Genomic DNA, 114,909 nt, shown 5'->3' with positions numbered 1-114,909 from the left:
GTGACGGTAGCGGCCACGCTCGCGGCAGGCACCGCGAAGCCCTCGGCGAGCGCGCCGCGCACGATCGCGAGTTCGAGCGCCGCTTGCGCCGTGGCTGCCGCCGGCTCGGGCGCGACGCCGGGCAGCAGCATGGGTGCAGTCGCGACGACATGGCCTAGCACGCATGCGGTCACGGGTTCGGGCGCGGGAGGCGCGGGAGGCGCGGCGCCGGGCGCTGCCCCCGGCTCGGCGGGCTCGGCCGGTTCAGTCACCTGAACCTCCTGAACCGCTTCCACCGCCTGCGCGGCCGGCAGGCAGCGCGCCACCGGCACGGCGCGCAGATTGCGGTGCCCCGCGGCGGTGAAGCCTTCCAGCAGAAAGCGGAACCAGCCGCGATCGATGGCCGCCACCACCTGGCGGCCGTCGGCCAGGCGCTTGGGATCGAGCGCCAGATGGCAGGTCTGCGCATCCTGGATCAGATGATCCTCGACCACGTTCGGCAGCGCCTGACGCAACCGCGGCCCCTTGAGCGGCGGCACGGTGGCGGCGAGCGTGAGCAGGTCGCGCGCGGCGATCATCAGGATGGTGGCCGAGGCCTTCGGCAGCAGCCCGAGCGCCGAACGGCCCGCGCGTTGCGTGTTGCCCGTCTTGTCGAGCAGCACGAACGGCAGTTCCGGCAGCTGCCATTCCTGCGAGTGGACCGCCGGGTCGCGGGGCGGCATGAGGACGATCAGCGTGCTCAAACGCACCTCTTTTCGATGTTGGTCGGGGACGGATTCATGGTTCGTCGCGAACGCGCACGATGCGCGTCGTATGAGTGAGCGGGTCGCGCCAGACTAGCGTCGTGCGGTCCACCTCGGCGCGCTCGTGCTGCACGCGCCCATGGACGAGAAAATAACTCGTGTTGACGTCGATCTGCGTCGTGTCGATCGAGGCCTGCTTCACGCCTACGCCTTCGAGCGCGAGTTGCACGTCGCTCACGTTGCGGAAAAACACGCTCTGGCGACGCGCGACGAGGGCCTGTGCGTTCGACAGGCTCATGCCCGTTACGACGGAGGCGATCACCTCGGCGCTCGCCGTGTTCATGTTCACGGGCGTCACGGTGGGCAGGATCGTCACGAACGGGCGCAGCCGCGCAACGGCGTCGGGCGTGAAGCCGGGCACGTCGAGCAACGAATCGACACTCGTCATCAGGAGCGGCGCGACGCCGCTGTTGCTGTCGCTGTCCGAGAGGCCGGGGTTGTCGGTATAGTTGCCGCCGCCAGTCGAGCCGCCGCCGGCGAGCACCTCGGTTTGCGAGGTGCCGCTCGTCGTGGCGGTTTGCGTCTGGAAGCGCGTTGCGGAGTAGGAGAGGCCCGAGCGCAGGTACACCGCGGTGTTCTTGGCGAGTTGCTGGTCGATGCCGAGAATCTGCAGCAGGCGCGCGAACGCTTCGATTTCGGTCAGGTTCAGCTGCAGCGAGCCCGGCGCGTTGGACGCCACGAGATCGCGCAGATTGAAGCGCGACTGAGCGTCTTCGATCGAGCCCGAGAGCCAGGTGTCCGTGCCCTGTTGCGCGCGCGCCTCGCCGATCTGGCCGAGAAAGTCGGACAGGCGCGTCCTCGCGAGCGGCACGCCCCACGCGCCGCCCAGATACGTGATGCCCGCCGACGTATCCGCTTCGGAGCGCAGCACGAGGCGCGTCCAGTCGAGCGAGGCGCGCGCGATCCACTGCGCCTGCGCGAGCAGACGCTGATTCTCGATGCGGCGCAATTGCACCTGCTGGCGCCACAACATGCCCGCGACGAGGATCGCCGACAGCGCCACGACGAGCAGCGCGCTGATGATGGCCGCGCCGCGCCGTGCGCGCGTAGAGCGGCCGAATCGTCCGGTTCGCCGAGTGGAGGTTCGTTGTGTACGCAACGTCATTCCCCCACCATGAATACGCGGGTCACCGGCCGCTCGAGCGAATGCGAACCCACGCTCACCTGCACGCCCGTCACCGCGCGCGGCAACGGGGCGTTGCCGAGCTGCGGCACCTTGAGATCGTTGTTGTAGCCGCTCACCTGCGAGCGCACGTCCTGCATGTTCGCCGTCCAGCCTGTCTTCGGCACGTACAGGCGCGCGTTGATGACGTCCACGCCGCTCATCATCGGCAAGGCGCCCCAGTTGTCGCCTTCGCCGCCGCGCAGCGCGCGCCGCAGCTCGCCGAGATTGGCAAGCGGGGGCGACGCATAGCGCACCACCTGGCCGCCCGACACGCGGTAACGCACCACTTGCATTCGCGGCGCGGCGCCCGGCGGCACCGCGAACGCGCGCACGACCTGCAGCGCGCCGCCGTCGAGCGAGATCGCGACGCCGCCCGCTTCGTCATCGGAGGTCGCTGCGCGCAAGTCGATGCGCATCTGGTCGAACATCTGCGCGAACACGCGTTCCTCAGCCATCGAGCGCGTGATGGTTTCGCGCCCGCGCACGATTTCGTCGAGGCCGCGCCACGAGAGGATCGCGACCACGGCCATGATGGCGATCGCCACGAGCAGCTCGATCAGCGTGAAGCCGCGCGCTGGCGCGGCGACGCGCGCGCGGTCACAACGAGCGGTTCGTCTCATTGGCGAGCACCGTGACGAGTTGCGCGAGATTGCCGGAACGGCCGGGCGTCGTCACCGACACCTCCACGCGCCGGAAGATGGGGTTGGGCGTCGTCGCGACCTGCTGCGTGCAGGTCAGCCGCAGATTGCCCTGCGAGCAGTCGAAGCTGCTCTCGCCAAGGTCCGGCCACGCGTGCGCGAGACGCAGCTGCGCAAGCGTGTTGTCCGCACTCCAGCCCGCGAGCAGGCGGTCGTGCAGATCAGCCTCGCTCGCGGCGAGACTGCCGACAGCGCGCAACGACGCGGCCAGCGCAATCGCGATGATTGCGAGCGCAACCAATACCTCGATCATCGTGAAACCGCGCTCGCGCAGCGGGCGAGCCGGACGATTCACGCGGGCACCGTGGCCGCGCTTTCCCCCACGCATCGAGAGCCGCATCTCAGCGCACCTCGAAGCGGCCAGTGCCGGTGCCGACGATCGTCGCCTGGCCGGCTGCCGAGAAGAGCGTGACCTGCACCGGCACGTCCACGGCTTCCGTGCCGAAAATGAGCCGGTTGGCCTGCGTGTCGTCGCTGCCGGGGTAGGTGATCGCCACGCCGGTCACGCCGCCTTCCCAGTTGCGCGGGCCGAGCAGATCGTCGCGCAGCGGACGCCAGCCGTCCTCGGTATGGACATCGAAGCGAAACCCGCCCGCGAGCGGCTGCCATGCAATGGGCCGGGCACGCACCTGTGCCTCGTCGCCGGCCGATTCGAACAGGAGCGCGAGTCGCTGCGCTTCTTCGTTCAGGTCGGTGCGCGGATTGCGCGTGAGCGTGAGCGAAGCGAGCGAGATGAGAATCCCCGCGATCAGCAGCACCACGAGCATTTCGAGCAGCGTGAAGCCCGCCGCGCGCGAACGCATGCCCGCGCGCGAATTGCGCGCGGTGCGTGTCGATCGGCGGTCCCGGCAAGGGACGAGGCGGCTCGGTTGCATGGATGCGGCGTGGCGGACGACTTACTGCCAGGACCCGACGTCGGCGTCGTTGCCCTCGCCGCCGGGTTTGCCATCGGCGCCGTAGCTGAATACGTCGATCTCGCCGTGCACGCCCGGGTTCAGGTATTGGTACGCGTTGCCCCACGGGTCGTTGGGCAGACGCTCCAGATAGCCGCCGTCCTTCCAGTTGTTCGGCACGGGCTCGGTGGTCGGCTTTTGCACCAGCGCCTGCAGCCCCTGGTCCTGGGTCGGATAGCGGCCGTTGTCGAGGCGATAGAGCTTCATCGCCTGCATGATCGTGCCGATGTCCTGGCGCGCGGCGACGCGGCGCGCTTCATCGGGGCGGCTCATGATCTTCGGCACGATCAACGCGGCCAGAATGCCGAGAATCGCGATCACGACCATGATTTCGATGAGCGTGAAGCCGCGTTGGCGGCGCGCGCGCGTGACTTCGATTTCGGCACGGCGTTTGGCCCACATGGACATGAGTTCTTTCCTCCCTCGCTAGATATGGTTGCGGTGCACGCCTGTGCGCCGCGCTTCGTCCCGCCTGCGATCGGACCCGCCGCTTGTATCGGGCCGTGTCCTCGCACGCATGACGGGTCATTGTAATGTCACACGATGACGCCTTTCCGACGCCTTGCGGGCATGGCAAACGCGTACATCAAAAATTTCATAAACCTTCGTACAATGAGCGCATGAGCCCACTGCAAATCCGCCTTCTTTCCCTCGCCGCGTTTGCGGTGTTCTGCGCCACGGCCACGTGGTGGACGATCACCCTCGCCACGAACCGCGCGGCGCCGGTGCAGGCCGCCGCCGCCCGGGTGCCGGTTTCGCTCGATCAGGCCGGCACGCTGTTCGGCGGCAGACTCGAGCGCAACCCGGTGCAGGACATTCACCTGTTCGGCATCCTCTCGCTCGCGCAGGGCGCAGCGGCCATCGTCAGCGTGGGCGGCGAACCCCCGCGGGCCATTTCGCTCGGCGGCCCGCTCGACCAGAACTCCAAACTCTTCGAAGTGCGCCCCCGCTCGATCCTCATCGACCGCCACGGCGTGCACTCCGAAATCTTCCTGCCGCCCAACGCAGCCGGTCCCACCATCTACGTGCGCTGAGTTCGGCGCGCCTGCCTTCACGCGACTTCGTGCGGTTCGTACGCCTTACTGCACGAGGTTGTTCAGCTCGATGATCGGCAGCATCACCGCGAGCACGATCACGAGCACCACGCCCCCCATCGCGAGGATCAGGAGCGGCTCCAGCAGGCTCGTGAGGAACATCGTGCGCCGCTCGAGTTCGCGCGCCTCGCCTTCGGCCGCGCGGTCGAGCATGGTCGTTACATCGCCGGTCGCCTCGCCCGAGCGGATCAGGTGCACGAGCACGGGCGGAAACGTCTTCGTGTTGCCAAGCGCCCGAGACAGCGACGTGCCTTCGCGCACCCGCACGATGGCTTCGTCGATGTTCGTGCGCATCGCCTTGTTCGAGAGCGTTTCGCCGGCCGCCTGCAGCGCGCGCAGGATCGGCACGCCCGCCGCGCTCAGAATGCCGAGCGTGCTCGCAAAGCGCACCGTGTTGTAGCCGCGCACGAGCTTGCCCGCGAGCGGCGCGGTGAGCATCCAGCGGTCGAATGCGAGACGCGGGCCGGGCCGGCGCAAGGTAGAGCGCACGATCCACGCGACCACGGCCACGGCGATCAGCACCGCCCACCACCACTGCCGCACGAAGCCCGAGAGCGCCATCATCACGATGGTGAGCAAGGGCAGTTGCTGCTTCGTGCTCGCGAACACGTTCACCACCTGCGGCACCACGTAGCTGAGGAGGAACGTGACGATGCCGAACGCGATGATCGTGACGATCGTCGGGTACGTGAAGGCGAGCACGATCTTCTGCTTGAGCGCGTTGCGCTGCTCGATGTAGTCGGCCAGGCGCGACAGCACGATGCCGAGCTTGCCGGTATGCTCGCCCGCGGCCACGAGCGCACGGTAGATATCCGGGAAGTCGCGCGGGTGCTGCTCGAGGGCACTGGCGAGCGAATGGCCGCCGAGCACCTCGGCGCGAATGGCCGCCATCAGTTCGCGGATGTAGTCGCGCTCGGACTGCTCGGTGAGCACCGCAAGCGCCTCGCCGAGCGGCAGGCCCGCCACCAGCAGGCTCGCGAGCTGGCGCGTGAGGATCGCCTGCTCGCGCTGCGAGAGCTTGCGCCCGAGCGCGAGCCGTTGCTGGCGCGCGCCGCGCGTGCGGCTCGCGGCGGGTTCGACTACGAGCGGCGTGAGGCCCTGGCCGCGCAGCAGCGCACGCGCGCCGCGTGCACTGTCCGCGTCGAGCACGCCTTTTTGCGCTTTGCCCGTGGCGTCGATGGCTTCGAAGCGAAATGCCGGCATGTTGCTGATCGCCCTCGCTTTTATTGAGCGTCCATCTGGTGGTTCATCGTGCGGCCCGTCGTGCGGCGCATTACGCGCCGCCCGTCACGCGCAGCACTTCCTCGAGCGAGGTCCTGCCCGCTTCGACCCAACGCTCGCCGTCTTCACGCAGCGTGCGCATGCCTTGCGCGCGGCCGGCCGCGAAGATCTCCGCATCGGCGGCATTGCGGTGGATGAGGGCGCGAATCGGCTCGTCGATGAGCAGCAGTTCGTACACGCCGCGCCGTCCCGCGTAGCCCGAATGACCGCAGCGATCGCATCCCACCGGATGCCAGCGCTTTCTGCCGTCGTCTTCCACGCGTTCTTCCTTGCATACGGGGCAGAGCTGGCGCACGAGGCGCTGCGCGAGCACGCCGAGCAGGGACGACGCGAGCAGATACGGCTCGACGCCCATGTCGGTCAGACGCGTCACCGCCGAGGCGGCGTCGTTGGTATGGAGCGTGGCGAGCACGAGGTGGCCCGTGAGCGACGCCTGCACGGCGATTTGCGCGGTTTCGAGGTCGCGAATTTCACCGATCATGATGATGTCGGGGTCCTGACGCAGGATCGAGCGCAACGCGCGCGCAAACGTCATGCCGATACGCTCGTTCACCTGGGTTTGCCCGATGCCCGAAAGGTCGTACTCGATCGGGTCTTCCACGGTCATGATGTTGGTCGTAGCCGTTTCGAGCCGCGACATCGAGGCGTAGAGCGTGGTCGTCTTGCCCGAGCCCGTCGGGCCGGTCACGAGCACGATGCCGTGCGGCTTCGCGATCAGCTGGTCGAACTTGCCGAGCGTGTCGCCGGCCATGCCGAGCGCTTCGAGGTTCAGGCGCTGCGCGTCTTTTTCCAGCAGACGCAGCACCGCGCGCTCGCCGTGGCCCGTGGGCAGCGTGGACACGCGCACGTCCACCGGACGCCCGCCCACGCGCAGCGTGATGCGGCCGTCCTGCGGCAGGCGTTTCTCGGCGATGTCGAGCTGCGCCATGATCTTGATACGCGAGATCAGCGCGCCATGCAGCGCCTTCTTCGGGCGCACGACATCGCGCAGCGTGCCGTCCACGCGAAAGCGCACCACGGATGCATTCTCGAACGGCTCGATATGAATGTCCGATGCCTGCTCGCGCGCGGCCTGCGTGAGGAGCGCGTTGATCATACGGATGATCGGCGCGTCGTCTTCGGACTCGAGCAGGTCTTCCACTTCGGGAATGTCCTGCATGAGGCGCGAGAGATCGACTTCGCCTTCCACTTCGCCCACCACCTGCGCGGCGCTGCCGTCCTGGCGCGCATACGCCTGGTTGATGGCCTGCGCGAGTTCGTCGGCCGGTACGCGCACGAGCGCGAACGCGCCGAAGTTGCGCGCGACCTCGGCGATGGCGGCCTGCGAAGTGCGCTCGCTGATCCACACTTCGAGGCCTTCGGCGCGCTGCTGGGCGACCAGAATCTGGCCGCTGCGCGCAAAGCCGTACGGCACGAGGCGCGCGGCAAGCGGCGAGGGCGGCTCGCGGTCCGCTCCGCCAGTGGCCGCAGGCGCGTGCGGCGTGCTCACGGCTGCACCCGCGTGGTGGCAGGCGCCGCCTGTTGCACCGGCGTGGTTTCGACCGGCGCCGTTTGCACGGGTGCGGCGGGCTGCATTTGCACGGGGCTTGCCGGATTTGCGGGCGCCGCGGGCTGCACGCCCAGCGCCTGTTGACGCCGCATCTGGTCGAGGTCGAACAGGTTCAGCGCGGAGCCGCCCTGGCTCGGGCCGACCGGCATCGGCGGCACGACCGGGTCGTCGCGATCCTTGATCAGGTTGTTGTCGGACTTGTATGCGCCCGTTACGCCCTGGATATAGTCGTAGCGATTCGACGTGACCGCCTGCGCCGTGTCGCGGTCGCTGATGATCACCGGACGCAGGAACACCATCAGGTTGGTCTTCTCGCGGGTCTTGTTTTCCGAGCGGAACAGCTGGCCGATCCACGGAATGTCGCCGAGCAGCGGCACCTTGCTGTTGGCGACCTGGTAGTTGTCCTGCATCAGGCCGCCGAGCACTATGATCTCGCCGTTGTCGGCCAGCACCGTCGACTGGATCGAACGCTTGGTGAATTCGGGGCCGGCGGGATTGGTCGTCGCGTTGGTCGTGCCCGTCACGATCGCCGAGTCTTCCGTGTACAGCTGCAGCTTCAGGATGCCGCCGTCGGTGATCTGCGGCTTGATGTGCAGCGTCAGGCCCACGTCCACACGATCGTAGGTGTTGAACGCCGTGCTCGCCGTGCCGCTCGTGAGGTTCGAATACGACCCCGTCTGGATCGGCACGTTCGTACCGACGACGATCTTCGCTTCCTGGTTGTCGAGCGTAATGAGGTTAGGCGTGGACAGCACGTTGGCGTCGGCCGTTTGCGAGAGCGCCTGCAGCAAGGCACCGAGACCCCGCACACCGAAGATGTTCTTGATCCAGCCCACGTTCAGGCCCTGCTGGAGGCCGGAAGCCCCGAGCGCGCTTGCAAGGCCGCCGGTGCTGGCGTCGGCGGCCGCAGCGGCCGTCAGGTTGATGATGCTGTTGCCGCTGCCGGTGGAAAGATTGGTGCCGGCGTACAAATTGCCATTCGCCACCTGCCACTGAATGCCCAGGTTGGCGTTGGTGGTCGAGTTCAGTTCGACGATCAGCGCCTCGATATAGACCTGCGCGCGCCGCGCATCGAGCTGGTTGATCACGGCGCGCAGGTTGCGGTACACCGCGTCCGGCGCCGTGATGATCAGCGAGTTGGTCGCCGCGTCGGCCTGGATCATGCCGCCCGGCTGGTTCTCGTCGCCCTTGTCCTTGTCGCCGCCGAGGAATGGGGCTTCGTTGCTGCCGCCACCGCCGCTGCCGTACGAACTGCCCCCGCCTAGTGAACTCCCCGACGACGTACCGCCGCTGAGCGAGCTCGACGGCAGCGGCGGCGTGCCGGAGGTGCCGGTCGACATGCCGCCGCCGCCGCCGCTGTTGCCTGCCTGGTTGAAGCCGTTCGCATTGCCGGACGACGACGTATCGTTGCCGCCCTTGCCGAGCATGCCGCGCAGCGTCTTGGCGAGCTGCGTGGCGTCGGCATTGCGCAGCGGCACGACGTGAATGTTGCCCGGCATGCTGGTCGGCGCGTCGAGCTGCTTCGAGAGCTGGACCGCCGAGGCCAGGCGTTGCGCGTTCGAGGCGCGCAGCATCAGCGAATTGGTGCGCGGGTCGGCGATGACCGACACCTTCAGCGACGGGTCCGAGGCGCCGATCGCGCCCGGGTCGAGCATCTTCGCGATTTGCGGCGCGATGTCGAGCGCATTGGCGTTGTGCAGTGGTACTACCTGCACCTGCTGGCCGGCGGCCGAGTCCACACCCGCGATGATCGAAGCGATGCGGCGCACGTTGTCCGCATAATCGGTCACGATGAGCGTGTTGTTGGCCGGGTAGGCGGCGATGGTGTTGTTCGGCGAGATCAGCGGGCGCAGCACCGGCAGCAGGTTGTTCGCCGACTCGTGCCTGAGCGTGAACACCTGGGTTACCACCTGGTCGCCACGCGCGCTCGGCGCGTTGCCCACGTAGGTCGGCACGCCCTGCAGCTTGGCGTCGGCTTCCGGCACGACCTTCAGGACGCCGTGATCCTGCACGAGCGCGAAGCCTTGCATGCGCAGCGCCGACTGCAGGGTCTTGAGCGCCTGGTCTTCAGGTACGGGGTTTTCGGAGACGAGATTGAGCTGCCCCTTCACGCGTGGATCGACGATGATCGTTTTGCCGGTGGCGGCGCCAATTGCCTTCGCCACCTGATCGATGTCGGCGTTGACAAAATTGAGCGTGACCTGCGCATAGGCAAGCTGTGCCGTAATCAGTCCGCTCACGAGCAGCGCCGTGGCGACGCGACGCAAAGCCATACGATTTCTTCTCATGGGTGTCTTATCGAAGCCAGCGGCAGACGCGCGCGGCTATTCGTCCTCGACGTACGGCTGTGGGGCCGATTCGCCTGTGCTTTCCTGACTAGTGCCGACGCCGGCTCTCCTCGGCCCGGACGTCCGTCAGTCAACAAAAGATGAAACAGTAGCAGTTTTTCGTGTCGAATTTGTCACAAAAAATGGCTCTCCGGGGAATTCTTCTAATCGCCGAGCCGCGCCAGCCGGTAATCCCAAGCTGTTTGTAAGCATGCATGCCTCGCGAGCGAGAGCGCGTGGACTTCAATTGGCTAGAAGCGCTGCGCCTTGTCTGAGCAGCCAGCTTGACGCGTCATCAGTGACCGGTATCATACGAGCGGCCCGAAGGATGGCCAACGCGCGTTTCCCCCTGTCTTTATGTGGGAATTCCCGCATTGCGCGCCAGAAATCAGACCGGCTCGCGAGAGATTGCGTCATTCTGCAGGCTGTGCCGTTCGTCTCCGGGCTTGTCCTTTTGCTTGTCTTTTGCTTGCCCTTTTGTCAGTTTCCGCGCGAGTCGCCATGCCTAACGTCTGGTCCGCTACGCTTGCCGCCGCCGTGGTGCTCGTCACCGCGAGCGTCAGCACGCTCGCGCACGCGGATTGTTTCGACGAGGCCGCGCGCTACCAGAAGGTCAATCCGCTGATCCTGCGCGCCATTGCCTGGCAGGAGTCGCACAACCGTCCCGACGCAGTACACAGGAATGCGAACGGTTCGATCGACTACGGCGTCATGCAGATCAATTCGGTGCATCTGCCCGTGCTCTCGCAGTACGGCATTTCGCAAAGCACGCTCATGGAGCCGTGCAAGAACGTCTATATCGCCGCGTGGCATCTGCGCCAGAAGATGAACAAGTACGGCAACACGTGGGCTGCCGTCGGCGCTTACCATTCCGAAACGCCGACGCTGCGCGACCTCTACGCGCAGCAGATCGCAGACATTCTGCGCAAGTGGCATCTCATGCAATAGCGCGCTTGAGCGCGTGCTGAGCGCTCACAGCATGCTCGCGCCCTGAATGCGGCGGCACGCGTGCCCTGCGTGGCGCGCGCGCATGGTGCAAAATGCTGGCTGACGCCGCACCCTTACGAGGATTTCGATCCTTTCGCGCGGCGCGCCTCCCGACTCACTTTCTGCACCAAACTGCGATGAACCAGCCGCCACTGCCCGTCACCGTGCTCTCGGGTTTTCTGGGCGCGGGCAAGACCACGCTGCTCAACCATATCCTGTCGAACAGCGCAGGCCTGCGCGTGGCGGTGATCGTCAACGACCTCGCCTCGGTGAACATCGACGCCGCGCTCGTGCGTGACGCCTCGGCACTCTCGCGCGTGGAAGAGCGCGTGGTCGAATTGTCGAACGGCTGCATTTGCTGCACGCTGCGCGACGACCTGCTCACCGAGATCCAGCGCCTCGCCGATCCGGCTCGCGCCGGCCAGCGCTTCGACGCCATCGTGATCGAATCGACCGGCGTGGCCGAGCCCATGCCGATCGCGGAAACCTTCACGTTCGCCGGCGACGACGGCATCGCGCTCGATGAATTCGCGCGTCTCGACACGATGGTCACCGTCGTCGACGCATTCAACTTCCTGCGCGACTACGCGAGCGCCGACCAGCTTGCGCAGCGCGGCGTGGCAGCGAGCGAGGAAGACGACCGCGCGATCGTCGAACTGCTCGTCGATCAGGTGGAGTTCTGCGACGTGCTCGTGCTCAACAAGGCCGACCTCGTAAGCGACGACGAACTCGCACGCTTGCAGCACATTCTCGCGCGCATCAATCCGCGCGCGGTGCAGGTGGTGAGCCGCTTCGGCAACGTGCCGCTCGAGGAGGTGATCAACACCGGCCGCTTCGATTTCGATGCGGCATCGAGCGCGCCGGGCTGGCTCGCCTCGCTGCACGAGCATGACCATTGCGAAGACCCGGCGCATTGCCACGATCCGGCGCATGCGCCGCGCAGCGAAGCCGACGAATACGGCATCAGCAACTTCGTGTATCGCGCACGCCGCCCGTTTCATCCCGAGCGCTTCTGGGCGCTGCTCAACCAGGAATGGAAGGGTGTGCTGCGCTCGAAGGGTTTCTTCTGGCTCGCCACGCGCAACGACGTGACGGGCACGCTCTCGCAGGCGGGCGGCGTGTGTCGTCACGGTCCCGCGGGCACGTGGTGGGCGGCGCTGCCGCGCGAGGAATGGCCGCAGGACGCCGAACTCGAAAAGGAAATCGCCGCCGACTGGCAAGGCGATCTCGACGACCCGAGCGTCGGCGACCGCCGCCAGGAGTTGGTGATGATCGGCATCGATCTCGAGCGCGACGCGTGGCGCGCGAAGCTCGATGCATGCCTCCTCAACGATGCGGAATACGCGGCAGGCCCCGAAGCCTGGCTGGGCTACGCCGACCCGTTCCCGTCGTGGGAGCTCGACGACGACGACCACGATCATGATCACGGCGATCACGACGAGATCGTCCACCGTCCCGCGTGACCGGAACGACGCGCTCAACGAACAACGGCGCCGCAAAAATGCGGCGCCGTTTGCTTTTTCGCCAGCGATGCATGCACCTCGCAGGCGAAAAAAAACCCGCCAGGGGCGGGTGTCAACTTAAAGCGGCAATGCCTTAGCGCTTGTTGACGGCGTCCTTGAACGCCTTGCCAGCCGTGAACTTGACGGTCTTGGCAGCGGGAATCTTGATAGTTTCGCCGGTCTTCGGGTTACGGCCCGTACGGGCTGCGCGCTTGCCCGAACCGAAGCTGCCGAAGCCGATCAGCTGAACCGCATCACCTTTCGACACAGCCTTCTTGACCACTTCGAGGAGCGTGTCCAGCGTCTCGCCGGTTTGTGCCTTGCTAGCGCCCGTCTGTGCTGCGACGGCGTCGATCAGTTCCTGTTTATTCATTGAGAAGTTCCTTTCTGTGTTTAGGTTGACACGAACAGCGCGAACGCGCCGATTATACGGACGCGTGCCGCGCCGTCGAGCAGCGACGGACCCGGAGCACCCCGGCGTTTTCGCGTTGCGGCGACTAGCGTGTGTCTGATGCCGCAACGTCCGTGCTGCCGCTTCCCTGGGCGGCGCTTGCTATGATAGCGCAGCGCAAACCCAATAACGACAAGGGTTTCGAAGATTTCGCGCGGGAAATGCGGGTTTTTTGGAGCTTGTAGACCTTTTTGGGGTGTCCACCACCGCAATTCCCCCCGCCTGCGACGTTTTTCCCGCCGCACGCGTTGCGCCGCGCCAACGCAGCATGCGCGCAAACGCCGGCCCGGCAAGCGTTTGCGGCAACGCGATCCGCCTTCGTCACACGCTTTTTCCAGCCGCGCTGCTTGTCCGTTTTCTCCTCACCTCTGGCTTCGCGTTCCTCATGACCGCCACCCTGACACCCGCCACGCTCGCCTTCCGGGAAGACGGCACGCCGTTTTCGCCCATCTATGGCGACGTTTATCACAGCACTGCGGGCGCATTCGCACAGGCTCAAGCCGTCTTTCTGAAAGGCAACGCGCTGCCGCAGCGCTGGCAAGACAGGCGGATCTTCACCGTGGTCGAAACCGGCTTCGGCATGGGCGTGAACTTTCTCGCCACGTGGTCGGCATGGCGCGACGACCCGGCGCGCTGCGAACGCCTGCATTTCGTTTCGGTGGAAAAGCATCCGTTCGCGCGCAACGACCTGAAAAGTGCGCTCGACGCAGTCGTTGCACACGCACGCGAAGCGCCGCTCGCGCACGAACTCGTGAACACCTGGCCGATGCTCGTGCCGGGCACCCATCGCCTCGAATTCGAGGGCGGACGCGTCACGCTCACGCTCGCTTTCGGCGATGCACTCGAGGTATTTCCCAAAATGTGGATGCGCGCCGATGCGATCTACCTCGACGGCTTCGCTCCGGCGAAGAATCCCGAACTCTGGTCGCCGGCCATTTTCAAGGCGCTCGCGCGCATCGCCGGCGAGGACGCCACCTTCGCGACCTGGAGCAGTTCGGGCGACGTCAAGCGCGCGCTGGAGCAAAACGGCTTCGAATACCGCAAGGTGGAAGGCTTCAACGGCAAGTGGGCGATGCTGGTCGGACGCTTCGCGCCGCGCTGGCGCGTGCGCCGCTACGAGCCGCCGCTGCCGCTTGCGCTGCGCGAGCGGCACGCCGTCGTCGTGGGAGCGGGACTCGCCGGCTGCGCGCTCGTCGAGCGGCTGGCCGTGCGCGGCTGGCGTGTGACGCTCGTCGAACGCAACGCCGCGCCCGCGCTCGAGGCATCGGGCAATCCAGCCGGCGTGTTTCATCCGCTGATTTCGCGTGACGACAGCAGCGCGTCGCGCATCACGCGCGCGGGGTTTCTCTACGCGCTGCAACGCTGGGCCGCGCTCGAAGCCGCCGGCCACGCGCCCAGGCGCTCGCACGCCGGCTTGCTCCATCTCGCCACTGACGACGAATCGCGCGCCGTCGCCGCCGCGCTGGAATCGTTCGGCTATCCCGAAGAATTCGTGCGCGCCGTCACGCGCGAGCAAGCCCAGGCGCTGGCCGGCATCGCGCTCAATCAGGGCGGGTGGTTCTATCCGCAGGGCGGCGCAATCGACCCGGCAACGCTCTGCCGCGCCCAATGCGCCTTCGCCGCCGCGCTGCCCGGCGCGCAGGTCGAGACACGTTTCGGTGTGCGTATCGGTCACATTGCCCGCGCCGGCGAACAGGAATCCGGTGAATGGCAGGTGTTCGACGATGCCGGACGGCTCGTCGCCCAGGCAGCCGCGGTGATCTTCGCCAACGCCCAGGACACCTCGCGCGCCGCCGCGCTCGCGCATGCGCCCACCCGCATCGTGCGCGGCCAGCTCACGCTCGTCGATCCCAGCCCGCTCGCGAACCTGCGCGTACCCGTGATCGGCGAGGGCTATGCGGTGCCGCTCGACGGCGGCGTTACGCTCGCGGGCGCCACCTACGAAGTCGACGACGCCGACGACGCGCTGCGCGCCGCCGGCCATACCGAGAACATCGAACGTGTCGCGCACATGCTCCCGGAGCTTGCCGCCGCCCAGCGCGAGGGCGAGTGCGATTTCGCGGGCCGCGTGGCGTTCCGCTGCGTCACCAGCGACCGCATGCCGATGCTCGGCGCGCTCGCCGACGAAGACGCCGCCCGCCGCGACGCCCAGCGTCTGGCCGGCGCATGGCCCCTCGACCTGCCGCGCGCAAGCGGCCTCTACGGCGCGTATGCGTTTGGCTCGCGCGGGCTCGTGTGGGCGGGACTGGGGGCGGAGCTGATCGCGTCCCAGCTGGAAGGCGAGCCGTGGCCGCTGGAGCGGGAACTCGCGGACCAGCTGGATCCGGCGCGCTTCCTCCAGCGCGCCTTGCGCCAGCGCAGTCTTTGATCGCCCCACACGGGAAAGCGCCGCCCAGGTTATCCACGCCAATCTGTGGATAACCGCGCGAGTTGCCAGCGAATCGAGTGTGGAAGCGGTGTGGACGTAAACGGGGTAACTCAGCACGCCCCGTTCCAGGCCCAAAAGTTACTCTTCGAAGTGCGCATGGACCGCACATGCTTTGCGCGCGGTTGTGCGAACGCCAACTCCCGGATTCCTTTCAGTAAACCCCGGTTATCCACAGGAAATCCAGGCCCTTGTTAACTTCTACTACGTATACATACGGTAAACAGTAGACCCCAAGCTAGCGCCATCGCTGTCGGCAAAGACGATCCAGCCGGGCTTGAAAAACCAGACGAAAGCCGCCCGCCCCGATGCGGTCATTTTTTCCGCATACGTCGCCAAAAGCGCACAATGAGGACGCTATTACCGTCTTTGTCGATGCTTTCGATGCGGTGGGGCAATTGCAAAAAAGCTATGGCACAATCGCCGTTCTTTCCGCGTCAAATGCCGCAGCAGACGGTCGACGCATCCAAGGAACGGTTGCCCCTCATCCTGAATCTGAGTGCTCAGGGTAGACGGCAGCGTTCGTTCATCCAACGCGGGCGCAGCCACACCACACGCAAGCGCCCGTACCGGCTGTTCGCCGCACCACCATGTGCCGGCTGCTTTGTCGCAGCGTTTTGCCGCACGGTTCGCCCGCACTCGCCGCAGGAAGCGCGTATTCGCGCCAGCTCGCCCAATCGTCATATCGTCGGGCCAGCCGGCTGCATCGATTGGCGCAGCGCCAGGCGCAGAGCAAGCCGACAACGGACGGGGAGTAGAGGTGTCGTTCGCCTCGTGCGGCACGCGGCTTGCCTGTTAGCCGGTCGTATGTCGATCCAACGTCGGACAGCCGGATTCGATCCCACGCAAGATGTCGTTGCCAAGGAGAAGCCACCACGATGAAGTCGGCGTTTTCGTTTTTTCCCGCCTGGCCGTTGCAGCTCGACGGAATTTTCTGGGCCGGGCTCGCGCTGCTCGCCGCCGGTTTGTGCGGCGAGCTTTGTTATCGGGCGTGGCGCTTGCCGCGGATCTCGGGCTATGGGGTGATCGGGCTCATTGCCGGATCGGCCGGGTTCGGCGTGATCGACGCCGATGTCGGCACGGCCGCGCGGCCGCTGCTCGACGTCGCGCTCGGCCTGCTGCTGTTCGAACTGGGCAGCCGTCTCGACCTGCGCTGGATCCGCCGCAATCCCTGGCTCATCCTGTCGAGCCTTGCCGAGTCCTCGCTCACCTTCGTGCTCGTGCTCGCGGTGCTGCTGTTCCTTTCCGTGCCGACGATGATCGCGCTCGTCGTGTCGGCGATCGCCATGGCGACGTCGCCTGCCATGGTGATCCAGCTCAAGACTGAGCTGCGCGCAGAAGGCCAGGTCACGCAGCGCCTGCTCACGCTCACGGCGCTCAACAGCATGTATGCGGTGATCGTGGAAAAGCTTGCCTCGACCTGGCTGCATCAGGAGATGTACGGCAACGTGTTCGCGACGATCCTGCAGCCGCTTTATCTGCTGATCGGCTCACTGATTCTCGCGTTCGTGCTCGCCCGCGCTTGCACGCTGTTTTACCGCCGGCTGAGCCCGCAGGACGAGCACTCGTTCGTCGCGCTCTTCGGCCTCGTGCTGCTGGCGATCGCCATTGCGCACCTGCTCAAGCTCTCGACGATCCTGAGCCTGCTTGCCGCGGGCATCATCGTGAAGAATCTGGAGCCGCGTCCGCAGCTGTGGCCGCAGCATTTCGGCACGGCCGGATGGCTGCTCACGGTGATTCTGTTCGTGCTCACGCTCACCGCCTTCGAGTGGCACGACATTCTCGTGGGCGGCGCGGCGGCAGCGGGGCTGATCGTCGCCCGTGTCGCGGCCAAGCTCGTCGGCGTGCTGATGTTCGCCAAGCCGAGCGGGCTGCACTGGAAGCAGGGCGTGGCGCTCGGCCTTGCGTTGACGCCGATGTCGGCACTCGCGCTGCTGCTCGTCGAGGACACCTACGAGCTCTATCCGACGTTCGATCCGCGCCTGCGCGCGATCATTCTTTGCTCGATCGTCGTGCTGCAGCTCTTCGGACCCTGGGTGGTCTATCGCGCGCTCGCGCTCGTCGGCGAACGCGGCGAAAAATGAATCTCGCGGCGCGCGCGGCCGGCGGCTTGCGCGCGACGCCCCGACAGGAAACGCCATGTCACTTGAAACGTTTGTCGATTCGAAGCCGTTTACGTTCGGCGTCGAACTCGAAATGCAGATCGTCAACACGCACGACTACGATCTGACCAAGGCGGGGAGCGACCTCATGCGCCTCGTCAAAGATCAGGAGATTCCGGGCAACATCACGCCCGAAATCACCGAAAGCATGATCGAACTCTCCACCGGCATCTGCACGAATCACGAGCAGGCTGTGGCCGATCTGCGCAAGATTCGCGACACGCTTGTCGCCGCGGCCGATCGTCTCAACGTCGGCCTGTGCGGCGGCGGTACCCACGCGTTCCAGCAATGGAGCGACCGGCGCATCGTCGATACGCCGCGCTTTCAGTACCTGTCCGAACTGTACGGCTACCTGGCGAAGCAGTTCACGGTGTTCGGCCAGCACGTGCATATCGGCTGCCCGGATGCGGACAGCGCGCTCTTCCTGCTGCACTCGCTTTCGCGCTTCATCCCGCATTTCATCGCGCTCTCGGCGTCGTCGCCCTATGTCCAGGGGGTGGACACCGGATTTCATTCGGCACGACTGAATTCCGTGTTCGCGTTTCCGCTGTCGGGCCGCGCGCCGTTCGTGCTGAGCTGGGAGGAGTTCAAGGAGTACTTCTCGAAGATGGTGCACACGGGCGTTGTCAACAGCATGAAAGACTTCTACTGGGACATCCGCCCGAAACCCGGTTTCGGTACGATCGAGGTGCGCGTGATGGATACGCCGCTTTCGGTGGAGCGCGCCGCCGCGATCGCCTGCTACATCCAGACGCTCGCGCGCCATCTGCTCACTGATCGACCGATCGCGCCGCTCGAGGACGACTACCTCGTGTACACGTTCAACCGATTCCAGGCGTGCCGCTTCGGCCTCGCCGGCACCTGCGTGAATCCGCAAACGGGCGAGCGCCGCACGATTTCCGAAGACATCCTCGAAACGCTGGACCGGATCGCCCCGCACGGCGAAGTGCTCGGCTCGACGCGCGCGCTCACCGAAATCGGCACGATCGCCCGTGCGCAGAACAACGACGCCACGTGGCTGCGCAGCGTGGTGGCCGAGGAAAAATCGCTGCATGAAGCGGTGCGCCAGCAGTGCCTGCGCTGGCGCGCCTGATGGGAATCGAAAAGAGGGAGCCGGCGGACAGACAGGACCACTGACCGATTTTTGCGGGGGGCAGGAGGTGTCGGAAGCACGCCCCGCGCCGGCAAAACAGGATGCAAGGGCAGCTTTCGGGCTGCCCTTCGTGCTTTGGGGGACCGGAAAACCGGCAGGCAGGGTGTGAAAAGCGGGCCAAAAAAGGGTTGCGTTGGTTCCGCACGCCAATTTTTTCGAGCTGGACGAAAATTTTTTTGCCGCCTTCGAGGTACCTGGGGGTTCTTATTTTTTTGACCTGGGTCCCGACATGGTCCATATTCAAGGACAAATAGCCCAGGCCTTTGTGGGTAACCTTCGTTTTCCCTGCAAACTCAATGGACTACGTAATGATTGGTTAGGCCCGATCGGGCAGATTCCAGTTGCGTTCGAGACAGAAATCCGCGATAACCTGCATGGGTCGCGGGGCGACGACGGCGAGCAGCGAGGAACCTGTACACAAGGCAATAGCGTGCTTATCAACGGGTTATCCACAATTCACGTTGGATAAGTTAGCTGTGCGATTTGCCGCTCTCGCATAGAATGTCGGTTTGCTGCACTGGCGTCGGGACTTGAAGGATGTTTTCGGGGCCTGCGGCAAGAAACATGACAGTGCAACGCATACGATGACGTATGCGAAGCAGGATTTTTTGAGATGGTGCGGCGCTCGGGGAACCGGGCGCCAGCGTTCCCACAGGCCGTCGGTCAAAGCGGCGGCTGACGATGCAGCGCAAGCTGCCAATAACCAGCGAAAGACTATGAGCGAAGGCGTATACGGAGAGCAGGCAGCCGGGCGGGTGACCCATAGCCTGCTGCGACTTAGCACGGCAATGCGGAGCCAGGCGTGGGACTGGGCCGAAGGGGCAGGCCTCACGCCTACCCAGGGCGAAATTCTCGTGCTGCTGATGCAGCGTAAGGGGCCGATGCGCCTCGGCGAGATCGCGCGTGAAACGGCCCTCACGGCCGCGACCACCAGCGATGCGGTGAGCACGCTCGAAACCAAGGGGCTCGTCGAAAAGCGCCGTGCGCTCGACGACGGCCGCGCGCTCGCGGTGCGTCTCACCTCGCGCGGCCGCACGGCGGCGAAAAAGGCCTCGCAGTGGCCCGACTTCCTGTCGAAGGCGGTCGGCACGCTGAAGGCGGACGAGCAGTCCACGCTGTATCGCTCGCTGCTCAAGACGGTTTATCTGCTCGAATCGCAGGAAACCAGCCCGCAGCACCGCATGTGCCTGACCTGCTCGCATTTCGAGCCGAGCAAGAACCCGAAGAAGACGCCGCATCACTGCCAGCTCCTGAATATCGACATGGCTGACACGGATCTGCGTCTCGATTGCTCGGTCTACGAACAGGCCGACGTGACGACCCAGAAGAAAAACTGGAAGATCTTCGCGGTTTAAGGCCGAAGCTGCGCCGCCGCCCCCATGCGGGCGGCGCGCGCAACGCATGTAATGCACGGTAATGCAAAGCATCGCGCGGTCGTTGGCGTGCGGACTTTGCGTGCATCAAACGCGTGCATGGCAATTTGCGTAGTTCTCGCAAGTATTTGCCACAAGTTTTTGTCACGACCGTTGGCGCAAACGTTCGCAGGCGCCGTGAAAAAGCGGTGACGTGCATGCCGTCCACAGCCGACCCGGGAATGTGCCGATGAATCGCGAAGTATTGGCTGTGCGCCATGTCTATTTCGAGGACCTCGGCAGCTTCGAGCGCGTGCTCGGCGACCGCGGCCGCCCCGTGCGCTACGTCGATGTCGGCTTCGCCCGCGTCGGCGCGCTCAATCCCTTGTCGGCGTCGCTCATGGTCGTGCTCGGTGGGCCGATCAACGCGTGCGACGATGCGCGCTATCCCACCCTCGGTCCCCTTGCCGCGATGATCGAAAAGCGCATCGCGGCGGGTCTGCCTACGCTCGGCATCTGCCTCGGCGCGCAACTCATTGCGCGCGTGCTCGGGGCGCGCGTGTATGCGGGACCCCAGCCCGAGATCGGCTGGACGCCGCTCACGCTCACCGACGCCGGCCGCGCCTCGCCGCTGCAGCACCTCGACGGCGCGGCGACCTCCATGCTGCACTGGCATGGCGATACCTTCGATCTGCCGCAGGGCGCCACGCGGCTCGCTTCCACGCCGCTCTGCGAGAACCAGGCGTTTGCCTGGAGCGATAACGTGCTCGGCCTGCAGTGCCACCCCGAAGTGCGCGCCGACCGCTTCGAGCCCTGGCTGATCGGTCATGCCGCCGAAATCGCCGGCGCGGGCGTGGACGTGAACGCGCTGCGCGACGAGACGGCGCGCCACGGGCCGCTCCTCGAAGCGCAGGCGAGCCGCATGTTCGGCGAATGGCTCGATGCCGTCGACGCCCAGATGGCCGCGCGCCAACCCTGACGCGCGCCTGAACCGAGCCTGATCCACTTCGCGCGGGCGCACGCGTTGTGTTCCTTGTCGAACGCGTGAAAAAAGCGCGTGCTATTCTCGGACGCTTCTGCCAACCGTCCGTGGACCTCCCATGAGCAAGCTCTTCAGTCCGCTCGAACTGCGTGGCGTGACGCTCCCCAATCGCATCGTCGTTTCGCCGATGTGCCAGTACTCCGCCGAGCGCGGCGAAGCCAACGACTGGCACATGATCCATCTCGGCCACCTGGCGCTTTCGGGCGCCGCGATGCTCTGCATCGAAGCGACGGCCGTCGAACCGGACGGCCGCATCACGCCGGGCTGTCTCGGCCTGTGGGACGACGTGACCGAAGCCGCACTCGAGCCCGTGATCGCCGCTATCCGCCGCCACTCGCCGATCCGCATCGCCATGCAGATCTCGCACGCGGGTCGCAAGGCGTCGAGTCATGTGCCCTGGGAGGGCGGCCAGCTGATTCCGGTCGCCGACGGCGGGTGGCTGCCGCACGCGCCTTCGGCGCTCGCGCACAAGGAAGGCGAGGCGCCGCCGCTCGCACTCGACGTCGCGGGTCTGAATCGCGTGCGCGATGCGTTCGTGGCCACGGCGCGCCGCGCTGCGCGTCTTGGCATCGACGCCCTCGAAATCCACGCGGCGCACGGCTATTTGCTGCACCAATTTCTCTCGCCGATCGCGAACCAGCGCAGCGACGAATACGGCGGCTCGCGCGAAAACCGCATGCGCTTTCCGCTCGAAGTGTTCGACGCGGTGCGCGCCGAATTTCCTGCCGATCGCCCGATCGGCGTGCGCGTTTCGGCAACGGATTGGGTCGATGGCGGCTGGACTCCCGAGGACACCGTCGTCCTCGCGCAGGCGCTCAAGGCGCGCGGCGCGGACTGGATCGACGTGTCGTCGGGCGGCGTGTCGCCGCTGCAGAAGATCGCGCTCGAGCCCGGCTATCAGGTGCCGTTCGCGCGCAAGGTGAAGGCCGAAACGGGCATGACGACGATTGCGGTGGGCCTCATCACCGACGCCTTGCAGGCCAATCAGATCATCGAAGACGGCGAGGCCGACTTGATCGCGATGGCGCGCGCGATGCTCTACGATCCGCGCTGGCCATGGCACGCCGCGGCGCAACTCGGCGCGAGCGTGAGCGCGCCGCCGCAATACTGGCGCTCGCAACCGCGCGAGTTGAAGAAGCTGTTTGGCGAGACGACGCTCGGCCAGCGCTGAGACACGTTGCGCGTGGCGGTTTCTCACGGCGCATATGGGTTGAACGAAAGAGGCGCGAGCGTGTACGATGCCGTCTGTGGCGCGCCGGGCGTCGCATGAGCGCGGCGCCCAATCGGCGCCGCGTTTGCGTACGGAGCGCGACGAGCCGGGATGCAAGGGCCGATGCAAGGCCAGGCAGACCGCCAGGCACGGCTTCATGAGAGAGCCGCGGGCGGCGCGCGGAGGGACAGGTTCCACGCCGCCTGTCATGACCGGGACAGTCTCCCCCAGTACTTCACAAGGATTCATTCAATGAGTGAACGCAGGATCGTCGTGCGCCAGTCGGGCGTGCACGGCAAGGGCGTGTTTGCGGCGGTCCCCATTGCGACCGGCGAACGACTGATCGAATACAAGGGCGAGCGCATCTCCTGGAAGGAAGCGCTGCGGCGTCATCCGCATAATCCTGACGAACCGAATCACACGTTCTATTTCGCGCTGGACGACGGTGACGTGATCGACGGCAAGGTGAAGGGCAACAGCGCGCGCTGGATCAATCATTCGTGCGCGCCGAATTGCGAAGCCGAGGAAATCGAAGGACACGTCTATATTCACGCGCTGCGCGATATCGCTGAAGGCGAGGAGCTTTTCTACGACTACGGCCTCGTGATCGACGCGAAGCAGACGAAGAAGCTCAAACGCGAATACGAATGCCGATGCGGCGCCCGCAAATGTCGCGGCACGATGCTCGCGCCGCCCGACGACGACAAGTCCGGGAAGGGCGCGAAAGCGTCGAAAGGCAAGAGCAAAAAGAAGAAATAAACGGCGCAGCGCGCGTCGCACTGTATCAAGCATAAGGGCCGCATGAGCGGCCCTTGTCGTTTTCCCGGCACCTGCAGCGTCAGAGATCGATGCTCGCCTGGTGGCTCGGTTTCTTCTCGCGCGGCGCCTCGCCGGCCTCGACCGTATGCAGGTGGGCGGCCTCGAAGGCGGCGGCCTCCTTGCTGTCACTGCGGTCTTTGGCGTCCTTGCCGCCAGGGATGCCGCGATGCGCGAGCGGCACACGCACGATGAAACGCGCGCCGCCTTCGGGGGCATCTTCGTAATGCACACTTCCCCGGTGCAGCGTCATGATGTCGTGCACGATCGCGAGGCCCAAGCCCGCGCCGCTATCGACACCGCTTTCGCTCTGACCGTCGCCGCGGAAGAAGCGCTTGAAGAGATCCGCCTGCTGCGAAGCGGGCACGCCGCCGCCGTTGTCTTCCACGACGATCTCGGCCATCGGCACGCCGTCCGCGGAGGACTGCGAAACGGTGACGGTGATGCGGGCGCCTTCGAGACGCACGGGCGGCAAATACTTGAGCGCGTTGTCGAGCAGATTCGCGATGACCTCGTGCAGCAGCACGGGGTTGCCGCGCACCATCAACGGCGTGTCGTTTTCGGGATCGTCGAGGCGCTGGAAGCCGAGGTCGACGTGGCTCGCCAGCGCCCGCGGCACCCACTCGGCGCCTGTTTCGAAGGCGAGCGCGGCCATGTCGATATCGACGAAGCGCGCAGCCTGTTCACCCGGCTCCGCACGCGCGAGCGAAAGCAGTTGATTGGACAGACGCACCGCGCGGTCGGCGGCCGCACGCAGCTCGCGCACCGCGTCGGTGACCTTCTGCGGCTCGCGCGCGTTCACGGCCTGCTCGGCGTGCAGCTTCACCGCCGTGAGCGGCGTACGCAGCTGATGGGCGGCGTCGGCGATGAACTTGCGCTGCGCGTCGAGCGCGGTCTTCAGGCGTCCGAGCAGCGCGTTCAGCGCGCCCGTGAGCGGACGGATCTCGACGGGCACGTAGGTCTCGTCCACCGGTTCGAGGGACGTGTGCGTCTGGCGGTTGAGCGAGTCGGCGAGCGCGGTGAGCGGGTTGAGCTGCTGGTTGACCACGCGCCACACGATGACCCAGCCGGCGAGCAGCAGGAGCAGCAACGGCATCATGATCGCGACGAGAAACTCGGCCGCGATGCGAAAGCGATGGTGCACCGGCTGACCGACTTCCACGACGATCGGATTGCCATGCGCCTGCGGCACGCGCACCTGGGCGACACGCACGGTTACGCCCTGATAGATCGTTTCGAACACGTACGCGTAGTGCATGCGGCGCACGTTGGTGCCCTGCAGCGGCAGGTCATGGTCGCCCGCGATTTCCGTTTCGCCGTTGCTGATGCGATAGACGAGGTCCTCGATGGGGTCGGAAAACATCGCCTGGGCGAGCGGGGGGACGATATTGGCAGCATCGTCGCCGGCGATCTGGATCTGCCGGGAGATGGCCGTGGCGAGGTCCGCGAGTGAGCGGTCGACCACGTGCTGCGTGTACTGCCAGGCGAGCCAATAGGCGATCAGGCCGCTCATCAGCGCGAGCAGCGAAAGCGGGGCGGCGAGGCGCCGTAGCAGCGTGCGCCGCAGGCTCGTTGCGGCAGGTGAGGGCATGATGGCTTCGGGGCGAATGATGAATCGTAGGTGCGGCGGCGTGCGCGGCACGGGACCGATCCATTGTACGCGGGCCGCGGGCGTGGCGGCTGATGCGCCAGTGAGACGCCAGAAGCCGGCGCTTACAAGCGCAAACGGCGGCGGATTGCTCCGCCGCCGCTGGCTGCCCAGAAAAACGAGGCGGATCAGGCCGCCTGGCGGATTTCCTGCAGCAGATAGCCGAAGCCGCGCACCGTGACGATCTCGACACGGCAGTTTTCCAGCTTCTTGCGCACCCGGTGCACGTAGACTTCGATCGCGGTGTCGCCGAGGTCGCCGCCGAAGTGCGTGAGGTGGTCCTGCAGTTGCGCCTTGCTCACCACGCGGCCGTGACGCAGCAGCAGCATTTCGAGCACCGCGAACTCACGCGGCGAGAGTTCGAGCGGCTTGTCGTCGTTGAAGATGCGGCGATCGACGCCCGACAGGCGCACGCCGCCGAGCGACACTTCGGGGCGCGGCACGTCGCCGTGCGGCCCGCTGCGGCGCATCACGGCGCGAATGCGCGCTTCGAGCTCGGCCGGTTCGAACGGCTTGAGCATGTAGTCGTCGGCGCCGGAATTCAGGCCCTGGACGCGGTCGTTCAATTCGTCGCGCGCAGTGAGCACGATCACGGGCGTATGCCGGTTGCTCTGGCGAAAGCGCGAAAGCAGCGTCATGCCGTCGATGCCCGGCAGCCCCAGATCGAGGATCACGAGCTCATGGCGATTCTGCGTGAGGGCCTGTTCGGCGAAGATGCCGTCGTGGACCATGTCGACCGTAAAGCCGGCTTGTTCGAGGCTGGACTGGATACCGCGTGCGATAGGGCGGTCGTCTTCGATCAGAAGGAGTCGCATGGGATTCGCTCAAGTACAATGGGTTTTAGCGTTCAGGCACGCAGTTCGCGAAGCGTCGCTTGCTGGTCTCGAGGCACAGCCCGACGGTTGCGCGATCACGATCCACATGTCCGATATTTCAATCACCGAACTCGAAGCCGCGATCAACTTCTGGCGCAACCGCTCGCCTTCGATTGGCGATGAACTCGCGTTGTGCCAGGAGGCAAGTGCGCTCTCCAAGCCTTATGCGCTGCTGATTGTACAGCGTCAGAACACCATATCACCGGAACGTTTAGACCCGATTGCCCGCGCTGCCTGGGAGTCTTACGTATCCATCAAGAATAGCCTTCAAAGCTGAAGGTTTGAAGGCCCCGCACCCTGCATTATGCTTTCACGGCGCGCTGTGCGCTCGCTGTGCGCTCGCTGTGTGCTCGCTGTGTGCTCGCTGTGTGCACTCGGCGTGCGCACAGCGTACCCATGATTAGTACCGCTGCTTATGCGCTGAGCGGCCCCGGCGCGATCGAGTCGATGAAGCGCGCGAGTTCGATGTCGCGCGAGGTGAGGCCGTCGGCTTCGTGGGTGGAAAGCGTGATCTCCACACGGTTGTAGACGTTGAACCACTCGGGGTGGTGGTTCATCTCCTGCGCCTTGATGGCGACGCGCGTCATGAAGCCGAACGCTTCGTTGAAGTCGGCGAAGCGGAAATGGCGCTGGATCGCATCGCGGCCGGCGACGGCCTGCCAGCCGCGCAGGTCGGCGAGTTCGGATGCGCGCTCTTCGGATGTGAGTCGGTTGATCATCATTGCACCTGTATTGAGCTTGAGGCCCGGCGTGCGCCGTGAGCCGATCAGCCATTTTTTCACGTATGGGGCACGCGTGCGAGCGCTCGCATCAAGGAACGCGCGCGTGCTGCGGCGCAAAGCCCGCATGTCGTTCAGACGTCGCCGTCGTCGAGCCAGCCCTCGCGCGTGCCGCGCGTGATGATCGTGTCGCTTTGCAGCACGTCGCCGGCCGCGTGCGGCTGCACCGCGATGAGCGCCGCCGGATCAGCCAGACGCGAAGCAATGCCCGCGCCCAGCGCGTCGAAAAGCTGCGCGAACGAGTCGATTACGAAGTAGGTCTTCTGGAACGTGTCGATGCGATAGCGCGTGCGCAGCACGCGGTCGAGGTCGAACGCGAGCCGGTTGGGCGCCGCGCTCTCCACGCTGTATAGCGTCTCGCCCTTGCTCGAGACGATGCCGGCGCCGTAGATCTTCACGCCGTAGGGTGCACTCGGATCGCGCATCAAGCCGAACTCCACCGTGTACCAGTAGAGCCGCGCGAGCAACGGCAACGCGCGCTCCTCGACGGCGAGCGCAGCGCGGCCATAGGCGTGAATCGCATCGGCGAAAGTGGGGTCGGTGAGCAGAGGGACATGGCCGAACAGGTCGTGGAAACAGTCGGGTTCCTCCAGATAGTCGAGCTGGTCGGGACGGCGCATCCACCAGGTGACCGGAAAGCGCCGGTTCGCCAGATGCTCGAAGAAGATGCGCTCGGGCACGAGACCCGGCACGGCCACGATGCGCCATCCGGTTGCAGCCATCAGGCGCTCGCTCACCTGCGCGAAGGACGGAACGTGGGCAACGTTCAGGCCGATGCGCAACGCGCCTTCCATGAAGGCGTCGCAGGCGCGGCCTTCGAGCAGGGCGCGCTGGCGCCGGTAGAGCTGGTCCCAGACGGCGTGATCGGCCGCGCCGTAGCGCTCGCTCGGCTGGTCGATCGTGAAATCGGGGCGGGTGTTGAGACCCGCGTCGAACTGCTCCTGCAGTTTCGCGGTGGCGGCGACCATGTTCGTAACGCTCCACTAAAAAGGCTTGCGGTCATGCAAGTCTAGAGCGGATGGCGCGCGGGATGTGCGCGTACTCCATAGGTTACGGCTGGTGTATGCAATAATCGAGCGCAATACAGTCAATTAATGCGGACTCCATTCATGCTTGAACTCGACCATTTCGATCTGGCGCTGCTCGACGTGCTGCAGCGCTTTGGCCGCGCCACGCATCAGCAGCTTGGCGAGCAGGTGCCGCTCTCGCCCTCGCAGATCGGCAGGCGGCTGCAGCGCCTCGAGGCGTCAGGGGTGATCGACGGCTATCGCGTGGTGCTGCGGCCCGAAAAGCTCGGGCTGGGCGTGACCGCGTTCACGAGCCTCAAGCTCAAGCATCATGGAGATTCGATCATCGAGCAGTTCCAGCAGCAGATCGACGTGCTGCCCGAAGTGCTCGAATGCCATGCCGTGGTGGGGGACGCCGATTATTTGCTGCGCATCGTCGCGCCCGATCTGAACGCGCTCTCGACCTTCGTCATGAAGAAGCTCATGCGCGTGCCCGGCGTGGACAGCGTGCGCTCGAACATCGTGCTCACCACGTTCAAGCGCAACGGGCCGCTGCCGCTCGGGCATCTGGAGCCGGGCGCGCCGGCGGCATGAGTGGCGTGGGAGGGAAGGCGTAGCAGGCCGCAAGGGCCCGCTATGCCAATTGCAGATGTCAGGCCGCGTTGGCCGTATTGAGCAGATCCACGTAAGCCACCGCGACGAGATCGCTTTCGTCCACGCCGAGCTTCGCGAACACCGCGTGCGCTTCGGCTTCGCCGCCTTGCTCGTCGTCCTCGGGGCCGAGCACCACCTCCAGTTCGACGAAGTCGCCCAGACCATCCACGCGGTCCAGATGGATGCGCGTGCGGCCCGCCAAATACACGTGGCGCTCCTTCGAGACGATGCCGCGCGTGGTGAGCGCCGTGGCGAGCAGGGAGTGCATGGCCTCGGCATTGGTGACGGGGCTGCGCGTATAGTACGAGGCCTTCGGGCCGTCGCGGTCGTCGCGCTGATAGAAGATCAACTCGGGCGGCGTGCCGTCGTCGAACTGACGCAGCTTCAGGCGGCCGCGCGGTACGTCATAGAAGAAGTCCTGCTGGCGAAAGATCAGCGGCGCTTCGGTGGCGAGCTGGGAAGCGCGGTCGCGCAAGGCGTCGAATTGACGGGCGCGGGCTTTGATTTCGATGTTGCGGGCCATGCAAGGCTCCTGTCGAACGAAGAGAACAAGGGGAACGATGGGAGAAGCGGGGAAACGCGCCGCGCAGGGTGAACACACCCGTGGGCGTGCCGAAAACGCGGAGCGGATTCCCAATCTATCAAAACTTGGGCGACAGCGCTGTTACGCGACCAGGCCTGCGCTTACGTCAGACTGAACGGGGCGCGCGCGTCTTCATGAGCGCGGCTCATATCGCCCACTGCGTTTCGATCGACTTCAGTGCCGCCGCGATGGTGGGCTCGTCGCGCCGCGCGGCGAGCGTGATGAAGGTGAGTTCCGTGGGCACCGTCACGCCTTCGACAATGGTGAGCCCGTGCGCGTGGGCTTCGGCGAGGGCCGTGGAATCCCGTGCGAGCGTGAGGCCCACGCCCGACTTGACGAGGTCGAGCATCGACGGTTCCTGGTCCACCTCGGCTACCTTCACCGGTTTGGCGTCCGCGGCCTCGAACAGCGTGGTGAGCAGGCGATTGTGCGCGGAGGCGGGCGGAGTCCAGATCCACGGCAGCGCGGCGAGTGCGCGCCAGTCGCGCGCATCCTTCACGCGGTCTTTCCAGCCTGCCGGCGCGAGCACGCGGTACTGGAAGCGCGTGAGCGTGATGGCGTGGAAGGTGTCGGGGTCGGGCACGGGCTGGCCGATGTAGTAGCCCACGTCGAGTTCGCGCGAGCGCACCTGGTCGAGCACCCAGCCCGACATACCGTGGCGCAGCGCCGTTTCGATCTGCGGCCAGGTTTCGACGAGCTGGCGCAGAAAGCCGCCGAGGCGCAGGAACGCCGGATCGAGAATGGTGCCGATGCGCAAGCGCCCGCGGACTTCGTGCCGCAGCGCAGCAGCGGCGCGCTGCACGTCGCCGGCGGCGGCGAGCGCGCGTTCGGCGTGCGGCAGCAGCGCCTGGCCGTCGCGCGTGAGCGCGAGCCCGTGCGAGGTGCGAGTGAAGAGCGCGATGCCCAGCGCCTCCTGCAAATGCTTGATCTGCAGGCTCACGGCCGGCTGCGTGAGATGCAGACGGGTGGCCGCGCGCGTGAGGTTGCCCTCGCGCGCGACCGTGACAAACGCTCGGAGCAAGGTCAGGTCCATATCCTGATATTAAACCGCCTTATATCGCTGTTGAGCATTAATCATTGGATCGCGCCCCAGCCTCGCGATTACGCTAGTTGGATCGAGGCTTCACGACAAAAGAGGCACACCCATGGGCGAGACACATCAAAACGAAGCCGGCGTCCGCATGCTGACCCACTTCGTCAACGGCAAGCCGCTGGCTGGAACGAGCGAGCGTCATGGCGACGTTTTCAATCCGGCGTTCGGCAAAGTGAGCGCGCGCGTGCCGCTCGCCACCGTGGCGGAGGTCGACGCCGCCGTTGCCGCCGCGCAGGCAGCCTTTCCCGCGTGGGCGGAAATGGCCCCTATCAAACGCGCGCGCATTCTCTTCAAGTTCAAGGATCTGCTCGACCAGCATCACGACGAACTCGCCGAACTCATTACGCGCGAACACGGCAAGGTGTTCTCCGACGCCAAGGGCGAGGTGATGCGCGGCATCGAGGTGGTCGAGTTCGCGTGCGGCATTCCCAATCTGCTGAAGACCGATTTCACCGACCAGATCGGCGGGGGCATCGACAACTGGAATCTGCGCCAGCCGCTGGGCGTCGTCGCCGGCATCACGCCGTTCAACTTCCCGATGATGGTGCCGTGCTGGATGTTCCCGATCGCGCTCGCGTGCGGCAACACGTTCGTGCTGAAGCCTTCGGAGCGCGATCCTTCCGCTTCGGTGCGGCTTGCCGAACTGCTCAAGGAAGCGGGGCTGCCCGACGGCGTGTTCAACGTCGTGCATGGCGACAAGGTGGCCGTGGATGCGCTGCTTGCGCATCCGGACGTCACCGCGCTGTCGTTCGTCGGCTCGACGCCGATCGCGGAGTACATCTACACGGAAGGCACGAGACACGGCAAGCGTGTGCAGGCGCTGGGCGGCGCGAAGAATCACCTCGTCGTGATGCCCGACGCGGACCTCGACCAGGCCGTCGACGCGCTGATCGGTGCGGCCTATGGCTCGGCCGGCGAGCGCTGCATGGCGATTTCGGTGGCGGTGGCCGTGGGCCATATCGCCGACGAACTCGTCGAGCGGCTCTCGCCGCGCGTGAAGGCGCTGCAGATCGGCAGCGGCATGGACGGCGCCTCGGAAATGGGGCCGCTCGTCACGGGCGTGCATCGCGCGAAAGTGCAGGGCTATATCGAGGCCGGCGTGGCGGCGGGCGCGAAGCTCGTCGTGGACGGGCGCGGCCACAAGGTGGATGGTCATGAGGAGGGCTTCTTCCTCGGCGGCACGCTATTCGACGACGTGAAGACCGACATGACGATCTACAAGGAAGAGATCTTCGGTCCGGTGCTGTCGGTCGTGCGCGTGCCCGATTTCGCGAGCGCCGTCGAGTTGATCAACGCACACGAATTCGCCAACGGCGTGTCGTGCTACACCTCGGACGGCGGCGTTGCGCGCGCCTTCTCGCGCCAGATCAAGGTGGGCATGGTCGGCATCAATGTGCCGATTCCGGTGCCGATGGCGTGGCACTCGTTCGGCGGCTGGAAGCGCTCGCTGTTCGGCGACCACCATGCCTACGGCGAGGAAGGCGTGCGCTTCTACACGCGCTACAAGAGCATCATGCAGCGCTGGCCCGACAGCATCGCCAAGGGCGCGGAATTCACCATGCCGGTGGCGAAGTAGGCGGCCGGGAGCCGGGCTGTTCGAAAGGAATCCGAAGCGTTCGATGCCGTCCGGCGCAGTAATCGCAGTCCAAAAATACAACATAAAGAGAGCAGTCATCGCTGGAGACACATCATGCCTGCACCGAGCGAAGCTCAGGCCGCGCGCCGCCTCGAAGGCGAATTCGACTACGTGATCGTTGGCGCGGGCACCGCGGGCTGCGTGCTCGCCAATCGCCTGACCGAAGACGCGGACGTTTCCGTCCTGCTCATCGAGGCGGGCGGCGCGGACGACTATCACTGGATCCACATTCCCGTGGGCTACCTGTATTGCATCGGCAATCCGCGCACGGACTGGCTCTACAAGACCGCCGCCGAAAAAGGCCTCAACGGCCGCTCGCTTTCGTACCCGCGCGGGCGCGTGCTGGGCGGTTCGTCGTCGATCAACGGCATGATCTACATGCGCGGCCAGCGCGAAGACTACGACAACTGGGCGCGCGAGACCGGCGATTCCGGCTGGTCGTGGGACAGCGTGCTGCCCGTGTTCCGCCGCAGCGAAGATCATCACGGCGGCGCGAGCGAGTTTCACGGCGCGGGCGGCCAATGGCGCGTGGAGAAGCAGCGTCTGCGCTGGCAGATTCTCGAATCGTTCGCGCGCGCCGCGCAGGAGCAGGGCATTGCCGCCACCGACGACTTCAATCGCGGCGACAACAGCGGCGTGGGCTATTTCGAAGTGAACCAGAAGCGCGGCGTGCGCTGGAATGCGTCGAAGGCGTTCTTGCGCGCGGCGATGAAGCGGCCCAACCTCACGGTCGTCACCGGCGCGCTCACGCAGCGGGTGATCTTCGAAGGCAAGCGCTGCGTGGGCGTGGAGTATCGCGGCGACGTCGACTACGTCGCGCGGGCACGTTGTGAAGTGATCCTGAGCGCCGGTGCCGTGAATTCGCCGCAATTGCTCGAGCTTTCCGGCATCGGCGACGCTGCCCGGCTCGCGCAGCTCGGCATTGGCGTCGTGCAGGATCTGCGCGGTGTGGGCGAGAACCTTCAGGACCATCTGCAATTGCGCATGGCGTTTCGCGTGAACGGCGTGCGTACGCTCAACACGGCCTCCGCGCACTGGTGGGGCAAGCTGATGATCGGCATGCAGTACGCGTTCTTCCAGAGCGGGCCCATGTCGATGGCGCCCTCGCAGCTCGGCGCATTCGCGAAATCGGACCCGAGCGATCCCACGCTCACGCGGCCCGACCTCCAGTACCACGTGCAGCCGCTTTCGCTCGACCGCTTCGGCGAGCCGCTGCATCGCTTCAACGCGTTCACCGCCTCGGTGTGCAACCTGCGGCCCACGTCGCGCGGCAGTATCCACGCCGTGTCAGCGGACCCGTCGCAGCCGCCTGCGATCGCGCCCAATTATCTGTCGACCGATCGCGACCTGCGCGTGGCGGCCAACGCGATACGGCTCACGCGGCGCATCGCGGCTTCGGGCGCGCTCGCGCGCTACCAGCCGCATGAGATCCTGCCGGGGCTCGCGTTCCAGACTGAGGAGCAACTGCGCGAGGCGGCGGGCAACGTCGGCACGACGATTTTTCATCCCGTCGGCACCTGCCGCATGGGCCGCGCCGACGACCCCGACGCCGTGGTCGACGCGCGCCTGCGTGTGCGCGGCGTGGAGGGCCTGCGTGTGGTGGACGCCTCGGTCATGCCGGCCATTACCTCGGGAAACACGAATTCGCCGACGCTGATGATCGCGGAGCGCGCCGCCGAGATGCTGCGCGCCGACCGCCGCGAGGCTTCGCGTGCGCAAACGGAGGCCGCCGCCGGTGTCACGCTGACGACCGCCTGAGGGCATGGAGCGACGCGCAAGATAGCGTCGATTCGAAGACTATGTGGGACGCGAGCGCAAGCGCTTCCGCTCGCGTGCTTTTGTACGGCCGTGAGTTTCGGGTTTGCGGTGATCGTGCGCCTAACGTGTACGCATCTTTCATCGTACTGTCGTCAACTTCCGGTCGTAATGTTCGCTGTCCTTGTGGCGCTCCCTTAAGTGCAAATCCCAATGATTGCGCTGCATCATTGGCGAGACAATGACGCGAAAGTCGGCAGGCGCGCGTTGCGCGCATCGGGAGGCGCGCCGCCACGTCCGCGCCGGACCTCACCGTGCACCACGAGTCACGGACGGTCTGCAGTGTTACGCCTTACCACGCTCGGAAGGGGACATGATTCTCGGCGACACGATTCTGGAGACGCGCGACCTCACGAAACAGTTCAAGGGCTTTACGGCCGTGAACGGCGTGAACCTGCGCGTGTGCCGCGGCTCGATCCATGCACTGATCGGACCGAACGGCGCAGGCAAGACCACCTGCTTCAATCTCCTCACCAAATTCCTCGTGCCCAGCGCGGGGCGCATCGTTTTCAACGGCATCGACATTACGCATGAGCGGCCTGCGCAGATCGCGCGGCGCGGCATCATCCGCTCGTTCCAGATTTCGGCTGTGTTTCCGCACCTCACGGCGCTCCAGAACGTGCGCGTGGGGCTGCAGCGCTCGCTCGGCACCGCCTACCACTTCTGGAAGAGCGAACGCACGCTCGCTGAGCTCAACGATCGCGCGATGGATCTGCTCACGCAGGTGGGCCTCACCGATTTCGCCGATGTGCCCACGGTCGAGCTCGCCTATGGCCGCAAGCGCGCGCTGGAAATCGCCACGACGCTCGCGATGGAGCCCGAGCTGATGCTGCTCGACGAACCGACCCAGGGCATGGGCCACGAAGACGTGGACCGCGTGACGGCGCTCATCAAGAAAGTATCGAGCGGGCGCACGATCCTCATGGTCGAGCACAACATGAACGTGATTGCCGGCATCTCCGACACCATCACGGTGCTTCAGCGCGGCGAGGTGCTCGCCGAAGGCAGCTACGCCGAAGTCTCGAAGAACCCGCTCGTCGCCGAGGCCTATATGGGCAGTGCGGACGCAGCCCTTACGGGGGCGCACGCATGAATACCGTCACCGAACGCGAAACGACTGCGGCCGCCGGCGCGACCGAGAGCGCGAAGGCGCTGGAGATTGCGGGGCTGCAGGCGTGGTATGGCGAGTCGCACATCCTGCACGGCGTGGATCTGTCCGTCGGGCGCGGCGAGGTCGTGACACTGCTCGGGCGCAACGGCGCGGGGCGCACGACGACGCTGCGCGCCATCATGGGGCTCACCGGCCGGCGCACGGGCTCGATCCGGATTGGCGGGCGCGAGACCATCCAGATGCCCACCTATCGCATTGCGCACTGCGGCGTGGGGTATTGCCCCGAGGAGCGCGGCATTTTCGCGAGCCTCTCGTGCGAAGAGAATCTGCTCCTGCCGCCGCACATCGGCACGAAAGGGGCGAAGTTGGCGCAGGGCATGTCGCTCGACGAGATCTACGCGATGTTTCCCAATCTCGCCGAACGGCGCAACAGCCAGGGCACACGGCTTTCCGGCGGCGAGCAGCAGATGCTCGCCGTGGCGCGCATCCTGCGCACGGGCGCGAACCTGCTGCTGCTCGACGAGATATCCGAAGGGCTGGCGCCGGTGATCGTTCAAACGCTCGCGCGCATGATCCTCACGCTGAAATCGCGCGGCTACACGATCGTGATGGTCGAGCAGAACTTCCGCTTTGCGGCGCCGCTCGCGGACCGCTTTTACGTGATGGAGCACGGGCGCATCGTCGAGCACTTCGGCACTGCCGAACTCGAGGGAAAGATGCCGGTGCTGCACGACCTGCTGGGCGTTTAATTTTTTTGGTCTGGTTTTGCGCGCGACGTGAGCGTGAGATGAGCGCCGCGCGAATCGCTTTGCCTCCGATGTTCATGGAGTATTCCTGATAATTACGCAACCAAGGAAGGAGACTGCAATGAAGAAAACCACGTTCGCGCGGCTCGCGGGCCTTTTTGCCGCCTCGGCAGCTGCGATGGCGTTCAGCGCGGGGAGCGCGCAGGCCGCCGACGACGCGGTGAAGATCGGCTTCATCACGGACATGTCCGGCCTTTACGCCGACGACGACGGCCAGGGCGGCCTCACGGCGATCAAGATGGCGGTCGCGGACTTCGGCGGCAAGGTGCTCGGCAAGCCGATCCAGATCGAGTACGCCGATCACCAGAACAAGGCCGATATCGCCGCTTCGAAGGCGCGCGAATGGTTCGACCGTGACGGGCTCACCATGCTGCTCGGCGGCACGAACTCGGCGACGGCGCTGGCGATGAACCAGGTCGCGCAAGAGAAGAAGAAGGTGTACTTCAACACGGGCGCGGGCACGGACGCCCTGACGAACGAGCAGTGCACGCCGTACACGGTCCACTACGGCTACGACACGGTCGCGCTCGCGAAGGGCACGGGCCTCGCGGTGCTCAAGCAGGGCGGCAAGAGCTGGTTCTTCCTGACCGCAGACTACGCGTTCGGCAAGTCGCTCGAGAAGAACACCGCGGACGTCGTGAAGGCGAACGGCGGTCAGGTGCTCGGCGAAGTGCGCCATCCGCTCTCGGCGTCGGACTTCTCGTCGTTCCTGCTGCAGGCGCAAGCCTCGAAGGCGCAGATCCTCGGCCTCGCGAACGCGGGTGGCGACACGGTCAACGCGATCAAGGCCGCGAAGGAATTCGGCATCAACAAGACGATGAAGACCGCGGCGCTGCTGATGTTCCTGCCCGACGTGCACAGCCTTGGGCTCGACACCACGCAGGGCCTCGTGCTGACGACCGGCTGGTACTGGGACCAGAACGACGACACGCGCAAGTGGGCGCAGCGCTACTTCGACCAGACGAAGAAGATGCCGTCCGAACTGCAGGCGGCTGACTATTCGGCGGTGACGAACTATCTGAAGGCGGTGCAGGCGGCCGGCACGACGGACTCCGACAAGGTCATGGAGCAGCTCAAGAAGACCAAGGTCAACGACTTCTATACCAAGGGCGGCTACATCCGCCAGGACGGCGTGCTGATCCACGACATGTATCTCGTCGAGGTGAAGAAGCCGTCGGAGTCGAAGAAGCCGTGGGACTACTACAAGGTGCTGCAGACGATCCCGGGCGAGCAGGCCTATACGACGAAGCAGGAGAGCAAGTGCGCGCTGTGGAAGTAAGCGCGAGCGCGTAAATGCTGCAGTCGGATGCCGCGCCCGGCGCCCCGAGGTGGGTGCGCCGGGCGCGGCATGATTGCGTAATCCGTTAATGCATTCATGGCGGCTCTCATGACGATTTTTGGCATTCCGCTTCCGGCAATGCTGAGCCAGTTGCTGCTCGGGCTCGTGAACGGCTCGTTCTACGCGATCCTGAGCCTCGGTCTCGCGGTGATCTTCGGCATGCTCAACGTGATCAACTTCGCCCACGGCGCGTTGTTCATGCTGGGCGCGATGCTCACGTGGATGGGGCTCGCGTACTTCGATCTGCCGTACTGGGCGATGCTCGTCGTCGCTCCACTCGTGGTCGGCCTGTTCGGCGTCGTGATCGAGCGCTCCATGCTGCGCTGGCTTTATAAGCTCGATCATCTGTACGGACTCCTGCTCACTTTCGGCCTCACGCTCGTGGTGGAGGGCGTGTTCCGCTCGATCTACGGCTCGTCGGGGCAGCCCTATGATGTGCCCGACCTGCTCGCCGGCGCGACCAATCTCGGCTTCATGTATTTGCCCAACTACCGCGCCTGGGTGGTGGTGGCTTCGCTTGCCGTGTGTTTCGCGACCTGGTTCGTGATCGAAAAAACACGCCTTGGCGCGTATCTGCGCGCGGGCACGGAGAACCCCAAGCTCGTCGAGGCGTTCGGCATCAACGTGCCGCTCATGATCACGCTCACCTACGGCTTCGGCGTCGCACTCGCGGCGTTTGCGGGCGTGCTCGCCGCGCCCGTGATCCAGGTCTCGCCGCTCATGGGCCAGCCGATGATCATCACTGTGTTCGCCGTGGTCGTGATCGGCGGCATGGGCTCGATCATGGGCTCGATCCTCACAGGCCTCATGCTCGGCGTGATCGAAGGCTTCACGCGGGTGTTCTGGCCCGAGGCCTCCGCGACTGTGGTGTTCGTAATCATGGCGATCGTGCTGCTGATTCGCCCCGCTGGTCTCTTCGGCAAGGAACGATGATGCAAAGAAAAGCGCTCTATGGTTTGTTGCTGATCGGGCTGATCGTCGCGCCGTTCGCCGGCGCCTATCCGCTCTTCGTGATGAAGGTGCTCTGCTTCGCCCTGTTCGCCGCGGCGTTCAACCTGCTGATCGGCTACACGGGCCTGCTTTCGTTCGGCCATGCGATGTTTCTCGCGAGCGCGGGCTACACGGCAGGCTACGCGATCCAGTCGCTCAACTTCACGCCCGAGGTGGGCGTGCTCGCGGGCACGGCGGTGGCCACCGTCCTCGGGCTCGTGGTAGGCATTTTCGCGATTCGCCGGCAGGGCATCTACTTCTCCATGGTCACGCTCGCGCTCGCGCAAATGGTCTACTTCGTGTTCCTGCAGGCGCCGTTCACGCACGGCGAAGACGGTCTGCAAGGCGTGCCGCGCGGCAAGCTGTTCGGCGTGCTTTCGCTCGGTTCCGATCTCTCGCTCTACTACGTCGTGCTCGTCGTGATGGTGCTCGCGTTCGGTCTGATCGTGCGCATCGTGCATTCGCCGTTCGGGCAGGTACTCGTGGCGATCAAGGAGAACGAGCCGCGCGCCGTCTCGCTCGGCTACGACACCGACCGCTTCAAGCTGCTCGCGTTCGTGTTGTCGGCGGGGCTCGCGGGTCTGGCCGGCGCGCTCAAGGTGCTCGTACTCGGCTTCGAGACGCTCGGCGACGCGTACTGGACCATGTCCGGCCTCGTGATCCTCATGACGCTCGTGGGCGGCATGGGCACGCTGTTCGGGCCGCTGCTCGGCGCGACGCTGATCGTCGCGCTGGAGGACCGGCTGGGCGACATCGGCACGGCGCTCGCGAGAGGGACGGGCGTGGAGTGGTTCCGCTCACTCGGTGAGTCCACAACGATCGTCACAGGGATCATCTTCATTGCCTGCGTGCTGGCGTTCCGGCGCGGCATAGTCGGCGAGGTCGTGGCGCGCGTGCGGCCCTTGCGCGCTTGACGAACTGGCGTGCCAGGACTGCTCTGCACTGCGATAGAATGATCGCCGGTCGGCGCGAGCTGGCATAGCCCGCGCAAGGACGTCGCGCTGCGGCATCCCGCAGCGCCCCGTTGTGCGACAAACCTGTGGCGCCACGCCCCATTTCGGTGCCGCACTGCACCACTAGGGTAAATGCTAGTTGCTGCAGAGGGGGGTGAAGTTTAAAGTTGCGCTTAGTTCTGATGCACCGAATTTGCAGGTGGAGAACGAGGAGACAACTGAGGCACCAAGTGCCCGGACAAGGAAGCGCTGTTGGATGAGAGTCCAACAGCGCTTTTTATATTTCTACGCCTGTTTTCAACGGCGAGCCGATTATCTTTTTTCCGCTGCGAGGCATGCGAGTTACGCACCTTCGTACGCACCGATTATCCCTTCCCGTATTACGCAAACCAGGCCGCGCGGCAGCACTTTGCCCACTGCACAAGCGTTTGCGCATTACGCAAAAGGCGCGCGCAATCCTGCTCACTGTAAGCAGATGGAAAGCGCTTGCCATCCGAATACGCAGACCGCTACACTCGCCAATCACCGACCATGCGGTCAGCATTTTTGCGTTGATTTCCCGCAGACGATTATCGGTTGGACTATGAGGTGATCGGCCGCGGTGCGCCACAAATCCGTAGCAATAAAGAAAATGAATATAGAAGGAGTGGAGATGCAGTTGGTTTTGCGTTGGATGGGCGCGGCTTGCGTCGCGACCGGGGTGCTCGCGGCGACGGCCGGCGGGGCGTATGCAGATGTGAAGATCGGAGTGACGCTGTCGGCGACGGGGCCGGCTGCCTCGCTCGGGATTCCGGAAAAGAACACGGTTGCGCTGCTGCCGAAGGAAATCGCGGGCCAGAAAGTCGATTACATCGTGCTCGACGACGCCACCGATTCCACCCAGGCGGTGAAGAACGCGCGCAAGCTCACGAGCGAAGATCACGTCGACGCCTTGATCGGCTCGACTGTCGTGCCGAACTCGCTCGCCATGATCGACGTGGCCGCGGAAACGTCCACGCCGATGATCTCGATGGCCGCAGCGGCATCCATCGTCGAACCGATGGAGGCCAAGCGCTCGTGGGTCTTCAAGACGCCGCAGAACGACGCGCTGATGGCCGGCGCCATCGCGCAGCACATGGCCGCGCACGGCGTGAAGACGGTGGCCTTCATCGGCTTCGCAGACGCCTATGGCGAGAGCTGGTACAAGGAATTCAGCGCGGCCGCTTCGAAACAGAACATCAAGGTCGTCGCGAACGAACGCTTCGCGCGTAACGATGCCTCGGTCACGGGCCAGGTGCTCAAGATGATCTCGCAGCACCCCGACGCGGTGCTCATCGCGGGTGCGGGCACGCCGGCCGCGCTGCCGCAGAAAACGCTCAAGGAGCGCGGCTACGCGGGCAAGTACTACCAGACCCACGGCGTGGCCAACAACGACTTCCTGCGCGTGTGCGGCAAGGACTGCGACGGCACATACCTACCGGCAGGGCCGCTGCTCGTCGCCGATCAATTGCCTGACTCGAATCCCGTGAAGCAATCGGCGCTTGCGTACAAGGCCGCGTATGAAAAGGCCTATGGCGCAGGCTCGATTTCGACGTTCGGCGGTCACGCGTGGGACGCGGGCCTCCTGCTCCAGCACGCGATTCCGGTCGCGCTGAAAGCGGGTCAGCCGGGCTCGAAGGCCTTCCGCGAAGCGCTGCGCGCCGCGCTTGAAAACTCGCACGACGTGGCAGGCGCGCACGGCATCTTCACCATGAGCGCGACGGACCACGCGGGTCTCGACCAGCGTGCCCGCGTGATGGTGGAGATCGTCGGCGGCAAGTGGAAACTCGCCGGCGATTGAGCGCCGGTTGAATGACGCACGAAACACGAAAAAGGCACGCTCGATCGAGGTGCCTTTTTTGTTGCCGTGACAACGGCTTTGCAGCAGTAGGGGAGCAGGCGACAAAGCGGAGAGCGCACCCTGGCGCGCGGCGGCTTGTGCGGCGTCGCAGGCAGGGAAAACCATGCATTACACGCGCGATCCCGATTACTACACTCAAAGGCCGGCGCCGATTCACGAACATCCTAGTAATCGGCGCAGGATCAATCGACAACACGCAGACCAAGCGTTTGGAGACGCGCAATGAAAACGAAGAAGTGGGTATTGAGCTCGATTAGTGCCGGACTCGCAGCGGCGCTGATGGGCACGGCGGGCATCGCCGCCGCGCAGGTGAAGATTGGCGTGACGCTTTCGGCAACGGGGCCGGCCGCGTCGCTCGGTATTCCCGAGAAGAACACCATCGCGTTGCTGCCCAAGGAGATCGCGGGCAAGAGCGTGCAGTACATCGTGCTCGACGACGCCTCGGACACGAGCAAGGCCGTGCAGAACACGCACAAGCTGATCGACGAAGACCACGTGGACGCCATCATCGGCTCGTCGGTCACGCCGAACTCGCTCGCCATGCTCGACGTCGTCGCGCAGGGCAAGACGCCGATGATCTCGCTCGCCGCATCCGCCGCGATCGTCGAGCCGATCGACGCGAAGCGTCAGTGGGCCTTCAAGACGCCGCAGAACGACAGCCTGATGGCCGACGCGCTCGCGAGCTACATGGAGAAGCAGGGCGTGAAGACGGTGGGCTTCATCGGCTTCACCGACGCCTACGGCGACAGCTGGCTCAAGGAGTTCACCAGCGCGGCCGGCAAGCACAACCTCAAGATCGTGGCGAACGAGCGCTATAACCGCACCGACTCGTCGGTGACGGGCCAGGCCCTCAAGCTGATGTCGGCGAACCCCGATGCGATCCTGATCGCCGGTTCCGGCACGCCCGCGGCGCTGCCCGCGACCACGCTCAAGGATCGCGGCTACAAGGGCAAGATCTATCAGACGCACGGCGTGGCGAATAACGACTTCCTGCGCGTCTGCGGCAAGGATTGCGAAGGCGAGCTGCTGCCCGCAGGCCCGATTCTCGTGGCCGACCAGTTGCCCGATTCGAACCCCGTGAAGAAGTCGGCACTGGCCTACAAGACGGCCTATGAGAAGGCCTATGGCGTTGGCACGGTGGCGACCTTCGGCGGTCATGCATGGGACGCCGGCCAGTTGCTCCAGCGCGCGATTCCGGTCGCGCTGAAGGCGGGCCAGCCGGGCACCGAGGCGTTCCGCGTGGCGCTGCGCGCCGCGCTCGAAAACTCGCAGGACGCGGCGGGCGCGCACGGCATCTTCAACATGAGCTCGACGGATCATGCGGGCCTCGACCAGCGCGCACGCGTGATCGTCGAGATCGTCAACAACAAGTGGAAGCTGCAGAGCGAATAACGTGCGGCGCACGGGAAAGCGCAGTGCGTTTTCCCGTGGAACACGCGCGCGCGTTACAGCGTCATTCTGGCCACTGAGAATCACGTACGAGCATGACCGGTGCGCAGCTCCGTTGCTGCGCACCGGCTTTTCACAGCCGAAGGCCGAACCGCGCCTTCGGCGGTTCTTTCCCGCATTGCCGTTTTTCGACGCCGCTGTTTTTCCAGGTTCCAGAAGGTTTCAGGAAGAGGGGAGTATGGATTTATCGATCGCCGCGATCCTCGCGCAGGACGGCATCACCACCGGTGCGATCTATGCGCTGCTAGCGCTCGCCCTGGTGCTGGTGTTTTCCGTGACGCGGGTGATCTTCATTCCGCAGGGCGAATTCGTTTCATATGGCGCGCTCACGCTCGCCGCGCTGCAATCGCAGAAGTTTCCGGCCACCTGCTGGCTGCTCGTCGCGCTCGGTGCGGCGTGCTTCCTGGTCGAGACCGCCGGGCTCGTGCGTCACGCCGAACGGCGGCGCCACGCGGCGCGCACGCTCGTGACGCTTGCCGGCAAGTATCTGCTCTTTCCCATCGCGCTCTATGCGGTCACGCGCGGCGTAGCGAGCCAGCAGTTGCCGATGCTCGTACAGATCGCGCTCACGCTTGCGATCGTGGTGCCGATGGGGCCGTTCATCTATCGCCTCGCCTATGAGCCCATCGCCGAGGCGACCACGCTGCTGCTGCTGATCGTAGCGGTGGCCGTGCACTTCGCGATGGTGGGCCTCGGGCTCGTGATGTTCGGCGCGGAAGGCTCGCGCACGAACGCGTTCTCCGACGCCACGTTCAACATCGGCAGCCTGTCGATCTCGGGCCAAAGCCTCTGGGTGATCGGCACGGCCGCCGTGTTGATCGTCGCGCTGTATCTCTATTTCGATCGCACGATCTCGGGCAAGGCGCTGCGCGCGACCTCGGTGAACCGGCTCGGCGCGCGCCTCGTCGGCATCGGCACCACGCAGGCCGGGCGGCTCGCGTTCACGCTCGCCGCGGGCCTCGGCGCGCTGTGCGGCATCCTCGTCTCGCCGCTCACCACCATCTACTACGACTCGGGCTTTCTGATCGGCCTCAAGGGCTTCGTAGGCGCCATTATCGGCGGCCTGGTGAGCTATCCGCTGGCTGCGGCAGGGTCCGTGCTCGTGGGCCTGCTGGAGTCTTACTCGTCGTTCTGGGCGAGCTCTTACAAGGAAGTGATCGTGTTCACGCTGATCATCCCCGTGCTGCTGTGGCGCTCGCTCTCGACGCCGCACGCCGAAGAGGAAGAGGAGTGACGCGATGAAACGATTCGTCATGCACAACCGCTTCTTCTGGCTGTTCCTCGTGGTGATGTTCGCGTTGCCCGTACTGCCGCATCCGGTGCACGTGCCCGAGTACTGGATCACGCTGCTCAACTACATCGGCCTGTATTCGATCGTCGCGATCGGGCTCGTGCTGCTCACCGGCATCGGCGGGATGACGAGCTTCGGGCAGGCCGCGTTCGTCGGGCTCGGGGCTTACGCGACTGCTTATCTGACGACGCAGTACGGCGTTTCGCCCTGGTTGGCACTCATCGTCGGCGTGGTGATCACGGCGCTCGTGGCGCTCGTTCTGGGGCTCGTCACGATGCGTCTGTCGGGCCACTTCCTGCCGCTCGGCACGATCGCCTGGGGCCTCGCGCTGTTCTTCCTGTTTGGCAACCTCGACATGCTCGGCAAGTACGACGGCATCAACGGCATTCCCGTGCTGAACGTGCTGGGCATCGACCTCGAATCGGGCCGCCATATCTACTACCTAATCTGGGTCGTGGTGCTTGCGTCCGTGGTGTCCGTTCAGAATCTGCTTAATAGCCGCATGGGGCGCGCGATTCGCGCGCTGCGCGGCGGCGGCATGATGGCCGAGGCCATGGGCGTGAACACCGGCTGGATGCGTGTGGTGATCTTCGTCTATGCGGCCGTGCTCGCAGCCGTTTCGGGCTTCCTGTACGCGCACTTGCAGCGCGCGGTGAACCCGACGCCGTTCGGTCTGAATCACGGCATCGAATATCTCTTCATGGCCGTGGTGGGCGGCGTGGCGCACGTCTGGGGCGCAGTGCTGGGCGCGGCGATTCTCACCGTGCTGCAGGACTGGCTGCAAACCCTGCTGCCGAAGCTGCTTGGCGAGAACGGCAACTTCGAGATCATCGTGTTCGGCATTCTGATGGTGCTGCTGCTGCAATACGCGCGGCGCGGCGTCTGGCCATTCGTGGCGCGCTTCTTCCCGCGTGGTCCGCAGGCACATGTGCCCGAGCATGCCGAGGCTTTGCCGCAGCGCAGCAAGCCGGCCACCGGCGAAATGCTGCTGACGGTGAACAAGGCGCGCAAGCAGTTCGGCGGTCTCGTGGCGGTGAACGACGTGAGCTTCGAAGTGAAGGCGGGGCAGATCATCGGCCTGATCGGTCCCAACGGTGCGGGCAAGTCGACGACCTTCAATCTCGTGACCGGCGTGCTTCAGCCGACCAGCGGTGAGATCACGTTCCGCGGCGAGCGCATCGACCGCCTCACTTCACGTGAAATCGTCGCGCGCGGTATTGGCCGCACGTTCCAGCACGTCAAGCTGCTGCCGACGATGACGGTGCTCGAGAACGTCGCCATCGGTGCGCATCTGCGGGGTCACGCGGGCGTGCTGCGCAGCGTGGCCAAACTCAATGCCACGGAAGAGGGCAGGCTCATGAGCGAGGCCGCAAAGCAGATCCGTCGCGTGGGCCTCGAACAGCATATGTATGACGAAGCGGGCAGCCTCGCGCTCGGTCAGCAACGCATCCTCGAGATCGCCCGCGCGCTGTGCTGCGATCCGACCTTGCTGCTGCTCGACGAGCCTGCGGCTGGCCTGCGTTACAAGGAAAAGCAACAGTTGGCGGCATTGCTGCGCAAGCTGAGAGAAGACGGGATGAGCGTGCTGCTGGTCGAACACGACATGGATTTCGTGATGAATCTCACCGACCGCCTCGTGGTGATGGAGTTCGGCACGCGTATCGCGGAAGGTTTGCCGCAAGAGGTGCAGAAGGATCCGGCCGTTCTGGAAGCGTATCTGGGCGGGGTGGAATGATGACGACTCCCGTACTGGAAGTTTCCGGACTCGCCGTTCGCTACGGCAAGATCGAGGCGCTGCACAAGGCGGCGATCAGGGTGGGCGCGGGGCAGATCGTCTCCGTGATCGGTCCCAACGGCGCGGGCAAGTCCACGCTGCTCAACGCCATCATGGGCGCGCTGCCCGTGACGGGACATGCGAGCGGCCGCATCGCTTATATGGGCGAGGAGATCGGCGCGCTGCCGATCGAGCGGCGCGTGGCGCGCGGCATGTGTCTCGTGCCGGAAAAGCGCGAGTTGTTCGCCTCGATGACGGTGGAGGACAACCTCGTGCTCGGCGCGTATCGCCGCAAGCGCGCCGGTGAGCGTAATTTCCTCGACCAGCTCGAACCCGTTTTCACGCTGTTTCCGCGCTTGAAAGAACGCCGCGCACAGGCGGCAGGTACGCTCTCGGGCGGCGAGCGCCAGATGCTCGCAGTCGGCCGCGCATTGATGGGCAAGCCCGATCTGCTGATGCTCGACGAGCCGAGCCTCGGTCTCGCACCGCTGATCGTGAAGGAAATCTTCCACATCATCAGCGCGCTGCGGCAAACGGGCGTCGCGACGCTGCTCATCGAGCAGAACGCCCGCGCTGCACTGCAGATTTCCGACTACGGCTACGTGCTGGAAACTGGCGACCTGGCGCTAGAAGGACCGGCGGGGGCGTTGGCGCAGAACCCGCGCGTGATCGAAACGTATCTCGGGTTGGCGAAGAAACCGGTCTGACTTCGTCTATCGCTGTAGAAATGAGCGGCGTGTTTCACGTGAAACACGCCGCTTTTTTTTGTTCAACGCCGGCGCGTCTGGGGAACAAAATTCGGGTGTGAACGGCCGAAAACCCGAAACCGTTATAATTCGCGCATACCACTTTTCCGAGAAGGCTCACGCGGTCGTTTCGTCCTTGCGTGAGGTCCCGCCATGCTTTATCCCACAGAGTTTGACGTAATCGTCGTCGGCGGCGGTCACGCCGGAACCGAGGCTGCGCTTGCCGCCGCCCGCATGGGCGTCAAGACGCTCCTGCTCACGCACAACATCGAAACGCTTGGCCAGATGAGCTGCAATCCGTCGATTGGCGGCATCGGCAAGGGCCATCTTGTCAAGGAAGTCGATGCGCTCGGCGGCGCCATGGCCGCTGCGACGGACGAGGGCGGGATCCAGTTCCGCATTCTCAATTCGTCCAAGGGCCCGGCGGTTCGGGCGACGCGCGCGCAGGCCGACCGCATTCTTTATAAGGCGGCGATCCGGCGACGTCTCGAGAATCAGCCGAATCTGTGGCTGTTCCAGCAGGCTGTGGAAGACCTGATGGTCGAAGGCGATCGCGTCGTAGGCGCCGTCACGCAGGTGGGCATCCGCTTCCGCAGCCGTGCAGTCGTGCTAACGGCGGGGACTTTCCTCGACGGCAAGATCCACGTGGGCCTGAACAACTACACGGGCGGCCGCGCTGGCGATCCCGCTGCCGTGACGCTCTCGTCGCGCCTGAAGGAGCTGAAGCTGCCGCAGGGCCGTCTCAAGACGGGCACGCCGCCGCGTATCGACGGCCGCACGATCGACTTTTCGGTGCTCGAAGAGCAGCCCGGTGACCTCGATCCGGTGCCAGTGTTCTCGTTTCTTGGCCGCGCGGAACAGCATCCGCGTCAGATTCCGTGCTGGGTCACGCACACGAACGAGCGCACCCACGACATCATTCGCGGCGGTCTCGACCGCTCGCCGATGTACACGGGCGTGATCGAAGGGGTAGGGCCGCGCTATTGCCCGTCCATCGAGGACAAGATTCATCGCTTCGCGTCCAAGGAATCGCACCAGATCTTCCTCGAACCGGAAGGCCTGACGACGAACGAGTTCTACCCGAACGGCATCTCCACGAGTCTGCCGTTCGATGTGCAGCTCGAGCTCGTGCACTCGATGCGCGGCCTCGAGCACGCGCACATCCTGCGTCCGGGCTACGCGATCGAATACGACTATTTCGACCCGCGCGGCCTCAAGGCTTCGCTCGAAACCAAGGTGATCAACGGCCTGTTTTTTGCGGGCCAGATCAACGGCACGACGGGCTATGAAGAAGCGGCAGCACAAGGCTTGCTCGCCGGAATGAACGCAGGCCTCCAGGTGCAGGGCAAGGACGCATGGTGCCCGCGCCGCGATCAGGCGTACCTTGGCGTGCTGGTCGACGATCTGGTGACGCGTGGCGTTTCCGAGCCGTATCGCATGTTCACGAGCCGAGCCGAATACCGCTTGAGCCTGCGTGAAGACAATGCGGATATGCGCCTGACGGAGATCGGCCGCGAACTGGGCGTGATTGACGACGTCCGTTGGGACGCCTTCTCCCGTAAGCGTGATGCTGTTTCACGTGAAACAGAGCGTCTGAAGTCGACGTGGGTGAACCCCAAGACGCTTTCGGCGGAAGAAGCGACGGCATTGCTCGGCAAGGCGATTGACCGCGAATACAACCTCGCGGACCTGCTGCGCCGCCCGGGCGTGACCTATGACGGCGTGTGCGGTCTGCGCGAAGGCGCTTGCGCGCCGGAAACCCCGCTCGCCGACGATGAAGTTTTGCGAGCCCAGATCAAGGAACAGATCGAAATCGGCATCAAATATCAGGGCTATATCGATCGCCAAGCCGACGAGATCGAACGCAACGGCGCGCAGGATAATACCCGTCTGCCTGAAGGCATCGATTACGCGGAAGTGCGTGGCCTGTCGTTCGAGGCGCGCCAGAAGCTGAGCCAGTTCCGCCCTGAAACGATCGGCCAGGCGTCGCGCATTTCGGGCATTACGCCCGCCGCGATTTCGTTGCTGATGGTTCACCTCAAGCGTGGCCTTGGCCGCCGTCGCCAGAATCCGGGTGCTGCAGACGAAAGCGGCCCCGACTCGACGCCGGTGGCGCAATGACGGGGCGCTCGAGGCAACCCGGCATTGCGGACCGCGACGCGCTCGCTCGTCTGCTGAAAGAGGGCGCTCAGGCGCTTGGCGTCGAACTCACCGAGCGGCAGCACGAGCAGTTGCTCGACTACGTTGCGCTGCTCGCCAAGTGGAACGCCGTGTACAACCTCACGGCGATTCGCGATCCGCGCCAGATGCTGATCCAGCACATTCTCGATTCGCTCTCGATCGTGCCGCACCTGCCGGCGCGCGCCGACGCAACGGTGCTCGATGTCGGCTCCGGCGGCGGACTGCCCGGCATCGTGCTCGCGATCGTGCGTCCGGACTGGCAGGTCACGCTCAACGATATCGTGCAGAAGAAGTCGGCGTTCCAGTCGCAGGCGAAGGCTGAACTCGGACTCGCGAACCTCTCGGTGGTGACCGGCCGGGTCGAATCGCTGCGTCCCGGCATCGAAGTATCGAAAAAATTCGATTTGATCGTGTCTCGGGCATTCGCGGATCTCGCCGATTTCGTTACACTGGCCCGTCATCTCGTTGCCGAGGGTGGCGCGATCTGGGCCATGAAGGGTGTGCACCCCGAAGGCGAGATCGAGCGTCTGCCGGCCGGAACCCGGGCGCTGAACACGATCCGCCTGAGCGTGCCGATGCTCGATGCGGAGCGCCACTTGATCGAAGTGTCGGTTGAGTCGGTCGCCGCGGCCTGAGCCGATCCGGCGATGGCCAATCGGCCGAAAGGTGCGCGAAGCAGTTGCGTCATAACGTAAGCAAACTACTTAAGGCAGTAAAAGGGACACACGAAAGATGGCAAAAATCTTCTGCGTTGCGAACCAGAAGGGCGGCGTCGGCAAGACGACGACAACGGTCAATCTCGCCGCGAGCCTCGCATCGCAGGGACAACGTGTCCTTCTCATCGACCTCGACCCGCAGGGCAACGCCACGATGGGCAGCGGCATCGACAAGGCCGCGTGCGAGAACACGGTCTACGAGGTGCTCGTCGACGGTGTCACGGTGAACGCTGCGCGCACGCGACCGGAACAGGTCGGTTACGACGTCCTGCCGGCCAACCGCGAGCTGGCCGGCGCCGAGGTGGAACTCGTGACGGTCGAGCAGCGCGAGCGGCGCCTGAAGGCCGCGCTCGCCGAAGTCGACGCCGATTACGACTTCGTCCTCATCGATTGCCCGCCGGCGCTTTCGCTGCTCACGCTCAACGGCCTGTGCGCCGCCCATGGCGTGGTGATCCCGATGCAGTGCGAATACTTCGCGCTCGAAGGTCTTTCGGATCTCATCAATACGATCAAGCAGGTCCACGCGAACATGAATCGCGACCTGAAGGTGATCGGCCTTCTGCGCGTGATGTTCGATCCGCGCATTACGTTGCAGCAGCAGGTTTCCGAGCAGTTGAAAGAGCACTTCGGCGACAAGGTCTTCGACGCCGTGATCCCGCGCAACGTCCGCCTCGCTGAAGCTCCGAGCTACGGCTTGCCGGGTGTGGTGTTCGATCGCGCCTCGCGCGGCGCACAGGCCTATGTGCAGTTCGGCGCGGAAATGATCGAGCGCGTGCGCGCACTCTGACGAGACTGGGGAAGCACGATGAATGCAGTAGCACGGAAGAAGGGGCTGGGCCGGGGGCTGGAAGCATTGCTCGGCGGCAGCGCGGACATCACCGAGGCGGTGAAGATCGACGGCGCGCCTAACACGCTGCCGCTCACGCAGATGCAGGCCGGCAAGTATCAGCCGCGCACGCGCATGGACGAGGGCGCGCTCCAGGAGCTGGCCGCGAGCATTCGCGCGCAGGGTCTGATGCAGCCGATTCTCGTGCGCCCGGTTGCGACGGGGCGCTATGAAATCATCGCGGGCGAGCGACGCTTCCGTGCTGCGCACATCGCTGGCCTCACCGAAGTGCCGGTGCTCGTGAAGGATGTGCCCGACCAGGCCGCCGCCGCCATGGCACTGATCGAGAACATCCAGCGCGAGGACCTGAATCCGCTGGAAGAGGCGCAGGGCATCCAGCGCCTGCTCGACGAGTTCAGCTTCACGCACGAGCAGGCGGCCGAGTCGGTGGGACGCTCGCGCAGCGCGGTGTCGAACCTGCTGCGTTTGCTCAATCTCGCGGCGCCCGTGCAGACCATGCTGCTGGCCGGCGACCTCGACATGGGCCACGCCCGTGCGCTGCTCGCCGTGGACGCGGCCACGCAGATCACGCTGGCGAACCAGGTGGTCAACAAGCGGATGTCGGTGCGTGAAACGGAGAAGCTCGTTTCGGCCACCACGAAGGCCGCACCGGCAGTCAAGGCGAAGGCCGCGCACGATGGCGGGCGCGACACGCGCCGCCTCGAAGAGGAATTGTCGGACCTGCTCGCCGCATCGGTGAAGATCAAGCTCGGCCGACGCGGACGAGGGCAGCTCACGGTCGACTTCGGCGACCTCGATGCGCTCGACGGCATCCTGCTGCGCCTGCGCGGCGAAACGGCCGCGTGATGGGCGCGATGCACGTCGCCACGGCAAACGCGCGCGCCGGCGCATAAATCCGGTGCGCGAATCGGAGCAGGGGGCGCCTGAGCCCTTGAGCCTGTTGCGCCGCATCGGCGCATTCGCCGTTTCGGAGCCGGTGCTCGCGATCCTCATCGTGGCGTTCGTGGCGTTGCAGATTTACGCACCTCGTCCCATCGCCTCGCTGCCCGCACTTGTCGACTGGCAAACGGTGATGACCCTCGCGGGTCTGCTCATTCTGACGAAGGGTATCGAATATTCAGGACTGCTGACCTGGCTCGCGCACAAGCTCGTCCACTACATTCACTCGGAGCGCGGGCTCGCGTTGCTGCTCGTCGCGCTGGCCGCGGTGCTGGCGATGATCGTGACCAACGATGTGGCGCTTTTCGTCGTGGTGCCGCTCGTGCTGTCGCTGCACAAGCTCACGCCGCTGCCGCTCAAGCGCCTCGTGATCGTCATCGCGCTTGCCGTGAACGCGGGGTCGGTGCTCACGCCGCTCGGCAACCCGCAGAACCTGTTTCTCTGGCAGGTGAGCGGGGTATCGTTCGGACGCTTCGTCGTGGGGCTCGCACCGCTTTGCGCGTTGCTCATGGCGATGCTCATCCTGCTCACAGCGTTTCTTTTCAAGACCGTACCGCTCGATCTCTCGAAAGACGCCGCGCCGCAGCGCGTCGACCGGGCGCTTGCGAGCGTGGCGGCTGTGCTCTTCGTCGCGTTCGTGCTGCTCGCCGATGCGCACCACGCAGGCGTTGCACTTGCCGCCGTCGCCGCGGGCTTTGTGATCTGGCGAATTCGCATCGTGCTCAAGATCGACTGGCTGCTGCTGCTGATCTTCGTGCTGATGTTCATCGTCCTGCGCAGCGTGGCCGCGCTGCCCGCCATCCATCACGCGCTGACGTCACTGTCGCTGCAAACGCCGATGCGCGCTTTTGCCGCAGGGGCGGTGCTGTCGCAAGTGATTAGCAATGTTCCGGCCGCCATTGTGCTCGCGGGTTTCACGCACGACTGGCGCGCGCTCGCGTTCGGCGTGAGCGTGGGGGGCTTCGGGGTGGCCATCGGCTCGCTGGCGAACCTCATCGCCGTGCGTCTGTCCGGCCAGCGCGGCGTGTGGTTGCTGTTTCACCTGGTCGCTGTGCCGTTCTGGATCGCGGCCTTTTTGGGCGGCGCGCTGCTGCTGCATCTGTTCTGACGGCACCCCGTCCCACATCCTGGCGCATAGCCCGGATTGCGCGCCAGATGGGCTCGAAATTACCTGGTCATCCTGATGATTGCGCTTTGCCTGCTGCATCCCTTACAGTTACCGGTCACACCCTCGCGGCGCGGAGTTTTCCGCATCATGAAGTCGCATTTCACGGGTGTTATTGAAGGGCCTAAAGTCTTGAATTGCCTGCAACTATCGCTTACAATCGCCCGGATTTATTTGGTTGGCGATGCCGTAAGTACGCTGTAATAAAACGCGTGCAAGGCGAATTTCCGGAATAAAGCGATGGTGGGTCAGAGGCCAGACGAAGCGCCGCAGGCGCATGAAGGGCCCGATGTACCGCCGGGCGCAGCCGGAGCATCCAGCCGGGGGCAGGATGCAGCGGCAAGAACTTCCGGACGCGTTGTATCCAAAGCGGATCACAACGCGCGCTGGGATGAACTGGACGCCAGCCAGCAAGATAACAACGACATCGTTCCGCTCACCCGGGCCGAAGCCGAGCAAATTTTCGGCGCACAGGTGAGTCGCCCATCGCGCGTCACGCCGTTTCGTGTCGTCGCGGCGCAAGTGGTTTTGTCCCTGGTTGCAACGTTGGCGTGGTGGCTGTTTTATAAGCCGCCGGGCAGTGCTGCGTTGTCGGCCTTCCTGGGCGGAGCGATCTGCTGGTTACCCGGTGCGCTGTTCGCGGCGCGCCTGAAGCAGTTGAGCAGGGCGGGCACCGTATTTAACTGGATGCTCGGTGAAGCCTTCAAGATGGGGGCGACGATTGCGATGTTCGTCGCCATCGCGTTCTGGTATCACGACGTGCTGTGGATTCCGCTGCTCGTCACGTACCTGATCGCACTAAAGACATACTGGATCGCGCTCGCGTGGCGCTGACCCGCCAACATCGCGCCGCCTCAAGTCAGGGCGTCGAAGCGATGACGGTGGAAGTTAGCTGGCCGATGCGAAGCAGATAAGACACGATCCACGGCGGCGCGTTCCCGCAATACAGTATTGCGGCGGGAACGGCCGAAAACGATTTTCGACAATTTGGGTGGCTCTAACGATATGGCAGCTAGCGAAGGAACGAGCGGACCGGGTCCGTCCGAGTACATTGCTCACCACTTGCAGAACTTTGCGACCTCGCACCAGACGTCGATCGTCGACTTCAGCGTCTGGAACATCGACACGCTGTTCTGGTCGATTCTGTGCGGCGTAGTGACGATCCTCATCCTGCGCCTCGCTGCGCGCAAGGCGACCCCGGGCGTACCGGGCCGCTTCCAGTGCGCCATCGAAATGCTGGTAGAGATGGTCGAGGACCAGTCCAAGTCCATCGTCCATGGCAACCGCGCATTCATCGCACCGCTCGCGCTGACCGTGTTCATCTGGGTCGCGCTCATGAACTCCCTCGACTTCATTCCCGTCGACCTGCCCACGCGCGTGATCGGCTGGCTCGGCCTGTCCGAAGCGCTGCCGCACCAGCGCATCGTCCCGACTGCCGACCTCAACGGCACGTTCGGCATCGCGCTCGGCGTGTTCGTGCTGATGATTTACTACAACCTCAAGATCAAGGGTCCTGGCGGCTTCGCACACGAACTGCTCTCGGCCCCGTTCGGCGCGCATCCGCTGCTGTGGATCCCGAACCTTGCACTGAACATCATCGAGTTCGTCGCCAAGACGGTTTCGCTCGCCCTGCGGTTGTTCGGCAACATGTATGCAGGCGAGCTGCTGTTCCTGCTGATCGCGCTGCTGGGCGGTCTGTGGAGCTTCGGCGCGGACACGACGGTGCTTGGCTTCATCGGCCACGTGATTGCGGGCAGCGTCTGGGCGATCTTCCACATTCTGATCGTTCTGCTGCAGGCGTTCATTTTCATGATGCTGACGCTGGTGTACATCGGCCAGGCACACGACAAGCACTAAGTGCTCGTCAAACCAGATTTGCAGTTTTAAATCCCCAGTTCCAGAAAATCTCAATAAGGAGTGATCATGCAAGCTTTCATCGCCAACATCCAGGGTTTCACGGCCATCGGTATCGGCATCATCATCGGCCTGGGTGCAATCGGCGCCTGTATCGGTATCGGCCTGATGGGCGGCAAGTACATCGAAGCCTGCGCACGTCAGCCTGAACTGATGAACCCGCTGCAGACGAAGATGTTCCTGCTGGCTGGTCTGATCGATGCAGCGTTCCTGATTGGCGTTGGTGTTGCAATGCTGTTCGCGTTCGCTAACCCGCTGCTCTCGAAGCTCGCGGGCTAAGTTCCCTGGAAGGTTGCGCCTGACCTATAACGGGTAGTGGGCGCATGGCGGAACGGGAGACGAGGCGCTGATCGAGTTTCACAACCGATGAGCGCCTTGCCGTTTCAATTCCCCGGAATAGCAACGATTAAGGAAACACCGTGAATCTCAACGCAACCCTGTTTGCGCAAATGGTCGTGTTCCTGATCCTCGCGTGGTTCACGATGAAGTTCGTGTGGCCGCCGTTGATCAACGCCCTCGACGAGCGCTCGAAGAAGATCGCAGACGGCCTCGCCGCTGCGGAAAAGGGCAAGGCGGAACTCGAAGCGGCGCACAAGCGCGTCGGCGAAGAGCTCGCTACGGCCCGTAACGAGGGTCAAAGCCGTATCGCCGACGCTGAAAAGCGCGCACTGGCGGTCGCAGAAGAAATCAAGGCCCAGGCACACGCCGAAGCGGCGCGCATCATCGCTCAGGCGAAGGCCGACGCCGACCAGCAGGTGGTCAAGGCACGCGAAGCCCTGCGCGCCGAAGTCGCCGCCCTCGCCGTGCAAGGCGCCGAGCAGATCCTGAAGCGCGAAGTCGATCAGTCGGCCCACGCCGAACTGCTGAATCAACTGAAAGCCGAGCTCTGATCATGGCCGAACTTGCAACCATCGCCCGCCCGTACGCAGAAGCATTGTTTGGCGTGGCCGAAGCTGGTGACACCGCCGCCTGGTCCACGCTCGTTTCGGAGCTGGCACAGGTTGCGGCCTTGCCCGAGGTGCAGTCGGTCGCGACGAGCCCGAAGGTGAGCCATGCCCAGGTCGCCGAGCTGCTGCTCGCGGCGGTGAAGTCGCCGGTCAAGGAATCGGCCGAGGTGAAGAACCTCGTGCAGATGCTGATCGAGAATCATCGCCTGGCACTGCTGCCGGAAATCCAGACGCAGTTCGAAGCGCTCAAGAACGCCAAGGCAGGTGCTGCTGACGCAGTGATCGTCAGCGCGTTCCCGCTCGAAGGCGCCCAGTTGAACGACCTCGTCGCCAGCCTCGAACGCAAGTTCAAATGCAAGCTGAAGCCGACCGTCGAGATCGACAACTCGCTCATCGGCGGCGTGCGCGTCACGGTCGGCGACGAAGTGCTCGATACCTCGGTCCGCGCGCGGCTCGCCAGCATGCAGGCGGCGTTGACCGCCTGAGCGCCTCGATTCCAGTAATCGGGCGCGGCGGCTGGCACGCAACAGAATTGAACATCAGGAGCGAATAATGCAACTCAATCCCTCTGAGATCAGCGAGCTGATCAAGAGCCGGATCCAGGGCCTTGAAGCGAGCGCAGACGTTCGCAATCAGGGCACCGTGATCTCCGTGACCGACGGTATCGTGCGTATCCACGGCCTGTCGGACGTGATGCAGGGCGAAATGCTCGAATTCCCGGGCAATACCTTCGGCCTCGCGCTGAACCTCGAGCGCGACTCGGTCGGCGCCGTGATTCTGGGTGAGTACGAGCACATCTCGGAAGGCGACATCGTCAAGACGACGGGCCGCATTCTCGAAGTGCCGGTTGGCCCCGAACTGATCGGCCGCGTGGTCGACCCGCTCGGCAACCCGATCGACGGCAAGGGCCCGGTCAACGCCAAGATGACCGACGCGATCGAAAAGATCGCTCCGGGCGTGATCTGGCGTGAAGGCGTGTCGCAGCCGGTGCAAACGGGTCTGAAGTCGATCGACTCGATGGTGCCGATCGGCCGTGGCCAGCGTGAGCTGATCATCGGCGACCGTCAGTGCGGCAAGACCGCGGTGGCCGTCGACACGATCATCAACCAGAAGGGCAAGGACCTCATCTGTATTTACGTCGCCATCGGTCAGAAGGCTTCGTCGATCCAGAACGTGCTGCGCAAGCTCGAAGAAACGGGCGCGATCGAATACACGATCGTCGTTGCCGCTTCGGCTTCGGAATCGGCCGCGCTGCAGTACCTCGCACCGTATGCCGGCTGCACGATGGGCGAATACTTCCGCGACCGCGGTCAAGACGCCCTGATCATCTATGACGACTTGACCAAGCAAGCCTGGGCATACCGTCAGATCTCGCTGCTGCTGCGCCGCCCGCCGGGCCGTGAAGCCTACCCCGGCGACGTGTTCTATCTCCACTCGCGTCTGCTCGAGCGCGCCGCGCGCGTGTCGGCCGACTACGTCGAGAAGTTCACGAACGGCGAAGTGAAGGGCAAGACGGGTTCGCTCACCGCACTGCCGATCATCGAAACGCAAGCCGGCGACGTGACCGCATTCGTTCCGACGAACGTGATCTCGATTACCGACGGCCAGATCTTCCTGGAAACCGACCTCTTCAACGCAGGCATCCGCCCGGCAATCAACGCCGGCGTGTCGGTGTCGCGTGTGGGTGGTGCGGCTCAAACGAAGGTCGTGAAGAAGCTGTCGGGCGGTATCCGTACCGACCTCGCGCAGTACCGTGAACTGGCTGCATTCGCCCAGTTCGCATCGGACCTCGACGAAGCGACCCGCAAGCAGCTCGAGCGCGGCCGCCGCGTGACGGAACTGCTCAAGCAGCCGCAGTATCAGCCGCTGCAAGTGTGGGAACTGGCTGTTGCGCTGTTCTCGGCGAACAACGGCTACCTCGACGATATCGACGTCAAGGACGTCCTGCCGTTCGAAAAGGGCCTGCGCGAATACCTGAAGTCGAAGCACGCTGACCTCGTCGCGCGCATCGAGGACAAGAAGGACCTGTCGAAGGACGACGAGAACGCGCTCCACGCGGCTCTCAAGGACTTCAAGAAGTCCGGCGCATATTGATCCGTCCGGGAATCAAACACGATAAACGGACTGGGACCCGGGTAAGCGCTGAATGAAGCGCTGACCCGGGTCGACAAAGGAGCAAAGCAATGGCTGGAATGAAGGAAATTCGCGGCAAGATCAAGAGCGTGCAAAACACGCGCAAGATCACCAAGGCGATGGAAATGGTCGCGGCGTCGAAAATGCGCCGTGCCCAGGAGCGCATGCGCGCCGCCCGCCCGTATGCCGACAAGGTCCGCGACATCGCTGCGCACATGAGCCGTGCGAACCCCGAGTACCGCCACCCGTTCATGGTGGAAAACACCGGTGCGAAGGTCGCAGGCGTGATTCTCGTCACGACCGACAAGGGTCTGTGCGGCGGGATGAACACCAACGTGCTGCGCGCGACGCTGCAGAAGTTCAAGGAGCTGGAAGCATCCGGCACGACGATCGAAGCAACTGCGATCGGCAGCAAGGGCCTCGGTTTCCTGAATCGTCTGCGCGCGAAGGTCGTCTCGAACGTTGTGCAACTCGGCGACACGCCGCACCTCGAAAAGCTGATCGGCGCGATCAAGGTGCAGCTCGACCAGTACTCGGAAGGCAAGCTTTCCGCCGTGTACCTCGCGTACACGCGCTTCGTCAACACGATGAAGCAGGAGCCTGTAATCGAGCAACTGCTGCCGCTGTCGGCCGAGCGTCTGGAAGCGGATGACGACGGCACGACGCCGAAGTCGGCGTGGGACTACATCTACGAGCCGGACGCGCAAACCGTCGTGGACGAACTGCTGGTGCGCTATGTCGAAGCTCTGGTCTATCAGGCCGTGGCGGAAAACATGGCTTCGGAGCAGTCGGCCCGTATGGTGGCGATGAAGGCGGCGTCGGACAACGCGAAGACGGTCATCAACGAACTGCAGCTCTCGTACAACAAGAGCCGCCAGGCCGCGATTACGAAGGAACTTTCGGAAATCGTCGGCGGCGCAGCAGCCGTTTGATCAAGCGACGAGCGCGAACCGATTGCGAAACCGCGCCGGTGTATGCCGGTGAGCGAGTGAAGAATTCAGGTATCTAAAGGAAAATCGATGAGTACAACTGCTTTGGTAGAAGGCAAGATCGTACAGTGCATCGGCGCGGTGATCGACGTGGAATTCCCGCGCGAGAGCATGCCGAAGATCTACGACGCGCTGATTCTCGAAGGGTCGGAACTGACCCTGGAAGTGCAGCAGCAGCTGGGCGACGGCGTTGTCCGCACCATCTGTCTGGGTTCGGCTGACGGCCTGCGCCGCGGCACCGTGGTCAAGAACACGGGCAACCCCATCCGCGTGCCGGTCGGCAAGCCGACCCTCGGCCGCATCATGGACGTGCTCGGCCGTCCGATCGACGAAGCTGGCCCGATCGTGAGCGAAACGACGCGCTCGATCCACCAGAAGGCTCCGGCGTTCGACGAGCTGTCGCCGTCGGCGGAACTGCTCGAAACCGGCATCAAGGTTATCGACCTGATCTGCCCGTTCGCAAAGGGCGGCAAGGTCGGTCTGTTCGGTGGTGCTGGCGTGGGCAAGACCGTCAACATGATGGAGCTCATCAACAACATCGCCAAGGAACACGGTGGTTTCTCCGTGTTTGCGGGCGTGGGCGAGCGTACCCGTGAGGGCAACGACTTCTACCACGAAATGAAGGACTCGAACGTTCTCGACAAGGTCGCGCTGGTGTACGGCCAGATGAACGAGCCGCCGGGCAACCGTCTGCGCGTCGCGCTGACCGGTCTGACGATGGCCGAGCACTTCCGCGACGAAGGCCTCGACGTGCTGTTCTTCGTCGACAACATCTACCGTTTCACGCTGGCTGGCACCGAAGTGTCGGCACTGCTCGGCCGTATGCCGTCGGCAGTGGGCTATCAGCCGACGCTGGCTGAAGAAATGGGCAAGCTGCAAGAGCGCATCACGTCGACCAAGAAGGGCTCGATTACGTCGGTTCAGGCCGTGTACGTCCCTGCGGACGACTTGACCGACCCGTCGCCGGCTACGACCTTCGGCCACCTGGACGCAACCGTCGTGCTGTCGCGTGACATCGCCTCGCTGGGTATCTACCCGGCAGTCGACCCGCTCGACTCGACCTCGCGCCAGATCGACCCGAACGTGATCGGCGAAGAGCACTACTCGATCACGCGCGGCGTGCAGCAAACGCTGCAGCGCTACAAGGAACTGCGCGACATCATCGCGATTCTGGGCATGGACGAACTGTCGCCGGAAGACAAGCTGACGGTGGCCCGCGCTCGCAAGATCCAGCGTTTCCTGTCGCAGCCGTTCCACGTCGCGGAAGTCTTCACGGGCTCGCCGGGCAAGTACGTGCCGCTGAAGGAAACGATTCGCGGCTTCAAGATGATCGTTGACGGCGAATGCGATCACCTGCCGGAGCAGGCGTTCTACATGGTCGGCACGATCGACGAAGCCTTCGAAAAGGCCAAGAAGATCCAGTAAGGGTTAGTTGCCGAAGTGCGGATAAGTCGCGCGACTTATCCGCCACAGCAGCCAATTAATCCCCAAGGAGTCGACACATATGGCAGCAACCATCAAGGTAGACGTCGTCAGCGCCGAAGAGAGCATCTTCGACGGCCAGGCGAAGTTCGTCGCGCTTCCGGGCGAGGCGGGCGAGCTGGGCATTCTGCCGGGGCACACGCCGCTCATCACGCGTATTCGTCCGGGCGCAGTGCGCATCGTGGCGGAAGACGGCGGTGAAGAGTTCGTGTTCGTCGCCGGCGGCATTCTCGAAGTGCAGCCGGGCGCCGTCACGGTGCTCGCCGACACCGCGATCCGCGGCAAGGATCTCGACGAGGCGAAGGCTACGGAAGCGCGCAAGCGCGCTGAAGAGACGCTGCAGAACGCCGGCTCGAACCTCGAGTACGCCACCGCCCAGGCTGAACTGGCCTACGCGGTCGCGCAGCTCGCGGCGATCCAGCGCCTGCGCAAGATGAACCAGCACTAATGGGTTCTCGTACGCGCCCCCTCGTGGGGCCGCGTTCGAAGCAAAAAAGGGCTCCCCGGTTGGGGAGCCCTTTTTGCATGTGCGCGCCCGTGGGCGGGCACGGCCCAATGGCACCGCGATGAAAAACGCGGCATAAATGCCGTGAGCCACGGAGGTCGACCAAAACGCTCCGGCATACTTGACGTTTACGGAAAGGTAATGCCAAATCATGCGTTCGCAGCCGGCCCAGACCCTGCGGGTAAGACTTGATGCCGCCCCCAGTCAAGCCGGTGGCACAATGGTTTTCAAATTCATTTCAAACGCGGGAGTGACGCTCCCCAGGAGACAGCCATCATGGCAATCGACGCAGCAGGCGCGCGCGCCGCGCCCGGTGTACCTGAGCCGCTCATCGCGCCGAAAGACGGGCTTTCCTACGTGCGAGGCACGTCCGACGTACCGCTCAGCGACGCGACTCTCGGCACGTTCCTGCAGGAGACCGCCAACCGCTTCCCCGAGCGGCCTGCCGTGGTGTTCCGCGAGCAGGGCATCCGCTGGAACTGGCGCGAGTTCGCCGCAGAAGTGGACGTGCTCGCGGCCGGTTTTGCCGAGCTAGGCATCGTCAAGGGAGATCGCGTCGGCATCTGGTCGCCCAATCGCGTCGAATGGCTGCTCACCCAGTTTGCGACCGCGCGCATCGGTGCGGTGCTCGTCAACATCAATCCCGCCTATCGTCTTGCCGAACTCGAATACGCGCTGAACAAGGTCGGCTGCAAGGCGATCGTCTCGGCGGAGAGCTTCAAGACCTCGAAGTATCTGGAGATGCTGCAGACGCTCGCGCCCGAGCTTGCGAGCGCCACGCCCGGCCAGTTGCAGGCCGCTCGCCTGCCCGAACTGCGCGCGGTCGTGCGCATGTGCGACACGGCCACCGCCGGCATGCTCTGCTTCAGCGAACTCGTGGAGATGGGCCGCGAGCGCATTGCCCGCGACGGCACGGCGTGGCTCGACGCGATCAACGCGACGCTATCGCCCGACGAGGCCATCAACATCCAGTTCACGAGCGGCACGACCGGTAATCCGAAGGGCGCGACGCTCACGCACCGCAACGTGCTCAACAACGGACGTTTCATCGCCCAGGCGATGCGCCTCACCGAAGAAGATTCGCTTTGCATTCCGGTGCCGCTCTATCACTGCTTTGGCATGGTGCTCGCGGTGCTCGCGTGCGTATCCGTTGGCGCGAACATGGTGTTCCCGGGGGAGGCGTTCGATCCGCGCGCGACGCTCGAAGCCGTCTCGGAAGAGGGCTGCACGGCCTTGCACGGCGTGCCCACGATGTTCATCGCGGAGCTCGATCATCCGGAGTTCGCACGCTTCGATCTTTCGAAGCTGCGCACGGGCATCATGGCCGGCTCGCCGTGCCCGATCGAGACGATGAAGCGCGTGGTCTCCAGGATGCATCTCGCCGAAATCACGATCGCCTACGGCATGACGGAAACGAGCCCGGTGTCGTTCCAGAGCTCGACCACCGACCCGCTCGACAAGCGCACGACCACCGTGGGCCGCATTCAGCCGCATCTCGAAGTGAAGATCGTCGACGCGCTCGGCAATATCGTGCCGGTGGGCGAAACGGGCGAGCTGTGCACGAAGGGCTATTCGGTGATGCAGGGCTACTGGGGCGACGCGGAGAAGACGGCCGAGTCGATCGTCGATGGCTGGATGCATACGGGCGATCTCGCGACGATCGATGCCGAAGGCTACTGCAACATCGTCGGTCGCCTCAAGGACATGCTGATCCGCGGCGGCGAGAACATCTATCCGCGAGAGATCGAAGAGTTTCTGTTCCGCCACCCAAAGGTGCAGTCCGCGCAGGTGTTCGGCGTGCCCGATGCGAAGTACGGCGAGGAAGTGTGCGCGTGGATCGTGCTCCGCCCGGGCGAAGCGGCAACGGCCGAGGAGATTCAGGCATTCTGCCAGGGGCAGATTGCCCACTACAAGATCCCGAAGTACATCCGCTTCGTCGACGAACTGCCGATGACCGTGACAGGCAAGGTGCAGAAGTTCGTGATGCGCGCGCGCATGATCGACGAACTCAAGATCAACGAGCAGAAAACGGCTTGATACGAGGTTCGATGCAATGCCGCGGCGGACGATTCAAGGCGTCGCTGCGGCATTGCAGAACGCGCAAAAATAGTCGGGAAACCGAACGATCATTTGACGCTGGAGGGAGTGGGGGCAGAGCGATGCCTGTTGAATAACGAAACGTACAGGCGAAAAAAAAGCGGGCCTGGAGCCCGCTAAAAACCACACGCTACGGGGTTAGCGCGAGGAGACCAAAGGAGGAGCCGGGTCATGAAACGTCTTCGACGCCGGTCACGGCTCCAACAAGGATGCCCCTCGAGAGGGCTTCGGCATAGGGCCGACCGGCTGGTGTTTTGTGTCCGCTCACACTGGCACCGCGCCACATCCGTGTTGAAACCGTTGAAGGCATTGTGGGCGAATTAAGATAGGTTCGCGGTAACAAAGTGTTTCAGGTTGTAACGCCCGTCAGATAAGGCTCTGCGGCGCTTTTTGCCATCCTGAGCGTTTCGCGGAAGTCATTTTTACCGCTATTTTTCGAGGCTGCCTGACAGCCTTAATCGCAACTCGCGCGCGAGGATTCGAATCGCATGAAGGAAGGCCCACCGCATGGGCCTTTTTACGCATGACGCGTACGGTACAGATTTACCGGGTGCGCACATGCGCAATGCGTCGGCATTGCGCTCGCGCGTGGAATGCAAACTTTGCGTGCCTCGTGTGACCCCATGTTCTGCAACTCATCGTAGCAATTCGAAGGGCCATAACAATGCGGCGCGATTCAACACTTCACTTCAGCCACTTGTCGGAGATTGCCTGATATTCGCCGCTCGCGCGCGCAAGGTGCAGCCACTGATCGACATACTGCTGGAACACCACGTCGCCGCGCGGCACCATCCACGCTTTTTCGCCGTACTGAAACGGCTTGTCGGGATGCACCGAACACAGCCCCGGGTTGAGCTTCTGCTGCAACATGGTCTCGGAGGCGTCGGTCACCATGACGTCGGCCTTGCCCGCGAGAATCTGTTTGAAGATCGTCACGTTGTCCGGGTACATGATGAGATTCGCATTCGGCAGGAACTGCTTCGCGAAGCGCTCGTTCGTGCCGCCCGGATTCACGATCACGCGCACCGAAGGCTGGTTGATCTGCTCAACGGTCTGATACTTCTTGACGTCCGCGCATCGCACGATCGGCGTCTTGCCGTCGACCTGATAAGCCTCGGTGAAGAACGCGCGCTTCTGGCGCTCGAGCGTCGTGGAGACGCCGCCCACTGCAACGTCGCACTTCGCGAGGAAGTCGTTCATGAGGTTCGACCACGACGTCTTCACGAACTCGGCCTTCACGCCCAGCGACTTCGCAAGCGACTGGGTCATGTCGATGTCGATGCCTTCGAACGTGCCGTCCTGCCTGTAGAACGAGTAGGGCTTGTAGTCGCCGGTCGTGCAGGCGCGCAGCGTGCCGCGCGCGATGATTTCGTCGAGGCGCGACGGGGCCGTGGCGCTCTGCGCACCGTTGGCGGGGGTACCGGCGGACTGGCTCGTGGCGCACGCGCTCAGCAAAGCGGCGCTAACGATCGTCAGGCCGAGGGCGGCTTTTTTCATCGTGTCTCCAGATCTGGTTTTGGTTGATGTAATGTTTTGGAAAGCCGTCTGATGATAGTCCTCGCGTACGCGGCCGTTAAGCGCGGACTTACCTGGGTAGGCAGGCCTATACTTCAGTGGCATTGCGCTTTCTGATCCCGCCCATCAGGGGCATGACGCGACGGCCGCTCCGGTAAAATGGCCGCTTGCTTCCGAACCTTGGCGCGACTTCGCGCATCCAGCACGTGGCCCACACTCTCCTGAACGACACCTTCCTGCGCGCGCTGCTGCGCCAGCCGACCGAGTACACGCCGATCTGGCTGATGCGCCAGGCAGGCCGCTATCTGCCGGAGTACAACGCCACGCGCAGCCGCGCGGGCAGCTTCCTCGGCCTCGCGAAGAATCCCGATTACGCGACGGAGGTCACGCTCCAGCCGCTCGAGCGCTATCCGCTCGACGCCGCGATCCTGTTCTCCGACATTCTCACGATTCCGGACGCGATGGGCCTTGGCCTCTCGTTCCAGGCGGGTGAAGGGCCGAAGTTCGCGCACCCCGTGCGTACCGAAGAAGACGTGGCGCGGCTCGCCGTGCCGGATATCGGCGCGACGCTCGGCTACGTGACCGACGCCGTACGCGAAATCCGCCGCGCGCTCACCAATGCAGAAGGGCACCAGCGTGTGCCGCTGATCGGCTTCTCGGGCAGCCCTTGGACGCTCGCCTGCTACATGGTCGAAGGTGGCGGCTCGGACGACTTCCGCACGGTGAAGTCGATGCTGTACGCGCGCCCCGACCTCATGCAACGCATTCTCGAAGTGAACGCGCAGGCGGTGGCGGCCTATCTGAACGCGCAGATCGAAGCCGGTGCGCAGGCCGTGATGATCTTCGACACCTGGGGCGGCGCGCTCGCGGACGGCGCGTACCAGCGCTTCTCGCTGGCGTACATCGCGCAGGTCGTGGCGCAGCTCAAGCGCGAGCACGACGGCGAGCGCGTGCCCGTGATCACCTTCACGAAGGGCGGCGGCCTCTGGCTCGACGAAATCGCCAATACGGGCGTGGACGCCGTTGGCCTCGACTGGACCGTCAACCTCGGGCGCGCGCGCGAGCGCGTGGGCGAGCGCGTGGCGCTGCAGGGCAACCTCGACCCCACGGTGCTGTTCGCTTCGCCGGCCGCGATTCGCGAGCAGGCGCGTGCGGTACTGGACAGCTTTGGCGCGCACCCGGGCCACGTGTTCAACCTCGGCCACGGCATTTCGCAGTTCACGCCGCCCGAAAGCGTGGCCGAACTCGTGGACGAAGTGCATCGCCACAGCCGCGCGATCCGCGCGACCGGTGCGTGACGTTTTTGATGCGCCGCACCAAGCTGGGCTCCGGGCGTCAGGGTATGACCGGGCTCAAGAGGCCATCCAGACGCCATCGCGGTCCTGTCAAGACTTGACTTATACACACTTGCCTCGTTGCGGCGCGCAAGAGGGAAAGGTTGTCGCAGGCGCCCGTTCAGGTCTGCGCAGAATCAATCAGACCCTTGACAGACAAGGCTTTCGGCGCTCCACGGCGCTGTGTGCGGTATCCCACATAACGACGACACGCGGGCGCGCTGCGGCGGCGCCCGGGAAGTTCTCAACAAAGTTATCCACAGGCGCAGATTCGGGGGCGCGATTGTTCTGCGGAATCCAAAACTTAGCGCGAAATCTCAAGTATTACTTGAGGTTTGCATGTCTGTGCGGTGGCGTACGGAACTTCCCTAGGAGTAAGGCATGACAGGGCAGTACGTGCGCGTGGCGCTGGACCATCCACTGGATGCGCTCTACGACTATCGCTATGGCTTCGACAGCGCGCCGGAGCCCGGTATGCTCGTGCGCGTGCCGTTCGGACGTCGCGACGTCGTCGGCCTGATCTGCGAAGTGACCACTCACAGCGACGTGCCCGCGAACAAGCTCCGCGACGTAAGCGCGGTGTGCGCCGCCTGTCCGCCGCTTTCGGCGCAATGGCTCGCGCTGGCTGGCTTTGCCGCCGACTACTATCAGCGGGGCCTGGGCGAGGTCGCGTTGCCGGCGCTGCCACAGGCGCTGCGCGATCCGTCGCGCTGGGCGCGCCTGCTCGCCCCCGAGGAGCGCTACCGTCTTTCGCCGCAAGGGCGCGCCGAGTTGCCCGACGCGTTGCCGGCGCGCGCCCAGGCGCTGCGCCGTCTCGCGCAGGCGCTCGTTGATGCCGGCGAACTCGACGCCGCCGCGGCTCGCGCGCTGCATCCGAAGGCGATTGCGACGCTCGAGGCCTGGTGCGAAGCGGGCTGGGTCGAGCATGAGTCCATTGCGGTCGGCGCGGCCGCCAGTGCAGCCCACAGCGCCGCGCAGACGGCCGCCATGGTGGACGTCCCGCGCCTGAGCGACGAACAGGCCGAAGCCGTGGAAGCCATCGGCGAGGCGAGCGGGTTCGCGCCCTTCCTGTTGCACGGCGTGACGGGCAGCGGCAAGACCGAGGTCTATCTGCGCGCGCTCGCGGCGCTGCTCGAGCGCGACCCGGGCGCCCAGGCGCTCGTGCTGGTCCCGGAAATCAATCTCACGCCGCAGTTCGAGGCGGCGTTTCGCACGCGCTTCGCGGCCACGCTCGCCGACGAGGCCATCGTCACGCTTCACAGCGGCCTCGCGGAAGGCGAGCGCGCCCGCAACTGGCTCGCGGCACACACGGGCCGCGCGCGCATCGTGCTCGGCACGCGGCTCGCGGTGCTGGCCTCGCTGCCGCGTCTCTCGATGCTCGTGATCGACGAGGAGCACGACCCCGCCTACAAGCAGCAGGAAGGGCTGCGCTACTCGGCGCGCGACCTCGCGGTATGGCGTGCGAAGCAGCTGGGCGTGCCGGTCGTGCTCGGCTCGGCCACGCCGTCGCTCGAAAGCTGGTGGCAGGCCGAGCAGGGCCGCTACACGCGCCTCACGCTCTCGCGCCGCGCAATTGCCGACGCGGTGCTGCCCACCGTCAAGCTGATCGATCTCGAAGAGGAGCGCCGGCGGGGCCGCGCTTCGTTCGAAGGGCTCTCCGGGCCCCTGGTCGCGGCGATGAAGGCGCGCCTCGAGCGCGGCGAGCAGAGTCTCGTGTTCCTGAACCGTCGCGGTTATGCGCCTACGCTCGCTTGCGACGCCTGCGGCTGGGTGGCGGGCTGCCCGCGCTGCAGCGCGTACGTCGTGCTGCACAAGCCCGAGCGCGCGCTGCGCTGCCATCACTGCGGCTGGGAATCGCGCATTCCGCATTCGTGCCCGGAGTGCGGCAACGTCGACATCGCGCCGATGGGGCGCGGCACACAGCGCATCGAGGAGGCGCTCGCGAGCGCGGTGCCGGGCGCGCGGGTGCTGCGCATCGACGCCGACAGCACGCGCCGCAAGGGCAGCGCGCAGGCGCTCTTTTCCGACGTGCACGCGGGCGAGGTCGACATCCTGGTGGGCACGCAAATGATCGCGAAGGGGCACGACTTCCAGCGCGTGTCGCTCGTCGGCGTGCTGAACGCCGACAATGCGCTCTTTTCGCACGATTTCCGGGCGAGCGAGCGCCTGTTCGCGCAGTTGATGCAGGTGAGCGGACGGGCGGGGCGCGCCGGCCTGGCTGGCGAGGTGCTCGTGCAAACGCGCTATCCGCGCCACGCGCTCTATCACGCGCTGGCGCGCCAGGACTACGTGGGGTTTGCGAATACGCAGGTCGCGGAGCGGCGCGACGCGCACCTGCCGCCGTTCGTCTATCAGGCGCTATTGCGCGCCGAGGGGCGCACGCTGGACGTGGCGCTGGCGTTTCTCGCCCAGGCCGCAGAGGCGCTCACCGCGATTCCGGGCGCCGAGCGTGTCATGGCCTACGACGCGGTGCCGCTCACCATCGTGAAGGTGATGAACGTGCATCGCGCGCAACTGCTCGTGGAAAGCCAGTCGCGTGCCGCGCTGCAGGCAACGCTGCGCGCATGGCAGCCCGCGCTGCGCGCGTTGCGCGGCGTGCTGCGCTGGAATCTCGAAGTCGATCCGCTCGATATCTAGCCGCGGACAGCCGCCGCCATGGCCCCGTTGCCGCAACAGCGGGGCCACCGGTATCAACTTCCCGTTTCTTCCTTACTGGCCGACCGTATCGGCCGCATCCCTGCGCGCCGCGCGCTTCAAGCTCATGCGGCGTTCATCCGGCGCCGTCGCGCCGCGCATGAACAGCACGGCGCACGTGGCGCACAACGTCCAGATCCCTGCAATTACCAGCAGCTTTTCCATTTTTCGGTCCCTACGCACTTTCTTGTGATCAACAACCCCCGCTCTGTTTGTATAACGGCACGGCCGCGGAATCGATTAGGGTTGTCGAGCGTGTTGCTGGGCCAGGGAAAATACCGAGCGCGACCCGCGCGGCCCGGTGGGCGGTCATCGGCCGCAAACCCAGGCTGCACAAGGCCTCAACCGTGGTGCAACCATTTTGCGAGAGTGGTTGCACCTTTTTATTGGTAGGGTTACGATTCGCCAACTTTTTGGTCACCGCCGGTGCGGGTCTGCCGGCATATGAAGGAAACATGGCTAGCACCACACTTGGCGTCAAAGTCGACGATCTCCTCCGCTCGCGCCTCAAGGACGCCGCCACGCGGCTCGAGCGCACGCCGCACTGGCTCATCAAGCAAGCCATCTTTGCCTACCTCGAGAAGATCGAGCACGGCCAGTTGCCTCCCGAACTCAATGGTCATGTCGGCGCGACCGATCTCGCGGAAGGTGCTACCGCTGACGACGACGAAGCGGCGTCGCACCCGTTCCTCGAATTCGCGCAAAACGTGCAACCGCAGTCGGTGCTGCGCGCGGCCATCACGGCCGCGTACCGCCGTCCGGAGCCGGAGTGCGTGCCATTCCTGATCGGTGAAGCGCGCCTGCCGGCCAACCTCACGGGCGACGTGACGAAGCTCGCCACGAAGCTCGTCGAAACGCTGCGTGCGAAGGGTACCGGCGGCGGCGTGGAAGGCCTGATCCACGAGTTTTCGCTGTCGAGCCAGGAAGGCGTGGCGCTGATGTGCCTCGCCGAAGCGCTGCTGCGCATTCCCGATCGCGCGACGCGCGACGCGCTCATCCGCGACAAGATCAGCAAGGGCGACTGGAAATCGCACGTGGGCCACGCGCCGTCGCTGTTCGTGAACGCCGCCACCTGGGGCCTCATGATCACCGGCAAGCTCGTCACGACGAACAGCGAGACGGGTCTGTCGTCGGCGCTCACGCGCATGATCGGCAAGGGCGGCGAGCCGCTGATCCGCAAGGGCGTGGATATGGCCATGCGCCTGATGGGCGAGCAGTTCGTCACGGGCGAGAACATCTCCGAGGCGCTGGCCAACAGCCGCAAGTTCGAAGCGCGCGGTTTCCGCTACTCGTACGACATGCTCGGCGAGGCCGCGACGACGGAAGCCGATGCCCAGCGCTACTACGCATCGTACGAGCAGGCGATCCACGCGATCGGCAAGGCCGCGGGCGGCCGCGGCATCTACGAAGGCCCCGGCATCTCGATCAAGCTCTCCGCGCTGCACCCGCGCTACTCGCGCGCGCAGCAGGAACGCACGATGGGCGAGCTGCTGCCGCGCGTGCGCGCACTCGCCGTGCTCGCTCGCCGCTATGACATCGGCCTCAATATCGACGCCGAAGAAGCCGACCGCCTCGAACTCTCGCTCGACCTGCTCGAAGCGCTGTGCTTCGATCCGGAACTCGCGGGCTGGAACGGCATCGGCTTCGTGGTCCAGGCTTACCAGAAGCGCTGCCCGTTCGTGATCGACTACATCGTCGATCTCGCGCGGCGCAGCCGTCACCGCATCATGGTGCGCCTCGTGAAGGGCGCGTACTGGGATACGGAAATCAAGCGCGCCCAGGTGGACGGCCTCGAAGGCTATCCCGTGTACACGCGCAAGATCTACACGGATGTCTCCTACCTCGCCTGCGCGAAGAAGCTGCTCGGCGCGCCGGATGCCGTGTATCCGCAGTTCGCCACGCACAACGCGTACACGCTCTCGGCGATCTATCACCTCGCGGGCCAGAACTACTATCCCGGCCAGTACGAATTCCAGTGCCTGCACGGCATGGGCGAGCCGCTGTACGAAGAAGTCACGGGCCCGCTCTCGCAGGGCAAGCTCAACCGTCCGTGCCGCGTCTACGCGCCGGTCGGAACGCATGAAACGCTGCTCGCGTATCTCGTGCGGCGTCTGCTCGAAAACGGCGCGAACACGTCGTTCGTGAACCGCATCGCCGATGCCTCCGTGCCGGTCGCCGAACTGGTCACGAACCCCATCGACGACGCTGCCAAGGTCGTGCCGCTCGGCGCGCCGCACGCGAAGATTCCGCTGCCGCGCGAGCTGTATGGCAACGAGCGTTTCAATTCGATGGGCCTCGATCTGTCGAACGAGCATCGTCTCGCGTCGCTCTCGTCGGCGCTGCTGGCGAGCGCGCATCATCCGTGGCGCGCCGCGCCGATGCTCGCGGACAGCGAGATCGCAGACAGCGCCGCACGCGACGTGCGCAATCCCGCCGATCATCGCGATCTCGTCGGCACCGTAGCGGAAGCGACGAGCGAGCACGTGAGCGCCGCGCTCTCGCACGCCGTGGCCGCCGCGCCGATCTGGCAGGCCACGCCCGTCGAAGCGCGCGCGGATTGCCTCGCACGCGCCGCCGATCTCCTCGAAGCCCAAATGCATACGCTGATGGGCCTGATCGTGCGTGAAGCGGGCAAGTCGCTGCCGAACGCCGTGGCCGAAATCCGCGAAGCGATCGACTTCCTGCGCTACTACTCCACGCAGATCCGCGAAGAGTTCTCGAACGACACGCACCGTCCGCTCGGCCCGGTGGTATGTATCAGCCCGTGGAACTTCCCGCTCGCGATCTTCATGGGCCAGGTGGCCGCCGCGCTCGCAGCCGGCAACACGGTGCTCGCGAAGCCCGCGGAACAAACGCCGCTGATCGCCGCGCAAGCGGTGCGCATCCTGCGCGAAGCCGGCGTGCCGGCGGGCGCGGTGCAACTGCTGCCGGGCAACGGCGAAACCGTGGGCGCGGCGCTCGTCGCCGATCACCGCACGCGCGCGGTGATGTTCACGGGCTCGACCGAAGTCGCGCGCCTCATCAACAAGACGCTGTCCGAGCGCCTCGATTCCGAAGGCCGCCCGATTCCGCTGATCGCCGAAACCGGCGGCCAGAACGCGATGATCGTCGATTCGTCGGCACTCGCGGAGCAGGTCGTGGCCGACGTGCTGCAAAGCGCGTTCGACTCGGCCGGCCAGCGTTGTTCCGCGCTGCGCGTGCTGTGCCTGCAGGACGACGTGGCCGACCGCACGCTCGAAATGCTCACGGGCGCGATGAAGGAACTCGCGGTGGGCAATCCCGACCGCCTCTCGACCGACGTCGGCCCCGTGATCGACATCGACGCGAAGCGCGGTATCGATACGCACGTGGCAGGCATGCGCGAAAAGGGCCGCAAGGTCCAGCAGATGCCGACGCCAGACTCCTGCGCGCAAGGCACATTCGTGCCGCCTACGCTCATCGAGCTCGACAGCCTCGACGAACTCAAGCGCGAGGTGTTCGGCCCGGTGCTGCACGTGGTGCGCTATCGCCGCAGCCAGCTCGACAAGCTGCTCGAGCAGATCCGCGCAACGGGCTACGGCCTCACGCTCGGCATTCACACGCGTATCGACGAAACGATCGCGCACGTGATCGGCCGCGCGCACGTGGGCAACATCTACGTGAACCGCAACGTGATCGGCGCGGTGGTGGGGGTGCAGCCGTTCGGCGGCGAAGGTCTCTCGGGCACGGGTCCGAAGGCGGGTGGCGCACTGTATCTGTCGCGTCTGCTCGCGAAACGTCCGGCCGGTTTGCCGAAGTCGCTCGCCGATGTGCTCGTCGTCGACGCGCCGCAAGCGGCTGACGGCAACGGCGCGCCGCAATCGGCACAGGCTGCGCTCACGACGCTGCGCGACTGGCTCATCGCCGAGCGCGAGCCCGCGCTCGCGGCACGCTGCGACGGCTACCTCGAATACGTGCTCGCGGGCGCCACGGCGGTTCTGCCGGGCCCGACGGGCGAGCGCAACACCTACACGCTTTCGGCGCGCGGCACGGTGCTGTGCGTGCCGTCGACGGCCACGGGCGCCCGCGCACAACTCGCCGTTGCGCTCGCAACGGGCAACCGCGCGCTGTTCCAGGGCGCGGCAGGCGAAGCGCTGGTGAGCGCGTTGCCGGCGGCACTGAAGGCGCACGTAGCGATCAAGAAGACGGCGGATGCCGACTTCGATGCGGTCCTCTTCGAAGGCGACAGCGACGAGCTGCTCGCACTCGTGAAGGAAGTGGCCAAACGTCCTGGCCCGATCGTCTCGGTGCAGGGCGTGGCAGCGCACGCGCTCGCCAACGGCGATGAAGATTACGCTCTCGAACGACTGCTCGCGGAACGTTCGGTCAGCGTGAATACGGCAGCAGCGGGCGGTAATGCAAACTTGATGACGATCGGTTAAGCACCAGCCATACTGTCGGTCGTCTCAAGACAAGGAAGCGGCAAGGTCCATTGAAATCCGAAGCCGCTCGTTCGATACCTGGTACCAAGGAGAAGCAATGCAACACACGATGAAGCAGCTGGCAGGCGCAACGCTTGTTGCCGCCCTGTCGCTGGCGGGGACTGCGCAGGCACAACAAGCCGAAGACGTAAAGATCGGTTTCGCCGGTCCGATGACGGGCGCGCAGGCGCACTATGGCAAGGACTTCCAGAACGGCATCACGCTCGCAGTCGAAGACATGAACGCGACGAAGCCCGTGATCGGCGGCAAGCCGGTTCACTTCGTGCTCGACTCGGCCGACGATCAGGCCGACCCGCGCACGGGCACGACGGTCGCGCAGAAGCTCGTCGACGACGGCATCAAGGGCATGCTCGGTCACTTCAACTCGGGCACGACGATCCCGGCTTCGCGCATCTACGCGAACGCAGGCATCCCGCAGATCGCCATGGCGACGGCGCCTGAGTACACGCAACAAGGCTTCAAGACGACGTTCCGCATGATGACCTCGGACACGCAGCAGGGTTCGGTCGCCGGCACGTTCGCAGTGAAGAACCTCGGCTTGAAGAAGATCGTCGTGATCGACGACCGCACGGCCTACGGCCAGGGTCTCGCCGACGAATTCTCGAAGGCTGCAAAGGCTGCCGGCGGCAACATCATCGACCGTGAATACACCAACGACAAGGCCGTCGACTTCAAGTCGGTCCTGACGAAGGCGAAGGCGATGAACCCCGACCTGGTCTACTTCGGCGGCGCGGATTCGCAAGCGGCACCGATGGTCAAGCAGATGAAGTCGCTGGGCATCAAGGCTCCGCTGATGGGCGGCGAAATGGTGCACACACCGACCTTCCTGCAGATCGCGGGTGACGCGGCGAACGGCACGGTGGCGTCGCTCGCCGGCCTGCCGCTCGACCAGATGCCGGGTGGCAAGGACTACGTCACGAAGTACAAGAAGCGCTTCGGTGAAGACGTGCAGACGTACTCGCCGTACGCCTACGACGGCGCCATGGCGATGTTCGACGCGATGAAGAAGGCCAACTCGACGGATCCGGCGAAGTACCTGCCGTTCCTCGCGAAGACCAGCATGCCGGCAGTCACGACGTCGGACCTCGCGTACGACACGCGCGGCGACCTGAAGAACGGCGGCATCACGCTGTACAAGGTCGTCGACGGCAAGTGGACGACGCTGCAAAGCGTGGGCGGCAAGTAAGCGCCCGAGCTTTAGCTGAAGTCAAAAGCCCCGCAGAATCGAAAGATCTGCGGGGCTTTTGTTTGTGCGCTCACTGCTGCTCGTCCAGCGCGACAGGTGAGCTTGTTCAGGATTCCTTTTCAGTCATTCTCCGCGCATTTTCTTGCCCGATTCGCGAATCTGTTCGAGCGTGGCCGCAGGCGTGCTCGCTTCCTTCGTCACACGGATCTCGATCAGCGCGGGCTTGCCTGCCGTGAGGGCACGCTCCAGCGCGGGGGCGAATTGCGCCGTGGTCGTGACGACTTCGCCGTGCGCGCCGAACGACTGCGCAAACGCCGCGAAGTCGGGGTTCGTGAGCTGCGTGCCGTGCACGCGGTTCGGATAGTGGCGCTCCTGATGCATGCGGATCGTGCCGTAGTGCGCGTTGTTCACGACGATGAACACGACATTCAGGCCGTACTGCATTGCCGTGGCGAGTTCCGACGACGCCATCATGAAGCAGCCGTCGCCCGCGAGCGCAACCACGGTGCGCGAGGGGTATTGCGACTTCGCGGCGATCGCGGCGGGCACGCCGTAGCCCATCGCGCCGCTCGTGGGTGCGAGTTGCGAGCGGAAGTGGCGATACGCGAAATGGCGATGCAGCCACGTTGCGTAATTGCCCGCGCCGTTCGTGACGATCGCATCGTCGGGCAGGCGCGCGCGCAGTTGCTGCATGACTTCGCCGAGCTGCACGTCGCCGGGCATCGGCAGCGGCTTGCGCCATGCGTGCCACGCCTCGTGTGCTTCTGCGGCGCTGCCGGCCCACGCGGGTTGAGCGGGCGCCGGGAGGGTTGCGAGCAGCGCCGCGAATTCCGCGAGGCCCGAAACGATTGGCAGATCGGCTGCGTAGACACGGCCGAGCTCCTCCGCGCCCTGATGCACGTGGATGAGCGTTTGCTTCGTTTTGGGAATGTCGAAGAGCGTGTAGCCGCCCGTCGTCGATTCGCCCAGACGCGGACCGAGTGCGAGCAGCACGTCGGCTTCGCGGATGCGCTTCGCGAGCGCCGGATTGATGCCGAGACCCACGTCGCCCGCGTAGTTCGGGTGATCGTTGTTGAGCGTGTCCTGAAAGCGGAACGCGAGGCCGACGGGCAATTGCCAGTTCTCGACGAAGCGCTGGAAGTCCGCACAAGCCTGCGGGTTCCAGCCATGGCCGCCTGCGATCACGAACGGCTTTTTCGCGCCCGCGAGCAGATCGCGCACGCGCTCCATCTGCGCGGCGGAAGGCGACGCCTGCACGCGCTGCGCGCTCGGCGCGATGGGCTGCGCTTCGGACGCGGGAATCGCGCCGCTCAGCATGTCTTCGGGCAGCGCGAGCACGACGGGACCCGGCCGTCCCGACATCGCGACATGGAACGCGTGGCTCAGGTATTCGGGCACGCGGCGCGCGTCGTCGATCTGCGCGACCCACTTCGCCATCTGGCCGAACATGCGTCGATAGTCGATTTCCTGGAACGCCTCGCGGTCCATCTGCTCGCGCGCGACCTGGCCGATCAGGAGGATCATCGGCGTGGAGTCCTGGAACGCCGTGTGCACGCCAATCGAGGCGTGCGTGGCGCCCGGCCCGCGCGTGACGAGCGCGATGCCGGGCCTGCCCGTGAGCTTGCCGATCGCTTCCGCCATGTTCGCCGCCGCTGCCTCGTGACGGCACACCACGGTTTCGATCCTTGCGGTTTCGTCGGACAAGGAATCGAGCACCGCAAGATAGCTCTCGCCCGGTACGCAAAACACGCGCTCGACGCCATTGGCGACGAGCGCATCGACGACGAGGCGAGCTCCGGTGGTAGTGGCTTCGGTGGTGGCGGATGCGTTCGGCTGCTGCATGGCGGTCAAGTCTCCTTCAATCGTTACGTGAATACGTTCGGATGCTTCAGGCAAGGCGACAGCGTTTCAGCGAATCAGCACTCGACGATGTTCACCGCGAGGCCGCCGCGCGAGGTCTCCTTGTACTTCGTCTTCATGTCGGCGCCGGTCTCGCGCATCGTCTTGATCACCGAGTCGAGCGAGACGTAATGCGCGCCGTCGCCGCGCAGCGCCATGCGCGCGGCGTTCACGGCTTTCACCGAGGCCATGGCGTTGCGTTCGATGCAGGGAATCTGCACCATGCCGCCCACGGGGTCGCAGGTGAGGCCGAGGTTGTGCTCCATGCCGATTTCGGCGGCGTTTTCCACCTGCAGCGGCGTGCCGCCCAGCACCGCGGCGAGCGCGCCGGCGGCCATCGAGCAGGCCACGCCCACTTCGCCCTGGCAGCCCACTTCGGCGCCCGAAATCGACGCGTTGAGCTTGTAGAGAATGCCGATGGCGGCCGCGGTGAGCAGGAAGTCGATCACACCCTGTTCGTTCGCGCCCGGCGTGAAGCGCACGTAGTAGTGCAGCACGGCGGGGATGATGCCCGCTGCGCCGTTGGTCGGCGCAGTCACGACGCGCCCGCCCGCGGCGTTTTCCTCGTTCACGGCGATGGCGTACAGGTTGATCCAGTCGATCATCGAGAGCGGATCTTGCAGCGCGCGCTCGGGGTTGCTGGTCAGCGCGCGATGAAGTTGCGGCGCACGGCGCTTCACCGCGAAGGGGCCGGGCAGCGTGCCGTCGGCGTCGGGATTGTTGATGCCGCAACCGCGCGATACGCACGACTGCATCACGTTCCAGATGTGCAGGAGACCTGAGCGGATCTGCTCGTCGCTGTGCCAGACGCGCTCGTTTTCGAGCATCAACTGCGCGATGCTCTTGCCCGTCGAGGCGCACAGCGCGAGCATCTCCGCGCCCGTGGTGAACGGATTCGGCAATTGCTGGGCCGCCGCGAGCACCTTCGTGTTCGGCGCGCCGGCCGTGACGACGAAGCCCCCGCCTACCGACAGATACGTGCTTTCGCGCAGCGTGTCGCCGTTCGCATCGAGCGCGCGCAGCTTCATGCCGTTCGGGTGTTCGGGCAGCGCCTGGCGATAGAACGCCACGTGCTCCTTGGGAACGAACGCGATGGGATGGCGGCCGAGCAGCGCGAGCTGGCGCGAGGTGCGCACGGCTTCGAGACGCTCGCTGATGGTGTCGGGATCGACGGTGTCGGGCGCGTCGCCCATGAGGCCCAGCATGACGCCGCGGTCGGTGCCGTGGCCCTTGCCGGTGGCGCCGAGCGAGCCGTACAGCTCGACCTTCACGGCGGCGGTGCTCGCAAGCAGACCGTCGCGCTCGAGTCCTTCGGCGAACATCAGCGCTGCGCGCATCGGCCCGACCGTGTGCGAGCTGGAGGGCCCGATGCCGACTTTGAAGAGATCGAAAACGCTTACTGCCATGGGTACTGCTCCTGCTTGTCTGACGTTGGTTTGTAGGGATGCGGCGCGTTCGGCGGCATCGTTATTTCCCGTGCCGCCGCCGCATCCCGCGCGCGTTTTACCGCGCCGGCAACGGCAGACAGACGGCGAGCCACGCGGGCGGCGTGGGCGCGAGTTTCAGCGCGACTGGTGCAAAGCGGCCGTCGAGTCGCGCCGCGAGGTGAAACAGTTCGGCGGCGTTTTTGGGGTCCCACTGGCCGGTGTAGCCCGGCAGGCCCGCTTCGCGCCGCTTCGCGTCGAACGGTACGTTCGAATGCACGAATTCGTCGTGCGTCTTCTGGCCGAGCGCATACGGCGTGAGCCAGTCGAGCGCGCCCGCGAGCGTCGCGCCGTTGGCCGCGCGTTCGATCAGCCAGTTGCGGTTGTGGCGGCGCGCGGCGAGCGCGGCGGTCACGAGCGGCTGCAAATCGTAGGTCACGTAGTGCAGTGCATCGCGCTCGGAGAAGTCGAGTGTCGAGCCGTCGGGCGCGACGTTGTCGCCGAGATGCTCGACGAAGAGCCGCTGCGCCGTCGCGATCATCTTGCGGTTGTCGAGCGTGAACGCGATCATCGCTATCAGTTTGACCCGATGGCTCTGCCAGTTGTTCGCAAAATTTCCCTTGAGCGGGCGCGGCTGCGCGTCGATCTGCGCGATATAGCCGGTCGCGAAGCTGTTCAGGAACTGCATGGTCGCGTTGCGCGTTTTCACGGGCAGCGCGCTCGCGGTCATGTCGTAGGCGAGTATCAGCCCCTCGAAACGCGTTTCGTCGATGGGATTGAAGCTCGGCTTGTACGTGGTGACCCAGGCGAGCAGAAAGCGGTCCACGAGCTTCAGGAAGCGCTCGTCGCTCGTCGCGCGCCACGCGAGCGCGGCGTTGCGCATGAGGTCGAGTTCCTTCGCCGCCTCGACGCTCTGGTCGTAGATGCCCTCGTGCGGCAGCGTGCCCTCGGTGTGCAGGCGCGGCAGCGGACGCGGCGTGTCGTTCACGTGCGTCAGCACCTCGGCCACGAGCGCCTTCACGCCCGGATCGGAGTTGGTGCGCTCGCTCGATTGCAGCGCGGGGGCCGCGCAGAAGTTCATGGCCGCGTGGGCCGTACCGGCGAAGGTGCCGGCGAAGGTGGCGCAGGCCAACGCCAGCGCGGCGGCAAGGCGCTGCGGGCGGCGTTGCAGCGCACCGCGCCCGTGCCGGGCTTGCCGGACCGAATTCCGCGTTGCGGCATGCGGCAAGTCCCGCACCGAGTCCCGCAATGGAACCATTCGCACCTTCCGCGCCATGCGCGACTCCCTGATTCAAGGCTGACAGGTGTGTGATGTTAGCGGTTTGCGGCGGCAAATGTGAGAGGGATGACCGCCGCCGCGTGAGCCGAAGGTCACGCGGCGGCTTCACAAGGGCTTATTCGCCGGCGGTTTCGTCTGCATGTTCGCCCGCATATTCGCTAAGCGGCACGCACGAGCAGAACAGGTTGCGGTCGCCGTAAGCGTTGTCGGCGCGGCCGACCGGCGGCCAGTACTTGCGCGCGACGAGCGATGCGACCGGGTAGGCGGCCTGCTCGCGCGAGTAGGCGTGCTTCCAGTCGTCGGCGACCACCACGGCGGCCGTGTGCGGCGCGTGACGCAGCGGGTTGTCTTCCTTGTCCGCGCGGCCGTCTTCCACGGCGCGGATTTCCTCGCGGATGGCAACCATTGCGTCGATGAAGCGGTCGAGTTCCTCCTTCGACTCCGACTCGGTCGGCTCGACCATCAGCGTGCCCGGCACCGGGAAGCTCATGGTCGGGGCGTGGAAGCCGTAGTCCATCAGGCGCTTGGCCACGTCGTCCACGGTGATGCCGCTTGCATCCTTGATGGGGCGCAGGTCGAGAATGCACTCGTGCGCGACGAGCCCGCCCGGGCCGCTGTAGAGCACCGGGAAGTGCGGCGCGAGCTTGTTCGCCACGTAGTTGGCGTTGAGGATCGCGTTTTCGGTCGCAGCGGTCAGGTTGGCCGCGCCCATCATGGCGATGTACATCCACGAGATCGGCAGGATCGAGGCCGAGCCGTAAGGCGCCGCGCTCACCGCGCCGATGCCGTGACCCTTATCGGTCGAGCGCTTGTAGCCCGACGAAAGCTGGTTCGGCAGGAACTGCGCGAGGTGCGCGCCCACTGCGACCGGACCGACGCCCGGGCCGCCGCCGCCGTGCGGAATGCAGAAGGTCTTGTGCAGGTTCAGGTGCGAGACGTCGCCGCCGAACTGGCCCGGCGCCGCCAGACCCACCATGGCGTTCATGTTCGCGCCGTCCACGTACACCTGGCCGCCCGCCGCGTGCACGATCTCGCAGACTTCGCGCACGTTCTCTTCGAACACGCCGTGCGTGGACGGATACGTGATCATGATCGCCGCGAGCTTCGCCGCATGCTGCGCGGCCTTGGCCTTGAGGTCGGCGAGATCGATGTTGCCTTGCGCGTCGCACGCGACCACGACCACCTGCATGCCGGCCATCTGCGCCGATGCGGGGTTCGTGCCGTGCGCCGAAGCGGGAATCAGGCAGACGTTGCGATGCGCTTCGCCGCGCGAGGCGTGGTACGCCTGGATGATGAGCAGACCCGCGTATTCGCCCTGCGAGCCTGCGTTCGGCTGCAGCGAAACGGCGGCGTAGCCCGTTGCGGCCACGAGCATCTGTTCGAGCTGATCGACCATCTCGCGATAGCCAACCGTTTGCTCCGCAGGCGCGAACGGGTGGATGCGGCCGAACTCGGGCCACGTCACCGGCAGCATTTCCGAGGTCGCGTTGAGCTTCATCGTGCACGAGCCGAGCGGGATCATCGAGCGGTCGAGCGCGAGGTCCTTGTCGGAGAGGCTGCGCAGGTAACGCAGCATTTCCGTTTCCGAATGGTGACGGTTGAACACCGGATGCGTGAGGTACGCGCTTTCGCGCGCCAGCGCGGCCGGGAACGTCAACGCGGCGGCTTGCGTGAGTTCGGCGTCGAGCTTGTCGACCGACGGCGCTTCGCCGGCGAACGCGGCTTGCGCGAACACGGCGAGCAGGTCGGCCAGATCGGCGCGCGAAGTCGTTTCGTCGACGGACACGCCCACACGCGTCTCGCTCACGTGGCGCAGGTTCATGCCGCGCACGAGGGCCGCGTCGTGGAGCGCCTGGGTGCGCGGGCCGGCTTCGAACGTGAGCGTGTCGAAGAACGCTTCGTTCACGAGCGTGTAGCCCAGTTGCTTCGCGCCCGCGGCGAGGATCGCGGCGACGCGGTTCACGCGTTGCGCGATGCGCTTCAAGCCTTGCGGGCCGTGGTAGACGGCGTACATGCTCGCCATGATCGCGAGCAGCGCCTGTGCCGTGCAGACGTTCGACGTCGCTTTTTCGCGGCGGATGTGCTGTTCGCGCGTTTGCAGCGCGAGGCGCAGCGCCGGGTTGCCTTGCGCGTCGATGGTCACGCCGACGAGACGGCCCGGCATCTGGCGCTTGAATTCGTCCTTCACCGCGAGGTAGGCGGCGTGCGGGCCGCCGAAGCCCATCGGCACGCCAAAGCGCTGCGAGTTGCCCACGGCCACGTCCGCGCCCCATTCGCCCGGCGGCGTGAGGACGGTGAGTGCAAGCAGATCGGCGGCGGCGATCACCGCGCCGCCGGCTGCGTGCACGGCTTGTGCGAGCGCGCGGTAGTCGCGCACGTCGCCGTTCACGCCCGGATATTGCAGCAGCACGCCGAAGGCACCTGTGGTTTTGGCAACTTCGGCCGCTTCAGCGGCCGGACCGACCTTCACCTCGATGCCGATCGGCTTGGCGCGCGTCTTCACGACTTCGATGGTCTGCGCCAGCACGTCGTCGGCGACGAAGAACACGTTCGACTTCGACTTGCCCACGCGCTGTACGAGCGTCATGGCTTCGGCGGCGGCAGTGGCTTCGTCGAGCAGCGACGCGTTCGAGATCGCGAGGCCCGTCAGGTCGGTGATCATCTGCTGGAAGTTCAAGAGGGCTTCGAGGCGGCCCTGCGAGATTTCCGGCTGGTACGGCGTGTACGCGGTGTACCACGCCGGGTTTTCGAGCACGTTGCGCAGGATGACGGCCGGCGTGTGCGTGTCGTAGTAGCCCTGCCCGATATAGGAGCGGAACACCTGGTTCTTGTCCGCGAGCGCGCGCAGGGCGGCGAGCGCCTCGGCTTCCGAGCGCGGCTGCGAGAACGGCCCGAGCGGCAGCGTCTCGTTGCGGCGGATCTTCGCCGGAATCACCGCATCGATCAGCGCGGCGCGCGAGGCGAAGCCGAGCGCGTCGAGCATCGCCTGCTGGTCGGCCGTGTCGGGGCCGATGTGGCGGGCGGCGAAAGCGTCGTGCGCTTCAAGTGCAGCAAGCGAGAGCGGGGAGTTCATCAGACGATCCGGGTGTTCGAGCTTCATAGGGATTCCTGCGGGCGCGGGCGGCGTTCTGAGCGCGCCGCCGCGCCATGGCGGTTAAGGCAAGGTTGCGATTTACGCGCCGATCGCCTTTTCGTAGGCGGCGGCGTCGATCAGCGAGTCGAGCTTGGCGTCGGCGGCGGGCTTGATCTTGAAGAGCCACGACTCGTACGGCGCGCCGTTCACCTGGTCGGGCGTGTCGACGAGCGACGTGTTCGCTTCGATGATTTCGCCTGCGACCGGCGCGTAGATGTCCGAGGCGGCCTTGACCGACTCGATCACGGCAACGGCGTCGCCGGCCGTGACGGCACGGCCCGCTTCAGGCAGTTCGAGGAAGACGATGTCGCCGAGCGCTTCCTGCGCGTGGTCGGTGATGCCGATGGTCAGCGTGCCGTCGGCTTCGGTGCGGATCCACTCGTGCGATTCGGTGTATTTCAGTTCGGCCGGGATGCTCATGGTTGCTCCAGTGCGTGGTGCGGTTTTTGTTGCTCGAAAGGGGGAGGGCGTGCGCGCTGGCAGGATCCTCGCGGATCAGGCGGCGAGCACCTTGCCGTTGCGCACGAACGGCAGTTTTACCACGCTTGCGGGAAGGGCTTTGTCACGGATCTGCACCTGCACGACATCGCCCGGCTGCACGCCCTGCGGCACGCGCGCGAAGGCGATCGATTCCTGCATGCTCGGCGAGAACGTGCCGCTCGTGATCTCGCCCTCGCCGTGCGGCGTGAGCACTTTCTGGTGCGCGCGCAGCACGCCGCCGGCCTTGCCGTTTTCCTTCTGCAGGATCAGGCCGACGAAGGCCGAACGCGAACCGTTCGCCTCCAGCGCGCCGCGGCCGACGAAGTCGCGCGGCTCCTTCATGTCGACGGTCCAGGCGAGGCCGGCGTCGAGCGGCGAGACGCCGTCGTCCATGTCCTGGCCGTAGAGGTTCATGCCCGCTTCGAGGCGCAGCGTGTCACGCGCGCCGAGGCCGCAGGGCTTCACGCCCTGGCGCTGCAGGGCGTCCCAAAGTTCGCAAACGGCGGCGGCGGGCACCACGATTTCGAAGCCGTCTTCGCCGGTGTAGCCCGTGCGCGCGATCATCAGCTCGCCGAACGGCGTGGCTTCGACCTTCGCGGCGTTGAAGGGCTTGAGAACTTCGGTGGCGCTGCGCGACGAGGGCGCGATCTGCCAGACCTTTTCGCGCGCGTTCGGGCCCTGCACGGCGACGATCGCGAGATCGCGGCGCGGCGTGATGGTGAGGCCGAAGCCGCCTTCGGCGTTGAGCTTCTCGAACCAGGCGATGTCTTTTTCGGCTGTGCCGGCGTTGACGACGGTGCGGAACTGGTCGTCGGCGAAGAAGTAGACGATCAGGTCGTCGATCACGCCGCCTTCGGGGTTCAGCATGCACGAATAGAGCGCCTTGCCCGGCGTGGTGAGCTTGGCGACGTTGTTGGCGAGCGCGCGGGAGAAGAACTCGCGCGCCTTCGGGCCTGAAAAGTCGACGACGCACATGTGCGAGACGTCGAACATGCCGGCGTCGGTGCGCACGGCGCGATGCTCGTCGATCTGCGAGCCGTAGTTGACGGGCATGTCCCAGCCGCCGAAGTCGACCATGCGGGCATTCAGCGCGTGGTGCGTGTCGTTCAGCGGGGTGCGTTTGAGTTCGGTCATGGGGCCTCAGGCGGTCGCGAAAATTCGCGCGAAAACGAAAAAGGCCATGCAGGAAGCGCCGCAGGCACGATGCCCGTGGTCGGTTCTTGCATGGCCCCTCTGTCCTCGGTACCTGAGAGATTGCGCCCTGTTGCAGTTGGCGCGCGCCCCTTCGGTGGGCAGCCTGAACGCGTGGGGGTTACGATCCGCCGCCGCCCGTTCTACTGCCGCTCTCCAGAGTTGCGGACTGTGTGCCGCTTCGCGTCATCTCGCGCAAAAAGCGCAAAGGCAGCGAATCAGCGGTCCGGCGCGCACGGTCCTTTTGCCTGAGAGTTTGTGGGTTGCCCCTTCGGCGGCGCCGGTTGCACTTGCGAAAGCAAGCTAAGGCAAACGGCGCGCTCTCCCGGCGCGCGCAGCGATTGTGCGCGACGCCTCGGGGCTATGTCAATGCGGAAAAATTCTGCGCGCGGCGCCAGCAAAGGGGCGTGAGCCTTGCTGGCATTGGCTTGCGCAGATGCATAACGCGCCATGCATCGCGCCGGAGAAAAACGGGGGCGGTTCGGGTGGGCAGATGGGTCGGCACGAGCCGCGAGCGCGCGGTCCGTGCCGACAGGCCAATGCGTGTGGCGCTTACTCGCCGATGGCGCGAGCGGCCGTGTCGAGTTCCTCGTTCAGAACGTGTTGCTCGTCGGGCGAGATGCCGCCGCCGTGCTGCGCGGCCATGTCGTGAGCTTCGCCGCGGATCGTGTCGAGGCGGTGATGGAGCGCGCCGCCTTGGGGCGGCGGGTAGTAGCCCTGGCTCACGCGCATATCGATGCGATGGCCCAGGTTGTCGATGCGGCTGTCGACCTGATGCAGGCGATCGACGGCGACTTCGTGGGGATTCGGGCCGGGCGGCGGCGGTGCAGCGGCGTGGTGCGCCGGCTGGTTGATCACGCACGCGGCGAGGGTCGAAACGAGCGCGCCGGCGGCGATCAGGCGTAGAGCGTGGATGTAGCGGGTCATTCAGACTCTCCTTGGTCTTGTCGTTGCTTTTTTGGGCTTGCATGTCCACAAACGTCTGGCGATTGCCGCGTGATGACCCCACCGCGGCAACCAGATGTAACCATTTGTATGGACCTTTCAGCGGCGTCGGCGCCATGCAAGGTCGACGCCGCAGCCGAAAGCGCGCGCCGGTGCGCTCAGGACTGGCGCACGAACGCCAGCGTGCGGCCGTCCTTCGCGCTTTGCATGGCGAGTTCGATGAGCGTCATGACGTCGATGGCGTCCTGCGGGCTTACCGGGAACGGCTTGCCTTCGCGGATCGCCGCGGCCAGCGCGCGGTACAGATCGGCGTAGTTGCCCGCAGCGTTGGGCACTTCGAGATCGGCCTCCTGGCCGTCGTCGCGCAGCACGTGCAGGCGGCCCGTCTCATTGCCCGCGCCGAAGCCGGCCTGACCGGGGCGCAGGCCGTCCTTGAGCTGATCTTCCTGAGTGTCGAGCCCGTTCTTCAGATAGCTGCCGCGCGTGCCATGAATCGCGAAGCGCGGCGCGTACGCGGCGAGCGCGCTGGCGTGCAGCACCGCGTCGTGGTGCGGGTAGCGCAGCACGAGGTGCGCGTAATCCGGCGCGCTCGCGTTTTCGCGGCGCGTGTGAACGAATGCGGTGATCGACTCGGGTGCGCCGAAGAGCGCGAGTGTCTGGTCGATCAGATGCGGGCCGAGATCGTAGAGCAGGCCGCCGCCGCGCGTGGCGTCTTCGCGCCAGCGCTGCTTCACTTGCGGGCGGAAGCGGTCAAAGTGCGATTCGTAGTGCGTGATGCGACCGAGTTCGCCGCGCTCGATCAGCTCGCGCACGGTGAGGAAATCGCCGTCCCAGCGGCGGTTGTGGAACGGCGCGAACACGAGTCCGCGCTGCTTCGCGATGGCCGCGAGCGTGCGCGCTTCCTCGGAAGTGAGCGTGACCGGCTTGTCGACCAGCACGTGCTTGCCGCGCTCGAGCGTGCGGCGCGCGAGGTCGTAGTGCGTGTCGTTGGGCGTGGCGATCACGACGCATTCGATGGCATCGATCGAGAGCAGCGCGTCCAGGTCGGGCACGATCGCGGCGTCGGGATAGTCGGCCTGGGCGCGTTCGGCCTGGCTCGTGGCGATGGCGGCGAGCTGCGCGGCGCCGCTATGCGCGATCACGGGGGCGTGGAAAGTCTGGCCGGCGAAGCCGTAGCCCATCAGGCCGATTTGCAGCGGTTGCGGTGCAGTCATTGAGCGCTTCCTCTTTCCAGCGAGTGCGGGTGGCGGGAGCCCGTTATTGTGGCACGGCGCGTAGAGCGTGCGGAGCGAGGCGAGGGACGGGTGAGCTGTGGAAAGAGGAACATCGGGGGCGCCATCGGCGTATCGCTGTACCGTGTTAACATCGCACCTCCCACGTGAGAGGCCGCTGCGACGTACGCACGCCTCGCGCCGTGCGGCGTCACGAAAGGCTACGCGCCCCGTTCGCACGCCTCCCAGCCGTACCACCCGTTTTTCCAATCCAGCAACGATGTCCGCAGGCCTCAATTCCGCCCAAAACGAAGCGGTGCGCTATCTCGACGGTCCCTGTCTCGTGCTCGCCGGCGCGGGCAGCGGCAAGACGCGTGTCATCACGCAGAAGATCGCGCACCTCATCGAAGCGAAAGGCTTCGAGCCGCGCCATATCGCCGCCGTCACCTTCACCAACAAGGCCGCCGCCGAAATGCGCGAGCGCGTGGGCAAGCTGCTCGAAGGCAAGACGCTCACCACGCCCGGCAAGGAAGGCCGCAAGGTGCCGACCAACCAGCTGACGGTCTGCACGTTCCACTCGCTCGGCGTGCAGATTCTGCGCCAGGAGGCGGAACACCTGGGCCTGAAGCCCCAGTTCTCGATCATGGATGCCGACGACTGCTTCGCCATGATCCAGGAGCAGGTGGGCTCGACGGACAAGGGCTTCATCCGCAAGATCCAGTCGATCGTCTCGCTCTGGAAGAACGGACTCGTGATGCCCGAGCAGGCGCTGTCCACGGCCTCGAACGAGGACGAGCACCAGGCGGCCATCGTCTACCGCAACTACATGGCGACGTTGCACGCGTATCAGGCGGTGGATTTCGACGACCTGATCCGCCTGCCTGCCGAGCTGTTCGCGAAGAACGAGCAGGTGCGCGACCGCTGGCAGAACAAGCTGCGCTACCTGCTGGTCGACGAATACCAGGACACCAATGCCTGCCAGTACGAACTGCTGAAACTGCTGGCGGGCCCGCGCGCTGCGTTTACGGCCGTGGGCGACGACGACCAGGCCATCTACGGCTGGCGCGGCGCCACGCTCGAAAATCTCGCGCAACTCGGCAAGGACTTTCCGAAGCTGCACGTCATCAAGCTCGAGCAGAACTACCGCTCGACGGTACGCATTCTCACGGCCGCGAACAACGTCATCGCGAACAATCCAAAGCTGTTCGAGAAGAAGCTGTGGTCCGAGCACGGCATGGGCGACACCATCACCGTTACGCCCTGCAACGACGAAGAGCACGAAGCCGAGTCGGTCGTGTTCCGGCTTTCGGCGCACAAGTTCGAGCGCCGTGCGCAGTTTCGCGATTACGCGATTCTGTATCGCGGCAATTTCCAGGCGCGCATCTTCGAACAGGTGCTGCGTCGCGAGCGCATTCCCTACGTGCTCTCGGGCGGCCAGTCGTTCTTCGACAAGGCCGAGATCAAGGACATCTGCGCTTATCTGCGCCTGATCGCCAATCACGACGACGATCCCGCGTTCATCCGCGCGATCACCACGCCGCGCCGCGGCGTGGGCAACACCACGCTCGAAGCGCTTGGTTCGTTCGCGGGGCAGGCGAAGGTGTCGCTGTTCGAGGCCGTCTACATGGGCGGTATCGAGGCGCGGCTTTCGGCGCGCCAGGTCGAGCCGATGCGCGTGTTCTGCGATTTCATGCAGCGCCTCGCCGAGCGCGCGCAGAAGGACCCGGCGACGGTCGTGCTCGACGACCTCATGGATGCGATTCACTACGAGGCGTATCTCTATGACGCCTTCGACGAGCGCCAGGCGCAGTCGAAGTGGCAGAACGTGCTCGAATTCCTCGAGTGGCTCAAGCGCAAGGGCACCAAGCCCGAGCAGGAGATCGGCGAAGACAGCGAAGCCACCGGATATGACAATGCCGACGGTCTCGCCGACACCGGCAAGAATCTCATGGGCCTCATTCAAACCGTCGCGCTGATGTCGATGCTCGAAGGCAAGGAAGAGGACCCGGACGCCGTGAGGCTTTCGACCGTGCATGCGTCGAAGGGACTGGAGTATCCGCACGTGTTCCTGGTTGGCGTGGAAGAGGGGATCATGCCGCACCGCGGCGGCTCGGAAGACGATGTGATCGACGAAGGACGCATCGAGGAAGAGCGGCGCCTCATGTACGTGGCGATCACGCGGGCGCAGCGCAGTCTGCATCTGAACTGGTGCAAGAAGCGCAAGCGGGCGCGCGAGACGGTGGTGTGCGAGGCGTCGCGCTTCATTCCGGAGATGGGCCTCGACGACGCGCCGCCGCCGACCGCCGAAGAAGCGCCGATGACGCCGAAGGACCGGTTGGCGAGTTTGAAGGCGTTGTTGCAGAAGGGGTGATGACCCTGGCATGCAGCGGGTGTTTGCTTTTTTGGGACGCGGGCGGCTGTAGAGTGAACGCCTCTGACCCGCTCGCTGCCGCAGATGGAAGATCCATTACTCCAGCATTACCGTCACGCGCTTGAAACGTATATCGACGCGAAGGACAACACGAAGCCCGCACGGATTCACGAAGCATTCGCGCAGGATGCGGAACTGACGTTCTCGCTGGCGACACCGAACATCGCGTTTCCGGCGCGCAGCGTCGGCGCCGAAGCGATCGCGAAGACGCTGGTCAGCGATTTTGGTGAGCGCTATTCGCGCTGCCGCACCTACTACCTTTGCGAGGCCACTGCGCTCGTTGCGCGCGAGCGCACGATCGAAGCGCTGCCCTGGCTCGTCGTGATGCGCGAGGACGCGGCGGGCGCGCTGCGCATCGGTCACGGCACGTATCGCTGGACTTTCGATTCGAACGACATCGCGCCGCGCGTATCGGCATTCCACATTCACATTGCCCGGATGGACGTGATCGACGACCCGGACGGTGCGCGGCTCGAGCGCCTGCAACAGGGCTTGAGCTATCCGTGGCTCGCTCCCGCCGAACTGGCTGCGCGTTACGGCGCGCTCGCCGGGGACGCTTCGGGTGCGTTCGCTTTTGCCCGCGAATTCGCGCGTCCCGTGCGCTGACGCGCGACCGCTGTTTCATCGACGCATATAAAAATCCCCGCCCCGTATCGTTGCGGGCAGGGATCGTTTTGCGCTTTGGCGCGCGTGTGACGGCCTACTTCGCCGCGCTGACCATGTAATCGACGGCGGCCTTCACGTCGGCGTCGGAGGCAGTCGAGCCACCCTTGGGAGGCATCTGGCCCTTGCCGTGCAGCGCGTAGTTGTAGACGGTGTCCATCGGGTCCTTCAGGCGCGGCGCCCAGTCGGCCTTGTTGCCGAATTTCGGCGCGCCCAGTACGCCCGCGGCGTGGCACGCCTGGCAAACCTGCTGATAGAGTGCCTTGCCCGCCTGCGAGGCGTCGGCGCTTTGCGAGCCGCCACCTGCGGCCGGAGCGGACGAAGCCTGCGGGATGGCCGCGATCGCCGCTGCGGCGGCTTGCGCCTGGGCGGCGTTCGCATCGGCACCCGATGCGCTGGAGGCCGGTGCAGCGCCCGCCGCGCCCGAAGCTGCATTGGCTGCATTGGCAGCGCCTGGCGCGGGCTTGGGCGGATCCTGGAAGTTCGCGCCCGCGTGGTTCGCCATATAGGCGACGGCGAGGCCGATTTCGTAGTCGCTGTAGTCGTCGGGGCTCGTGCCGCCGCGCGGGGGCATCGCGCCCTTGCCGGAGAGCGCCGTTTTCCAGAGCGTGTCGAAGCCCTGCGCGATGCGCGGCGCCCAGTCGCCCGAGTTGCCGAACTTCGGCGCGCCGGCGGCGCCCGAGGCGTGACACGCCGAGCAGACAGCCTGGAAGACCTGCTCGCCGGTCTTGTAGACGTGCGGCGCGTTGGCGTCGCGCACGTTGACCTGCGCGACCGGCGCGATGCGCGCGGCGACCTGCTGGGTAGAGAGCTCGTCGGTGCCCGCGCCGGTGCGCGTCGTGTTGTCGACGTAATAGACGAGCAAAATGATGATGACGATGGGGACGGCAAACCCGGCGATGACTGCGGCGATCAGCTGGCCGGGCGTTTTGATCGGGGCTCCGTGGGGTGCTTCGCTCATGCTTGTCTCGACTCCCGTTGGTTTTATGGTGAGCGGTACAGCAGGACGGCAATGGCCATGCGGCAGATCAAACACCGACGATTATAGACGGAAGGTTTTCCGGCTGGTGGCTGGGCGCGGAGGGAGTTCAGCGGGCGTTTACCCGGAGCGGACCGGCAGTGGGACGTGTTGTTGCGTCTGAGTTGTGCCCGAATTGTGCCCGAATTGTGCCTGATGGGGATGCGACCCTTAATAATCCGCGCGGTGGACGGTTTAACCGAAACCGGTTATTCTCTCGGTCTCTCTTCGGCGCTGCCTTTCCCGTATTCTTCGGTCAATCGGCGGCGCCAGCAAGTCAACGCGCCCGTAGCTCAATGGATAGAGTACTGCCCTCCGAAGGCAGGGGTTGCTGGTTCGATCCCAGCCGGGCGCGCCAAAAATTCTCACCACCGCAAAGTCGAGAGTCCTCCTGCCGCAGGATGCCTTCAGAACTCGACAAATCAGCGTCATCTCCAGTCACACCTCTGGCTTCATGACCTCCGCGAAGCGTTCGCGTCCTCCGCTGTCGAGCGCAGCTTGACACGCTCAATGCGCTGCATGCGCCCGATACCAGGCAATCCGTAAGGATGTCCGTCTGGAACTGGATGCCTTCGATCGTGCTCCTGATCGCGCCTGCCCGGGTGTGCACGACGAAGGGCCATCGCCAACAGCGCATCCAAAGAATTGCACCGCTAACCGCGGTCTGTTCGCCCGATTGACGGCGAGGCTCAGCCGTTAGCCTTTAGCTTCGCAAAAGGCTTTGTGGGCCCGTCAAAATGAATACGTTGAATGTGTGCATCGGGCACGTGCCGTTTCCGGTCGAGCACGCGCATTTCGTCGATCTGTTGATTTCGCCGAATGCCGTGCCAGGAAACATCCGGAGAAAGGCAATCGTGCCCGATGAGTTGTACGGCGAGCACGGGCATGCGTTGTCGGAATACGCGCAGCTTTTCTGGCTGTTTCGCAATCTCGACTCGATCGCGTCAGGATACGAGTATCTGAATATCTTTCAGTACCGCCGGTTCATTTCGCCCACACCAGTAAATGCTCCGAAAGCAAGCAATCTGCCGTGGGCTTCGGTGGTTCAGGAAGCAGAGCTGGGTAACTACGCATACTGCTTCGAGCGTCAGCGTGCGAACAGCTGCTTCAATACGCCGATTACCCTCGGCGCGGCGGGCGTCATTGCGCAATACCAGGGCGCCCACGTACTCGAGGATTTCCTGAGCTTCACGCAGTACATGATGGGTGAGAAGCTGTTCGATTCGTCGGACGCGCTGAAATTCATCAGCCAGCAGCACTTTGTGCCTTCTTGCAGCATCGGCCTCTACCACGTCGATTTGTTTCGCTCGATCTTCGCAGTGCTCGAGCGCGCGTCGGAGTTCATGAACTCGCCTCGCTTCGTTGCGCGCGACGGTTATCAACGGCGCTCGGTCGGCTTCCTGCTCGAACGTCTGCACAGCTATCTGATCGTCGAACACTTCAGGAATGCCGGTGTGTTCGGCCACAACATGTTGATCTCGGATTCGGCGGTCGCCACTCACACGGCAGATCGCGTGCAGTGACTCCACTCCATCCGTTTCCCACCGAAATCGCTTCGTTCCGGAGCCATCCATGAATTCATATCGTGCCATTCCCGGTTGCCGCGTGAGCGGCAGCACGCATCAGATCCCGGTGCTCAATCTCGGCCACCAGGCACTTACCGGCGTTTTCCCGAAGTCGGCTGACGAGCCGGTCACGCGGGGCCCGCTGGAGCTCGTGTGGTCGCCGGGCAGCGGGCTGTTGCAGCTCGCGCACTCGTACGAACCCTCGGAGATGTACGGCGACAATTACGGCTATCGATCGGGGCTGAACCAGTCGATGGTCGATCACCTGACCGACAAGATCGCGTACCTCGAACGCCTGAAGCCGCTCTCGGCGGGCGACGTCGTGCTCGACATCGGCAGCAACGACTCCACGACGCTGAGGGCTTACCGCACTAACGGTCTGCGCCGGATCGGAATCGATCCGACCGGCAATAAGTTCCGCGAATACTATCCGGATGACGTGCGCCTCGTCCCCGACTTCTTCTCTGCCGACGCTTACCGTTCGGTCGAAAGTCGCCCGGCGAAGATCGTCACGTCGATCGCGATGTTCTACGATCTCGAAGCGCCGATCGAATTCGCGAAACAGATCGCATCGATTCTCGCCGATGACGGTGTCTGGCATTTCGAGCAAAGCTACATGCCGTCGATGCTGCGTCTGAATTCGTACGACACGATCTGCCACGAGCACCTTGAGTACTATTCGCTCGCCGTCGTGAAGATCATTCTGGAAGCGGCCGGCCTCAAGCTGGTGGACGTCGTGATGAATGCCGTCAACGGCGGCAGCTTCGCAGTGACTGCTGCGAAAGCCGGCGATCACTCGATCAAGGTGAATCATCCGGTAATCGACTGGCTGCTCGAGCAGGAAGACCGCATGGGCCTGAATACGCCGCGTCCTTATCGTGAATTCGAGGAGCGAGTGTTCCGTCATCGCGACGACCTGACGCGACTGATCCGCGCGCTGAACGCGGACGGCAAGAAGGTTCTCGGTTACGGTGCTTCGACGAAAGGCAACGTCGTGCTGCAGTTCTGCGGATTCACCGCGGCAGACATTCCGGCCATCGCCGAAGTGAACGAGGAAAAATTCGGCCGCGTGACGCCGGGCACCCATATCCCCATCATTTCCGAAGCGAAGGCACGTGCAATGAAGCCGGACTATTTCCTCGTCCTGCCGTGGCACTTCAAGAACGGCATCCTGCGTCGTGAAAGCGAGTATCTGAAGAGCGGCGGGCGCCTGATTTTCCCGTTCCCGGAAATCGAAATCGTCTAAGCCGGGATTCGCATGCAAGACGCCATCTCTATGGATATTCAGTCATTGCGGCACGCGTGGACGTGGCAGCCGCAGATGCAGCAGCATTTGCGCTTCCCGTTCGCGGGTGCTGGCACGCTCAATCGCAATGCTTCGCAGGCTTGGCAGGACATCTTCGTGCTGTCGATGCTGGATGGCCGTACGAACGGCCGTTATCTGGAAGTCGGCGCGAATTATCCGCTGTCGAACAACAACACCGCGTTGCTGGCCCTCCTTTACAGTTGGCAAGGCGTGTCGATCGAGTTCGATCCGGCGTTCTTCGGTAGCTGGCTCAAGGACCGTCCCGACCACACGCTCGTGCTCGCAGATGCGCTCGCACTCGATTATGCGAAGGCATTGCCTGCATGGTTCGGTAAAGACACGCAACGAATCGATTACCTGCAGCTCGACATCGATCCGAGCTACAACACGCTGCAAGTGCTGAAAAAGTTGCCGCTGGATCGCTACCGGTTTTCAGTGATCACATTCGAAACCGATGCGTATTCGGGCGATTTTCGTGCCCGCAGCGAGAGCCGCGATATTCTGCTTCGCCATGGCTATGAACTCGTCGCGCGAGACGTGTCCGTGCTGTTCCCGCCCGTCTCGCCGAATCCGATTCCGTTCGAGGATTGGTGGGTCGATCCGCAGGTCGTCTCGCGTGAAAAGATTCGTGCACTGCAGGCGATCGACAAGTCACCGCTGTTACCGCAGGACGTTCTGTTCGCTGTGACCTGAGTGTCACGGGACGAACCATAGCCTGCTCCGGGACTATCCCGTGAGCAGGCTATTTTTTTGTTCGAAGCGATGTGAGCAGGCTGCGCGCATCTTGCGCTGCGATTTTGCCGCCACGCACTCACGAAACGATAATCGGTAGTCCATACCGAAACCTGCGTCGATCAATGCGTGCCGACAGAGCCGGTGTTTGGGTCCTCGACCCGACGCCTTGTTCGCCGGGCTCAGGTGCGATCGAAAGCTGCGCCCCGACTTCTCGACGGACAACCAAACTGTCTGCGTTGCGTGTGTTTGAGGAATCCACAGGGCGTGAGATGCTTGATGAACAGCGTCTCGTTGGGCGCCCTGCGATCTGCTGGACGAGGGACGTGCAGCGCAAGACGAGCGCTGCGCCGATTCGGCCGTCAGGGCTGTGCCGCTACCCGACGCGCCGTTTATTGCTTGCCAGCAGGCGACGCCGGAGCGTCGCCTGGCTGTTGGGAGAACGGCCTCAATCGCCGTATTTGCGCAGATAGTTTTCGTAGCCTTCGCGCCAGCTCGGCGTGCCGAACGCGCCGCCGCTTTCGTGCACGACCGAAATCGGCCAGGTGCCCATGCGCAGCCCCTTGAGTTCCGCCTGGCGACAGAAGTCCATGTCGTAGAAGTGGAACTTGAACTGCTCGTCGAAATGCAGGCCGCTCTTCGCGAGCACTTCGCTATCCGCAATCAGCAGCAGACCGTCGAGAAGCTTGCATTCCTGTCCGGAAGGCCCGAAGGTCGACGCGATGTTGCACGGAAAGCCCTTGCCGTGGCCGACGGTTCCGCTCAGATACTTGCGCTCGTCCCACTGCAGATCGGGCGTCGCGAAGGCCCATGCGGGCTGGCGCGGCGCGCGGCGCAGGTTGCCGGCGAGCCCCACCACCTCGAAACGGGCGAGGGATTCGCGGATGCGCTCGGTCCAGAAGAAGTCGTTGAGCCAGACGTCGTCGTGAACGAATACGAGGATCGCCGGACGCTGCTTCGCCTCTTCGATCGCCGCGTTGTAGATGCTGGACAGCCCGCGCGTGTTGTTGTCGAACAGCTGGAGTTCGATGTTAGGCAGTTGGGCGTAGAGCTTTAGCGACTGGCCAAGCGCCGTTTCATTCGAGAACTGCTCACGGGTGCGGCGGGTGCCGCAGATGATACGAATCGGTTTCGTCGCTGCGGGGATGCCGGTCACCGCGTCGATCGACGTGATCGAGCCGGCTGTTGGCGCAATACCCGGTTGTTGCTGCTCGCGCACAGGTTCCGCAACCGGTTCCGCCGAAGCATCCTGCGGCTGCGCCAGGACCTCGAAATGCTCCGGCGCAAGTCCGTCGCACCAGCGCTGCCACATGGTTCGCAGCGCACGCGATACGGCGTTGGCGATCGTGCTTGCGCTGATGATGGGCGACTGCATGCAGTGCTGGCGCAACTCGCGGCGCACCGTTGCGAGTGCCTCGATGTCGCTGGCGAGCGCGACGCACTTGCTCACAAAGTCGTCCTTGTCGTTCGCGACGAAGGCCTCGTCGAGCCCGAGGTGCGAGAGCCATCCCGTGCTGCCCCGGCTCGCCATCGAAACGCCGGGCAGCGTCATGGTGGGCACGCCCATCCACAGGGCGTGCATGGTCGTGGTCGAACCGGCGAATGGGAACGCGTCGAGACAGACGTCGACCTGCTGGTGCTGTTGCAGGTAGACATCGGTGCCCTTGCGCTGCATGAAGCTGATGCGGCTCACGTCCACGCCTTCGCTCGCGAACAGTTTGGCCACTCTGTTCATCTGTTCGATCGACGTGATCGCGCCAATGAGCATGCGCGAAGTCGGTATCTCGCGCAGCACGCGTGCCCAGAGCGCCACGACTTCCGGCCCGATCTTGACCAGACGGCTGAAGCTGCCGAAGGTCAGGTAGCCGTTTTTCAAGGCGGGCAGCTCGTTAACATCCGGCGCTTGCGCGTACGGCTTGAACGGCGCGAGAGCCGGCAGGAACACGAGCTTTTCCGAGAAACGGCTGGCGAACTGTTCGAGCGGTGTGACGAACCGGTCCGACATGTAATAGTCGATGGCCGTCAGGCCGGTCGTGGCCGGATTGCCGATCCAGCTCACCTGGATGGGCGCGGGCTTGTGCGCGAGGGCCACGAGACGGTTACGGCCGGTATGGCCGGACAGATCGATCATGATATCGATGCCGTCGTCGCGCATTTTTTGCGCGACCGCTGCGTCGGTCATGCCGAAGATTTCGTGCCACGCTTGCGCGTGCTCCCGGATCGTCTTCGTGAACGCGTCGGTGACCACGTAGTTCGAATAGACGTGCAGCGACAGGCTCGTGTCGCGGGCCAGATGCTCCACGATCGACTGGAAGAAGTAGGCAACCGGGTGATTGATCAGGTCGCCCGAAACGAAGCCGATCCGCAGGCGCCGCGACGGATTGCGATCGTTGGGGTGCTTCGGCCAGTGTGCACGCAGGGAAGCTTCCTGGCGCTTCCCGTACTCGCAGAACTCTGCAAAGGCGCTTTCTGCATCGAGATCAGTCTTGTGCATCAGGCAGAACAGCATGTTGCTGTGTGTGGCCGCCTGCATGGGCGCGAGTGCGAGCGCCTTACGAAAGGCGCTTTCCGCTTCGTCGTACTGGCCATCCTCGTTCAGCGCATTGGCAAGCGCGTCGAGTTCGAGAGCATTGTTCGGCTCCAGTTCAACGGCGCGGCGCATCTGGGCGATGCCCTCGCCGGCGCGGCCCGTTGCCTGAAGGGCGGCACCCAATGTGCGATGCAGGGCTGCACTCTCGGGATGCTTTTCGAGAGCCTGGATGCAGTGCAAGATGGCTCGCTGGTGCTGGCGTGTGATATGCAGCGCGTCGGCCAGCATCGTCTGGGCGGGGAGGCTGTTGGGCATCAGGCCGGTGGCGCGCTCGGCCGACATCACAGACTCCGCGTACTTGCCTGCGCGCTGCAGGGCGTGCGTGAGCGTCAGCCAGCATTCGCCGTGCGCAGGGTTTTGCTCCGTCAAGCGACGGGCAAGCTTCAGCGCGGCCTCTGTTTTTCCGCCGTTGAACAGATCGGCAAACTGGCGCAGCTCCGTCATGCTTGCGCGGCGCGGGTCGACTATCGCTGCGGGCGTGTCCGAGGTCTTCTGCGGCGGCGCGGCTTCGGGAGCCTCCGCCGCGGCCACCCGCGAAGGTTCAGTGGACGGCGCCGGCGTCGCTGCGGCGTCAGGCTGGGGCAGACGAGCCTTCAACGTCTCGATGGCATCGCCGGGAACACCGCATTGGCGCGCCACGTCGAGCGCCATCCGCGCGGCCTCGAACTGGTTGCTGGCGGTGAGGGCGTTGAAGTAGTAGACCCAGAGTTGCGCGAAGTTCGGCGTATGGCCGAGCACCGCTTCGAAGTGCGGCACGGCCTCGGCTGGCCGGTCCGTTTGCATGTACAGCACGCCAATGTGGTAGTTGGCGTCGACATGATCGCTATCCGCTTCCAGCACGATGGCGTAGAGCGCTTCGGCTTCGTCGTATTCCTGCTTGCGATGGTGCTCGATCCCGGCTTCCATGACGAGCTGGATGTCGTTCCCCATTTGCGATTGAGGGGCGAGCGCGGTGGTTTCGGTCGGAGTTGGGAAAGCGGTCATGACGAAGGCGTGCTTGCGCCGCAGTTAGCAGAGGTAAGGCAATTATCGAGCGCGCGCACTCGGGACGAATTGCCGAGTTGACGTCAAAACGCCCGCCAATTCGGTGGTGCGAACGAAGGGCGTAGATGGGGTCAGTTGAAGGCCGTTGCTGCCTGAGCTATGCCCAAGAGGGGCGCGCAAAAGAAAAGCCCGCGCGAGGCGGGCCGAAATGTGCGAATGCGCCTTCGAGGGCGCAATGGTTGCTTGTTATTCCTGGACGCGCTGCAAAGTCCGTACTTCAGAACTGCGCAACGCGCTGATACAGGTTCACATTGCGCGTTGCCTGCATGGCGGAACGGTACTCGGCGCTGAGCGTGCTTTGGGCCGACTCCGCCGCTGCTGCGACACGTGTATCGACCGCATGAACCTGTTTGAGCACGTCGAGCGCGGCGCCCGTTTGCTTCGCGGAGAGCGACATGAGAAGCGGCGAGCGCTCGTTCGCGAGCTCGGCCGCCTTTTCCCATTCGCCGACGGCTGCCGCCTGCTCGATGTCTTTCGTGATCTGCCAGATGCGATCGATGGGCGCCCCGAATTCCATGTCGTCTCTCCTGCTGGATGCACTTAGCTCTTGTTGGTGGCCAGCGCGCCTGCACTGTTGGTGCCGCCGAAGAGCTGCGTGAGGTACTGCTGGTTGCTGTTCATCGTCGCCATCAGCGTGTTGAGCGCGGTGAACTGGGCGGTGTACATGCTGGTGAGCTGCGACTGGTACTCGGCGAGATTCGACTGCTGTGTCGAGAGGTTCGTCAGGTCAGTCTGGATCGAGTTGGTACGAGTCGTGATGACGCCCGTGCTCGACGAATAGCTCGTGATGTTGTTGTTCAACTGGGCGGCGACGCCGTTGGTCGAATTGAACAGCGCGGCCACGGTCGACTGATTGTTCTGCAGTGCGGTGTTCAGCGTACTACTGTCGACCGAGAGCGAGCCGTCCGAATTCAGCGTGACGCCGATCGAAGCGAGACTGGTCGTCGTGCTGCCGCTCTTCACACCCGTCGCCACGATCGTCGCAAGCTGGTTCTGAATCATGTTCAGCGTCGAGTCGCCGAGCAGCACGCCTTGCGAGGTCGAGGTCGAGCTGAACGACGTGAGCGCGGCCATCGTCGTCACGAGCGTGTTGTAGAGCGTGACGAAATTGTTGATCGCGCTGGATTCCGCGCTCGTGTTCTGCGCGACCGTGAGCGTTTGTGCGCCGCTGCCCGTGCTCGACGTATCGACTGCCGATGCGGTCAGGTTCAGCGTGACGCCGGAAAGCGCGGAGGTCACCGTGTTCGTCGAGCTAGTCGCGCCCGTGCCGTCGATCGCGAAATAGGCGTCCTGTGCGGCCGTGGACTGCGTCCACGTGGTCGTGTTGGAGATCGTCGACTGGTTGGCGGTGAGGTTGGCCGAAGTCGCGCTGGAGCTCGTGATCGCCGTACCCGCCGTGGTCGTCACGGCGAGATTGTTCACTGCGTCGCTGGAATTCGAGTCGCTGATCGCGATGCTGATGCCGTTCTGCGAACCGGTCGACGTCGAGTGCAGTACGAGGTGCGCGCCGTCGGCGCCGTTGACGACCGATGCCGTCACGCCCGGGTTGTTGGTGGCCGAGTTGATCGCCGACGCAATGCCTGCAACCGTGCTGTTCGAGCTGTTGAGCGAGATCGTTGTGCTGGCGCCGTTGACGGTCAGCGTCATCGTGGCGGAGCCCCCCGATCCGACGAGCGCCGTGGTTGCGCCGTAGCCTGTCGAGGTGAGCACCTGAGCCTGCGCCACCTGCTTCAGGTCAATGGAATAGGACCCGGCTGCCGCGCCGCTGCCTGCGGTGGCCGTAATGCCGGTGCCGCTGAGCGTCGTGCTGAATGCATTGAGGGTCGTGCCGTCCGAAAGCGGCGAGAGGCCTGCCTGAAGCGCGGAGAGCGCGGCGGAAAGCGCGCCGTACGCGGAAATCTCGGTGTTGTCTTGCGTCTGCTCGGCGCTGATCGTCGCGGCCTGGCCGGCAGTCTTGGCATTGACGAGCGCGGTGACGAGCGAGTTCACGTCCATCGACGAGTTGCCGGTCGAGCCGCTGACGATCGACTGGGCGGCTTGCTGCAAAGCGGCGTTGCTCGCTGCGGTTGTAGCGGCGACGCTACTTGCGATCGTGCTGGCTGTCGAACTGGATACGGTGGACATGAAGGGGCTCCGTGCGTCGGCGTTGCAGTGTGAATCGGTTCAAGTCTGCAAAACGCCAATCGGGAGGTGATCCTCCCGATTGGCTTGCGTTGCGCTCACGGGTATTGCTGCCGGGCGCGCAACGCTTGTGCTAGAGAAGCTCGTATTACTGGAGGAGCTTCAGGATCTGCTGCGGCTGCGAGTTCGCTTGTGCGAGCACCGAGATGCCGGCTTGCTGCAGCACTTGCGCCTTGCTCAGGTTCGCCGTTTCTTCCGCGAAGTTGGCGTCCTGGATCGACGACTGGGCGGTCGACAGGTCGGTCGACTGAGCTTGCTGCGTCGTGCCGATTGCCGTGAAGCGGTTTTGCGCTGCGCCGAGCGTTGCCTGCAGGTTGTTCAGCGTGTTCAGTGCGTTGTCGATCGACTCCATGGCCATGCTTGCGCCACTTGCCGTGCTGATGTTGACGTTAGCAACGTCCGTCGGCACGTTGTAGGAGTTGACTTGAGCGTCCACCGTTGCAACAGCAGCGGAGCCGGCCGAGCCGACAGCCGTATTGAAGGCGGCGGCAATGCTGAGCGAAACCGCACCGCCCGAGCCCTGGATGGCGTTGCCGCTGGTGCCCGAAGCGCCCGTGGCCGTGAACAGCGCGCCGACTGCCGTGTTGCTCAGTGCCTGGTTGTTCTGGTCCGTGAACGTGAAGCCGCCGCTGCCGTCGGAGACGACGTTGATCGACGTGACCGTTGCAGCCGAGGCAGCGACCGAAGCGCCGGCCGAATCCAAGCTCAGGCCGCTGAACGTGCCGAGCGTCTGGCCAGCTTGCGGCACACCGCTGCCGATCGAAGCAGCCGACATGTTTTGCGACAGGCTCAGGCTGATCGTCTGACCGACGTTGGCACCGACCTGGAACGACACGTTACCGAGCGTGCCGTTCAGCACGTTCATGCCGTTGTACGTCGTTTGCGAAGCGATACGGTTGATTTCCGAGACTTGCTGGTTGACTTCCTTCTGCAGCGCTGCGCGGTCGTCCGAGGTCATCGAGCCGTTGGCCGCTTGCGTAGCCAGCTGGCGGATACGTTGCAGGCTGCTCGTCAGCGACGAGAGACCGCTCGATGCCGTTTGAACCAGCGAAACGCCATCGTTCGAGTTCGACACGCCCTGATTCAGACCGTTGATCTGGGTCTGCATGATGTTCGAAATCGCGAGGCCTGCTGCATCGTCAGCTGCGCTGTTGATGCGCTTACCCGACGACAGGCGCGTGATCGCTTGCGACAGCGCGCTGCCCGAGCCCGTCAGGTTCTGTTGCGCGACGAGCGAGTTGATGTTGCTGTTAATTCCGAGCATGGAAATTCTCCTAAGCGGGCTGAAAGCCCGTTACAAGCCACTATGGCCGCGGCGGGTGCAATCTTTCATTGCTGGCCGCCTCAGTGAAGGTTGTCGGCGTGGGTAAAAAAAACTTGAGGGGAAGCACCGACAATCGAGACCTCATTTGCGCGGTGCATAAAAAATCCGGTTGCGCCGCGCTTCGTGCTTCCCGCTTCCCTCACGCATTTCTGCGTCTTGCAGTTTGCAAGCGTGTTTACGGCAGGTATCGCGCGTGGTTTAGTGCAGGGCGCCAAGGCACTCCCGCGGCTGCGCGCCCTTGCCCGCTGCAGCGCGCCGCGAGGCGGCGTATCCTCAGCGATTCCCGTCCGCCCTTTTTTCTGGAGGCCCCATGGAACTACGCAGGATCGGCAATTCCTCGTTGCAGGTCGCCCCGCTCATGTTCGGCGGCAACGTCTTCGGCTGGACCGCAGACGAAGCCACCTCGTTTTCGATACTCGACGCCTTCACCGACGCCGGCCTCAACTTCATCGACACCGCCGATGTGTATTCCGCGTGGGTGCCCGGCAACCAGGGCGGCGAATCGGAGACGATCATCGGCAAGTGGATCGCCAAAAGCGGCAAGCGCGACAAGGTGGTGATCGCAACGAAGGTCGCAAAAGATGCACGCCGCCCGGGACTTTCCGCCGCCAACATCGCGGCTGCCGTGGAGGATTCGCTGCGTCGTCTGCAGACTGACTACATCGACGTGTACTTCTCGCACGAGGACGACCAGAAAGTCCCGCTCGAGGAAACGCTCGGTGCGTACCAACGGCTGATCGAGGCCGGCAAGGTGCGGGTGATCGGCGCGTCGAACTACACGGGCGCGCGCGTCGAGGAGGCGCTCGCGGTTGCGACGAAATCCGGCCTGCCCGCGTACCAGATCATTCAGCCCGAATACAACCTGTACGACCGCGCCCATTACGAGGCCGATCTCGAACCGGTGGCCATGGCGCAGAAGCTCGCGGTCGTGCCCTATTACAGCCTCGCGAGCGGCTTTCTCTCGGGCAAGTACCGTTCGCGCGAGGATCTCGCGAAGAGCACGCGCGGCTCGCGCGTCGAAAAGTACCTCGACCACCGCGGCATCCGGATCCTCGCGGCGCTCGACTATGTGGCTGAGCGTCACGGCAGCACGCTCGCGGCAGTTGCGCTGGCGTGGCTGATCGCGCGCCCGAGCATTACCGCGCCGATCGCGAGCGCGACTTCGCTGGATCAGTTGGAGAGCCTTGCGGCGGCGGTACGGCTGAAGCTCGATCCGGCCGACATCCAGGCGCTCAACGACGCGAGCGCCTGACGGCAAAGGCATTAACCCAGGTGTCCTAATCGACAGGGCGGGCGCGGCGGCCGCGGCAAGCCGCGCAAGTCCCTGAGTAGACTCAAGAAACCCTGGTCAGGCGGATCTTTTCCTGATATCATTGGGAGTGAATTGAGATCTTTGCCTGTTTTGTTGCCGTGTTCGTTACTGTTGGCGGCCGCAAACCGGCGGTCAGGTGTGTTGCAGCAAGGTCGACCTGATCGCGTTCCGCTGTGAACCCCCTACTTCTCTTTTCCGGCCTCCGTGGCCGCCTTGCCTCTCGTTCGGCCCCAGCGTGGCGAACGACCGGAGGGCCGGCGCGTGAGCGGCTTTGACGCTCGCGCCTTTGAACCGTATTAAGCGATTTGAGTTAGGAAATACATGACGACGATTCTTCTGAAGGAAAACGAGCCGTTCGAAGTGGCGATTCGCCGCTTCCGCCGTGCGATCGAAAAGAACGGCCTGATCGCCGAGCTGCGTGAGCGTCAAGCTTACGAAAAGCCGACGGCAGTTCGCAAGCGCAAGAAGGCAGCTGCTGTTAAGCGCCTGCACAAGCGCCTGCGCAGCCAGATGCTGCCGAAAAAGCTCCACTAAGCTTTTTCGCTTTTCGGTGTTCCGCCAGACGGCGGCGCATGCTTCGAAAGAAGCTGCGCCGCCGTTTGCGTTTGTGCGTATTTGCGCTTAGAAACTACGCGCCGATGCGCGGCGCGTGTTGCGCGTGCCGGCCGATTTCAGGCAGCGTTCTTCAGCTGCGCGGGCGACAAGCCGAACTGCGCGGCAATCGAACAAAGGCGTTCGCGCCATTCCCACACGCCAAACACGTCGTGCACGTTCTGCAGGCAACTCAGCAGAGTGATCGTGGCGGGGTCGTATATGTTGATATGGGCGCGCAGCAGCGCCTTCTTCAGCGCGGCGACGCCCACATCCATATAGAGCGGCACGTCGTTCGTCTCACGGCCGAGGTAGCGCACGGGTATGCCTTCCATGGCGCTCATATAGTCGCGTGGCCGGATGAAGCTGCCGACCGGGCAACCGCCATAGCTGTGCGCGCTGCCGGAGCCGCCGCCACAGCCACCGCCCCGGTAGGCGCCGCCTCCGCGTGGGAGAAGTGCCGCGCGCCCCTAGCCAAAGAGATGGGCCACCGCGCGGTCGAAGATTTCCTGATGACTCAGGAAGTGGACGTTTTTCATTTCAACCCCCTGTTGCCCAGCTGCCGGGCACAGGTTAATTCCCTTCTAATGCGGCGCCGCCGGCCTTCCAGCCGACATCACTCACCGTTCCCCTGACGCGTCTGCATTCACTTCCCGTTATAACGGCACGCCAGCGGAAAACCGTGGGGTGGCGCACCGTAGCGATCAAAAATTGGGTTGGCCAGTGCCGGGCGCAGTCGCGCCGGCGTGCCACAAAGCCATGCGGGACGAAGGTTTCCAAGGCGCGTCCTGCCTCGCTCGGGGGTTACCCGAGTCGCGCAAGTGTCACTGCGCTCAGGCGCGGCGCTTCTTTTTGCCAAGCGCAGCGCAGGCCTTGCGGCACATGCAGTCGCGCTCATGGTCGTTGACCATGCCGACAGCCTGCATGAACGCGTAGCAGATCGTCGTACCAACGAATTTGCAGCCGTATTTTTTGAGCGCCTTGCTAAGGGCGTCCGAGACTTCGGTAGACGCTGGTGCGTCGCGATACGAGGCAAGGTCGTTCTGGATGGGCGTGTCGTTCACGAACGACCAGACAAACTTCGCGAGCGAGCCGTGCTCCGTCTGGATTTGCTGCACGGCGCGGGCGTTGGCGATGGCGGCCTCGATCTTGGCCCGGTTGCGCACGATCGAGGCGTCCTGCATGAGCGTTTCGACGTGTTTGGGCGTAAAGCGCGCAACCTTCTCGATGTCGAAGTCGGCGAAGGCGCGGCGATAGCCTTCGCGCTTGTTGAGTATCGTGGACCACGAGAGCCCTGCCTGCGCGCCTTCGAGCACGATCATTTCGAACAGATGCTGGTCGTCCCGCGACGGCACGCCCCACTCCTCGTCGTGGTATTGCACATACTGCGGCGACGCGCCTGCCGATACCCAGTTGCAGCGGTGTGTCACGGTAAGTTCTCCTTGCGAGACATCGTTCGAGCCACGCAAGCATAGCGGATCGGTGCAGCGCCGCCACCCTGGCCGGATGGCCGATTGTGCGAACCCGGGGAAGCCGTTAGTCTCTGCGGCACGACAAGAATTTTGGCTTTCGAACCGGACTCACAGGCGCGCGAGGCGCGGCGGACATCATGCGGAAATACACCTGGTTGATTGGCGTGGACGGCGGCGGCACGGGCACGCGCATCGCGCTTGGCGACGCGAACGGCGTCGAACTCGCGCGCGCGGCTGCGGGGCCGTCGGGGCTCGGGCTCGGTATCGCGCGGGCCTGGCAATCGATCGAGGAGGGCTGCCGCGCGGCGTTTGCGCACGCGGGGCTTGCGTTCGACTGGTCGCAATGCGTGCTTGGCTGCGGGCTCGCGGGCGTGAACAACCCCGACTGGCTCGCGCCGTTTCTCGCTGCCGCTCCCCCCGTGGCCGGACTCGCGGTGGAAAGCGACGCCTACACGACACTGCTGGGCGCGCACGGCGGCGCGCCGGGCGTGGTGGTCGCCCTCGGCACGGGCAGCATCGCAGCGGTGCTTGGTGAGGACGGTCAGTGCCGCATTGCGGGCGGTTTCGGCTTTCCCTCGGGCGACGAAGCGAGTGGCGCGTGGTTCGGCCTGCGCGCGATCGTCTGGGCGCAGCAGGCGCTCGATGCACGCGTGCCCATGGACGACTTCGCACGGGCCCTCCTCGCACACGCGCGGGCCACCGATCGCGACAGTCTCATCGTATGGCAGTGCGCGGCCAACCAGACAGCTTACGCCAGCCTCGCACCGGTCGTCCTCGCGCATCGCGAACATCCGTTCGTCGCTAAGCTGCTCGCCGAAGCTGGCGTGGAAATCGCGAAACTCATCACCGCGCTCGATCCTTCGGGCGAGCTGCCGGCGGCGCTCTCGGGCGGCCTTGGGCAACCGCTGCGCGAGTGGGTGCCGCAAGCGGTGCGCGATCGCCTGCGCGCGCCGCTCGCCGATTCCACGTCCGGCGCGCTTCGCCTCGCGCAGATGGAGGCCCAGCGGCTGGCGCGCGCTGCTGCGGACAACTGAGCGGCAAGCGAGAAAGGGCGCGAACGTAGGTCAAGGGCATAGCCGTGCCGCAGATGCTACGATTCAACGTTTCCCGCTAGCTGTCTGATCACCATGTACAAGGTCATTGCAACCGATCTCGACGGAACGCTGCTCAATAGCGACCATCAGGTCGATCCGTTCACGGTTGCCACGCTGGGCGCACTCGATGCGCAGGGGCTGCCGTTCGTAATCGCGACCGGCCGCCACTATTGCGACGTGGCCGGTATTCGCGACGTGCTCGGCATCCGGCCATATCTCATCACCGCGAACGGCGCGCGCGTGCACGCACCCGACGACACACTGATCCACGCGAGCAATCTGAGCGCGCCCATGGTCGAGCGTCTGGTCGCCGCCGACACCGTGGGCGAGCACGGCCGCGTGATCGTGAGCATCTATACCGACGACGCCTGGCTCATCGACCGCGACGCGCCCGAACTGCTCGCGTATCACCAGGACTCGGGCTTCGAGTACCGCGTGGCGGATCTGCGCGATTACGCGGGCGCAGGCATCGCCAAGGCGCTCTATATCGGCGATCCGGCAGATCTCGCGCACGTCGCGCAGAATCTCGCGCGCGAGTTCGGCGACGCGCTCTACGTCACCTATTCCCTGCCCGATTGTCTCGAAGTGATGGTGGCCGGCGTTTCGAAGGGCCGCGCGCTGCGCGTCGTACTCGACCGGCTCGGCGTGGACGCCGCGGGTTGCGTCGCGTTCGGCGACAACATGAACGATATCGACCTGCTCGAAACGGCGGGTCATCCGTTCATGATGAACAACGCCAATCCCGATCTCATCAAGCGGCTGCCTCGGGTGCCGCGCATCGGCAACAACTTCGAAGCCGGTGTCGCGCATCATCTTCGCAAGCTGTTCGCGCTCAACGACGAACTCGCGTCGTAATTCACGCGGGCGCGGTCGCTAGCGCCGCCACCACCTCGATTCCATTCGAACGGTAACCGCGGGACGATTACTGCGCGGCGGGCAGTTGCGCGCACGGGCAGTCGTCCGCGCGACCGTCGAGGCCCTCGCGCTCGTGCGAGAAACGCGCGCGCGCGGCGCCGCCGCTCCAGTCGATACGCACCACGTAAATGCTGTCGAAGTCCGCGCTCTCCCAGCGCGGTACGTCGTTCGCGCTGCCGCCGTGCGCGGTGACGACGCGGCGTACGAGCGTCTCGATTTCCCGATGCTCCCATGCAACGAGCACGGTGCGGCCGCGCCACTGCGGATCGACGAGTGCGCTTTGCAGCGCGTCGATCTTCGAATAGCCATACGGCGTCTGGACCGGCATGCCGAACTGGATCGCGGTCGGCTCGATCGTCGCGAGCGGGCGCACGTAGTTGTAGGCATGGCCGTTGTCTTCCTTTTGCTCGCCGGGGTCGGGCGCGTAGATCGCATCGGGCTTGCCGTACTTGGCCGCGATCACGGCCGGCAGCGCAAGCGCGCGGTTCAGCCCCTTGCAGTTGAGCTGGCCGAATCCCTCTGGCGGCTTTTCACCGTGCCTCACGAAGATGAGCGTTTCGACGTTGCGCGCGGCTGGCGCGCTGCTCGCATTCGTCTTCGCTGTCTCGCCGGCGTTAGCGGCTCCGTTGGCGTGTGGCAGCGGCGCGCAGGCGCATAGCAGTGCGCTCAGCGCGGCGGCGAGCGTCGAGGCGATCCGGCCTGGCCGGGGGCGTGAGCGCTTCATGCTGGGCGTGATGCTCCAGGTCGCAAGACAATGGGAAGGTCGCCCGATTCTAGCAGCGCAGCCGTCACGGGCCCGGCCAGCAGCGCACCCGGAGCGCCCCGCGCTCAGCAAGACAAACGGGCGCCGAAGCGCCCGTTTGCAACTGCACGGAGAACGTGTCGCAATGCGGCGCGGCTCGGGCCGCGCGGACGTGTCAGCGCGCGTCAGAGGCCGTCAAGCCGTCTCGCGCGCGCCGACCGCCGCCACCGCTTCGCCCCGCCCCGCCACCGCCGGGTACACGATGCCTGCGATCACTGCGCCGACGATCGGCGCGACCCAGAACAGCCACAGCTGCGAGATCGCCTCGCCGCCCACGAACAGCGCGGGGCCGGTCGAGCGTGCCGGATTCACCGAGGTATTGGTGACAGGAATCGAGATCAGATGAATCAGCGTGAGGCACAGGCCGATGGCGATCGGCGCGAAGCCTGCGGGTGCGCGCTTGTCGGTTGCGCCGAGAATGACGAACAGGAAGACCGCGGTCATGACCGCTTCGCACACGAACGCGGCGCCCATGGCGTAGTGTCCCGGCGACTGCTCGCCGTAACCGTTGGTCGCGAAGCCGCTCGCGACGAGGTCGAAGCCGGGCTTGCCCGTCGCGATGAGCGCAAGCACGAAAGCGCCGATCACCGCGCCCACCACCTGCGCGGCGATATAGGGCACGAGGTCGCGCGCCGGGAAGCGGCCCGCCACGGTCAGGCCCACGCTCACGGCGGGATTCAGATGGCAGCCCGAAATGTGGCCGATGGCGTAGGCCATGGTGAGCACGGTCAGGCCAAAGGCGAGCGACACGCCCACGAACCCGATCCCGAGTCCGTGAACCGGCCCGGCGAAGTTGGCCGCGAGCACCGCGCTGCCGCAGCCGCCCAGAACGAGCCAGAAAGTGCCGATCAGTTCGGCGATGAGCCGCCTGGATAAGTGCATTGCGTGACACCTCGAAAAGTCGATTTTTGAAGGCGCCGCGTAAAGCACCGGCACCGGGAAATGCCAGATTCTAGGCAGTCGCCCTTTTCGATGCTGTCAAGGATTGTCAATTTCGACGTAATTGATCGAATTATTACGATCGATGTGTACGCAATTGCGCTGGAGCCGGTCGATCGTTAAATTGAAGAATAGCGTAAAAAGGCAGTATTAATAGCGATTGCGAATTCCGTTATTTACGTCTAATCTCCGATCGAGCCGGTTTCAAGAGCAGGTTTCAAGAGCAATGAAGGGGGAATAGAAATGTCGCAATATACAGAGATCAAGGCGCAGATCGCAAAACTCCAGGCTCAGGCCGAAGAGGCGCGGCGCACGGAGATCGCGGACGTCATCGCCACGATCCGGGAAAAGATCGCCGAATACGGCCTTTCCGCCCAGGACCTGGGCTTTGCCGAGGCCGCGCGCCGCGGGCGTCCGCCGAAAAAGGCGCCGCTGCCCGCGCGCTATCAGGACCCCAAGTCCGGCGCGACCTGGAGCGGCCGCGGCAAGCCGCCCAAGTGGATCGCGGGCAAGAACCGCGAACGCTACCTGATCGCCTGACGCATGCCGCCGGGGAACAGCCCGGCCGTCATAGCGGTGTAGCCGAAAATGCAAAAAGAGCCGCATGTTTCATGCGGCTCTTTTTTGTGAGTCTTCTGTAATCAACGCGTAATGGCGCTATTCAGCGACTCGCAAACGATTCACGTCGCGCATTCGTCTGGATTTATCGCGAAATCTGGAATGCTTCGCACTCAACCGGCGGCGACGCGACGCAGTACCGGACGCTGTGCGGCTTCGATCAGCGCCGTATAAGTGTCGACATAATTGCCGGCCATGATGTGCGACGTAAAGCGGTGTTCGAACTGGTTGCGAATCGCCACGCGCGAAAGCGAATCGATACTCTGGAGCGCGGCCACGGCGCCTTGCACGTCCTCGACGACATAGCCCGTCACGCCCGGGTCGATCACTTCCGGCACCGAACCGCGATTGAAGGCGATCACCGGCGTGCCGCAGGCCATCGCCTCGATCATCACTAGGCCGAATGGCTCGGACCAGTCGATCGGGAACAGCAGCGCTTTCGCACCCGAAAGGAACGCGGGCTTCTGCTCTTCGTTGATCTCGCCGACGAACTCCACGTGGGCCTGCGAAAGCAGCGGCTCGATCTCGGTCTTGAAGTAGTCCTGGTCGACCTTGTCGACCTTGGCGGCGATCTTCAGCGGCAGGCCGGAGAGCGCGGCGATCTTGATCGCCGTGTCCACACGCTTTTCCGGGCAGATCCGGCCGAGGAACGCCAGGTACTCGGGCTTGCGGTCAGCTTGCGGCGTGAGCAGGTTCTTTGGCAGTCCGTGATAGATCGTGTTCTGCCACGCGGCCTGCGGCAACGGCTGGCGCTGCGAGTCCGAAATCGAGATGACCGGTGCGTTCGGGAACTGCTCGAATACCGGTTGCAGCTCCGGCAGGTCGAGGCGGCCGTGGAGCGTCGTCACGAACGGCGTGTCCATGGTCGTGAAAAGCGGGAACGGCAGATAGTCGAGGTGGAAGTGCAGCACGTCGAATTCGTGCGCGACGCGGCGCACGCGCTCGAGCAGCACCATGTGCGGCGCCAGCGCGTCGCGGATCGTGGGGTCCAGGCGCAGTGCGCGCGGCCAGGCGGCTTCGAGGTTTGCCGAGGTGACCGAATCGCCGCTGGCGAACAGCGTCACGTCGTGGCCGAGGTCGACCAGCGCTTCGGTCAGGTAGGACACGACGCGCTCGGTGCCGCCATAAAGCTTGGGCGGAACGGCTTCATAAAGTGGCGCAATTTGTGCGATTCGCATTGTTCGATCTCCTGGCAAAAAAGCCGCGTGTGCAACGAACTCTGTGATGCGGCACTGCGGCGGTACAACGGTATCGGGTTATCCCTGAGACCGATTATGGCCATTTCGCGGCCCGACACACGCGGTTTTGCAAACGCTTAAAGTTGTTACAGCGGGATACAGCAGGTGTAAGAGGCCATTGCAAAGCGTGACGCGGCTTGGGCGCGCATTGCGCAAGCCGCGTGCCCGCTGCGCCGGAACAAGGGTCAAAAGGCAGGGCGCGAGTGACGCGCGCGCATCGAATAGCACGCACGCGTGACGCATCCATGAAAAAGCCTATAATTAACCGATAAATCCGCGGCCTATGCGCACGACATGACGCGCCCCGCCTCCCGCCGCTGCTCCCGCCTCTTTGTCAGAAAAATTCCTACACGTTTGCGAAACTTTTTCTCGCAACGCGTCGCGGCATCCGTCCGATTTCCATTTGTTCCCGCCCCAGCCACAATGGACCCACGACCATAAACAGGCCGTTCGGATGCACTTGGGTTGTATCTGGGCGAGCAAACGTTTTCCGCGGGCGGTCTGACCAGCCGCTGCGATTTGATTCGGGGGAATCCATGAGCGCGACGACGCACAGCGACATGCTCAATGAGATCAAGGAAGTGAACCTGTCGTATCTGTTGCTCGCGCAACGTCTTTTGCGCGAGGACAAGCCGACGGGCATGTTCCGTATGGGCATCTCCGAGCAGTCTGCCGAGGTGCTCGCTAATCTCACTTTCGCGCAGACCGTACGCCTTGCCGCATCGAACCAGCTGCTTTGCCGCTTCCGGTTCGACGACCACGCCATCCTGAGCGCGCTTGCCGACAAGGGCAAAACCGCGCTGACGCACTCGGCGATCATCATGGCGGGCCAGGACGTCGAACAGATCGGCTGAACCGCTTCGCCCAGCGCCGCAGCGCGCTGCGGCGCATTGCACCCTTGCTGCCCGCGAACGGCGGCAGGGGCCAGGCGCATTCCATTGCGGCTTCCAACGGGTGTCTATGGCGACAAAGAGTGTGGTGCAGGAGGTAAAAGAGATCGCGCTCGCAATCGAGCTGATCGAACTGGGCGCGCGTTTGCAACTGCTCGAAGCGGAGACCTCGCTCTCGCGCGACCGGCTCATCCGGCTTTACAAGGAAGTGAAGGGCGAGTCGCCGCCCAAGGGCATGCTGCCGTTTTCGACCGACTGGTTCATGACCTGGCAGCCCAACGTCCATTCCTCGCTGTTCTACAACACGTTCATGTTCATGAGCCGCCACGCGCGCTGCGAGCCGATCCACGCGATCGTGAAGAGCTACCGGCTCTATCTCGAGCACCTGCGGCTGCATGACGAAACGCCCGCGCTGAGCCTCACGCGCGCCTGGACGCTCGTGCGCTATTTCACCTCGGGCCTCCTGCAGATGACGCCATGCAGCCGTTGCGGCGGCCGCTACGTCGCTCACGCGCACGACCCGCAGCGTGGCTTCGTCTGCGGGCTGTGCCAGCCGCCCTCGCGGGCGGGGCGCACACGGCGCAACGCGCTTGCGTCGCAGATCGCCGCTTGAGGCAGATCAACGCCGCTTGTCCCTGATCGATGCGGTTTGCCGCACTCCATGCAGGCCGGGACTCCGGATAAACCCGGCCCGTCCCGGCGCAGAGGCCCCTGCGGCTTCGCCGGAAGGCGCGTGCCGCAAGCACGCCGCATCGTCACACGCAGTCATAGACACGAATTGCAATCCCTTCCCGCGCGGCTTTGCGAACCGGCCCCAGATTCATCCGGCATGTCGACGTCGAGCAGACGGCAGACGCCCGGCCGGCTTACGATCCGCGCCCATTCAAACCCAAAGTTTTTCGCGCCGTTGCCGTAAACCCAGCTAAGGGCGCGGGCCGACGGCGGTTCGCGGCGCATTTCTAGTGAGGACCCGGCAGTGCTGATTATCGTTGGAACCCTCTTGACGATCCTTTGCGTCTTCGGCGGCTACGCACTCGAGGGCGGCCATCTGGCTGCACTCATGCAGCCGATGGAACTGCTCATGATCGGTGGTGCTGGCGTCGGCGCGTTCATCCTCGGCAACGGCATCAAGACCATCAAGGCCACCTTGCGCGTGCTTCCCACGCTGTTCAAGGGCGCCAAATACAACAAGGACGTGTACATGGAGCTGCTCGCGCTGCTCTATGTCCTGCTCGCGAAGGCGCGAAAGGAAGGCACGCTCACGCTCGAAGCGGATATCGACGATCCGCAGAAGAGCCCGATCTTCACGCAGTATCCGAAGATCCTGGCCGACCACCACATCGTCGAATTCCTCACCGACTACCTGCGTCTCATGGTGGGCGGCAACATGAACGCCTTCGAGATCGAAAGCCTCATGGACGAGGAAATCGAAACGCACCACGCCGAAGGCGAGGCGCCTGCCCACGCGCTCGCGAAGGTGGGCGACGCGATGCCGGCGTTCGGTATCGTCGCGGCGGTGATGGGCGTGGTTCACACCATGGCGTCCGCCGACAAGCCGCCCGCAGTGCTCGGCGAGATGATCGCCCAGGCGCTGGTCGGCACCTTCCTCGGCATTCTGCTTTCGTACGGTCTCATCGGCCCGCTCTCGAGCCTCGCGGAGCAGCGCGTGACCGAGTCGACCAAGATGTTCCAGTGCATCAAGGTCACGATCCTCGCGAGCCTGAATGGCTACGCGCCGGCGATTGCCGTGGAGTTCGGCCGCAAGGTGCTGTTCTCGACCGAGCGTCCGTCGTTCACGGAACTCGAAGAGCACGTGCGCCGCGTGAAGGCGAAGTAAGGGACGGCCCATGAGCAACAACAAGGACCGCGCAATCGTCGTCAAGCGCGCCGCGCCGAAGAAGGCCGGCCATCATGGCGGCGCGTGGAAGCTCGCCTACGCGGACTTCATGACCGCGATGATGGCGTTCTTTCTGCTGATGTGGCTGCTTTCGTCGGCTTCGACGGTGCAGTTGAAGGGCATCGCCGACTACTTCAACCAGCCGATGAAGATCACGCTCTGGGGCGGCGACCGCAGCGCGGAAGACTCGAGCATCCTGAAGGGCGGCGGCCGTGACATCTCGTCGCAGGACCAGGGCGTCACGCGCCGCAGCGACGGCGCGACCGAGCGCTCGGAGCGCAACCAGTCGAAGCACAACGACGACGACGCCACGAAGCAGCTCGAAGGCTCGCTCGAACGCAAGGAGCAGGTGCGCCTGCACGACCTGCAAGTCAAGCTGATGGCGGCGATCGAGGCGAACCCGGTGCTGCGCCAGTTCAAGCAGCAGATCCGCATCGACTCCACGCTGCAGGGCCTGCGCATCGAGATCGTCGACTCGCAGAAGCGCCCGATGTTCGCCACCGCGCGCGACGTGGTCGAGCCGTACATGCGCGACATCCTGCAGGCGATCGGCAAGACGCTCAACGACGTGCCCAACCGCATCGTCGTGCAGGGCCACACCGACGCCGTGCCCTACGCCGGCGGCGACAAGGGCTATAGCAACTGGGAGCTTTCCGCCGACCGCGCGAACGCATCGCGCCGCGAGCTGATCGCGGGCGGCATGGACGAATCGAAGGTGTTGCGCGTGCTCGGTCTCGCTTCCACGCAGAACCTGAACAAGGCCGATCCGCTCGACCCGGAGAACCGCCGCATCAGCATCATCGTATTGAACAAGAAGTCCGAAGACGCGCTCATGCACGACGACTCGACCACCACCACGCTCTCCGACGACGCAGCGGGTTCGGGCAAGAGCCTGCCCGCGCTCACGCCGGACGCCGGCATGGGCCGGGCGGCGCCGGCGCCGGTCGCGATCGCGCCGAAGGTGGCGACCACGGTGGCGCCGGTGGGGCCGGCGGTCGCCCCGGCCGTCGCGCCGGCAGCGCAATGACAACGAGGAACGGATGATCAGGAACATTCTGGCGATCGACGATTCGGTGTCCATGCGGGAGATCCTGCAGGCGGCGCTCGGCTCGGCAGGCTACGAGGTGACGGTGGCGAGCGACGGCGAAGAAGGGCTCGAGCATGCGCTCGCCCAGCGCTTCGATCTCGTGCTTACCGACCTTTACATGCCGCGCATGGGCGGGCTCGACCTGATCAAGCAGTTGAGGGCGAATCCTTCGTACTTCGAAACGCCCATCCTCGTGTTGACCACGGAATCGGACGAAGGCTTCAAGGCAGCCGTACGCGACGCAGGCGCGACCGGCTGGATCGAAAAACCGGTGGACCCCGAGCTGCTCGTCGATCTGGCGAGCGCACTCGGCGAGGCCCACCCTTGAGGTGCCGCGCGGCGAGCGACCAGGCACCCCCCCAGGCAATTAACGCGGTGAAAGAGCAATGACTCTCGACATCACTCAGTTCTATCAGACGTTTTTCGACGAGGCGGACGAGCTGCTCGCTCAGATGGAGCAGCTTCTCCTGAACCTGAACGTCGGTCGCCCGGATCCCGAGGATCTGGCGGCGATCTTCCGCGCGGCGCACTCGATCAAGGGTGGCGCGGCGACGTTCGGCTTCACGGCCTTGACCGAGACGACCCACATTCTCGAATCGCTGCTCGACCGCGCTCGCAACAACGAGCTCGTGCTGCGCAAGGACATGATCGACACGTTCCTCGAAACGAAGGACGTGCTTTCCGACCAGCTCGGCGCCTACCGCGCGAGCGCCGAGCCCGATGCGCAGGCAGCGGCCGCCGTGCGCACCAAGCTCGAGCGCCTCTACGCGGAAAGCCGCGGCGTACCCGCGCCTGAACCCGCACCGGCGCCGGCCCCCGCGCCCGCACCGGCTGCGCAGGCGAGCGCCGGCGATTCGGAAGAAGATCTCGAAGCCGCTTTCGAAATGCACAGCACGCTGGCCTCGGCAGGTTCGGGCGCGCCCGAGCACGTCGTGAGCGAGGCGATCGATGCGGCAGCGTCGGCGCCCGCAGCCGGCGCCGACGCTGCGGTGGAAGGTCCGCACCTGCGCGTCACGCTGCGTGCCGTCGACGCGAAGGACCAGGAGCTGCTCGTCGAAGAGCTCGGCAACCTCGGCCGCATTCTCGGCCAGGTGAAGACCGGCGACGACCTCACGCTGTGGCTCGAAACCGATGTGACCTCCGACGACATCATCGCGGTGTGCTGCTTCGTGATCGACGAGAAACAGATTTCGATCGGCCGTGGCGCCGCGCCGCAGGGCGACGCGCAACCGGCTGCGGCCGCACCCGCCGCCGCGCCCGCGGCAACACCGGCCGCGCCTCCCGCCGCACCGATGGCTGCGGCCCCTGCTGCGAGCGCCGTGATCCCGGCCCCGCCGCCCGCCGCGCATGCCGAACAAGACATGCCGCGCCCGCCCGCGAGCGCCCCGGCGCCCGCGCAAGCCGAAGGCGAGCGCAAGGCGCGACCGGCCGCCGCCGCCGCATCGGCGGAAGGCAGTTCGATTCGCGTGGGCGTCGAAAAGGTCGACCAGCTGATCAACCTCGTGGGCGAACTCGTCATCACGCAGGCCATGCTCGCGGAAACCACCAGCACGTTCGACCCGGCGCTGCACGACCGTCTCTACAACGGCATGGCGCAGCTCGAGCGCAACGCCCGCGATCTGCAGGAAGCGGTGATGTCGATCCGCATGATGCCGATGGATTACGTCTTCAGCCGCTTCCCGCGTCTCGTGCGCGATCTCGCGGCGAAGCTCGGAAAGGAAGTCGAGCTTGTCACCTTCGGTCAGGCGACCGAACTCGACAAGAGCCTGATCGAGCGCATCATCGACCCGCTCACGCACCTCGTGCGCAACTCGCTCGACCACGGCATCGAAACCGTGGAAGCGCGCCGCGCCGCGGGCAAGGACGCCACGGGCCAGCTCGTGCTGTCCGCCGCGCACCACGGCGGCAACATCGTGATCGAGGTGAGCGACGACGGCGCGGGCCTGCGCCGCGACAAGATTCTCGCCAAGGCGATCAAGCAGGGCATGCAGGTGAGCGACAGCATGTCCGACGACGAGGTCTGGAACCTCATCTTCCTGCCCGGCTTCTCGACCGCCGAGCAGGTGACGGACGTTTCGGGCCGCGGCGTGGGCATGGACGTGGTGAAGCGCAACATCCAGGCGATGGGCGGCCACGTGGAAATCACCTCGCACGCGGGCAAGGGCAGCACCACGCGCATCGTGCTGCCGCTCACGCTGGCGATTCTCGACGGCATGTCGGTGAAGGTCGGCAGCGAGATCTTCATCCTGCCGCTGAACTTCGTGATGGAGTCGCTGCAGCCGCGCCACGAAGACATCTACACGGTCACCAACGGCGACCGCGTGGTGCGCGTGCGCGGCGAGTATCTCCCGCTCGTGGCGCTGCATCAGGCGTTCAACGTCGAAGGCGCGCGCACGGACCCGACGCAGGGCATCGTCACGATCATGGAAACCGAAGGTCGTCGCTTCGCCATGCTGATCGACGAACTGGTCGGCCAGCAACAGGTCGTGGTGAAGAACCTGGAAACGAACTACCGCAAGGTGCACGGCATTTCGGCGGCGACCATTCTCGGCGACGGCAGCGTCGCGCTGATCGTCGACGTGGCCGCGCTCAATCGCGAGACGCGCGCCACGCATGGCGTAAGCGCCAGCGCAAATTCGGGTGCGTTCGCCGAATTCGCGTAATCGCGATGAAGTCCGGACGCACTCAACCCATCATCTCCCAACCGTTCAGGGGCTAACGTGGCAGAAGTCCAATCGATTCAAGGCAACGGCGCACACGGCGCGATTGCCGGCGCGCAACGCCGCGACGCGCTGCAGGCCGACGCAGGCGGCCAGGAATTCCTCGTCTTCACCCTCGGCGCGGAAGAGTACGGCATCGACATCCTGAAGGTGCAGGAAATCCGCGGCTACGACAGCGTGACGCGCATCGCGAACGCGCCCGACTTCATCAAGGGCGTGATCAACCTGCGCGGCATCATCGTGCCGATCGTCGACATGCGCATCAAGTTCCATCTGGGCCGCGTCGAGTACGACCACCAGACGGTCGTCATCATCCTGAACGTCGCGCATCGCGTGGTCGGCATGGTGGTGGACGGCGTCTCGGACGTGCTCACGCTGCAGATGGAGCAGATCATGCCGGCGCCCGAATTCGGCGCGACGCTCACGACCGAGTACCT

The 114,909-nt window shown here is 64.8% G+C and carries 95 protein-coding genes, 1 tRNA gene, 1 pseudogene and 2 riboswitches (2 of these 99 running past the window's edge); of the genes and pseudogenes, 61 read left to right on the top strand and 36 right to left on the bottom strand.

The genetic code is table 11. The features are described from left to right. The 6 genes in view from gspL to gspG are tightly spaced (at most 34 nt apart) and all read right to left on the bottom strand, a layout consistent with a single transcriptional unit that may run on beyond the window. On the bottom strand, positions 1-722 hold the 5' portion of the coding sequence (gene gspL / locus BFD71_RS13690; protein WP_069264514.1) for a type II secretion system protein GspL. 664 nt of this gene lie to the left of the window's left edge; the window shows 722 of its 1,386 coding nt (coding positions 1-722); the start codon lies at positions 720-722; its stop codon lies beyond the left edge, outside the window. 34 nt (positions 723-756) lie between these two features. Next, on the bottom strand, positions 757-1,887 hold the full coding sequence (gene gspK / locus BFD71_RS13685) for a type II secretion system minor pseudopilin GspK (RefSeq protein WP_083245241.1): 1,131 nt from the start codon (positions 1,885-1,887) through the stop codon (positions 757-759). Continuing rightward, a complete protein-coding gene (locus BFD71_RS13680; protein WP_069264512.1) occupies positions 1,884-2,567 on the bottom strand; it encodes a PulJ/GspJ family protein in 684 nt (227 codons plus the stop codon). The genes gspK and BFD71_RS13680 overlap by 4 nt, the downstream gene beginning before the upstream one ends. Continuing rightward, positions 2,545-2,973, bottom strand: coding sequence for a type II secretion system minor pseudopilin GspI (gene gspI / locus BFD71_RS13675; protein ID WP_069264756.1), 429 nt, complete (start codon positions 2,971-2,973; stop codon positions 2,545-2,547). Before gspI ends, BFD71_RS13680 begins: the two co-directional genes overlap by 23 nt. Positions 2,974-2,986: 13 nt before the next feature. Beyond that, a complete protein-coding gene (locus BFD71_RS13670) occupies positions 2,987-3,520 on the bottom strand; it encodes a GspH/FimT family pseudopilin (RefSeq protein ID WP_083245239.1) in 534 nt (177 codons plus the stop codon). Between the two features lie 21 nt (positions 3,521-3,541). Beyond that, positions 3,542-4,006: a type II secretion system major pseudopilin GspG gene (gspG, locus tag BFD71_RS13665; RefSeq protein WP_069264508.1), complete on the bottom strand. Its 465-nt coding sequence runs from the start codon at positions 4,004-4,006 to the stop codon at positions 3,542-3,544. 212 nt (positions 4,007-4,218) lie between these two features. Between gspG and BFD71_RS13660 the strand changes: the two genes are divergently transcribed. Then, positions 4,219-4,632, top strand: a complete 414-nt coding sequence (locus BFD71_RS13660; RefSeq protein ID WP_069264506.1) for a general secretion pathway protein GspC — start codon at positions 4,219-4,221, stop codon at positions 4,630-4,632. Between the two features lie 45 nt (positions 4,633-4,677). Here BFD71_RS13660 and gspF read toward each other — a convergent pair whose 3' ends face one another. The 3 genes from gspF to gspD all read right to left on the bottom strand — a co-directional run bounded on the left by gspF (position 4,678) and on the right by gspD (position 9,795). Further along, on the bottom strand, positions 4,678-5,895 hold the full coding sequence (gene gspF, locus BFD71_RS13655; RefSeq protein WP_028203270.1) for a type II secretion system inner membrane protein GspF: 1,218 nt from the start codon (positions 5,893-5,895) through the stop codon (positions 4,678-4,680). A 70-nt stretch (positions 5,896-5,965) separates the two neighbouring features. Continuing rightward, positions 5,966-7,462 (bottom strand): type II secretion system ATPase GspE, encoded by a 1,497-nt coding sequence (gspE, locus tag BFD71_RS13650; protein ID WP_069264504.1) that lies wholly within the window; start codon positions 7,460-7,462, stop codon positions 5,966-5,968. Further along, positions 7,459-9,795, bottom strand: a complete 2,337-nt coding sequence (gspD, locus tag BFD71_RS13645) for a type II secretion system secretin GspD (RefSeq protein WP_069264502.1) — start codon at positions 9,793-9,795, stop codon at positions 7,459-7,461. The genes gspE and gspD overlap by 4 nt, the downstream gene beginning before the upstream one ends. A gap of 555 nt (positions 9,796-10,350) precedes the next feature. Between gspD and BFD71_RS13640 the strand changes: the two genes are divergently transcribed. Together BFD71_RS13640 and BFD71_RS13635 are read left to right on the top strand one after the other, a co-directional pair. Next, entirely contained in the window at positions 10,351-10,797 is a 447-nt protein-coding gene (locus BFD71_RS13640; protein WP_069264500.1) for a lytic transglycosylase domain-containing protein, read from the top strand. A 176-nt stretch (positions 10,798-10,973) separates the two neighbouring features. Further along, on the top strand, positions 10,974-12,299 hold the full coding sequence (locus BFD71_RS13635) for a GTP-binding protein (protein WP_069264498.1): 1,326 nt from the start codon (positions 10,974-10,976) through the stop codon (positions 12,297-12,299). Positions 12,300-12,432: 133 nt separating this feature from the next. On the opposite strand, the gene BFD71_RS13630 is transcribed toward BFD71_RS13635, so the two are convergent. Continuing rightward, positions 12,433-12,711 (bottom strand): HU family DNA-binding protein, encoded by a 279-nt coding sequence (locus BFD71_RS13630; protein WP_027815965.1) that lies wholly within the window; start codon positions 12,709-12,711, stop codon positions 12,433-12,435. 463 nt (positions 12,712-13,174) lie between these two features. Here BFD71_RS13630 and mnmC point away from each other — a divergent pair, with 463 nt between their 5' ends. From mnmC to BFD71_RS13595, 7 genes are all read left to right on the top strand, one after another. After that, positions 13,175-15,157 (top strand): bifunctional tRNA (5-methylaminomethyl-2-thiouridine)(34)-methyltransferase MnmD/FAD-dependent 5-carboxymethylaminomethyl-2-thiouridine(34) oxidoreductase MnmC, encoded by a 1,983-nt coding sequence (gene mnmC, locus BFD71_RS13625; RefSeq protein ID WP_069264753.1) that lies wholly within the window; start codon positions 13,175-13,177, stop codon positions 15,155-15,157. Between the two features lie 935 nt (positions 15,158-16,092). Continuing rightward, positions 16,093-17,298, top strand: a complete 1,206-nt coding sequence (locus BFD71_RS13620) for a cation:proton antiporter (protein ID WP_069264496.1) — start codon at positions 16,093-16,095, stop codon at positions 17,296-17,298. Positions 17,299-17,353: 55 nt separating this feature from the next. Continuing rightward, a complete protein-coding gene (locus tag BFD71_RS13615; RefSeq protein WP_069264494.1) occupies positions 17,354-18,469 on the top strand; it encodes a YbdK family carboxylate-amine ligase in 1,116 nt (371 codons plus the stop codon). A gap of 776 nt (positions 18,470-19,245) precedes the next feature. Continuing rightward, positions 19,246-19,884 (top strand): MarR family winged helix-turn-helix transcriptional regulator, encoded by a 639-nt coding sequence (locus BFD71_RS13610; protein WP_069264492.1) that lies wholly within the window; start codon positions 19,246-19,248, stop codon positions 19,882-19,884. Positions 19,885-20,131: 247 nt separating this feature from the next. Continuing rightward, positions 20,132-20,860: a glutamine amidotransferase gene (locus tag BFD71_RS13605; protein WP_069264490.1), complete on the top strand. Its 729-nt coding sequence runs from the start codon at positions 20,132-20,134 to the stop codon at positions 20,858-20,860. 121 nt (positions 20,861-20,981) lie between these two features. Next, on the top strand, positions 20,982-22,094 hold the full coding sequence (locus BFD71_RS13600) for an NADH:flavin oxidoreductase/NADH oxidase (RefSeq protein ID WP_069264488.1): 1,113 nt from the start codon (positions 20,982-20,984) through the stop codon (positions 22,092-22,094). A 291-nt stretch (positions 22,095-22,385) separates the two neighbouring features. Continuing rightward, complete coding sequence (locus BFD71_RS13595; protein WP_069264486.1) at positions 22,386-22,892, top strand: SET domain-containing protein; 507 nt, start codon at positions 22,386-22,388, stop codon at positions 22,890-22,892. Between the two features lie 79 nt (positions 22,893-22,971). Here BFD71_RS13595 and BFD71_RS13590 read toward each other — a convergent pair whose 3' ends face one another. Next, positions 22,972-24,540 carry a sensor histidine kinase gene (locus BFD71_RS13590; protein ID WP_069264752.1) on the bottom strand — a complete coding sequence of 523 codons (1,569 nt, stop codon included), beginning with the start codon at positions 24,538-24,540 and terminating at the stop codon, positions 22,972-22,974. 185 nt (positions 24,541-24,725) lie between these two features. Beyond that, positions 24,726-25,412, bottom strand: a complete 687-nt coding sequence (locus BFD71_RS13585; RefSeq protein ID WP_027815974.1) for a response regulator transcription factor — start codon at positions 25,410-25,412, stop codon at positions 24,726-24,728. A gap of 106 nt (positions 25,413-25,518) precedes the next feature. On the opposite strand from BFD71_RS13585, the gene BFD71_RS13580 reads away from it, so the two are divergent. After that, positions 25,519-25,749, top strand: a complete 231-nt coding sequence (locus BFD71_RS13580; protein WP_069264749.1) for a DUF3717 domain-containing protein — start codon at positions 25,519-25,521, stop codon at positions 25,747-25,749. A 136-nt stretch (positions 25,750-25,885) separates the two neighbouring features. Here BFD71_RS13580 and BFD71_RS13575 read toward each other — a convergent pair whose 3' ends face one another. Continuing rightward, the gene (locus BFD71_RS13575) at positions 25,886-26,239 is read right to left on the bottom strand and encodes a 4a-hydroxytetrahydrobiopterin dehydratase (RefSeq protein WP_256094713.1); all 354 of its coding nucleotides are present in this window, start codon (positions 26,237-26,239) and stop codon (positions 25,886-25,888) included. Positions 26,240-26,325: 86 nt separating this feature from the next. Then, the gene (gene phhA / locus BFD71_RS13570) at positions 26,326-27,219 is read right to left on the bottom strand and encodes a phenylalanine 4-monooxygenase (RefSeq protein ID WP_069264484.1); all 894 of its coding nucleotides are present in this window, start codon (positions 27,217-27,219) and stop codon (positions 26,326-26,328) included. 141 nt (positions 27,220-27,360) lie between these two features. On the opposite strand from phhA, the gene BFD71_RS13565 reads away from it, so the two are divergent. Then, a complete protein-coding gene (locus BFD71_RS13565; protein ID WP_028203286.1) occupies positions 27,361-27,852 on the top strand; it encodes an Lrp/AsnC family transcriptional regulator in 492 nt (163 codons plus the stop codon). Positions 27,853-27,910: 58 nt separating this feature from the next. On the opposite strand, the gene BFD71_RS13560 is transcribed toward BFD71_RS13565, so the two are convergent. Continuing rightward, on the bottom strand, positions 27,911-28,435 hold the full coding sequence (locus BFD71_RS13560) for a class IV adenylate cyclase (RefSeq protein ID WP_069264482.1): 525 nt from the start codon (positions 28,433-28,435) through the stop codon (positions 27,911-27,913). Positions 28,436-28,640: 205 nt separating this feature from the next. After that, the gene (locus tag BFD71_RS13555) at positions 28,641-29,528 is read right to left on the bottom strand and encodes a LysR family transcriptional regulator (RefSeq protein WP_069264479.1); all 888 of its coding nucleotides are present in this window, start codon (positions 29,526-29,528) and stop codon (positions 28,641-28,643) included. A 112-nt stretch (positions 29,529-29,640) separates the two neighbouring features. Here BFD71_RS13555 and BFD71_RS13550 point away from each other — a divergent pair, with 112 nt between their 5' ends. From BFD71_RS13550 to BFD71_RS13420, 27 genes are all read left to right on the top strand, one after another. After that, entirely contained in the window at positions 29,641-31,164 is a 1,524-nt protein-coding gene (locus BFD71_RS13550; protein WP_069264477.1) for a CoA-acylating methylmalonate-semialdehyde dehydrogenase, read from the top strand. A gap of 114 nt (positions 31,165-31,278) precedes the next feature. Then, entirely contained in the window at positions 31,279-32,982 is a 1,704-nt protein-coding gene (locus BFD71_RS13545) for a GMC family oxidoreductase (RefSeq protein WP_069264475.1), read from the top strand. 370 nt (positions 32,983-33,352) lie between these two features. Further along, positions 33,353-34,132 carry an ABC transporter ATP-binding protein gene (locus tag BFD71_RS13540; RefSeq protein ID WP_028203291.1) on the top strand — a complete coding sequence of 260 codons (780 nt, stop codon included), beginning with the start codon at positions 33,353-33,355 and terminating at the stop codon, positions 34,130-34,132. Beyond that, positions 34,129-34,899: an ABC transporter ATP-binding protein gene (locus tag BFD71_RS13535; RefSeq protein WP_069264471.1), complete on the top strand. Its 771-nt coding sequence runs from the start codon at positions 34,129-34,131 to the stop codon at positions 34,897-34,899. Before BFD71_RS13540 ends, BFD71_RS13535 begins: the two co-directional genes overlap by 4 nt. Before the next feature lie 118 nt (positions 34,900-35,017). Then, positions 35,018-36,235, top strand: coding sequence for an ABC transporter substrate-binding protein (locus BFD71_RS13530; protein ID WP_069264469.1), 1,218 nt, complete (start codon positions 35,018-35,020; stop codon positions 36,233-36,235). Positions 36,236-36,343: 108 nt separating this feature from the next. Next, positions 36,344-37,228, top strand: coding sequence for a branched-chain amino acid ABC transporter permease (locus tag BFD71_RS13525; RefSeq protein ID WP_069264467.1), 885 nt, complete (start codon positions 36,344-36,346; stop codon positions 37,226-37,228). Then, positions 37,228-38,199 carry a branched-chain amino acid ABC transporter permease gene (locus BFD71_RS13520; RefSeq protein WP_069264465.1) on the top strand — a complete coding sequence of 324 codons (972 nt, stop codon included), beginning with the start codon at positions 37,228-37,230 and terminating at the stop codon, positions 38,197-38,199. Before BFD71_RS13525 ends, BFD71_RS13520 begins: the two co-directional genes overlap by 1 nt. Positions 38,200-38,890: 691 nt before the next feature. After that, the gene (locus BFD71_RS13515; protein ID WP_069264462.1) at positions 38,891-40,057 is read left to right on the top strand and encodes an ABC transporter substrate-binding protein; all 1,167 of its coding nucleotides are present in this window, start codon (positions 38,891-38,893) and stop codon (positions 40,055-40,057) included. Between the two features lie 282 nt (positions 40,058-40,339). Continuing rightward, on the top strand, positions 40,340-41,509 hold the full coding sequence (locus tag BFD71_RS13510; RefSeq protein WP_069264460.1) for an ABC transporter substrate-binding protein: 1,170 nt from the start codon (positions 40,340-40,342) through the stop codon (positions 41,507-41,509). 235 nt (positions 41,510-41,744) lie between these two features. After that, the gene (locus tag BFD71_RS13505; RefSeq protein ID WP_069264458.1) at positions 41,745-42,800 is read left to right on the top strand and encodes a branched-chain amino acid ABC transporter permease; all 1,056 of its coding nucleotides are present in this window, start codon (positions 41,745-41,747) and stop codon (positions 42,798-42,800) included. A 4-nt stretch (positions 42,801-42,804) separates the two neighbouring features. Then, positions 42,805-44,592, top strand: coding sequence for a branched-chain amino acid ABC transporter ATP-binding protein/permease (locus BFD71_RS13500; protein WP_083245238.1), 1,788 nt, complete (start codon positions 42,805-42,807; stop codon positions 44,590-44,592). Beyond that, positions 44,589-45,338, top strand: coding sequence for an ABC transporter ATP-binding protein (locus BFD71_RS13495; protein ID WP_069264457.1), 750 nt, complete (start codon positions 44,589-44,591; stop codon positions 45,336-45,338). Before BFD71_RS13500 ends, BFD71_RS13495 begins: the two co-directional genes overlap by 4 nt. Positions 45,339-45,530: 192 nt before the next feature. Further along, positions 45,531-47,498: a tRNA uridine-5-carboxymethylaminomethyl(34) synthesis enzyme MnmG gene (gene mnmG / locus BFD71_RS13490; RefSeq protein WP_069264456.1), complete on the top strand. Its 1,968-nt coding sequence runs from the start codon at positions 45,531-45,533 to the stop codon at positions 47,496-47,498. Further along, on the top strand, positions 47,495-48,193 hold the full coding sequence (gene rsmG / locus BFD71_RS13485) for a 16S rRNA (guanine(527)-N(7))-methyltransferase RsmG (RefSeq protein ID WP_069264454.1): 699 nt from the start codon (positions 47,495-47,497) through the stop codon (positions 48,191-48,193). Before mnmG ends, rsmG begins: the two co-directional genes overlap by 4 nt. 97 nt (positions 48,194-48,290) lie before the next feature. Next, a complete protein-coding gene (locus tag BFD71_RS13480) occupies positions 48,291-49,061 on the top strand; it encodes a ParA family protein (RefSeq protein WP_069264452.1) in 771 nt (256 codons plus the stop codon). 18 nt (positions 49,062-49,079) lie between these two features. Further along, the gene (locus BFD71_RS13475) at positions 49,080-49,967 is read left to right on the top strand and encodes a ParB/RepB/Spo0J family partition protein (protein WP_042265990.1); all 888 of its coding nucleotides are present in this window, start codon (positions 49,080-49,082) and stop codon (positions 49,965-49,967) included. A 52-nt stretch (positions 49,968-50,019) separates the two neighbouring features. Further along, positions 50,020-51,168 (top strand): SLC13 family permease, encoded by a 1,149-nt coding sequence (locus BFD71_RS13470; RefSeq protein ID WP_069264737.1) that lies wholly within the window; start codon positions 50,020-50,022, stop codon positions 51,166-51,168. Between the two features lie 297 nt (positions 51,169-51,465). Continuing rightward, positions 51,466-52,059: an ATP synthase subunit I gene (locus tag BFD71_RS13465; RefSeq protein ID WP_083245236.1), complete on the top strand. Its 594-nt coding sequence runs from the start codon at positions 51,466-51,468 to the stop codon at positions 52,057-52,059. Positions 52,060-52,230: 171 nt separating this feature from the next. Then, on the top strand, positions 52,231-53,082 hold the full coding sequence (gene atpB, locus BFD71_RS13460; protein ID WP_069264450.1) for a F0F1 ATP synthase subunit A: 852 nt from the start codon (positions 52,231-52,233) through the stop codon (positions 53,080-53,082). A gap of 66 nt (positions 53,083-53,148) precedes the next feature. After that, positions 53,149-53,418 carry a F0F1 ATP synthase subunit C gene (gene atpE / locus BFD71_RS13455; protein ID WP_028203308.1) on the top strand — a complete coding sequence of 90 codons (270 nt, stop codon included), beginning with the start codon at positions 53,149-53,151 and terminating at the stop codon, positions 53,416-53,418. A gap of 140 nt (positions 53,419-53,558) precedes the next feature. Then, complete coding sequence (locus tag BFD71_RS13450) at positions 53,559-54,029, top strand: F0F1 ATP synthase subunit B (protein WP_028213229.1); 471 nt, start codon at positions 53,559-53,561, stop codon at positions 54,027-54,029. 2 nt (positions 54,030-54,031) lie between these two features. Further along, positions 54,032-54,571, top strand: coding sequence for a F0F1 ATP synthase subunit delta (locus BFD71_RS13445; protein WP_028203310.1), 540 nt, complete (start codon positions 54,032-54,034; stop codon positions 54,569-54,571). Positions 54,572-54,638: 67 nt separating this feature from the next. Then, on the top strand, positions 54,639-56,180 hold the full coding sequence (atpA, locus tag BFD71_RS13440) for a F0F1 ATP synthase subunit alpha (RefSeq protein ID WP_069264448.1): 1,542 nt from the start codon (positions 54,639-54,641) through the stop codon (positions 56,178-56,180). 89 nt (positions 56,181-56,269) lie between these two features. Continuing rightward, positions 56,270-57,151: a F0F1 ATP synthase subunit gamma gene (gene atpG / locus BFD71_RS13435; RefSeq protein WP_069264446.1), complete on the top strand. Its 882-nt coding sequence runs from the start codon at positions 56,270-56,272 to the stop codon at positions 57,149-57,151. An 87-nt stretch (positions 57,152-57,238) separates the two neighbouring features. Beyond that, a complete protein-coding gene (gene atpD / locus BFD71_RS13430; protein WP_069264444.1) occupies positions 57,239-58,633 on the top strand; it encodes a F0F1 ATP synthase subunit beta in 1,395 nt (464 codons plus the stop codon). A 79-nt stretch (positions 58,634-58,712) separates the two neighbouring features. Then, on the top strand, positions 58,713-59,138 hold the full coding sequence (locus BFD71_RS13425; RefSeq protein WP_028203314.1) for a F0F1 ATP synthase subunit epsilon: 426 nt from the start codon (positions 58,713-58,715) through the stop codon (positions 59,136-59,138). Between the two features lie 333 nt (positions 59,139-59,471). Continuing rightward, the gene (locus BFD71_RS13420; RefSeq protein ID WP_069264442.1) at positions 59,472-61,232 is read left to right on the top strand and encodes an AMP-binding protein; all 1,761 of its coding nucleotides are present in this window, start codon (positions 59,472-59,474) and stop codon (positions 61,230-61,232) included. Positions 61,233-61,976: 744 nt separating this feature from the next. Here BFD71_RS13420 and BFD71_RS13415 read toward each other — a convergent pair. Beyond that, positions 61,977-62,789, bottom strand: coding sequence for a transporter substrate-binding domain-containing protein (locus tag BFD71_RS13415; protein ID WP_069264440.1), 813 nt, complete (start codon positions 62,787-62,789; stop codon positions 61,977-61,979). A 224-nt stretch (positions 62,790-63,013) separates the two neighbouring features. Here BFD71_RS13415 and hemE point away from each other — a divergent pair, with 224 nt between their 5' ends. After that, entirely contained in the window at positions 63,014-64,105 is a 1,092-nt protein-coding gene (hemE, locus tag BFD71_RS13410) for a uroporphyrinogen decarboxylase (RefSeq protein WP_069264734.1), read from the top strand. A 417-nt stretch (positions 64,106-64,522) separates the two neighbouring features. Then, positions 64,523-66,778 carry a primosomal protein N' gene (locus tag BFD71_RS13405; RefSeq protein ID WP_069264437.1) on the top strand — a complete coding sequence of 752 codons (2,256 nt, stop codon included), beginning with the start codon at positions 64,523-64,525 and terminating at the stop codon, positions 66,776-66,778. Positions 66,779-66,850: 72 nt separating this feature from the next. Here the strand turns inward: BFD71_RS13405 and BFD71_RS41425 are convergent, their stop codons facing one another. Next, complete coding sequence (locus BFD71_RS41425) at positions 66,851-67,000, bottom strand: hypothetical protein (RefSeq protein ID WP_176732877.1); 150 nt, start codon at positions 66,998-67,000, stop codon at positions 66,851-66,853. A 290-nt stretch (positions 67,001-67,290) separates the two neighbouring features. On the opposite strand from BFD71_RS41425, the gene putA reads away from it, so the two are divergent. Both putA and BFD71_RS13395 read left to right on the top strand, forming a co-directional pair. Beyond that, on the top strand, positions 67,291-71,235 hold the full coding sequence (gene putA / locus BFD71_RS13400; protein ID WP_069264435.1) for a trifunctional transcriptional regulator/proline dehydrogenase/L-glutamate gamma-semialdehyde dehydrogenase: 3,945 nt from the start codon (positions 67,291-67,293) through the stop codon (positions 71,233-71,235). 97 nt (positions 71,236-71,332) lie between these two features. Continuing rightward, positions 71,333-72,481: a branched-chain amino acid ABC transporter substrate-binding protein gene (locus BFD71_RS13395; protein ID WP_069264433.1), complete on the top strand. Its 1,149-nt coding sequence runs from the start codon at positions 71,333-71,335 to the stop codon at positions 72,479-72,481. Between the two features lie 123 nt (positions 72,482-72,604). On the opposite strand, the gene BFD71_RS13390 is transcribed toward BFD71_RS13395, so the two are convergent. The 8 genes from BFD71_RS13390 to BFD71_RS13355 all read right to left on the bottom strand — a co-directional run bounded on the left by BFD71_RS13390 (position 72,605) and on the right by BFD71_RS13355 (position 84,046). Beyond that, positions 72,605-74,323, bottom strand: coding sequence for a thiamine pyrophosphate-binding protein (locus tag BFD71_RS13390; RefSeq protein ID WP_069264431.1), 1,719 nt, complete (start codon positions 74,321-74,323; stop codon positions 72,605-72,607). A 74-nt stretch (positions 74,324-74,397) separates the two neighbouring features. After that, entirely contained in the window at positions 74,398-75,786 is a 1,389-nt protein-coding gene (locus BFD71_RS13385; protein ID WP_069264429.1) for an L-serine ammonia-lyase, read from the bottom strand. A gap of 97 nt (positions 75,787-75,883) precedes the next feature. After that, positions 75,884-77,062, bottom strand: coding sequence for an alginate lyase family protein (locus BFD71_RS13380; RefSeq protein ID WP_083245235.1), 1,179 nt, complete (start codon positions 77,060-77,062; stop codon positions 75,884-75,886). Between the two features lie 136 nt (positions 77,063-77,198). Continuing rightward, positions 77,199-80,183 carry an aminomethyl-transferring glycine dehydrogenase gene (gene gcvP, locus BFD71_RS13375; RefSeq protein ID WP_069264427.1) on the bottom strand — a complete coding sequence of 995 codons (2,985 nt, stop codon included), beginning with the start codon at positions 80,181-80,183 and terminating at the stop codon, positions 77,199-77,201. A gap of 72 nt (positions 80,184-80,255) precedes the next feature. Beyond that, positions 80,256-80,636, bottom strand: a complete 381-nt coding sequence (gcvH, locus tag BFD71_RS13370) for a glycine cleavage system protein GcvH (protein ID WP_069264425.1) — start codon at positions 80,634-80,636, stop codon at positions 80,256-80,258. Positions 80,637-80,711: 75 nt separating this feature from the next. Beyond that, positions 80,712-81,830 carry a glycine cleavage system aminomethyltransferase GcvT gene (gcvT, locus tag BFD71_RS13365; protein ID WP_069264423.1) on the bottom strand — a complete coding sequence of 373 codons (1,119 nt, stop codon included), beginning with the start codon at positions 81,828-81,830 and terminating at the stop codon, positions 80,712-80,714. A gap of 89 nt (positions 81,831-81,919) precedes the next feature. Further along, positions 81,920-82,057: riboswitch (glycine riboswitch) on the bottom strand. Positions 82,058-82,114: 57 nt separating this feature from the next. After that, positions 82,115-82,225: riboswitch (glycine riboswitch) on the bottom strand. A gap of 214 nt (positions 82,226-82,439) precedes the next feature. Further along, positions 82,440-82,814, bottom strand: a complete 375-nt coding sequence (locus BFD71_RS13360) for a hypothetical protein (protein ID WP_069264421.1) — start codon at positions 82,812-82,814, stop codon at positions 82,440-82,442. A 176-nt stretch (positions 82,815-82,990) separates the two neighbouring features. Continuing rightward, positions 82,991-84,046 (bottom strand): oxidoreductase, encoded by a 1,056-nt coding sequence (locus tag BFD71_RS13355; protein WP_069264419.1) that lies wholly within the window; start codon positions 84,044-84,046, stop codon positions 82,991-82,993. A gap of 277 nt (positions 84,047-84,323) precedes the next feature. Here BFD71_RS13355 and BFD71_RS13350 point away from each other — a divergent pair, with 277 nt between their 5' ends. After that, a complete protein-coding gene (locus BFD71_RS13350) occupies positions 84,324-86,414 on the top strand; it encodes a UvrD-helicase domain-containing protein (protein WP_069264414.1) in 2,091 nt (696 codons plus the stop codon). Positions 86,415-86,498: 84 nt separating this feature from the next. After that, positions 86,499-87,080: a hypothetical protein gene (locus BFD71_RS13345; RefSeq protein ID WP_069264412.1), complete on the top strand. Its 582-nt coding sequence runs from the start codon at positions 86,499-86,501 to the stop codon at positions 87,078-87,080. Between the two features lie 94 nt (positions 87,081-87,174). On the opposite strand, the gene BFD71_RS13340 is transcribed toward BFD71_RS13345, so the two are convergent. Continuing rightward, positions 87,175-88,098 carry a c-type cytochrome gene (locus tag BFD71_RS13340; RefSeq protein WP_069264409.1) on the bottom strand — a complete coding sequence of 308 codons (924 nt, stop codon included), beginning with the start codon at positions 88,096-88,098 and terminating at the stop codon, positions 87,175-87,177. Positions 88,099-88,437: 339 nt separating this feature from the next. Here BFD71_RS13340 and BFD71_RS13335 point away from each other — a divergent pair. The 4 genes from BFD71_RS13335 to BFD71_RS13320 all read left to right on the top strand — a co-directional run bounded on the left by BFD71_RS13335 (position 88,438) and on the right by BFD71_RS13320 (position 91,719). Continuing rightward, a tRNA-Arg gene (locus BFD71_RS13335) sits at positions 88,438-88,513 on the top strand. Positions 88,514-88,892: 379 nt separating this feature from the next. Beyond that, positions 88,893-89,678 carry a hypothetical protein gene (locus tag BFD71_RS13330; protein ID WP_069264407.1) on the top strand — a complete coding sequence of 262 codons (786 nt, stop codon included), beginning with the start codon at positions 88,893-88,895 and terminating at the stop codon, positions 89,676-89,678. 49 nt (positions 89,679-89,727) lie between these two features. Then, positions 89,728-90,966 (top strand): class I SAM-dependent methyltransferase, encoded by a 1,239-nt coding sequence (locus BFD71_RS13325; protein ID WP_069264405.1) that lies wholly within the window; start codon positions 89,728-89,730, stop codon positions 90,964-90,966. A gap of 12 nt (positions 90,967-90,978) precedes the next feature. Continuing rightward, complete coding sequence (locus BFD71_RS13320; RefSeq protein ID WP_069264403.1) at positions 90,979-91,719, top strand: hypothetical protein; 741 nt, start codon at positions 90,979-90,981, stop codon at positions 91,717-91,719. 487 nt (positions 91,720-92,206) lie between these two features. Here the strand turns inward: BFD71_RS13320 and BFD71_RS13315 are convergent, their stop codons facing one another. The 4 genes from BFD71_RS13315 to BFD71_RS13300 form a co-directional block, all read right to left on the bottom strand. Continuing rightward, the gene (locus tag BFD71_RS13315; protein WP_083245234.1) at positions 92,207-95,332 is read right to left on the bottom strand and encodes an O-linked N-acetylglucosamine transferase family protein; all 3,126 of its coding nucleotides are present in this window, start codon (positions 95,330-95,332) and stop codon (positions 92,207-92,209) included. A gap of 277 nt (positions 95,333-95,609) precedes the next feature. Next, positions 95,610-95,909 carry a flagellar protein FliT gene (gene fliT / locus BFD71_RS13310; RefSeq protein WP_069264400.1) on the bottom strand — a complete coding sequence of 100 codons (300 nt, stop codon included), beginning with the start codon at positions 95,907-95,909 and terminating at the stop codon, positions 95,610-95,612. A 23-nt stretch (positions 95,910-95,932) separates the two neighbouring features. Further along, positions 95,933-97,516 carry a flagellar filament capping protein FliD gene (gene fliD / locus BFD71_RS13305; protein WP_069264398.1) on the bottom strand — a complete coding sequence of 528 codons (1,584 nt, stop codon included), beginning with the start codon at positions 97,514-97,516 and terminating at the stop codon, positions 95,933-95,935. A gap of 145 nt (positions 97,517-97,661) precedes the next feature. Next, the gene (locus tag BFD71_RS13300) at positions 97,662-98,837 is read right to left on the bottom strand and encodes a flagellin (protein WP_069264396.1); all 1,176 of its coding nucleotides are present in this window, start codon (positions 98,835-98,837) and stop codon (positions 97,662-97,664) included. Positions 98,838-99,207: 370 nt separating this feature from the next. Here BFD71_RS13300 and BFD71_RS13295 point away from each other — a divergent pair, with 370 nt between their 5' ends. Both BFD71_RS13295 and rpsU read left to right on the top strand, forming a co-directional pair. After that, entirely contained in the window at positions 99,208-100,149 is a 942-nt protein-coding gene (locus BFD71_RS13295; RefSeq protein ID WP_069264394.1) for an aldo/keto reductase, read from the top strand. 381 nt (positions 100,150-100,530) lie between these two features. Next, on the top strand, positions 100,531-100,743 hold the full coding sequence (rpsU, locus tag BFD71_RS13290) for a 30S ribosomal protein S21 (protein ID WP_004198205.1): 213 nt from the start codon (positions 100,531-100,533) through the stop codon (positions 100,741-100,743). A gap of 137 nt (positions 100,744-100,880) precedes the next feature. On the opposite strand, the pseudogene BFD71_RS13285 reads toward rpsU, so the two are convergent. Together BFD71_RS13285 and BFD71_RS13280 are read right to left on the bottom strand one after the other, a co-directional pair. Continuing rightward, positions 100,881-101,339, bottom strand: a pseudogene (locus tag BFD71_RS13285) (hypothetical protein). 294 nt (positions 101,340-101,633) lie between these two features. Next, positions 101,634-102,230 carry a DNA-3-methyladenine glycosylase I gene (locus tag BFD71_RS13280; protein ID WP_069264392.1) on the bottom strand — a complete coding sequence of 199 codons (597 nt, stop codon included), beginning with the start codon at positions 102,228-102,230 and terminating at the stop codon, positions 101,634-101,636. Between the two features lie 179 nt (positions 102,231-102,409). Here BFD71_RS13280 and BFD71_RS13275 point away from each other — a divergent pair, with 179 nt between their 5' ends. Then, positions 102,410-103,306 (top strand): BadF/BadG/BcrA/BcrD ATPase family protein, encoded by an 897-nt coding sequence (locus tag BFD71_RS13275; protein ID WP_069264390.1) that lies wholly within the window; start codon positions 102,410-102,412, stop codon positions 103,304-103,306. A 93-nt stretch (positions 103,307-103,399) separates the two neighbouring features. Beyond that, complete coding sequence (locus BFD71_RS13270; protein WP_069264389.1) at positions 103,400-104,221, top strand: Cof-type HAD-IIB family hydrolase; 822 nt, start codon at positions 103,400-103,402, stop codon at positions 104,219-104,221. Positions 104,222-104,288: 67 nt separating this feature from the next. On the opposite strand, the gene BFD71_RS13265 is transcribed toward BFD71_RS13270, so the two are convergent. Both BFD71_RS13265 and aqpZ read right to left on the bottom strand, forming a co-directional pair. Continuing rightward, positions 104,289-105,005, bottom strand: coding sequence for a histidine phosphatase family protein (locus BFD71_RS13265; RefSeq protein WP_069264387.1), 717 nt, complete (start codon positions 105,003-105,005; stop codon positions 104,289-104,291). Between the two features lie 213 nt (positions 105,006-105,218). Further along, positions 105,219-105,965, bottom strand: a complete 747-nt coding sequence (gene aqpZ, locus BFD71_RS13260) for an aquaporin Z (protein ID WP_069264385.1) — start codon at positions 105,963-105,965, stop codon at positions 105,219-105,221. Positions 105,966-106,265: 300 nt separating this feature from the next. Here aqpZ and BFD71_RS13255 point away from each other — a divergent pair, with 300 nt between their 5' ends. Next, entirely contained in the window at positions 106,266-106,562 is a 297-nt protein-coding gene (locus BFD71_RS13255) for an H-NS histone family protein (protein ID WP_028203342.1), read from the top strand. A gap of 191 nt (positions 106,563-106,753) precedes the next feature. On the opposite strand, the gene BFD71_RS13250 is transcribed toward BFD71_RS13255, so the two are convergent. Beyond that, complete coding sequence (locus tag BFD71_RS13250) at positions 106,754-107,818, bottom strand: glycosyltransferase family 4 protein (RefSeq protein WP_069264383.1); 1,065 nt, start codon at positions 107,816-107,818, stop codon at positions 106,754-106,756. A gap of 596 nt (positions 107,819-108,414) precedes the next feature. Here BFD71_RS13250 and flhD point away from each other — a divergent pair. From flhD to cheW, 7 genes are all read left to right on the top strand, one after another. Next, complete coding sequence (gene flhD, locus BFD71_RS13245) at positions 108,415-108,732, top strand: flagellar transcriptional regulator FlhD (RefSeq protein ID WP_069264381.1); 318 nt, start codon at positions 108,415-108,417, stop codon at positions 108,730-108,732. A gap of 106 nt (positions 108,733-108,838) precedes the next feature. Then, positions 108,839-109,381, top strand: a complete 543-nt coding sequence (gene flhC / locus BFD71_RS13240; RefSeq protein ID WP_069264379.1) for a flagellar transcriptional regulator FlhC — start codon at positions 108,839-108,841, stop codon at positions 109,379-109,381. A 363-nt stretch (positions 109,382-109,744) separates the two neighbouring features. After that, positions 109,745-110,605 carry a flagellar motor stator protein MotA gene (motA, locus tag BFD71_RS13235; RefSeq protein ID WP_042265911.1) on the top strand — a complete coding sequence of 287 codons (861 nt, stop codon included), beginning with the start codon at positions 109,745-109,747 and terminating at the stop codon, positions 110,603-110,605. A 10-nt stretch (positions 110,606-110,615) separates the two neighbouring features. Next, entirely contained in the window at positions 110,616-111,692 is a 1,077-nt protein-coding gene (gene motB, locus BFD71_RS13230; protein ID WP_069264376.1) for a flagellar motor protein MotB, read from the top strand. A 13-nt stretch (positions 111,693-111,705) separates the two neighbouring features. Then, positions 111,706-112,080, top strand: coding sequence for a response regulator (locus tag BFD71_RS13225; protein WP_069264375.1), 375 nt, complete (start codon positions 111,706-111,708; stop codon positions 112,078-112,080). 58 nt (positions 112,081-112,138) lie between these two features. Then, on the top strand, positions 112,139-114,415 hold the full coding sequence (cheA, locus tag BFD71_RS13220; RefSeq protein WP_069264374.1) for a chemotaxis protein CheA: 2,277 nt from the start codon (positions 112,139-112,141) through the stop codon (positions 114,413-114,415). A gap of 57 nt (positions 114,416-114,472) precedes the next feature. Beyond that, positions 114,473-114,909: the 5' portion of a chemotaxis protein CheW gene (cheW, locus tag BFD71_RS13215; RefSeq protein WP_028203349.1), read on the top strand. It continues 100 nt past the right edge of the window; only the first 437 of its 537 coding nucleotides appear in the window; the start codon lies at positions 114,473-114,475; the stop codon falls past the right edge of the window.

Source organism: Paraburkholderia nodosa (assembly GCF_001718195.1).
In the GTDB taxonomy this organism is placed as follows: Bacteria; Pseudomonadota; Gammaproteobacteria; order Burkholderiales; family Burkholderiaceae; genus Paraburkholderia; species Paraburkholderia nodosa_A.
Note: the sequence above shows the minus strand (reverse complement) of the source record. Positions and strands in the feature narration are given on the sequence as shown.

Excerpts from the sequence above, each read along its gene's own strand:
- BFD71_RS13620 (WP_069264496.1), top strand. The coding sequence starts at position 16,093 with ATGAAGTCGGCGTTTTCGTTTTTTCCCGCCTGGCCGTTGCAGCTCGAC.
- putA (WP_069264435.1), top strand. The coding sequence starts at position 67,291 with ATGGCTAGCACCACACTTGGCGTCAAAGTCGACGATCTCCTCCGCTCG.
- BFD71_RS13615 (WP_069264494.1), top strand. The coding sequence starts at position 17,354 with ATGTCACTTGAAACGTTTGTCGATTCGAAGCCGTTTACGTTCGGCGTC.
- BFD71_RS13340 (WP_069264409.1), bottom strand. The coding sequence starts at position 88,098 with ATGAGCGAAGCACCCCACGGAGCCCCGATCAAAACGCCCGGCCAGCTG.
- gspF (WP_028203270.1), bottom strand. The coding sequence starts at position 5,895 with ATGCCGGCATTTCGCTTCGAAGCCATCGACGCCACGGGCAAAGCGCAA.
- BFD71_RS13560 (WP_069264482.1), bottom strand. The coding sequence starts at position 28,435 with ATGGCCCGCAACATCGAAATCAAAGCCCGCGCCCGTCAATTCGACGCC.
- BFD71_RS13500 (WP_083245238.1), top strand. The coding sequence starts at position 42,805 with ATGAAACGATTCGTCATGCACAACCGCTTCTTCTGGCTGTTCCTCGTG.
- mnmC (WP_069264753.1), top strand. The coding sequence starts at position 13,175 with ATGACCGCCACCCTGACACCCGCCACGCTCGCCTTCCGGGAAGACGGC.
- rsmG (WP_069264454.1), top strand. The coding sequence starts at position 47,495 with ATGACGGGGCGCTCGAGGCAACCCGGCATTGCGGACCGCGACGCGCTC.
- cheA (WP_069264374.1), top strand. The coding sequence starts at position 112,139 with ATGACTCTCGACATCACTCAGTTCTATCAGACGTTTTTCGACGAGGCG.
- BFD71_RS13300 (WP_069264396.1), bottom strand. The coding sequence starts at position 98,837 with ATGCTCGGAATTAACAGCAACATCAACTCGCTCGTCGCGCAACAGAAC.
- flhD (WP_069264381.1), top strand. The coding sequence starts at position 108,415 with ATGAGCGCGACGACGCACAGCGACATGCTCAATGAGATCAAGGAAGTG.
- BFD71_RS13640 (WP_069264500.1), top strand. The coding sequence starts at position 10,351 with ATGCCTAACGTCTGGTCCGCTACGCTTGCCGCCGCCGTGGTGCTCGTC.
- BFD71_RS13610 (WP_069264492.1), top strand. The coding sequence starts at position 19,246 with ATGAGCGAAGGCGTATACGGAGAGCAGGCAGCCGGGCGGGTGACCCAT.
- BFD71_RS13495 (WP_069264457.1), top strand. The coding sequence starts at position 44,589 with ATGATGACGACTCCCGTACTGGAAGTTTCCGGACTCGCCGTTCGCTAC.
- BFD71_RS13405 (WP_069264437.1), top strand. The coding sequence starts at position 64,523 with ATGACAGGGCAGTACGTGCGCGTGGCGCTGGACCATCCACTGGATGCG.
- BFD71_RS13350 (WP_069264414.1), top strand. The coding sequence starts at position 84,324 with ATGTCCGCAGGCCTCAATTCCGCCCAAAACGAAGCGGTGCGCTATCTC.
- motB (WP_069264376.1), top strand. The coding sequence starts at position 110,616 with ATGAGCAACAACAAGGACCGCGCAATCGTCGTCAAGCGCGCCGCGCCG.
- BFD71_RS13520 (WP_069264465.1), top strand. The coding sequence starts at position 37,228 with ATGCAAAGAAAAGCGCTCTATGGTTTGTTGCTGATCGGGCTGATCGTC.
- mnmG (WP_069264456.1), top strand. The coding sequence starts at position 45,531 with ATGCTTTATCCCACAGAGTTTGACGTAATCGTCGTCGGCGGCGGTCAC.
- phhA (WP_069264484.1), bottom strand. The coding sequence starts at position 27,219 with ATGGTCGCCGCCACCGCGAAACTGCAGGAGCAGTTCGACGCGGGTCTC.
- gcvT (WP_069264423.1), bottom strand. The coding sequence starts at position 81,830 with ATGACCGAACTCAAACGCACCCCGCTGAACGACACGCACCACGCGCTG.
- BFD71_RS13505 (WP_069264458.1), top strand. The coding sequence starts at position 41,745 with ATGGATTTATCGATCGCCGCGATCCTCGCGCAGGACGGCATCACCACC.
- BFD71_RS13525 (WP_069264467.1), top strand. The coding sequence starts at position 36,344 with ATGACGATTTTTGGCATTCCGCTTCCGGCAATGCTGAGCCAGTTGCTG.
- BFD71_RS13395 (WP_069264433.1), top strand. The coding sequence starts at position 71,333 with ATGCAACACACGATGAAGCAGCTGGCAGGCGCAACGCTTGTTGCCGCC.
- BFD71_RS13480 (WP_069264452.1), top strand. The coding sequence starts at position 48,291 with ATGGCAAAAATCTTCTGCGTTGCGAACCAGAAGGGCGGCGTCGGCAAG.
- BFD71_RS13315 (WP_083245234.1), bottom strand. The coding sequence starts at position 95,332 with ATGACCGCTTTCCCAACTCCGACCGAAACCACCGCGCTCGCCCCTCAA.
- flhC (WP_069264379.1), top strand. The coding sequence starts at position 108,839 with ATGGCGACAAAGAGTGTGGTGCAGGAGGTAAAAGAGATCGCGCTCGCA.
- BFD71_RS13555 (WP_069264479.1), bottom strand. The coding sequence starts at position 29,528 with ATGGACCTGACCTTGCTCCGAGCGTTTGTCACGGTCGCGCGCGAGGGC.
- gspI (WP_069264756.1), bottom strand. The coding sequence starts at position 2,973 with ATGCGTGGGGGAAAGCGCGGCCACGGTGCCCGCGTGAATCGTCCGGCT.
- BFD71_RS13380 (WP_083245235.1), bottom strand. The coding sequence starts at position 77,062 with ATGGTTCCATTGCGGGACTCGGTGCGGGACTTGCCGCATGCCGCAACG.
- fliT (WP_069264400.1), bottom strand. The coding sequence starts at position 95,909 with ATGGAATTCGGGGCGCCCATCGATCGCATCTGGCAGATCACGAAAGAC.
- gspD (WP_069264502.1), bottom strand. The coding sequence starts at position 9,795 with ATGGCTTTGCGTCGCGTCGCCACGGCGCTGCTCGTGAGCGGACTGATT.
- BFD71_RS13475 (WP_042265990.1), top strand. The coding sequence starts at position 49,080 with ATGAATGCAGTAGCACGGAAGAAGGGGCTGGGCCGGGGGCTGGAAGCA.
- BFD71_RS13360 (WP_069264421.1), bottom strand. The coding sequence starts at position 82,814 with ATGACCCGCTACATCCACGCTCTACGCCTGATCGCCGCCGGCGCGCTC.
- BFD71_RS13325 (WP_069264405.1), top strand. The coding sequence starts at position 89,728 with ATGAATTCATATCGTGCCATTCCCGGTTGCCGCGTGAGCGGCAGCACG.
- BFD71_RS13545 (WP_069264475.1), top strand. The coding sequence starts at position 31,279 with ATGCCTGCACCGAGCGAAGCTCAGGCCGCGCGCCGCCTCGAAGGCGAA.
- BFD71_RS13580 (WP_069264749.1), top strand. The coding sequence starts at position 25,519 with ATGTCCGATATTTCAATCACCGAACTCGAAGCCGCGATCAACTTCTGG.
- BFD71_RS13385 (WP_069264429.1), bottom strand. The coding sequence starts at position 75,786 with ATGGCAGTAAGCGTTTTCGATCTCTTCAAAGTCGGCATCGGGCCCTCC.
- BFD71_RS13415 (WP_069264440.1), bottom strand. The coding sequence starts at position 62,789 with ATGAAAAAAGCCGCCCTCGGCCTGACGATCGTTAGCGCCGCTTTGCTG.
- BFD71_RS13635 (WP_069264498.1), top strand. The coding sequence starts at position 10,974 with ATGAACCAGCCGCCACTGCCCGTCACCGTGCTCTCGGGTTTTCTGGGC.
- gcvP (WP_069264427.1), bottom strand. The coding sequence starts at position 80,183 with ATGAAGCTCGAACACCCGGATCGTCTGATGAACTCCCCGCTCTCGCTT.
- BFD71_RS13680 (WP_069264512.1), bottom strand. The coding sequence starts at position 2,567 with ATGAGACGAACCGCTCGTTGTGACCGCGCGCGCGTCGCCGCGCCAGCG.
- gspG (WP_069264508.1), bottom strand. The coding sequence starts at position 4,006 with ATGTCCATGTGGGCCAAACGCCGTGCCGAAATCGAAGTCACGCGCGCG.
- BFD71_RS13510 (WP_069264460.1), top strand. The coding sequence starts at position 40,340 with ATGAAAACGAAGAAGTGGGTATTGAGCTCGATTAGTGCCGGACTCGCA.
- BFD71_RS13660 (WP_069264506.1), top strand. The coding sequence starts at position 4,219 with ATGAGCCCACTGCAAATCCGCCTTCTTTCCCTCGCCGCGTTTGCGGTG.
- BFD71_RS13670 (WP_083245239.1), bottom strand. The coding sequence starts at position 3,520 with ATGCAACCGAGCCGCCTCGTCCCTTGCCGGGACCGCCGATCGACACGC.
- BFD71_RS13275 (WP_069264390.1), top strand. The coding sequence starts at position 102,410 with ATGCGGAAATACACCTGGTTGATTGGCGTGGACGGCGGCGGCACGGGC.
- BFD71_RS13595 (WP_069264486.1), top strand. The coding sequence starts at position 22,386 with ATGAGTGAACGCAGGATCGTCGTGCGCCAGTCGGGCGTGCACGGCAAG.
- fliD (WP_069264398.1), bottom strand. The coding sequence starts at position 97,516 with ATGTCCACCGTATCCAGTTCGACAGCCAGCACGATCGCAAGTAGCGTC.
- BFD71_RS13540 (WP_028203291.1), top strand. The coding sequence starts at position 33,353 with ATGATTCTCGGCGACACGATTCTGGAGACGCGCGACCTCACGAAACAG.
- BFD71_RS13255 (WP_028203342.1), top strand. The coding sequence starts at position 106,266 with ATGTCGCAATATACAGAGATCAAGGCGCAGATCGCAAAACTCCAGGCT.
- BFD71_RS13600 (WP_069264488.1), top strand. The coding sequence starts at position 20,982 with ATGAGCAAGCTCTTCAGTCCGCTCGAACTGCGTGGCGTGACGCTCCCC.
- BFD71_RS13265 (WP_069264387.1), bottom strand. The coding sequence starts at position 105,005 with ATGAAGCGCTCACGCCCCCGGCCAGGCCGGATCGCCTCGACGCTCGCC.
- BFD71_RS13565 (WP_028203286.1), top strand. The coding sequence starts at position 27,361 with ATGCTTGAACTCGACCATTTCGATCTGGCGCTGCTCGACGTGCTGCAG.
- BFD71_RS13345 (WP_069264412.1), top strand. The coding sequence starts at position 86,499 with ATGGAAGATCCATTACTCCAGCATTACCGTCACGCGCTTGAAACGTAT.
- atpA (WP_069264448.1), top strand. The coding sequence starts at position 54,639 with ATGCAACTCAATCCCTCTGAGATCAGCGAGCTGATCAAGAGCCGGATC.
- BFD71_RS13355 (WP_069264419.1), bottom strand. The coding sequence starts at position 84,046 with ATGACTGCACCGCAACCGCTGCAAATCGGCCTGATGGGCTACGGCTTC.
- BFD71_RS13225 (WP_069264375.1), top strand. The coding sequence starts at position 111,706 with ATGATCAGGAACATTCTGGCGATCGACGATTCGGTGTCCATGCGGGAG.
- BFD71_RS13605 (WP_069264490.1), top strand. The coding sequence starts at position 20,132 with ATGAATCGCGAAGTATTGGCTGTGCGCCATGTCTATTTCGAGGACCTC.
- BFD71_RS13420 (WP_069264442.1), top strand. The coding sequence starts at position 59,472 with ATGGCAATCGACGCAGCAGGCGCGCGCGCCGCGCCCGGTGTACCTGAG.
- gspK (WP_083245241.1), bottom strand. The coding sequence starts at position 1,887 with ATGACGTTGCGTACACAACGAACCTCCACTCGGCGAACCGGACGATTC.
- atpE (WP_028203308.1), top strand. The coding sequence starts at position 53,149 with ATGCAAGCTTTCATCGCCAACATCCAGGGTTTCACGGCCATCGGTATC.
- BFD71_RS13590 (WP_069264752.1), bottom strand. The coding sequence starts at position 24,540 with ATGCCCTCACCTGCCGCAACGAGCCTGCGGCGCACGCTGCTACGGCGC.
- BFD71_RS13320 (WP_069264403.1), top strand. The coding sequence starts at position 90,979 with ATGCAAGACGCCATCTCTATGGATATTCAGTCATTGCGGCACGCGTGG.
- BFD71_RS41425 (WP_176732877.1), bottom strand. The coding sequence starts at position 67,000 with ATGGAAAAGCTGCTGGTAATTGCAGGGATCTGGACGTTGTGCGCCACG.
- BFD71_RS13465 (WP_083245236.1), top strand. The coding sequence starts at position 51,466 with ATGGTGGGTCAGAGGCCAGACGAAGCGCCGCAGGCGCATGAAGGGCCC.
- atpG (WP_069264446.1), top strand. The coding sequence starts at position 56,270 with ATGGCTGGAATGAAGGAAATTCGCGGCAAGATCAAGAGCGTGCAAAAC.
- BFD71_RS13445 (WP_028203310.1), top strand. The coding sequence starts at position 54,032 with ATGGCCGAACTTGCAACCATCGCCCGCCCGTACGCAGAAGCATTGTTT.
- atpB (WP_069264450.1), top strand. The coding sequence starts at position 52,231 with ATGGCAGCTAGCGAAGGAACGAGCGGACCGGGTCCGTCCGAGTACATT.
- BFD71_RS13535 (WP_069264471.1), top strand. The coding sequence starts at position 34,129 with ATGAATACCGTCACCGAACGCGAAACGACTGCGGCCGCCGGCGCGACC.
- rpsU (WP_004198205.1), top strand. The coding sequence starts at position 100,531 with ATGACGACGATTCTTCTGAAGGAAAACGAGCCGTTCGAAGTGGCGATT.
- BFD71_RS13425 (WP_028203314.1), top strand. The coding sequence starts at position 58,713 with ATGGCAGCAACCATCAAGGTAGACGTCGTCAGCGCCGAAGAGAGCATC.
- BFD71_RS13295 (WP_069264394.1), top strand. The coding sequence starts at position 99,208 with ATGGAACTACGCAGGATCGGCAATTCCTCGTTGCAGGTCGCCCCGCTC.
- BFD71_RS13530 (WP_069264469.1), top strand. The coding sequence starts at position 35,018 with ATGAAGAAAACCACGTTCGCGCGGCTCGCGGGCCTTTTTGCCGCCTCG.
- aqpZ (WP_069264385.1), bottom strand. The coding sequence starts at position 105,965 with ATGCACTTATCCAGGCGGCTCATCGCCGAACTGATCGGCACTTTCTGG.
- BFD71_RS13550 (WP_069264477.1), top strand. The coding sequence starts at position 29,641 with ATGGGCGAGACACATCAAAACGAAGCCGGCGTCCGCATGCTGACCCAC.
- gcvH (WP_069264425.1), bottom strand. The coding sequence starts at position 80,636 with ATGAGCATCCCGGCCGAACTGAAATACACCGAATCGCACGAGTGGATC.
- BFD71_RS13270 (WP_069264389.1), top strand. The coding sequence starts at position 103,400 with ATGTACAAGGTCATTGCAACCGATCTCGACGGAACGCTGCTCAATAGC.
- BFD71_RS13250 (WP_069264383.1), bottom strand. The coding sequence starts at position 107,818 with ATGCGAATCGCACAAATTGCGCCACTTTATGAAGCCGTTCCGCCCAAG.
- BFD71_RS13585 (WP_027815974.1), bottom strand. The coding sequence starts at position 25,412 with ATGCGACTCCTTCTGATCGAAGACGACCGCCCTATCGCACGCGGTATC.
- BFD71_RS13515 (WP_069264462.1), top strand. The coding sequence starts at position 38,891 with ATGCAGTTGGTTTTGCGTTGGATGGGCGCGGCTTGCGTCGCGACCGGG.
- BFD71_RS13390 (WP_069264431.1), bottom strand. The coding sequence starts at position 74,323 with ATGCAGCAGCCGAACGCATCCGCCACCACCGAAGCCACTACCACCGGA.
- BFD71_RS13630 (WP_027815965.1), bottom strand. The coding sequence starts at position 12,711 with ATGAATAAACAGGAACTGATCGACGCCGTCGCAGCACAGACGGGCGCT.
- BFD71_RS13330 (WP_069264407.1), top strand. The coding sequence starts at position 88,893 with ATGAATACGTTGAATGTGTGCATCGGGCACGTGCCGTTTCCGGTCGAG.
- atpD (WP_069264444.1), top strand. The coding sequence starts at position 57,239 with ATGAGTACAACTGCTTTGGTAGAAGGCAAGATCGTACAGTGCATCGGC.